At 67.6% G+C, this 111,542-nt stretch carries 107 protein-coding genes and 6 tRNA genes; 74 read left to right on the top strand and 39 right to left on the bottom strand.

Features of this window, described 5'->3' with window-relative positions; translation table 11 throughout:
• Positions 1-115: 115 nt before the first annotated feature.
• From EJ903_RS04395 to EJ903_RS04380, 4 genes are all read left to right on the top strand, one after another.
• A complete protein-coding gene (locus EJ903_RS04395; RefSeq protein WP_126612465.1) occupies positions 116-1,507 on the top strand; it encodes a methyl-accepting chemotaxis protein in 1,392 nt (463 codons plus the stop codon).
• A gap of 76 nt (positions 1,508-1,583) precedes the next feature.
• Entirely contained in the window at positions 1,584-2,408 is an 825-nt protein-coding gene (locus EJ903_RS04390) for an MBL fold metallo-hydrolase (RefSeq protein WP_126612463.1), read from the top strand.
• Positions 2,409-2,521: 113 nt separating this feature from the next.
• Complete coding sequence (locus tag EJ903_RS04385) at positions 2,522-3,754, top strand: anion transporter (protein WP_126612461.1); 1,233 nt, start codon at positions 2,522-2,524, stop codon at positions 3,752-3,754.
• A gap of 91 nt (positions 3,755-3,845) precedes the next feature.
• The gene (locus EJ903_RS04380) at positions 3,846-5,063 is read left to right on the top strand and encodes an HD domain-containing phosphohydrolase (protein ID WP_126612459.1); all 1,218 of its coding nucleotides are present in this window, start codon (positions 3,846-3,848) and stop codon (positions 5,061-5,063) included.
• Positions 5,064-5,119: 56 nt separating this feature from the next.
• Here the strand turns inward: EJ903_RS04380 and EJ903_RS04375 are convergent, their stop codons facing one another.
• From EJ903_RS04375 to EJ903_RS04330, 10 genes are all read right to left on the bottom strand, one after another.
• Entirely contained in the window at positions 5,120-6,316 is a 1,197-nt protein-coding gene (locus tag EJ903_RS04375; RefSeq protein ID WP_126612570.1) for a CobW family GTP-binding protein, read from the bottom strand.
• Complete coding sequence (locus EJ903_RS04370; RefSeq protein ID WP_126612457.1) at positions 6,286-6,783, bottom strand: Fur family transcriptional regulator; 498 nt, start codon at positions 6,781-6,783, stop codon at positions 6,286-6,288. Before EJ903_RS04370 ends, EJ903_RS04375 begins: the two co-directional genes overlap by 31 nt.
• Before the next feature lie 155 nt (positions 6,784-6,938).
• Positions 6,939-8,969 (bottom strand): PhoX family protein, encoded by a 2,031-nt coding sequence (locus EJ903_RS04365; RefSeq protein WP_126612455.1) that lies wholly within the window; start codon positions 8,967-8,969, stop codon positions 6,939-6,941.
• Positions 8,970-9,090: 121 nt separating this feature from the next.
• Positions 9,091-10,557, bottom strand: coding sequence for a cryptochrome/photolyase family protein (locus EJ903_RS04360; protein ID WP_126612453.1), 1,467 nt, complete (start codon positions 10,555-10,557; stop codon positions 9,091-9,093).
• Positions 10,558-10,629: 72 nt separating this feature from the next.
• On the bottom strand, positions 10,630-11,334 hold the full coding sequence (gene pdeM, locus EJ903_RS04355; protein WP_126612451.1) for a ligase-associated DNA damage response endonuclease PdeM: 705 nt from the start codon (positions 11,332-11,334) through the stop codon (positions 10,630-10,632).
• Positions 11,335-11,345: 11 nt separating this feature from the next.
• A complete protein-coding gene (locus EJ903_RS04350; protein ID WP_126612449.1) occupies positions 11,346-13,874 on the bottom strand; it encodes a ligase-associated DNA damage response DEXH box helicase in 2,529 nt (842 codons plus the stop codon).
• Positions 13,875-13,955: 81 nt separating this feature from the next.
• Positions 13,956-14,585: a glycerol-3-phosphate 1-O-acyltransferase PlsY gene (plsY, locus tag EJ903_RS04345; protein ID WP_377006021.1), complete on the bottom strand. Its 630-nt coding sequence runs from the start codon at positions 14,583-14,585 to the stop codon at positions 13,956-13,958.
• The gene (locus EJ903_RS04340; protein WP_126612445.1) at positions 14,582-15,868 is read right to left on the bottom strand and encodes a dihydroorotase; all 1,287 of its coding nucleotides are present in this window, start codon (positions 15,866-15,868) and stop codon (positions 14,582-14,584) included. The genes plsY and EJ903_RS04340 overlap by 4 nt, the downstream gene beginning before the upstream one ends.
• Positions 15,865-16,842 (bottom strand): aspartate carbamoyltransferase catalytic subunit, encoded by a 978-nt coding sequence (locus tag EJ903_RS04335; protein ID WP_126612443.1) that lies wholly within the window; start codon positions 16,840-16,842, stop codon positions 15,865-15,867. Before EJ903_RS04335 ends, EJ903_RS04340 begins: the two co-directional genes overlap by 4 nt.
• A 69-nt stretch (positions 16,843-16,911) precedes the next feature.
• Complete coding sequence (locus tag EJ903_RS04330; RefSeq protein ID WP_126612441.1) at positions 16,912-17,802, bottom strand: transcriptional regulator GcvA; 891 nt, start codon at positions 17,800-17,802, stop codon at positions 16,912-16,914.
• A gap of 189 nt (positions 17,803-17,991) precedes the next feature.
• Between EJ903_RS04330 and EJ903_RS04325 the strand changes: the two genes are divergently transcribed.
• The 4 genes from EJ903_RS04325 (at position 17,992) to EJ903_RS04310 (ending at position 20,043) form a co-directional block, all read left to right on the top strand.
• Complete coding sequence (locus EJ903_RS04325; protein ID WP_126612439.1) at positions 17,992-18,222, top strand: DUF1127 domain-containing protein; 231 nt, start codon at positions 17,992-17,994, stop codon at positions 18,220-18,222.
• A 3-nt stretch (positions 18,223-18,225) separates the two neighbouring features.
• A complete protein-coding gene (locus tag EJ903_RS04320; protein ID WP_174237241.1) occupies positions 18,226-18,654 on the top strand; it encodes a GFA family protein in 429 nt (142 codons plus the stop codon).
• 137 nt (positions 18,655-18,791) lie between these two features.
• On the top strand, positions 18,792-19,142 hold the full coding sequence (locus EJ903_RS04315) for a cupredoxin domain-containing protein (RefSeq protein WP_126612437.1): 351 nt from the start codon (positions 18,792-18,794) through the stop codon (positions 19,140-19,142).
• Between the two features lie 61 nt (positions 19,143-19,203).
• On the top strand, positions 19,204-20,043 hold the full coding sequence (locus EJ903_RS04310; RefSeq protein WP_126612435.1) for an FTR1 family iron permease: 840 nt from the start codon (positions 19,204-19,206) through the stop codon (positions 20,041-20,043).
• A gap of 36 nt (positions 20,044-20,079) precedes the next feature.
• On the opposite strand, the gene ruvX is transcribed toward EJ903_RS04310, so the two are convergent.
• Genes ruvX through EJ903_RS04295 form a run of 3 tightly spaced genes read right to left on the bottom strand, consistent with a single transcriptional unit; the run spans position 20,080 to position 23,040 of the window.
• Positions 20,080-20,643 carry a Holliday junction resolvase RuvX gene (gene ruvX / locus EJ903_RS04305; RefSeq protein WP_174237240.1) on the bottom strand — a complete coding sequence of 188 codons (564 nt, stop codon included), beginning with the start codon at positions 20,641-20,643 and terminating at the stop codon, positions 20,080-20,082.
• A 38-nt stretch (positions 20,644-20,681) separates the two neighbouring features.
• Positions 20,682-22,415 (bottom strand): signal peptide peptidase SppA, encoded by a 1,734-nt coding sequence (gene sppA / locus EJ903_RS04300; RefSeq protein ID WP_126612433.1) that lies wholly within the window; start codon positions 22,413-22,415, stop codon positions 20,682-20,684.
• A 52-nt stretch (positions 22,416-22,467) separates the two neighbouring features.
• Positions 22,468-23,040, bottom strand: a complete 573-nt coding sequence (locus tag EJ903_RS04295) for a peroxidase-related enzyme (protein WP_126612431.1) — start codon at positions 23,038-23,040, stop codon at positions 22,468-22,470.
• A gap of 151 nt (positions 23,041-23,191) precedes the next feature.
• Between EJ903_RS04295 and EJ903_RS27975 the strand changes: the two genes are divergently transcribed.
• The gene (locus EJ903_RS27975) at positions 23,192-23,650 is read left to right on the top strand and encodes a hypothetical protein (RefSeq protein ID WP_126612429.1); all 459 of its coding nucleotides are present in this window, start codon (positions 23,192-23,194) and stop codon (positions 23,648-23,650) included.
• Here the strand turns inward: EJ903_RS27975 and EJ903_RS04285 are convergent.
• Complete coding sequence (locus tag EJ903_RS04285) at positions 23,625-25,700, bottom strand: methyl-accepting chemotaxis protein (RefSeq protein WP_126612427.1); 2,076 nt, start codon at positions 25,698-25,700, stop codon at positions 23,625-23,627. The two genes, EJ903_RS27975 and EJ903_RS04285, sit on opposite strands and share 26 nt — an antisense overlap.
• A gap of 264 nt (positions 25,701-25,964) precedes the next feature.
• Here EJ903_RS04285 and EJ903_RS04280 point away from each other — a divergent pair, with 264 nt between their 5' ends.
• The 4 genes from EJ903_RS04280 to EJ903_RS27315 all read left to right on the top strand — a co-directional run bounded on the left by EJ903_RS04280 (position 25,965) and on the right by EJ903_RS27315 (position 30,078).
• Positions 25,965-27,236, top strand: coding sequence for an LL-diaminopimelate aminotransferase (locus tag EJ903_RS04280; RefSeq protein ID WP_126612426.1), 1,272 nt, complete (start codon positions 25,965-25,967; stop codon positions 27,234-27,236).
• Positions 27,236-28,543, top strand: a complete 1,308-nt coding sequence (locus EJ903_RS04275) for a homoserine dehydrogenase (protein ID WP_126612425.1) — start codon at positions 27,236-27,238, stop codon at positions 28,541-28,543. The genes EJ903_RS04280 and EJ903_RS04275 overlap by 1 nt, the downstream gene beginning before the upstream one ends.
• A gap of 85 nt (positions 28,544-28,628) precedes the next feature.
• Positions 28,629-29,594: a class II fructose-bisphosphatase gene (glpX, locus tag EJ903_RS04270; protein ID WP_126612566.1), complete on the top strand. Its 966-nt coding sequence runs from the start codon at positions 28,629-28,631 to the stop codon at positions 29,592-29,594.
• A gap of 31 nt (positions 29,595-29,625) precedes the next feature.
• Complete coding sequence (locus EJ903_RS27315) at positions 29,626-30,078, top strand: DUF1127 domain-containing protein (RefSeq protein ID WP_210211373.1); 453 nt, start codon at positions 29,626-29,628, stop codon at positions 30,076-30,078.
• A gap of 178 nt (positions 30,079-30,256) precedes the next feature.
• Here EJ903_RS27315 and EJ903_RS04260 read toward each other — a convergent pair whose 3' ends face one another.
• Positions 30,257-30,562, bottom strand: a complete 306-nt coding sequence (locus EJ903_RS04260; protein ID WP_126612423.1) for a hypothetical protein — start codon at positions 30,560-30,562, stop codon at positions 30,257-30,259.
• Between the two features lie 118 nt (positions 30,563-30,680).
• Between EJ903_RS04260 and cutA the strand changes: the two genes are divergently transcribed.
• On the top strand, positions 30,681-31,004 hold the full coding sequence (gene cutA / locus EJ903_RS04255) for a divalent-cation tolerance protein CutA (protein WP_126612421.1): 324 nt from the start codon (positions 30,681-30,683) through the stop codon (positions 31,002-31,004).
• A 134-nt stretch (positions 31,005-31,138) separates the two neighbouring features.
• Entirely contained in the window at positions 31,139-32,410 is a 1,272-nt protein-coding gene (locus tag EJ903_RS04250) for an MFS transporter (RefSeq protein WP_126612419.1), read from the top strand.
• 10 nt (positions 32,411-32,420) lie between these two features.
• Here the strand turns inward: EJ903_RS04250 and EJ903_RS04245 are convergent, their stop codons facing one another.
• The 5 genes from EJ903_RS04245 to dcd all read right to left on the bottom strand — a co-directional run bounded on the left by EJ903_RS04245 (position 32,421) and on the right by dcd (position 36,426).
• Complete coding sequence (locus EJ903_RS04245; RefSeq protein ID WP_246015174.1) at positions 32,421-33,302, bottom strand: urease accessory protein UreD; 882 nt, start codon at positions 33,300-33,302, stop codon at positions 32,421-32,423.
• A gap of 104 nt (positions 33,303-33,406) precedes the next feature.
• Entirely contained in the window at positions 33,407-33,841 is a 435-nt protein-coding gene (locus EJ903_RS04240; protein WP_126612415.1) for a CBS domain-containing protein, read from the bottom strand.
• 178 nt (positions 33,842-34,019) lie between these two features.
• Positions 34,020-34,490, bottom strand: coding sequence for a DUF2948 family protein (locus EJ903_RS04235; protein ID WP_126612413.1), 471 nt, complete (start codon positions 34,488-34,490; stop codon positions 34,020-34,022).
• A gap of 37 nt (positions 34,491-34,527) precedes the next feature.
• Entirely contained in the window at positions 34,528-35,820 is a 1,293-nt protein-coding gene (gene murA, locus EJ903_RS04230) for a UDP-N-acetylglucosamine 1-carboxyvinyltransferase (RefSeq protein ID WP_126612411.1), read from the bottom strand.
• 51 nt (positions 35,821-35,871) lie between these two features.
• Positions 35,872-36,426 (bottom strand): dCTP deaminase, encoded by a 555-nt coding sequence (gene dcd / locus EJ903_RS04225; RefSeq protein WP_126612409.1) that lies wholly within the window; start codon positions 36,424-36,426, stop codon positions 35,872-35,874.
• A gap of 160 nt (positions 36,427-36,586) precedes the next feature.
• On the opposite strand from dcd, the gene EJ903_RS04220 reads away from it, so the two are divergent.
• A complete protein-coding gene (locus EJ903_RS04220; RefSeq protein ID WP_126612407.1) occupies positions 36,587-37,021 on the top strand; it encodes a GNAT family N-acetyltransferase in 435 nt (144 codons plus the stop codon).
• 19 nt (positions 37,022-37,040) lie between these two features.
• Here EJ903_RS04220 and EJ903_RS04215 read toward each other — a convergent pair whose 3' ends face one another.
• From EJ903_RS04215 to EJ903_RS04210, 3 genes are read right to left on the bottom strand one after another with little or no spacing between them, the layout of a single operon-like run.
• On the bottom strand, positions 37,041-37,355 hold the full coding sequence (locus tag EJ903_RS04215) for a cupin domain-containing protein (protein ID WP_126612405.1): 315 nt from the start codon (positions 37,353-37,355) through the stop codon (positions 37,041-37,043).
• A 21-nt stretch (positions 37,356-37,376) separates the two neighbouring features.
• A complete protein-coding gene (locus EJ903_RS27225) occupies positions 37,377-37,541 on the bottom strand; it encodes a hypothetical protein (RefSeq protein ID WP_174237238.1) in 165 nt (54 codons plus the stop codon).
• 21 nt (positions 37,542-37,562) lie between these two features.
• Positions 37,563-37,898 carry a hypothetical protein gene (locus EJ903_RS04210; RefSeq protein WP_126612404.1) on the bottom strand — a complete coding sequence of 112 codons (336 nt, stop codon included), beginning with the start codon at positions 37,896-37,898 and terminating at the stop codon, positions 37,563-37,565.
• A gap of 197 nt (positions 37,899-38,095) precedes the next feature.
• On the opposite strand from EJ903_RS04210, the gene EJ903_RS04205 reads away from it, so the two are divergent.
• From EJ903_RS04205 to EJ903_RS04160, 10 genes are all read left to right on the top strand, one after another.
• Entirely contained in the window at positions 38,096-39,082 is a 987-nt protein-coding gene (locus EJ903_RS04205) for an NAD-dependent epimerase/dehydratase family protein (protein WP_126612402.1), read from the top strand.
• Positions 39,083-39,100: 18 nt separating this feature from the next.
• Positions 39,101-40,285 carry a glycosyltransferase family 4 protein gene (locus EJ903_RS04200; RefSeq protein WP_246015172.1) on the top strand — a complete coding sequence of 395 codons (1,185 nt, stop codon included), beginning with the start codon at positions 39,101-39,103 and terminating at the stop codon, positions 40,283-40,285.
• Positions 40,282-41,328: an MraY family glycosyltransferase gene (locus EJ903_RS04195; RefSeq protein WP_246015170.1), complete on the top strand. Its 1,047-nt coding sequence runs from the start codon at positions 40,282-40,284 to the stop codon at positions 41,326-41,328. Before EJ903_RS04200 ends, EJ903_RS04195 begins: the two co-directional genes overlap by 4 nt.
• Positions 41,328-42,281, top strand: coding sequence for a UDP-glucose 4-epimerase family protein (locus tag EJ903_RS04190; RefSeq protein WP_126612401.1), 954 nt, complete (start codon positions 41,328-41,330; stop codon positions 42,279-42,281). The genes EJ903_RS04195 and EJ903_RS04190 overlap by 1 nt, the downstream gene beginning before the upstream one ends.
• 82 nt (positions 42,282-42,363) lie before the next feature.
• Positions 42,364-44,349 carry a polysaccharide biosynthesis protein gene (locus EJ903_RS04185; RefSeq protein WP_126612400.1) on the top strand — a complete coding sequence of 662 codons (1,986 nt, stop codon included), beginning with the start codon at positions 42,364-42,366 and terminating at the stop codon, positions 44,347-44,349.
• A 191-nt stretch (positions 44,350-44,540) separates the two neighbouring features.
• A tRNA-Thr gene (locus EJ903_RS04180) sits at positions 44,541-44,615 on the top strand.
• A 33-nt stretch (positions 44,616-44,648) separates the two neighbouring features.
• Positions 44,649-44,723: transfer RNA gene (locus EJ903_RS04175), tRNA-Thr, on the top strand.
• 33 nt (positions 44,724-44,756) lie between these two features.
• Positions 44,757-44,831: transfer RNA gene (locus tag EJ903_RS04170), tRNA-Thr, on the top strand.
• Between the two features lie 154 nt (positions 44,832-44,985).
• Complete coding sequence (gene aroC / locus EJ903_RS04165) at positions 44,986-46,062, top strand: chorismate synthase (protein WP_126612399.1); 1,077 nt, start codon at positions 44,986-44,988, stop codon at positions 46,060-46,062.
• A 125-nt stretch (positions 46,063-46,187) separates the two neighbouring features.
• The gene (locus EJ903_RS04160) at positions 46,188-46,874 is read left to right on the top strand and encodes a hypothetical protein (RefSeq protein ID WP_126612398.1); all 687 of its coding nucleotides are present in this window, start codon (positions 46,188-46,190) and stop codon (positions 46,872-46,874) included.
• 133 nt (positions 46,875-47,007) lie between these two features.
• On the opposite strand, the gene EJ903_RS04155 is transcribed toward EJ903_RS04160, so the two are convergent.
• Positions 47,008-48,018 carry a 6TM ABC transporter family protein gene (locus EJ903_RS04155; protein WP_126612397.1) on the bottom strand — a complete coding sequence of 337 codons (1,011 nt, stop codon included), beginning with the start codon at positions 48,016-48,018 and terminating at the stop codon, positions 47,008-47,010.
• A 185-nt stretch (positions 48,019-48,203) separates the two neighbouring features.
• Here EJ903_RS04155 and EJ903_RS04150 point away from each other — a divergent pair, with 185 nt between their 5' ends.
• The 5 genes from EJ903_RS04150 (at position 48,204) to EJ903_RS04130 (ending at position 52,772) form a co-directional block, all read left to right on the top strand.
• Complete coding sequence (locus EJ903_RS04150; RefSeq protein WP_210211372.1) at positions 48,204-49,094, top strand: DUF6502 family protein; 891 nt, start codon at positions 48,204-48,206, stop codon at positions 49,092-49,094.
• Positions 49,091-50,569 (top strand): DUF5666 domain-containing protein, encoded by a 1,479-nt coding sequence (locus EJ903_RS04145; protein ID WP_126612396.1) that lies wholly within the window; start codon positions 49,091-49,093, stop codon positions 50,567-50,569. Before EJ903_RS04150 ends, EJ903_RS04145 begins: the two co-directional genes overlap by 4 nt.
• A gap of 84 nt (positions 50,570-50,653) precedes the next feature.
• On the top strand, positions 50,654-52,447 hold the full coding sequence (gene recJ / locus EJ903_RS04140) for a single-stranded-DNA-specific exonuclease RecJ (RefSeq protein WP_126612394.1): 1,794 nt from the start codon (positions 50,654-50,656) through the stop codon (positions 52,445-52,447).
• A 107-nt stretch (positions 52,448-52,554) separates the two neighbouring features.
• Positions 52,555-52,630 (top strand) — tRNA-Glu (locus tag EJ903_RS04135).
• A 66-nt stretch (positions 52,631-52,696) separates the two neighbouring features.
• A tRNA-Glu gene (locus EJ903_RS04130) sits at positions 52,697-52,772 on the top strand.
• Between the two features lie 233 nt (positions 52,773-53,005).
• On the opposite strand, the gene EJ903_RS04125 is transcribed toward EJ903_RS04130, so the two are convergent.
• The 3 genes from EJ903_RS04125 to EJ903_RS04115 are packed head-to-tail and all read right to left on the bottom strand — an operon-like array spanning position 53,006 to position 55,598.
• Positions 53,006-54,184 carry a THUMP domain-containing class I SAM-dependent RNA methyltransferase gene (locus EJ903_RS04125; RefSeq protein WP_126612392.1) on the bottom strand — a complete coding sequence of 393 codons (1,179 nt, stop codon included), beginning with the start codon at positions 54,182-54,184 and terminating at the stop codon, positions 53,006-53,008.
• Between the two features lie 51 nt (positions 54,185-54,235).
• Positions 54,236-55,237 carry a cation diffusion facilitator family transporter gene (locus tag EJ903_RS04120; RefSeq protein WP_126612390.1) on the bottom strand — a complete coding sequence of 334 codons (1,002 nt, stop codon included), beginning with the start codon at positions 55,235-55,237 and terminating at the stop codon, positions 54,236-54,238.
• Entirely contained in the window at positions 55,224-55,598 is a 375-nt protein-coding gene (locus EJ903_RS04115; RefSeq protein ID WP_126612388.1) for a hypothetical protein, read from the bottom strand. The genes EJ903_RS04120 and EJ903_RS04115 overlap by 14 nt, the downstream gene beginning before the upstream one ends.
• A 198-nt stretch (positions 55,599-55,796) precedes the next feature.
• On the opposite strand from EJ903_RS04115, the gene EJ903_RS04110 reads away from it, so the two are divergent.
• Positions 55,797-56,216, top strand: coding sequence for an OsmC family protein (locus EJ903_RS04110; protein ID WP_126612386.1), 420 nt, complete (start codon positions 55,797-55,799; stop codon positions 56,214-56,216).
• 45 nt (positions 56,217-56,261) lie between these two features.
• Here EJ903_RS04110 and sugE read toward each other — a convergent pair whose 3' ends face one another.
• Complete coding sequence (gene sugE, locus EJ903_RS04105) at positions 56,262-56,579, bottom strand: quaternary ammonium compound efflux SMR transporter SugE (RefSeq protein ID WP_126612384.1); 318 nt, start codon at positions 56,577-56,579, stop codon at positions 56,262-56,264.
• A gap of 258 nt (positions 56,580-56,837) precedes the next feature.
• Here sugE and EJ903_RS04100 point away from each other — a divergent pair, with 258 nt between their 5' ends.
• From EJ903_RS04100 to EJ903_RS04085, 4 genes are all read left to right on the top strand, one after another.
• The gene (locus tag EJ903_RS04100) at positions 56,838-57,143 is read left to right on the top strand and encodes an FAD assembly factor SdhE (RefSeq protein ID WP_126612382.1); all 306 of its coding nucleotides are present in this window, start codon (positions 56,838-56,840) and stop codon (positions 57,141-57,143) included.
• A 65-nt stretch (positions 57,144-57,208) separates the two neighbouring features.
• The gene (gene mfd, locus EJ903_RS04095; RefSeq protein ID WP_126612380.1) at positions 57,209-60,853 is read left to right on the top strand and encodes a transcription-repair coupling factor; all 3,645 of its coding nucleotides are present in this window, start codon (positions 57,209-57,211) and stop codon (positions 60,851-60,853) included.
• A complete protein-coding gene (locus tag EJ903_RS04090) occupies positions 60,853-61,887 on the top strand; it encodes an ACT domain-containing protein (protein WP_126612378.1) in 1,035 nt (344 codons plus the stop codon). Before mfd ends, EJ903_RS04090 begins: the two co-directional genes overlap by 1 nt.
• 228 nt (positions 61,888-62,115) lie before the next feature.
• Entirely contained in the window at positions 62,116-64,497 is a 2,382-nt protein-coding gene (locus EJ903_RS04085) for a methyl-accepting chemotaxis protein (protein WP_126612376.1), read from the top strand.
• Between the two features lie 105 nt (positions 64,498-64,602).
• Here the strand turns inward: EJ903_RS04085 and EJ903_RS04080 are convergent, their stop codons facing one another.
• Positions 64,603-65,421 carry an FkbM family methyltransferase gene (locus EJ903_RS04080; RefSeq protein ID WP_126612375.1) on the bottom strand — a complete coding sequence of 273 codons (819 nt, stop codon included), beginning with the start codon at positions 65,419-65,421 and terminating at the stop codon, positions 64,603-64,605.
• Between the two features lie 185 nt (positions 65,422-65,606).
• On the opposite strand from EJ903_RS04080, the gene EJ903_RS04075 reads away from it, so the two are divergent.
• From EJ903_RS04075 to EJ903_RS04055, 5 genes are all read left to right on the top strand, one after another.
• A complete protein-coding gene (locus EJ903_RS04075) occupies positions 65,607-66,953 on the top strand; it encodes an MATE family efflux transporter (RefSeq protein ID WP_126612373.1) in 1,347 nt (448 codons plus the stop codon).
• 144 nt (positions 66,954-67,097) lie between these two features.
• A complete protein-coding gene (gene gyrA, locus EJ903_RS04070; protein ID WP_126612371.1) occupies positions 67,098-69,845 on the top strand; it encodes a DNA gyrase subunit A in 2,748 nt (915 codons plus the stop codon).
• A gap of 41 nt (positions 69,846-69,886) precedes the next feature.
• Entirely contained in the window at positions 69,887-70,429 is a 543-nt protein-coding gene (gene coaD, locus EJ903_RS04065; protein WP_126612369.1) for a pantetheine-phosphate adenylyltransferase, read from the top strand.
• A gap of 172 nt (positions 70,430-70,601) precedes the next feature.
• Positions 70,602-70,677: transfer RNA gene (locus EJ903_RS04060), tRNA-Lys, on the top strand.
• 450 nt (positions 70,678-71,127) lie between these two features.
• Entirely contained in the window at positions 71,128-72,492 is a 1,365-nt protein-coding gene (locus tag EJ903_RS04055) for a globin-coupled sensor protein (protein WP_126612367.1), read from the top strand.
• 377 nt (positions 72,493-72,869) lie between these two features.
• Here EJ903_RS04055 and EJ903_RS04050 read toward each other — a convergent pair whose 3' ends face one another.
• Together EJ903_RS04050 and EJ903_RS04045 are read right to left on the bottom strand one after the other, a co-directional pair.
• Positions 72,870-73,637, bottom strand: coding sequence for an anti-sigma factor (locus tag EJ903_RS04050; protein ID WP_126612365.1), 768 nt, complete (start codon positions 73,635-73,637; stop codon positions 72,870-72,872).
• Positions 73,634-74,236, bottom strand: a complete 603-nt coding sequence (locus tag EJ903_RS04045; protein WP_158627870.1) for a sigma-70 family RNA polymerase sigma factor — start codon at positions 74,234-74,236, stop codon at positions 73,634-73,636. The genes EJ903_RS04050 and EJ903_RS04045 overlap by 4 nt, the downstream gene beginning before the upstream one ends.
• 247 nt (positions 74,237-74,483) lie before the next feature.
• Between EJ903_RS04045 and EJ903_RS04040 the strand changes: the two genes are divergently transcribed.
• The 5 genes from EJ903_RS04040 (at position 74,484) to EJ903_RS04020 (ending at position 77,923) form a co-directional block, all read left to right on the top strand.
• Positions 74,484-75,101 (top strand): ferritin-like domain-containing protein, encoded by a 618-nt coding sequence (locus EJ903_RS04040; RefSeq protein ID WP_210211371.1) that lies wholly within the window; start codon positions 74,484-74,486, stop codon positions 75,099-75,101.
• 98 nt (positions 75,102-75,199) lie between these two features.
• On the top strand, positions 75,200-75,574 hold the full coding sequence (locus EJ903_RS04035) for a c-type cytochrome (protein WP_126612361.1): 375 nt from the start codon (positions 75,200-75,202) through the stop codon (positions 75,572-75,574).
• 32 nt (positions 75,575-75,606) lie between these two features.
• Positions 75,607-76,509: a DUF3034 family protein gene (locus EJ903_RS04030; protein ID WP_126612359.1), complete on the top strand. Its 903-nt coding sequence runs from the start codon at positions 75,607-75,609 to the stop codon at positions 76,507-76,509.
• A 64-nt stretch (positions 76,510-76,573) separates the two neighbouring features.
• Positions 76,574-77,026, top strand: a complete 453-nt coding sequence (locus tag EJ903_RS04025; RefSeq protein WP_126612357.1) for a group I truncated hemoglobin — start codon at positions 76,574-76,576, stop codon at positions 77,024-77,026.
• A 36-nt stretch (positions 77,027-77,062) separates the two neighbouring features.
• Positions 77,063-77,923: an alpha/beta hydrolase gene (locus tag EJ903_RS04020; RefSeq protein ID WP_210211370.1), complete on the top strand. Its 861-nt coding sequence runs from the start codon at positions 77,063-77,065 to the stop codon at positions 77,921-77,923.
• A 37-nt stretch (positions 77,924-77,960) separates the two neighbouring features.
• Here EJ903_RS04020 and EJ903_RS04015 read toward each other — a convergent pair whose 3' ends face one another.
• Together EJ903_RS04015 and map are read right to left on the bottom strand one after the other, a co-directional pair.
• Complete coding sequence (locus EJ903_RS04015; protein ID WP_126612353.1) at positions 77,961-78,569, bottom strand: NUDIX hydrolase; 609 nt, start codon at positions 78,567-78,569, stop codon at positions 77,961-77,963.
• Complete coding sequence (map, locus tag EJ903_RS04010) at positions 78,566-79,378, bottom strand: type I methionyl aminopeptidase (RefSeq protein WP_126612351.1); 813 nt, start codon at positions 79,376-79,378, stop codon at positions 78,566-78,568. The genes EJ903_RS04015 and map overlap by 4 nt, the downstream gene beginning before the upstream one ends.
• Positions 79,379-79,515: 137 nt before the next feature.
• Between map and EJ903_RS04005 the strand changes: the two genes are divergently transcribed.
• The 6 genes from EJ903_RS04005 (at position 79,516) to EJ903_RS03980 (ending at position 86,225) form a co-directional block, all read left to right on the top strand.
• A complete protein-coding gene (locus EJ903_RS04005) occupies positions 79,516-81,048 on the top strand; it encodes an ATP-binding protein (protein WP_126612350.1) in 1,533 nt (510 codons plus the stop codon).
• A complete protein-coding gene (locus EJ903_RS04000) occupies positions 81,045-81,671 on the top strand; it encodes a hypothetical protein (RefSeq protein ID WP_126612348.1) in 627 nt (208 codons plus the stop codon). The genes EJ903_RS04005 and EJ903_RS04000 overlap by 4 nt, the downstream gene beginning before the upstream one ends.
• 122 nt (positions 81,672-81,793) lie before the next feature.
• Positions 81,794-83,200: a DNA repair protein RadA gene (radA, locus tag EJ903_RS03995; RefSeq protein ID WP_126612346.1), complete on the top strand. Its 1,407-nt coding sequence runs from the start codon at positions 81,794-81,796 to the stop codon at positions 83,198-83,200.
• Between the two features lie 12 nt (positions 83,201-83,212).
• A complete protein-coding gene (locus EJ903_RS03990) occupies positions 83,213-83,902 on the top strand; it encodes a CvpA family protein (RefSeq protein WP_126612344.1) in 690 nt (229 codons plus the stop codon).
• Between the two features lie 86 nt (positions 83,903-83,988).
• Positions 83,989-85,431 (top strand): amidophosphoribosyltransferase, encoded by a 1,443-nt coding sequence (gene purF, locus EJ903_RS03985; RefSeq protein WP_126612343.1) that lies wholly within the window; start codon positions 83,989-83,991, stop codon positions 85,429-85,431.
• 86 nt (positions 85,432-85,517) lie between these two features.
• Entirely contained in the window at positions 85,518-86,225 is a 708-nt protein-coding gene (locus EJ903_RS03980) for an SDR family NAD(P)-dependent oxidoreductase (protein ID WP_126612341.1), read from the top strand.
• A gap of 139 nt (positions 86,226-86,364) precedes the next feature.
• On the opposite strand, the gene EJ903_RS03975 is transcribed toward EJ903_RS03980, so the two are convergent.
• From EJ903_RS03975 to EJ903_RS03965, 3 genes are all read right to left on the bottom strand, one after another.
• On the bottom strand, positions 86,365-86,553 hold the full coding sequence (locus EJ903_RS03975) for a hypothetical protein (protein ID WP_126612339.1): 189 nt from the start codon (positions 86,551-86,553) through the stop codon (positions 86,365-86,367).
• Positions 86,554-86,749: 196 nt separating this feature from the next.
• Positions 86,750-86,929, bottom strand: a complete 180-nt coding sequence (locus tag EJ903_RS03970) for an RSP_7527 family protein (protein ID WP_126612337.1) — start codon at positions 86,927-86,929, stop codon at positions 86,750-86,752.
• Between the two features lie 141 nt (positions 86,930-87,070).
• On the bottom strand, positions 87,071-87,946 hold the full coding sequence (locus EJ903_RS03965; protein WP_246015168.1) for a hypothetical protein: 876 nt from the start codon (positions 87,944-87,946) through the stop codon (positions 87,071-87,073).
• Positions 87,947-88,003: 57 nt separating this feature from the next.
• On the opposite strand from EJ903_RS03965, the gene EJ903_RS03960 reads away from it, so the two are divergent.
• From EJ903_RS03960 to moaE, 8 genes are all read left to right on the top strand, one after another.
• The gene (locus EJ903_RS03960) at positions 88,004-88,774 is read left to right on the top strand and encodes an SDR family oxidoreductase (RefSeq protein WP_126612335.1); all 771 of its coding nucleotides are present in this window, start codon (positions 88,004-88,006) and stop codon (positions 88,772-88,774) included.
• A gap of 472 nt (positions 88,775-89,246) precedes the next feature.
• Complete coding sequence (uvrC, locus tag EJ903_RS03955) at positions 89,247-91,193, top strand: excinuclease ABC subunit UvrC (protein WP_126612333.1); 1,947 nt, start codon at positions 89,247-89,249, stop codon at positions 91,191-91,193.
• Positions 91,194-91,271: 78 nt separating this feature from the next.
• Complete coding sequence (pgsA, locus tag EJ903_RS03950) at positions 91,272-91,877, top strand: CDP-diacylglycerol--glycerol-3-phosphate 3-phosphatidyltransferase (RefSeq protein WP_126612331.1); 606 nt, start codon at positions 91,272-91,274, stop codon at positions 91,875-91,877.
• Positions 91,878-91,892: 15 nt separating this feature from the next.
• Complete coding sequence (mobB, locus tag EJ903_RS03945; protein WP_126612329.1) at positions 91,893-92,396, top strand: molybdopterin-guanine dinucleotide biosynthesis protein B; 504 nt, start codon at positions 91,893-91,895, stop codon at positions 92,394-92,396.
• Positions 92,393-93,043, top strand: coding sequence for an HAD hydrolase-like protein (locus EJ903_RS03940; RefSeq protein ID WP_126612327.1), 651 nt, complete (start codon positions 92,393-92,395; stop codon positions 93,041-93,043). The genes mobB and EJ903_RS03940 overlap by 4 nt, the downstream gene beginning before the upstream one ends.
• Positions 93,044-93,093: 50 nt before the next feature.
• The gene (moeA, locus tag EJ903_RS03935; RefSeq protein WP_126612323.1) at positions 93,094-94,347 is read left to right on the top strand and encodes a molybdopterin molybdotransferase MoeA; all 1,254 of its coding nucleotides are present in this window, start codon (positions 93,094-93,096) and stop codon (positions 94,345-94,347) included.
• A gap of 15 nt (positions 94,348-94,362) precedes the next feature.
• Positions 94,363-94,614 (top strand): molybdopterin converting factor subunit 1, encoded by a 252-nt coding sequence (gene moaD / locus EJ903_RS03930; RefSeq protein ID WP_126612321.1) that lies wholly within the window; start codon positions 94,363-94,365, stop codon positions 94,612-94,614.
• Positions 94,615-94,618: 4 nt separating this feature from the next.
• Complete coding sequence (gene moaE / locus EJ903_RS03925; protein ID WP_126612319.1) at positions 94,619-95,071, top strand: molybdopterin synthase catalytic subunit MoaE; 453 nt, start codon at positions 94,619-94,621, stop codon at positions 95,069-95,071.
• 132 nt (positions 95,072-95,203) lie between these two features.
• On the opposite strand, the gene EJ903_RS03920 is transcribed toward moaE, so the two are convergent.
• Positions 95,204-97,444: a PAS domain-containing sensor histidine kinase gene (locus EJ903_RS03920; RefSeq protein WP_126612318.1), complete on the bottom strand. Its 2,241-nt coding sequence runs from the start codon at positions 97,442-97,444 to the stop codon at positions 95,204-95,206.
• A gap of 299 nt (positions 97,445-97,743) precedes the next feature.
• Between EJ903_RS03920 and EJ903_RS03915 the strand changes: the two genes are divergently transcribed.
• The 3 genes from EJ903_RS03915 to EJ903_RS03905 are packed head-to-tail and all read left to right on the top strand — an operon-like array spanning position 97,744 to position 100,368.
• Positions 97,744-98,550, top strand: a complete 807-nt coding sequence (locus EJ903_RS03915) for an enoyl-CoA hydratase (RefSeq protein WP_126612316.1) — start codon at positions 97,744-97,746, stop codon at positions 98,548-98,550.
• The gene (locus EJ903_RS03910) at positions 98,547-99,062 is read left to right on the top strand and encodes a CoA-binding protein (protein ID WP_126612314.1); all 516 of its coding nucleotides are present in this window, start codon (positions 98,547-98,549) and stop codon (positions 99,060-99,062) included. Before EJ903_RS03915 ends, EJ903_RS03910 begins: the two co-directional genes overlap by 4 nt.
• 10 nt (positions 99,063-99,072) lie before the next feature.
• Positions 99,073-100,368: an O-acetylhomoserine aminocarboxypropyltransferase gene (locus EJ903_RS03905; RefSeq protein WP_126612312.1), complete on the top strand. Its 1,296-nt coding sequence runs from the start codon at positions 99,073-99,075 to the stop codon at positions 100,366-100,368.
• A gap of 46 nt (positions 100,369-100,414) precedes the next feature.
• Here EJ903_RS03905 and EJ903_RS03900 read toward each other — a convergent pair whose 3' ends face one another.
• The gene (locus EJ903_RS03900) at positions 100,415-101,647 is read right to left on the bottom strand and encodes an alpha/beta hydrolase (protein WP_126612310.1); all 1,233 of its coding nucleotides are present in this window, start codon (positions 101,645-101,647) and stop codon (positions 100,415-100,417) included.
• Between the two features lie 228 nt (positions 101,648-101,875).
• Here EJ903_RS03900 and EJ903_RS03895 point away from each other — a divergent pair, with 228 nt between their 5' ends.
• From EJ903_RS03895 to EJ903_RS03855, 9 genes are all read left to right on the top strand, one after another.
• The gene (locus EJ903_RS03895) at positions 101,876-102,178 is read left to right on the top strand and encodes an urease subunit gamma (RefSeq protein WP_126612308.1); all 303 of its coding nucleotides are present in this window, start codon (positions 101,876-101,878) and stop codon (positions 102,176-102,178) included.
• A gap of 13 nt (positions 102,179-102,191) precedes the next feature.
• Positions 102,192-102,497, top strand: a complete 306-nt coding sequence (locus EJ903_RS03890) for an urease subunit beta (RefSeq protein ID WP_126612306.1) — start codon at positions 102,192-102,194, stop codon at positions 102,495-102,497.
• A 30-nt stretch (positions 102,498-102,527) separates the two neighbouring features.
• Positions 102,528-104,237, top strand: a complete 1,710-nt coding sequence (gene ureC / locus EJ903_RS03885; protein ID WP_126612304.1) for an urease subunit alpha — start codon at positions 102,528-102,530, stop codon at positions 104,235-104,237.
• Between the two features lie 144 nt (positions 104,238-104,381).
• Positions 104,382-105,227, top strand: coding sequence for a glutamate racemase (murI, locus tag EJ903_RS03880; RefSeq protein ID WP_246015166.1), 846 nt, complete (start codon positions 104,382-104,384; stop codon positions 105,225-105,227).
• Positions 105,224-105,832, top strand: coding sequence for an urease accessory protein UreE (locus EJ903_RS03875; protein WP_126612300.1), 609 nt, complete (start codon positions 105,224-105,226; stop codon positions 105,830-105,832). Before murI ends, EJ903_RS03875 begins: the two co-directional genes overlap by 4 nt.
• Positions 105,822-106,562 (top strand): urease accessory protein UreF, encoded by a 741-nt coding sequence (locus EJ903_RS03870; protein ID WP_126612298.1) that lies wholly within the window; start codon positions 105,822-105,824, stop codon positions 106,560-106,562. Before EJ903_RS03875 ends, EJ903_RS03870 begins: the two co-directional genes overlap by 11 nt.
• A complete protein-coding gene (ureG, locus tag EJ903_RS03865) occupies positions 106,559-107,215 on the top strand; it encodes an urease accessory protein UreG (protein WP_126612296.1) in 657 nt (218 codons plus the stop codon). Before EJ903_RS03870 ends, ureG begins: the two co-directional genes overlap by 4 nt.
• Before the next feature lie 353 nt (positions 107,216-107,568).
• On the top strand, positions 107,569-108,354 hold the full coding sequence (fabI, locus tag EJ903_RS03860; protein ID WP_126612294.1) for an enoyl-ACP reductase FabI: 786 nt from the start codon (positions 107,569-107,571) through the stop codon (positions 108,352-108,354).
• 224 nt (positions 108,355-108,578) lie between these two features.
• Positions 108,579-108,989 (top strand): bacteriohemerythrin, encoded by a 411-nt coding sequence (locus tag EJ903_RS03855; RefSeq protein WP_126612292.1) that lies wholly within the window; start codon positions 108,579-108,581, stop codon positions 108,987-108,989.
• A gap of 80 nt (positions 108,990-109,069) precedes the next feature.
• Here the strand turns inward: EJ903_RS03855 and serB are convergent, their stop codons facing one another.
• Entirely contained in the window at positions 109,070-109,987 is a 918-nt protein-coding gene (gene serB / locus EJ903_RS03850; protein WP_126612290.1) for a phosphoserine phosphatase SerB, read from the bottom strand.
• Between the two features lie 176 nt (positions 109,988-110,163).
• Between serB and EJ903_RS03845 the strand changes: the two genes are divergently transcribed.
• Together EJ903_RS03845 and EJ903_RS03840 are read left to right on the top strand one after the other, a co-directional pair.
• Positions 110,164-110,988, top strand: coding sequence for an AraC family transcriptional regulator (locus EJ903_RS03845; RefSeq protein WP_126612288.1), 825 nt, complete (start codon positions 110,164-110,166; stop codon positions 110,986-110,988).
• A 44-nt stretch (positions 110,989-111,032) separates the two neighbouring features.
• Positions 111,033-111,512, top strand: coding sequence for a DUF2000 family protein (locus EJ903_RS03840; protein ID WP_126612286.1), 480 nt, complete (start codon positions 111,033-111,035; stop codon positions 111,510-111,512).
• Positions 111,513-111,542: the final 30 nt, after the last annotated feature.

Genomic DNA, 111,542 nt, shown 5'->3' with positions numbered 1-111,542 from the left:
AGGGGGTCTGCCCATCAATTGGGGTCTCCATCGGTTGCAAGAAAACCCAAAAAGCGTAACAATTGTGCGCGGGAGAGCGTGTTCGCAAACAAATACACACAATGCGGTGACAAAGATGGATGGTGCATTCGGGATTCGGCCTCATCTGATTGAAGACATCGCCAAAGAAGCGGGCAATCTGGGCATCGAAATCGCGGACATCGCCGGGCACATCGAGGATGTCAACGGTCGGGTGAACCGGCAGGCCGAGGTGTTTTCCGAACTGCGCGCCACCGGAGCCAAGATGGCGCAAAGCACGCAGCGGATTTCCGCTGCCTCGACCGTCGCCCGCACCGTCACCGAACAGGCGCGTCAGGAGGTGGAGACCTCGCAGGACCGCGTTCAGGCGTCGTTGGCGGACATTCACGCCCTGGTGTCGTCGGTCACGGGAATCGAACAGCAGATTGTGGGGCTGCGCGGCGCGCTGGAGCGGGTGGGCAAGGTCGCCAAGGAGATTTTCGCCATCGCCAAGCAGACCAATCTGCTGGCGCTCAACGCGACGATCGAGGCGGCGCGGGCAGGGGAGGCCGGACGAGGTTTCGCCGTGGTCGCCAACGAGGTCAAGGCGCTCTCCTCCAAAACCAGCGAGGCGACGACCGAGATCGACGCCACCTTGAAATTCCTCAACGAACAGGCGCAGCGCCTGATGACCGAGAGCGCGGCCAGCGGTGTCAAGGCCCGCGCGGTCAGCGAGGGAACCGCCGCCATCGGCACGGTGATCGACACGGTTGGCCGGGCGATGCGCGAGTTGCACGGCGAAACCGACAAGATCGCAGCGGCCTCCACCGACATCGCCGCGAACTGCGCCGATCTGGAGCATGAAATCACCGACCTGGCGGCGGGCGTGAAGCTGTCGAGCGACAACCTGTCCCAGGCCCGTGACCGGGTGAACACGCTGGTCGGGATGAGCGAGCGTTTGATCGGCATCACCGCCGAACTGAACATCGAAACGGTCGACACCCCCTTCATCAAGATGGTGATGGCGGCGGCGGCCCGCGTGTCGGCGGCGCTCGAGGACGCCGTCGCGCGTGGCGACGTCGGTGAATCCGACCTGTTCGACCGCAATTATCGCCCCGAACCGGGGACCGATCCCCAGCAATTCACCACCCGTTTCACCCAAATCTGCGACCGGTTGTTGCCCGCCATCCAGGAAGAGGTTCTGGTCGGCAACGACCGCATCGTGTTCTGTGTGGCGGTGGACGAGAACGGCTATCTGCCCACCCACAACCGGAAATTCAGCCAGCCCCAGGGGCGTGACCCGGTATGGAACGCGGCCAATTGCCGGAATCGCCGCATCTTCAACGACCGAGTCGGCTTGGCCGCCGGTCGAAACACCAAACCATTTCTGCTGCAAACCTACCGCCGCGACATGGGGGGCGGAAAATTCGCGCTGATGAAGGATGTTTCCGCGCCGGTGATGGTGCGCGGGCGGCATTGGGGCGGTCTGCGTGTGGCCTACAGGGTGTAAGGCGGGCGATCTTTGCGCTAAACTGCGGCGCATCAACGACGATGGTGCGCGGCGGCGCGTGTGAAGGGGCGGACGCATGGGGTTTTCTGTCACCTTTTGGGGCGTCCGGGGGACCATCCCATGCCCGATGGCGTCGCATCTGGGCTTTGGCGGCAACACGTCCTGCGTCGAGGTGAAGGCGGGCGATCAACGGATCATCCTGGACGCCGGAACCGGCCTGCGCCCCTTGGGTCGCAAGCTGCTGGCCGAAGGGGTGACGGCGGCCACCCTGCTGCTCAGCCACACCCATCTCGACCACATCAGCGGCTTTCCCTTCTTCGCCCCGGCCTACACCAAGGGCTTTTCCCTGCGGGTGATGTCCGGCCATCTGATGGGAAGCCCCAACATCGAAGCGGTGATGTCGCGCCAGATGGAACGCCCGCTGTTTCCGGTTCCGTTGCGGACCATGGGCGGTGACATCAGCTTCATCGAAATTCCGGCGGGGCACAGCTTCAAGCTGGCCGGTGGGGTGCGCATCCACACCGCGCCCCTGAATCACCCGGACGGGGCGACCGGCTTCCGCATCGAGCATCAGGGCCATTCCGTCGCCTATGTCACCGACACCGAGCATGTGCCGGACCGGCAGGACAGCCGAATCCTGAATCTGGTCGATGGGGCCGACCTGCTGCTCTACGATTCGACCTACACCGACGAGGAGTGGTCGCAGCGCATCGGCTGGGGGCATTCGACCTGGATGGAGGCGGTGCGCATCGCACGGGCTGCGCACGTCAAGCAACTGGGGCTGTTCCACCACGACCCCGACCACGACGACGCCACCATGGAAACCATCGAAGCGGCGGCGCGGGCGGAGTTTCCCAACTGCTTTGCCGCCCGCGAGGGCACAACCATTGTTTTGGGCTGATGGGCGTTTGCTCGGATGATTCATCGGGACTGAGGATCGCCCTGATGGGGCGACGACCGGGCGGGGATGGGGTATAGGGGGCTGTTCCGATCCCGCCGCTTGGTTTTCCCGTCATGACCGCCATCATCCTCGGCCTGTTCACCGTCACCTATGTGGGCATGGCGCTGGGGCGCTTTCCCGGTCTGCGCATCGACCGCACCGGCATCGCCTTGGTCGCCGCCATCCTGCTGCTGACCGTTGGCGCGCTCGACACCAAACAGGCGGTGGCGGCGGTCGATTTTCCGACCATCTTTATTCTGCTGGGGCTGATGATCCTGTCGGCGCAATACGCGGGCAGCGGATTCTATGATTGGTGCGCGCTGCGCTTGGCGCGGGCGGCGCGGTCTCCGGCGCGGTTGCTGGCGGTGGTGGTTGCGGTCGGTGGCGGGCTGTCGGCGGTGCTGGCCAACGATGTGGTGGTCTTTGCCATGACGCCGATGCTGTGCGCCGGGTTGACCGCGCGGCGGCTGGATCCGCGTCCCTATCTGATCGGTCTGGCCGGGGCGGCGAACGCCGGGTCGGCGGCCACCATGATCGGCAACCCGCAGAACATCCTGATCGGCCAGATCGGTCGCCTCGACTTCTGGCGATTTCTGGAGGTCTGCGCGGTTCCTGCGCTGGCGGGGCTGGTGATCGTCTACGCCACCGTCTGGCTGGTCTGGCGCGGGCGCTTTGGCGAACCGCAAGGCGATGGGGAGGTTCCGACCGTTCCGCTCGACCGTTGGCAGTTGGGCAAGGCGGTGGCGGCGACCGTGGCCCTGCTGGTGCTGTTCACCCTGCCGGTCCCGCAGGAACACGCGGTGCTGCTGGTGGCGGGGCTGGTGATGATCAGCCGCCGCATGGCCAGCCGCGACATGCTGGGCATGGTGGATTGGCATCTTCTGGTGCTGTTCGCCGCGCTGTTCGCCATCAACCACGCCTTGGGCCTGACCGGGCTTCCGGCGGCGTTGATCGGTGATCTGACGGCGGCGGGTTGGCTGCCCGACCGGCTGTCGGTGATGCTGCCGCTGGCGCTGGCGGGCAGCAACAGCATCGGCAACGTTCCGGCGGTGATCCTGCTGCTGGCGGCCTGGCCATCGCCACCGGAAGGTGCGCTGTACGGGCTGGCGGTGCTGACGACGCTTGCGGGCAATTTCCTGCTGCCGGGGAGCCTTGCCAACATCATCGTCGCCGAACGGGCGGCGGCGTCCGGCGTGCGGCTGGGCTTTGCTGAACACGCGCGCTGCGGTGTGCCGATGACGCTGTTGTCGATGGCGGTGGCGGCGCTGTGGCTGTGGGGGCGGGGCTGGATGCCGTTCGTCGGTTGACGCGCGCGACCCCTTTCCTCGGCGGGTGCGCCTGCGTAAGGTGTGTGGGGGATTCGCGCATGGGGGTGCGCGTCGCTGGGGAGTGTGTCGGGTGGCGGATCTCGTCGGTCAGTTTCTGGAGTTCATTGAACAATCGCCAAACCAGTCGTTGCAGGCGGTCAGCGACCGTGTGCTGCGCAAATGCCGCGAACTGACGCGGGCGGAGGCGGGCAGCGTCTTCATGCTGCGCGGCCAGGGGCGCAGCCGCCATTTGGAGGCGGTCAGCGTCCAGAACGACGTGATCCGGGCGAAAACCGCCGCCTTCACCGTGCCGCTCAACACCACCTCCATCGTCGGTTACGTCGCGGCCACCGGCAACACGGTGCTGATCGACGACGCGTATTCGATCCCGGTGGATGAGCCGTACCGTTTCAATCCCGGTTTCGACCAGCGCACCGGCTACCGCACCCGCTCGATCATGGCCTTTGCCCTGAAGGGCGTGCAGGACAAGCCGGTCGGGGTGGTCCAACTCATCAACCGTCGGCCCGAGGGTGCGGGGGAGCCGCTGACCTTTCTGCACGACCACGAAACCATGATCGCCCCGGTCAACCATCTGGTCGGGCGGGCGCTGGAACGTGCGGCGACGATGGAACGGCTGAAGGAGCGCAACCGCGACCTGACGCGGGAGCGCCGCCGGGTGGCCGAATTGCAGGTGGAAACCGAACGCGCCTTCATGGTGTCGGTCAATCTGCTGGCCAAGGCCGCCGAGGTCCACGACGAGGACACCGGCAACCACATTCTGCGGGTCAACGAATACTCCCACGCCATGGCGCAATGGGCGGGTTGCTCGCGCGCCTTCTGCAAGGAAATCCGCTTTTCCGCCGCCCTGCACGATGTGGGCAAGATGAGCGTCGATCAGGCGGTGCTGCACAAGCGCGGGCGGCTGGACGAGCGGGAACTGGCCGAAATGCAGCGCCACCCCGTCTATGGCTATGAAATCCTGATGGCATCGGACCGGCTGAAGATGGCCGCCGACATCGCGCTGTGCCATCACGAGCAATGGGCCGGAACCGGCTACCCCCGTGGATTGAAGGGGGAGGAGATCCCGCTGGCCGCGCGCATCGTCTCCATCGCCGACTGCTACGACGCCTTGCGCAGCGAACGGCCCTACAAGCCGTCCTTCAGCCACGAGAAGGCGGTGTCGATCATGCTGGACGGCGACGACCGCATCGACCCGTCCCGCCATTTCGATCCGCGCCTGATGGCGCTGTTTGCCGAGCGTCACCCGGAGTTCGACCGCATTTGGGACGAACTCCGCGACGAGGCATAGGTTCCAGGCGGACTCTGGTGTGGCCCTGGGGTGGGGTGTGGCCCTGGGGTGGCGGATCAGGCCGTTGCCGACCCGGTTCCCCAGACCAAATTGTCGAACAGGGCCTGGATCACCGGGCGGTCAAGATCGCGGGTGATGAAGACCAGCTTGCTGCGGTGATCCTCGCTGGGCCATTCCTCCAGCCGGACGGGCGGGTGGAACATGTGCTGGACGCCATGGACGACGACCGGCAGGTCGCTTTCCTTCACGTTCAGCAGGCCCTTGACCCGCAACAAATTGTCCCCGCCCTGGGCGATCAGCGCCTCCATGAAATCGACGAAGCCGTTCCAGGGAATCCGCGCGTCGATCACCATGCAGAAGGCGCGGATGTGGTCGTCGTGCCGGTTGGCGTCGTGGTGGTGATGGTCATGATCGTGGCCGCAATCCGCCCCGCAATGCTCGCCATGCTCGTGATGGTGGTGCGTGTCATGGTCGTGATGGTGGTCATGCCCATGATCATGGTGGTGCTCATCATGGTCATGATGATGATGGTCATGCCCGGCCTGCTGGTCGCGGTAGGCCTCTTCGCGCAGCCAGCGGACGACGTCGGGGCTTTTGGTTTCCGGGTTGTACAGACCGGCGTCGAACAGCACCTGCGGGTCAATCGCCCCGTGGGCGGCGGGGATCACCGGGGCCGCCGGGTTGATGGCCGCCAAACGCGCCTTCAAGGCAGTGGTGGCGTCGGGGTCGGCAACATCGGCCTTGGTTAGCACGATGCGGTCGGCCACGGCGGCCTGCTTCACGCTTTCCGGCTGGCGGTCCAACTGGCTGGATCCGTGCACCGCGTCCACCGTGGAAATCACGCCATCCAGGCGGAAACGGGCGGCGAGCAGCGGATCGGTCATCAGCGTGTGGATGATCGGGGCGGGGTCGGCCAGACCGGTGGTTTCCACCACCACGCGTTCGAACTCCGGCACCTCGCCGCGCACGCGCTTCAGGAACAGGTCGCGCAGCGTGTCCACCAGATCGCCCCGGATGGTGCAGCACAGGCAGCCGCTGTCCATCAGCACCATGTTTTCCGACGCCTTGGCGACCAGCAGATGGTCCAGCCCAACCTCGCCGAACTCGTTGATGATGACGGCGGTGCGGGCCATGCCGGGGTGACGCAGCAGCGCTTGCAACAGCGTGGTCTTGCCGCTGCCGAGGAAGCCGGTCAGCACCGAAACGGGCAGGCGGGGGGAGTTCACGGGTGTTTCTCCTGACAATCTTTGCAGACGCCGCGCACCTCCACGGTGGGGCGCTGGACACGGAAGCCGCGCGCGATGGCGGCGGACTCGATGGCGGTGCGGATCGATGAATCGTCGATTTCGGCGGCGTCGCCGCAGCCCTCGCACACCAGGAATTGCCCGGAATGGCTGGCACCGGGAGACGCGCAGCCGACATAGGCGTTGAGCGATTCGATGCGGTGGACCAACCCCTGTTCCACCAGGAATTCCAAGGCCCGGTACACGGTCAGCGGGGCGGTGGATTTGCCGTCCTGCTGGCTCAGATCCTCCAGAATGGCGTAGGCCCCGCGCGGGCGGTGGCTGGACCACACCAGCTCCAGCACGCGACGGCGCAACGTGGTCAGACGCGCGCCGCGTTGAGCGCACAGCGCGTCAGCGCGGGTGAGCGCATCGGCCACGCAATGGGCGTGGTCGTGCCGGGCGTGAAGCGTCGGGGTGGGGTGGTCGGTGCTCATGATGTTATTTTATAACATCTCTACGGGCGATGGAAACCCCGCTTCATCGCCAGCGCGGGAAAAAGCAGCGGAACGGAAAAGGGGCGGCCCTGTGCAGAGCCGCCCCCCCTTGGATGTGTCGTGTCGGTGTCGTGCGCGTCGCGGTCAGGCGGCGATCACAGCCCCAGAACGCCGCCGTCCTTCTTGGTGATGACGATCACCGAGGGGCGGGGCGGCATGCCGGGCTTGAAGTCGGGCCAGCGGGTGGCCGGTTCCTCGAAGGTGGACAGCTTGCCGAAGGGCTTGTACTGGTCCACGCCGTCGGTCGCCGGGTGCTGGACGGAGATGAACAGGGCCTTGTCGTCGGGGGTGAAGAAGGGGCCGCAAATCTCGGCACCCACCGGGTTGCGGTAGAACATGCGCGACAGGCCGCGCAGTTCGCCATCGGTTTCCACCGCCCAAATCCCGTCGGCGGTGCCGGACGCCTTGGCCCAATTCTCGCCCTGGTCGGTGCCGACCCACAGGCGGCCATGGTTGTCCACCGCCACGTTGTCGGGGCAGGCGAACCAGCCGTTGGCGCTGGTGTCGGCGTGGTATTGGCCGCCGACCTTGGCGTCCTTCGGGTTGCCGCCGCGCAGCAGCATCTTCCAGGTCGCCTTGGTGGCGGTGTGATCGCCGTCGTTGGGGGTGATTTCCAGGATCTGGCCCCACTCATTGACCGCGCGCGGGTTGGCGGCGTCCACCTGTTCGGGCTTGCGCTTGTTGTTGTTGGTCAGAACAACGTAAACGGTGTCCTTCTTCAGGTTGATTTCCACATCTTCCGGGCGGTCCATCTTGGTGGCACCCAGGATGTCGGCGGCCAGGCGGGCGTTGATGAGGACGGTGGCCTGATCGGGGAAGCCCTTTTCGGCGGTCAGGCCGTTTTGGCCTTGGACCAGCGGCATCCACGTCACCGACCCGTCCGCGCCGAACTTGCCGGCATAGAGCGTGCCCTCGTCCAGAATGCCGAGGTTGGCGGCGCGGTTGGCCGGATCGTACTTCTTCGCGGCAACGAACTTGTAGACATACTCGAAGCGCTCGTCGTCACCCATATAGGCCACGACGGTGCGGTCCTTCATGACGACGACGTTGCAGGCCTCATGCTTGAAGCGGCCCAGCGCGGTGCGCTTGCGCGGCGCGGAGGTCGGGTTGTAGGGGTCGATCTCGACGATCCAGCCAAAGCGGTTGGCTTCGTTGGCTTCCTTCGTCACGTCGAAACGGTCGTGGTAGGCCCCCCAATTGTACCAGCCGCCCGGAATGCCATAGCGCTTGAACGCGGCGGCGTTCTTGTGGTCGTCGGCCAGCTTGCCCCAGAAATAGCCGTTGATGTTCTCTTCCGCCGACAGCCAGGTGCCCCACGGGGTCATCCCGCCAGCGCAATTGTTCAGCATGCCGCGCACCACGGTCCCAGTGGGGTCGGCGGCGGTGCGCATCAGCGGATGACCGGCGGCCGGGCCGGTGATGCGGCATTCGGTTTCACCGGTGATGCGGCGGTTGTATTTGGAAGTGGGGTCGTAGGTCCATTTGCCCTTCACCTTGCGGACCTCGACCACCGAACCGCCATGGGCGGCGATTTCGATGTCGGCCAGATCCTTGGTCATGCGGGCGAAATTGGCCTTCTGCTGCTCCCCGTTCAGGCCGGGGAACATCACCTCTTCATCGGTGTATTCGTGGTTGGTGCAGAGCAGGCCGTGATCGGCGGATTTGGAGCCGAGCGGCAGCGGCGCGAAGCCGTTGAAATCGTTGTTGTAGCCGAACTGCGTCGCCTGGGCGGCGGCGGTCTGCTTCATCGGATCGAAGGCGGGCGCGCCCGGCAACACCGGATCGCCCCAGCGGATCAGGACATTCACGTCGTAACCCGGCGCGACATGGTGGGTTTCGTCCACGCCGTGGGCAATTTCTTCAAACCGGAAGCTGGGGGCGGACCCGGCGGCGGCCTTTGGCGTCGCGGCCTCAGCCTCGGCGCTGCCGCCGAACAGCGCGACCGGCCCGACCAGCGCGCTCAGGGCGGAGGACGCCAGCATGCCGCCGATCAAGCCACGGCGACCGATGCGCTCGTTCAGCACGTCGCCCAGGGTCGGGTTGGACGTCGGGTTGATGCCGATGTCTTCCTGGCTGTCAAAGGTCAGGTATTTGGTGCCCTTGCGGGTGGTCTCTTCGCCGTTCATCGTCTGTGCCTCACCTGGTGCCGCCGGTTTTCGGGGCGTGTCTCTGGGTTGGCGTCACACTAGTTCGGCTCCATGACAGTTTCTTTGCGACGGCGTAACGGTCCGATGAAATGAGCGGCCGTCAGACGGTTTGTCCTTTGCGTTCGGCAAACAGGGTCAACGCCCGGTTGCGGGCCAGCCCATGGTCGATGATCGGCTTGGGATAATGATCGCCCAACCGCAGCCCAGCCCGGCGCAGAACGTCCGCCGGAGCCTCCCACGGCTTGTGAATCCAGCGGCTTGGCAGGTGGCGCAGTTCGGGCACGAAGCGGCGGACATAGTCGCCCTCGGGATCGAATTTTTCGCCCTGAAGCACCGGGTTGAAGACGCGGAAGAAGGGGGCGGCGTCGGCCCCGCAACCGGCCACCCATTGCCAGCCCCCGGCGTTGTTGGCGGGATCGGCGTCCACCAGCGTGTCCCAGAACCATTGCTCCCCCACCTGCCAGGGCAGCAGCAGATCCTTGACCAGGAAGGACGCGGCGATCATCCGCACCCGGTTGTGCATCCAGCCGGTTTCCCACAATTCGCGCATTCCGGCGTCGACGATGGGATAGCCGGTGCGCCCGCGCCGCCACGCCGCCAACCCGTCCGCGTCCGACAGCCACGGGAAATCGGCGAATCGGTCGTCCAGCGGCTGGTCCAGCATGTGGGGGGCGTGGTGCAGCAGATGGTGGTTGAACTCGCGCCAACCGATTTCCCGCAGGAAGGACTCAGCCCCCTTTTGCCGCTCCGGGTGGGCGTCGGCGCTGTGGCGGGTGGCGTGCCAGATCTGGCGCGGGCTGATTTCGCCAAAGGCCAGATGGGGCGACAGCCGCGCGGTTCCCATCATGTCCGGCCGGTCGCGGTCGGTGGCGTAGGTGGCGACCGGACCCTCGAGGAAGGCCGTCAACCGCGCGCGCGCGGCCGTCTCTCCCGGCACCCAGGCCGCGCGCAGGCCGCCCGCCCAGTCCGGCGCGGTCGGCAACAGCCCCCAATCCGCCAGCCGGTCGCTGGCCGGGGCGCTGGCCGGTGGGATCAGGCGCTCCGGGACGGGCAGGGGGGCGGGTGGGGCCAGGTCGGCCGACAGGTTGCGCCAAAAGGGGGTGAAGACCTTGAACGGCCCGCCGCTCTTGTTCTGCACCGTCCAGGGTTCGGCCAGAAGATGGGCGCAAAAGCTGCGCGCCTCCACCCCGTCGCGCTTCAGCCCGTCCTTGATCGCGGCGTCGCGGGCGGTGTGGATCGGGCTGTAGCGCCGGTTCCACAGCACGGTTGCGGCCCCGCTCGCGCGCCGCAGCGCGTCGATCTCCGCCGCCGGATCGCCCCGCCGCAGGATCAACGGCGATCCCAACGCCGCGCAGTCCGCCGCCAACCGTTCCAGGCTGCCATGCAGCCACCAGCGCGACGCCCCGCCCAGCGGGCGCGGGTCGCCCGCCACCTCCTCCAGCACGAAGAGTGGCAGCACCGGCACGCCCAGGCTGGCGGCGGCGTGCAGCGCCGGGTTGTCGGACAGGCGCAGATCGGTGCTGCGGAACCAGACGATGACCGGGTTGGTCGTGGTGAAAGCTGGCATGGGGATGGCTCTCGCGGCGAAACGACGGGCAGGCCATCGGATATAGGCGGATCGCCCCGTTCGACCAGGGGGTTACAGGCCGCGATCCGGTGACAGACGGTCGCGGGGGAAGCGGTGCAGCCGCCCGCGCGCCATCAACAGCGCCTCGAACCGGGGGGCGAGCAGCCCGGCGATGGCCGGATGCAGCGCGTTCAGGCCGCCGGTGAAGGCCCCGAAGGCGGGCAGGATCAGCTTGGCCCCATCGGTGACAAAGCAGCGCTCGCGCAACCGCCGCCCGGCCAGCGCCAACGCCGCAGCCGGGTGCAGATGGCCGGAGATTTCGCCCGCCACGCCGGGCTGCGCCTCGTGCCGGAAGACCAGCGGGCCGAGCGTGATCTCGGCGACGATCCGCCCGCCCAGCCCATCGGGCGGGTGGGGGTCGTGGTTGCCGGTGATCCACACCCAATCGGTGGCGGCGGTCAGCGCCCGCAGGCGGTCGGCGTCCGCGCCGGTCAGGCGCTCCCCCGCCCGGCGGTCGTGGAAGCTGTCGCCTAGGCAGAGCACGCGGCGGGGCCGTTCCCGCTCCACCAGCGCCGCCAGCCGGTCGAGCGTGGCGCGGGTGTCGTAGGGCGGCAGCATCCGCCCGCGCGCGGCGAAGGCCGACCCCTTTTCCAGATGCAGATCGGCGACCGCCAGCACCCCTTCATCGCGCCACAGCAGCGCGCCGGAGGCGTCGGCCAGCAACGGGACACCGGCCAGCGTCAGCGCGGCTTGACCGTCGTCGGTCGCCGGGGGCATGGGGAAGCCCCTCACAGCAGACGTCCTTGTCGGCGATCGTCTGGCCGGTTTGCCCCTTCACGTTTTGGGGGGGCGGGCGGTTCCGCCATCGCTTCGGCCACCAGCTCCGCCGCTGCGGCGGCCAGCAACTCGTCGGTGGCCTCGCCGTCGATCCGCTCCCGCCCGATCTCCAGGATGACCGGCACGGCGAGCGGTGAAATCCGGTCAAGGTCCTGCCGGGTGATCCGCCCGCGCACGCGCGCCAGGAAATCGGACAGGCGGCGGACGTCGGTCAGGCCGCCCGCCGCGTCGGCCCGCGTCGCCCGCAGCAGCACATGGCCAGGGTCATGCTTGCGCAGCACGTCATAGATCAGATCCGACGAGACGGTGACTTGCCGCCCGTTCTTCTCCTGCCCCGGATGGCGGCGTTCGATCACCCCGGCGATCAGGGCGACGTTGCGGAAGGTCCGCCGCAGCATCGAGGATTCGTCCATCCAGGCTTCCAGATCGTCGCCCAGCATGTCCTGGTCGAACAGCGCGTCGAGCCGGTCGGGGGAGCGCAGCGACCACACCGCCAGCACGTAATCGGTGGCGACGAAGCCCAGCGGCCCCAGCCCCATCCGCTCCATCCGCCGGGTCAGCAGCATGCCCAGGGTCTGATGCGCGTTGCGCCCTTCGAAGGCGTAGGCGACGAGGAAACGCTTGCCGTTGCGGGGAAACAGCTCCACCAGCAGCCCGTCGCGGTCGGGCAGGACGGAGCGCTGGCGCTGCAACGCCAGCCACTCGCGCACGTCGTCGGGCAGCCCGTCCCACGCCGCCGGGTCGGCCAGCATCGCCCGCACCCGTTCGGCCAGATGGGTGGTCAACGGCAAGCGTCCCCCGGCGTAGGCGGGGATCTTCGGCTCGCCGGTTCCGCCCTTGGCCACCTGCGCCTCCATCTCGCGCACGCCCAGGAATTTCAGCACCTGCCCGGCGAACAGGAAGGTGTCGCCCGGCGTCAGGCCCTGGATGAAATACTCCTCCACCTCGCCCAGCACCGGGCCACGGTTCAGGCGCACGCGCAACAGCAATTCCTGCGTGATGGTTCCGACATTCATCCGGTAGAGCCGGGCCACCGCCGCGCCGCTGATGGCGACGCGCCCATCCTCCCGCGTCCGCAGCCGTTGGAAGCGCTCATAGGCCCCCAGCGCGTAGCCGCCGGTCGCGACGAAATCCAGCACGTCGTCGAAGCTGTCGCGGTCAAGGTCGGCGTAGGGGGCGGCGGTGATCACCTCCTCATACAGCTCATCGGGGCGGAAGGGGGCGGCGCAGGCCATGCCGAGGATGTGCTGCGCCAGCACGTCGACCCCGCCGGGGCGGGGCGCGTCGCCGTCCAGCGCGTTGGCGCGCACGGCGTCCAGCGCCGCCCGGCATTCCAGCACCTCGAAGCGGTTGGCGGGAACCAGCAGGGCGCGGCTTGGCTCGTCCAGCCGGTGGTTCGCCCGCCCGATGCGCTGGATCAGGCGGCTCGATCCCTTGGGCGCGCCGATCTGCACCACCAAATCCACCGCCGCCCAATCGATGCCAAGGTCGAGGGAGGAGGTGGCGACCACGGCCCGCAGCTCCCCCCGCGCCATCGCCGCTTCCACCTTGCGCCGCTGTTCGACGGCGAGCGAGCCGTGGTGCAGGGCAATCGGCAGCGTCTCGTCGTTCACCTTCCACAGCGCCTGAAACACCATTTCGGCCTGCGCGCGGGTGTTGACGAAGACCAGGGTCGTCCGCTGCTGGCGGATGCGCTGGTACAGCTCCGCCATGGCGTGCAAGGCGCTGTGCCCGGCCCAGGGCAGCCGTTCCCGGCTGTCGAGAATGTCGATGGCGGGGTCCGCCCCGCTGCGACCCTGGACCAGCCGGACATCACTGCCACCCGCCACACCACCTGCAAGTCCGGTGCGCGACAGCCAGGCCAGCAGGTGATCGGGGTCGGCCACGGTGGCCGACAGCCCCACCCGCCGCGCCAACGGGGCCAGCCGCGTCAGCCGGGCCAGCCCCAGGGCCAGCAGGTCGCCGCGCTTGGTCCCGGCCAGCGCGTGCAACTCGTCCACGATGACGCAGCGCAAGCCCCCGAACAGCCGGGCGCTGTCGGCGTAGGACAGCAGCAGCGCCAGGCTTTCCGGCGTGGTCATCAGAATGTGGGGCGGGTGGGCGCGCTGGCGGCGGCGCTTGGCCTCCGGCGTGTCGCCGGTGCGGGTTTCCGCCCGGATCGGCAGCCGCATTTCGGCGATGGGGGTTTCCAGATTGCGTTGAACATCCACCGCCAACGCCTTCAGCGGCGAGATGTAGAGGGTGTGCAGCCCGTCGCGCGGCCGCTCCGCCAACTCGATCAGGGAGGGCAGGAACCCGGCCAGCGTCTTGCCGCCGCCGGTCGGCGCGATCAGCAGCGCGCTCGCCCCCTCCGTCGCCGCCGCGACCATGGCGACCTGATGGGCGTGCGGCGACCACCCGCGCGACCGGAACCACGCCGCAACGTTGGGCGGGATGAGCGGGGCCGGGATTGCGGAGGTGGAGGGCGGCGCGCTGTCCATCGTGGGGAACCGGGCAGGCTCAGGGTGATGGTCAGGGGGGAATGGCAGGCGCGCGCGCCGCCGTGGTGCTGGTTGGACGGCTTACGCGGCCTTCTTCCCCGCCCCGATCTTCGGCTCTTCGCCCTTCAGCAGGCGGCGGATGTTCGCCTCGTGGCGGATGAAGACCAGCACGGCGATGAACAGGCACAGGCCCGCCACCAGCGGCCCGCCGAAATACCAGCCGGTCAGCGGGCTGAGCGCGATGGCGGTCAAGGCCGACAGCGACGAGATGCGGAACAGAACCGCCATCGCCAGCCAGCTCACGCAGGCCAGCAGCCCGACCGGCCAGCAGACGGCCAGCAGCACGCCCAGCGCGGTGGCAACACCCTTGCCGCCCTTGAAGCCCAGCCAGACCGGAAAGCTGTGGCCCAGCATCGCCCCGCCCGCCGCCAGCACCGCCGCCAACAGCGCGGCGTCCGGCCCGGCGAATCGCCCGGCCAGATCCAGCGCGACGAGCGCGGCGACGGCCCCCTTGCCGCTGTCCAGCAGCAGGGTGGCCAGCGCCAGCGCCTTGTTCCCGGTGCGCAGGACGTTGGTGGCCCCGATGTTGCCGGATCCGATCTGGCGGATGTCGCCTAGACCGGCCAGACGGGTCAGCACCAGACCGAAGGGGATGGACCCCAGCAGATAGCCCAGCAGGGCGGCGGCGAGAGCGGTCAGCACGGCGATCAACCCTCCGCCCAGACGGTGCGTCCGTCCACGATGGTGCGCAGCGGGCGGCCCTGGACCGGACGCTTGTCAAAGGGCGAGTTCTTCGACTTCGACTTGAAGCGGCTGATGTCGATCTGCCACGGCTGATCGAGGTCGAACACCACCAGATCGGCGGCGGCACCCTTGGCGATGCGGCCCAGCGGCAGACCCAGAATGTCGGCGGGCTTCACGGTGACGCAGGCCAGCGCCTGCGACAGGCTCATCGCCCCCTTGTGCACCAGCTCCAGCATCAGCGGGAACAGGGTTTCCAGGCCGCTGATGCCGCAGGCGGCCTGCGCGAAGGGCAGGCGCTTTTGGTCCTGGTCCTGCGGCACATGATCGGACGCGATGGCGTCGATGGTTCCGTCGGCCAGACCGGCGACGATGGCGCGGCGGTCCATTTCCCCGCGCAGCGGCGGCGACACCTTGGCGAAGGTCCGGTAATCGCCGACATCGACCTCGGTCAAGGCGAAGTAATGCGGGGCGGTGTCGCAGGTCACACGCAGGCTGCGCGCCTTGGCCCGGCGGATCAGGTCAACCGATTCCCCGGTGGTGACGTGGGCGAAATGCAGCCGCCCGCCGGTCAGCTCCAGCAGACGCAGATCGCGCTCGATCATGATGATCTCGGCCTCGCGCGGGATGCCGACCAGCCCCAGCCGGGTGGCGATCTCGCCCGAATTCATCATGCCGCCGCCCAGGCTCGGCTCTTCGGGATGTTGCACGATCAGCTTGTCGAAGGTCTTGGCGTAGCTGAGCGCGCGGCGCATCGTCTTGGCGCTGCCGATGGCCTTGGTGCCGTCGGTGAAGGCGACCGCCCCAGCCTGGGCCAGCAGGCCCATTTCGGTGATCTCGTTGCCCTCGGTCCCGCGCGTGGCGGAGCCATAGGCGAAGACCTTCACCATCTTCGCCTCGCGGGCGCGGCGGGCGACGAACTCCAGTCCGGCGACCTCGTCCAGCACCGGGTCGGTGTTGGGCAGCAGGGCCATGGCGGTGATGCCACCGGCGGCGGCGGCGCGCGACGCGCTCTTGATCGTGTCCTTTTCCTCGTCGCCCGGCTCGCCGATCAGCACGCGCATGTCGACCAGACCGGGGGCCAGGCACAGGCCCGACAGGTTGACCGCCTCCGCGTCGGCGGGGACACCGCCCGCAAACAGGTCGGTGCCGAAATCGACGATCTTGCCGCCGTCCGTCAGCAGATCGGCGCGCTGGTCAAACCCGCTGGCCGGATCGATCACGCGGGCGTTCAGATAGGCGACGCGGCTCATTGGTCAGCTTTCTGGCGGTCGGTGTTGCGGCGGTCACGGGTGAGCAGGTCAAGCACGGCCATGCGGACGGCGACCCCGAGTTCAACCTGATCGAGGATCATGGAGCGTTTGAGATCGTCGGCCACCTCCGAGTCGATCTCCACCCCGCGATTCATCGGGCCGGGGTGCATGATGACCGCGTCGGGCTTGGCGACCTCCAGCTTTTCGTAATCCAGGCCGTAGAAGTAGAAATACTCCCGCGTGGACGGGATGAACTGGCCGCTCATCCGTTCGGTCTGAAGCCGCAGCATCATGACGACGTCGGCGTCCTTCAGCCCGGTCTTCATCGAATGATGGACCTCCACCCCCAGCCGGTCGATCTGGGCGGGCAGCAGGGTGGGCGGGGCGACGCAGCGCACCCGTGCGCCCATGGCGTTCAGCAGATGGATGTTGGAGCGCGCGACACGGCTGTGCAGGATGTCGCCGCAGATCGCCACCACCAGCCCCTCCAGACGGCCCAGACGGCGGCGGATCGCCAGCGCGTCCAACAGGGCCTGGGTCGGGTGTTCGTGGTGGCCGTCGCCGGCGTTGATGACCGAGCAGTTGACCTTGTCGGCCAGCAGCTTCACCGCACCGGAGTCGGCGTGGCGGACCACCAGCGCGTCCAGATGCATGGCGTTGAGTGTCATCGCCGTGTCGATCAGCGTTTCGCCCTTCTTCACCGAGCTGCCGTCCGACGACATGTTGATGACGTCGGCCCCCAGCCGCTTGCCCGCCAGCTCGAAGCTGGTGCGCGTGCGGGTGGAGTTCTCGAAGAACAGGTTCACCAGCGTCCGCCCGTCGAGAAGGGACGACTTCTTCACGGGCTGGCGGTTCTGCTCGACATAGCCGTTGGCGAGGTCGAGGATCTGGGTGATCTCGGCGGACCGCAACCCCTCGATGCCGAGAAGGTGGCGGTGCGGGAAGATCGCGTCGGTGGTGGGGTTCGCGCTCATGGGCGCGGACTATAGGAGCGGGGCGGGACGCCCGCAAGCGCCCCGAAAGCCCCCCATACAACCCCACGGTCAGGGGGTGCGCTCGGCTTCTTCGAACAGCCAGTCGCGGAAGGCTTTCACCTTGGGGCGGCTGAAATAATGGGGTGGGGCGGCGACGTAATAGGCCAGGCTGCCGGGCATGTGGACGTCGAACAGGCGCACCAGCCGCCCGGCGGCGATGTCGTCGGCCACCAGCACGCCGCGCGCCAGCGCGATGCCGTGGCCGCTCATCGCCGCCTGAAGGGTGAAGGACGAATCGTCGAACCGCAAACCGCGCTCCACATCCGCCCCGTCGATCCCCGCCGCCCGGAACCAGACCGCCCACGAGATGTTGTAATCGTCGTGCAGCAGCGTGTGGTGGCGCAGATCCTCCGGGCAGGCCAGCGGCGGCCCGTTCTTCAGCAGGGATGGGTGGCCGACGGGAAAGATGTCCTCCGTCAACAGCCGTTCCACCTGCAAATCCGGCCAATGGCCGTTGCCGAAGCGGATCGCCAGATCGACGTCCTGCCGGGTGAAATCGACGATCTGCGTCGTGCTCTGCACCCGCACATCCAGATCGGGATGACGCTTTTGAAAGCGCATCAGGCGCGGAACCAGCCATTTCGACGCGAAGCTGGGCATGGCGGAGATGGTCAGCGGCCCGGTGCTGTCGTTGCGGATCAGCTTTTCGGTGGCCTGCGCCAGCGTGTCCAGCGCCTCGCGCACCGACGGGACGTAGCTTTGCCCGGCCTCCGTCAGCGCCAGCGCCCGGTTCATTCGCCGGAACAGGGGTAATCCGAGCCATTCCTCCAGCGCCTTGATCTGGTGGCTGACGGCGGCCTGGGTGACGTGCAGTTCCTCCGCCGCCTTGGTGAAGGACAGATGGCGGGCGGCGGCGTCAAAGGCGCGGACCGCGTTCAGCGGGGGCAGGCGGCGGGGCATGGCGAACCAACGGGAGGGAGGAGATGGGGAGTCTATCGGATTAGCTTTCCTAATTCAGTCTATGAGAAAGCGTCGTTTGCCCGCAAGGACCGGGTGGTTCAAGGTTGGTCCCACGAGCGAGGGTGAGCGCAGCAACGGCCCCCAACCACCGCCGAAGCAACCACCACCCATCCTTGACGGAGCGAGATCATGAGCCAGAGCACCCAATCCCCCATCACCCTGTCCGGTTCCAGCGCGACGCGTGTCGGCGGTGGCCTTGGCGGGGTTGTCACCGCGCTGTTCGATGGCTTGGCCACCTGGGCCGACCGGCGTCGCCAGCGGCGCACGCTGACCCAGATGCCCGATCATCTGTTGGCCGACATTGGTCTGTCGCGCGCCGACGCCGAACAGGAAGTCACCAAGCCGTTCTGGCGGGGGTGAGCGTTGAGCGACGCGCCGAACCCGTCACCGGACTTGACCGGGCGCTGCCTGTGCGGCGGCGTCCGGTTCCATCTGACCGAACGGCCCCTGGGGGTGGCGAACTGCCATTGCGGGCAGTGCCGCCGTTTTCATGGCCATGTCGGGGCCTATGTCAGCCTGCCGCGCCCGGCGGTGGTGTTCGACGCCGAGGACAGCCTGCGTTGGTTCCGCTCGTCCGACCACGCCCAGCGCGGCTTTTGCGGCACCTGCGGTTCGTCCCTGTTCTGGATGGGCGACAGCGGCGGGCGGCTCGACGTTGCGGCGGGTTGTCTGGACGCGCCGACCGGTCTTGCCACCCTGCGGCACATCTTTGTCGCCGATCAGGGGGATTATTACCGCATCCCGGACGATTCCCTGGACCGCTTTCCCGGGACCACCACCCCGTCCGCGTGAACCTTCCCCAGCGCTGTGCTGTTCGGTCGCAGGTGATGCGCGCGAACCGCAAGGCGCTTTGTGTTGACCGGGTCGGGGAGGGGTGAGAATGATTGTCAGGTGCACACCTGTTTCCTGCCCTGAGGTCGTTTCCCATCATGCGTCACCGGATCGCTCGTCTGTTTCTGAGCGCGGCGCTGCTGCTGCCGGTTGCTCCCGCCGTCTTTGCCCCCGCGTGGGCCGACGACGCGCCGATCACCATCGTCATCAAGGATCACAAGTTCGATCCGGTCGAGGTGAAGGTCCCCGCCAACAAGCGGGTGACGCTGCTGGTGGACAACCAGGACGCCACCTCCGAAGAGTTTGAAAGCGCTGAACTGAAGGTCGAAAAGATCGTCGGCGGCCGCAAACAGATCAAGGTCGCGATCGGGCCGTTGAAACCCGGCAAATACCCGTTCTTCGGCGAATTCCACGAGGCCACGGCCAAGGGCACCGTCATCGCCGAGTGATGCGCTCGTGCGATTCCTTGATCTTTGTTTTGCGTTCTGATTCCCGCAGCGGGAGAATCCCATGCTTGCCAGTCTCATCATTGTCTTCCGCGAGGTGCTGGAGGCCGGTCTCATCGTCGGCATCGTTCTGGCGGCGACGGAGGGGGTGGCCGGGCGCGGGCGCTGGGTGACGATGGGCATCGCCGCCGGGATCCTCGGATCCTGCGTCGTCGCCTGGTTCGCCGACGCCATCAGCGGCCTGTTCGCCGACACCGGGCAGGAGCTGTTCAACGCCGGTGTGCTGCTGGTCGCCGTGGCCATGCTGGCCTGGCACAACGCCTGGATGGCCCAGCACGGGCGGGAAATCGCCCGCGACATGGCGGCGGTGGGCCGTGCGGTGTCGAGCGGGGAGCGCTCGCTCGCCGCGCTGGCGGTGGTGATCGGTGTGGCGGTGCTGCGCGAGGGGGCGGAGGTCGTCCTGTTCCTCACCGGCATCCTGGCGTCGGAGGAGGGCGGTGTCGGCACCGTTCTGGCCGGTGGGCTGGGCGGCGTGGCGCTGGGCGCGCTGATGTCGGGCCTGATGTACGTGGGTTTGTTGCGCATCCCCACCCGCCACCTGTTCCGGGTGACGACGTGGCTTTTGACCCTGCTGGCGGCGGGTATGGCCGCCACCGCCGTGTCCTTCCTGGCCCAGGCCGGGGTTCTGGAACGCGGCGGGGCCATCCTGTGGGACAGCTCTGGCCTGCTGCGTGACAAAAGCGTGATCGGGCAGGCGCTGCACGTCCTGATCGGCTACACCGACCGCCCGACGGAGGCGCAACTCCTGGCCTATCTCGCCACCGTTGCCGCCATTCTCGGCCTGACCCGTCTGGCCGCCGGATCGGCCCAGCCCGTCCGCCGTGCGGCCAACCCGGCGGAGTGACCGGCCTGCTGGGTCCTGGATTCAGCGGTTCCGGCCTTAGCGGCTCCGGTTGAAGCGGTCCTCGCCGAAACGGTCGTCATCCGCGTCGCTGTCCGCCGCGTCGTCCTGCTCGGTCTGACGGCGCTGGTTGGCCAGCATGTCGAGCGCGCCTTGCAGGATGTAGGCGGCGGCCATCTTGTCCACCACCTCGTCGCGCCGTTTGCGGGTCATGTCGGCCTCGCCGATCATGAAGCGTTCAACCGCCGAGGTGGACAGCCGCTCGTCCCAAAAGGCGATCTGCGCGTCCCAACCCAGCAGATCGGCGCGCTCCAGCAGGTTCTTGGCGAAGGCGCGCACGGATTCGGCGCGCGGGCCTTCGGTGCCGTCCATGTTCAGCGGCAGGCCGATGACCAGACCGCCGACGCTGTAATCGCGGATGGTCCGCGCCAGTTCGCGCGCGTCCTGGGTGAATTTGGTGCGCATCAGCACGCCGATGGGGGAGGCGACGACCAGACCGGGATCGGCCACCGCCAGACCAACGGTTTTGGTGCCAACATCCAGCCCAAGCAGGCGTTGGCCACGGCCCAACCGGGCCGCGAGTTCGGAAAGCTCGTGTATCATGCCGTGACCATAAGTCCCCGCCGTCCGCCCGGCAAGGCTCACCGCACGCCGACCGGGGGCATGGAGGCGCGCAGGCCGGGGCTGTCGAGCAGGGGGGCGAGCGCGCTGGCGATGGGGCGCAGGTGGGCGGCGGCGGACAGCGCGCCGACCAGTTCGCCCTTGCCGGACAGCAGGTCCAGCAGCTCGTCGGTCAGGGTCTTGGGCGGCGGGTAGGGGGCGAGCGTCACCTCCGCGTCGGTGGCCAGACCGGCGGCGCTGCGGGCCAGCGTCAACGCCTCCTCCTGGCCGCCCAGCTCGTCGATCAGGCCCAGTTCGCGGGCCTGCGCGCCGGTCCACACCCGGCCCTTGGCGGCGGCGCGGGCCTGTTCGGGCGTCAGCCGCCGGGCCTCCGCCACCCGTTCCAGGAAGCTGGCGTAGGTGGCGTCGATGATGGCGGTCAACCGCTCCTCCTCCGCCGGGGAGAAGGGGTGCATCGGCGACCACATGCCGGCGTTGCGGGCGGCGGACACGCGGTCCCAGCGCACGCCCAGCTTGTCCGACAGGCCGCCCAGGCTCATCTTGCCCGCCACCACGCCGATGGAGCCGGTGAGCGTGGCGGGGGAGGCGACGATGCGGTCGGCGGCCAGCGCGATCCAATAACCGCCCGACGCGGCGGAATCGCCCATGCTGGCGATCACCGGCTTGCCGCGCTGGCGCGCCTTGGCCAGCGCCCGGCGGATGGATTCCGAGGCGGAAACGGCCCCGCCACCGCTGTCGATGCGGACCAGGATGGCGCGCACGTCGGCGTCGTCCGCCGCGTCTTCGATGGCGCGGACCACGGTGTCGGCCCCGGCGTTGATCTCGCCAAAGGTCGGGCGTTCGCTCTTGCCGCCGGTGATGGTCCCGACGATGTGGACCAGCGCGATGGTCGGGCCGTTGTCGTGCGGGCCACCGGCCACCGCCAGATAATCGGGCAGCTCCACCAGCTCGGCGTCGGCCCCGGCGCGTTGCAGGGCGGCGTCGCGCGCCTCGTCGGCATACCCGATGCGGTCGATCAGCTTGAGGTCGAGCGCCTCGCGCTCCAGCAGCGGGGCGCGGTCGATGGCGGCGCGCACGCTGGCCGGGGGCAGGCGGCGGCCCTTGGCCACCCCGTCCACCAACTGGTTGGTCAGGTCGCCGATCAGCCCCTGCATCATCTCGCGGTTGGCCGGGGTGATGGTGGATTGGGTGAAGGTGTCGGAGAAGCTCTTGTACTCCTCCCGGTGCTGCAACTGCGGCTGGACGCCCAGCGTGTCGAGCAGGCCGCGCGCAAACGGCAGTTCCGCCGACAGGCCGGTCAGCCCGACCACGCCCAGCGGCTGCATCCACACCTCGTCAAAGCCGCTGGCCAGCAGAAAAGCGCGGTTGCCCGCCCCGCCGTCGCCGTAGCTGTCGGCGTAGGCGATGGCGAAACGGCCCGAGGCGCGGAACCGCTCCACCGCCGCCCGCAGCTCCTGCGTTTGGGCAAAGCCGATCTGGTCGCCGCCCAGCCGGGCCAGCACGCCCTTGACCCGCGCGTCCTTCCGCCCGCGTTCCAGCGCGTCGAGCGCGTCGCGCAGGCTCGCCTCGTGCCCCAGCAGCCCGCCCAGCCGGTCGTTGCCGCCCTCCGCCAGGCTGTGGGTCAGGTCGAGGTTCAGCACCACCCCGCGCGGCAGGGTCGGTTCCTGGCGGATCACCAGATAGGCACCGCCGACCAGAGCGGACACCACCAGAAAGCCGATGGTGGCGAACAGGCGGACGAAAAACCTCAACATCCAGGCGGCTCCGGTCGGGTGGGCGGCGCGGCCCACGGGGGGGCGTCGCGCCTCAGCGGTCCATCTTGTGGTACTCGCGGTTGGGGAGCATGTCCACCGCCGTCGCCATCCGGTTCGACATGTTGTAGAACGCCGCCGTGTCGGCGATGTCGAAGATCTCCTCCGCCGTGAAGCCGACGGCGCGCAGCGCGGCGCGGTTCTCCTCCCCCACGCTCCACGGCTCTTTCGTCATGGCCCAGGCGAAATCCAGCATGGCGCGCTGGCGCGGCGGCAGCGGGGCGACGCGGTAATTGGCCGCCAGCATCTCCCCCAATTCCGGGTCGCCCGACAGCTTGCGCACCGCCTGCCCATGGGCGACCAGGCAGTAATAGCAATGGTTGGCGGAGGAGACGACGACCGCGATCATCTCGCGCTCCAGCTTGCTCAGCCCGCTCTCGCCCAGCATCAGTTCGTTGTACAGCTGGGCGAAGGTGCGCAGCTTCTTTTGACGCAGGCTGTAGGCTTGCAGCACGTTGGGCACGAAGCCCAGCTTGTCCGTGCATTTGTCGAACAGGGCGCGCAGATCCTCGTCCAGCGTGGCGGCGTCGGGGACGGGCAGGGCCATGATGTGATCGGGTTGCGGCATCGGGCGGTTCCTCCGGCTTTGCGGCTTTGTGGTTGTGGAGGGCAGGGTAGCGGCGGATCGCGCGCGGGGCATCCCTTTTGCGGGGCGCTGGCAGGGTTCGGTGGCGTGGTGCGGTGTCGCGGTCCGCTGGCGGGCGTGGAGGATGGGCGTGATGGGACGGGGAACGGGGCGGGCAACGGGGCGTCTCGTCCGCGCGGTGGCGTTGGGGGCGCTGGTGGGGGCCGGTCTGCTGGGGCTGGGCTGGCTGGTCTGGGGCGCGATGAGCCTGCCCGACGGCTGCGCGGTGGAGCGGATCGCGGAACACCGGGCACCGGATGGCGCGCGGACGCTCATCCTCTATTGGCACGATTGCGGAGCCACCACCGACACCAGCACGCGTGCCGCCCTGCTGCCCGGCCACACGCCGGATCCCCCGCCCGCCGAGGCCGACATCCTGCGCCTGCGCGGCCGACACGACCTCCGCGCCCGCTGGATCAACCCGACCACACTCGAACTGACCCTACCGGCGGGGGAATTGGCGGCCGACGCGGTGGTGTTGCGGGAAACGCGCCGGGACGGGGTGGGAATCCTCTACCCCCTGACCCTCACGCCCCCCGAATATCCGCAATGAACCGGGTCACGTCCTGCCGTAGCCCATCCGCGTGCTGCTTCAGCCCGTCGGCCATGGTCAGGACTTCGCGGGCCATGTCGCCGGTTTGGATGGCTTGGGCGCCGACGGCGCTGGAGCTGTGGGACACGGCGTCGGTGCCTTGGGCGGCTTGTTGGGCGTTGCGGCCGATTTCGGCGGTGGCGGCGTTCTGTTCCTCCACGGCGGCGGCGACGGCGGAGATGTTTTCCTCGATCCGGCCCACCACTTGGCCGATGTCGGTGATCGCCGCCACGGTTTCGGTGGTCGCCGCCTGGATTTCCGACACCTTGTCGGTGATGTCCTCGGTCGCCTTGGCGGTCTGGTTGGCCAGCGCCTTGACCTCGCTCGCCACCACGGCGAATCCCTTGCCGGCTTCGCCCGCGCGGGCGGCTTCGATGGTGGCGTTCAGGGCCAGCAGATTGGTTTGTCCGGCGATGGATTGGATCAGGCCGACGATCTCGCCAACCTGACGGGCGGCGTCGTTCAGATGGGCGATGATGCCCGACGCCTTTCGCACGTCGGCCACCGCTTGTTCGGCCATGGCGGTCGATCCGGTCATCTGCCGCCCGATTTCGGAGATGGAGGCGGTCAACTCCTCCGACGCCGCCGCCACCGCCTGGACGTTGCTCGACGCGTGTTCGGACGCCTGGGCGACTGACAGCACATGCTGTTCGGTGTCCTGGGCGATCTGGTTCATGCGGTCGGCGTTGCTGCGCAGCCCGCCCGCCGCCGTCGCCAATTGGGCGGTCACACCATCGACCCGGCTGTCGAAGGCGGTGACGAGCGCCTCCACCCGTTCGGCGTGGCGCAAACGCTCCTCGTGCGCGCGGGTCTGTTCGGCGGCCAGCCGGTCGGCGCGGGCCAGCGATTGGCGGAAGGCGTCGAGGCTGGCGGCCATGGTCCCCAGCTCGTCGCGCCGGTCGGTGCCGTCGATGGTGAAATCGCGCTCCCCGGCCTGCATCCGGGTCATGGCGGACTCCAGGCGGTGGATTGGGCGGGTGATGTTGCGGGCGACCAGCAGCGCCACCGCGACCATCAGCGCCACCAGCAGCGCTAGCCCAACCCCCAGCCCGATCAGGCGGGCGGCGGCGCTGTCGGCGTCCTGGCGGGCCAGCGCCAGCAGATCCCCGGCCAGCCGGTTTTCCACCGTCTTCAACAGGTCGATGTTGACGGTGATGGTGTCGAACCAGACCCCGGCGTCCACCCCCTGGTTGCCCGCGCCATAGGCCGAGGCGGTGCCGATCTTGCGCATCCGCTCCACCTCCGCCACCGCCGGGCCGGTGACGGTGCGGTCGAAGAAGGCGGCCTGTTCGGGCGTCAGCTTGGTTTTCAGGCCGTTGAGCAAGGCGCGGTACTCGCCGGTCAGCTCGACGAAGCGTTCATGCGCGTCATTGGGGAAACGGTCCTTGCGGAAGGCCCCGCCGCCGACGGCGCGCTGTTGGCCCAGCCGCTCCTTGGCCTCCGACACCGCGAACAGGGCGTTGGCGGCGAGGATCTGGTCGGGGTGGGTGGAGATGATCGGGGCGAGCGCTGCGGCGTCCAGCAGGGTGCGGATCAACCCGGTGTAGCCCTTCACCACCTCCAGCGGGGCGAGCGAGCCGCCGTTGACGGCGGTGCGCAGCTCCATCAGGCGGGGCAGGGCGGCCTTGGCCCCGTCCATCGCCGCGCGCAGGCGTGGGTTTTCGATGGCGGCGGCGTCGAATTGCGGGCGCAGCGCCGCCATCCGGCTGTCGGTGCCGCCCCGGATCGTGTCCATGCGGGCGCGGTCCGGCTCGGTCTTGTTGCCGCCGAGATAGATGGAGGAGGAGCCGCGTTCCTTTTGCAGATCATGCACAAGGTCGGTCATGGCGATGGACAGGCTGGCGACGCGTTGCAGATCCTGCGCGTCGCGGCTGATCGCCCGCTGCTGCCAGACCGAGAAGGACGACAGCAGAACCACCCCGGCCAACGGGATCGACAACGCCAGCGCCAGCTTGCGGGTGACGCGGATGTTGCCGAACCGGCGGTCCGCCCAATGTCCCAACGCCGACATAATCGTGCTCCCTCATCGACACATCACCGATCCATCGGGACCGATTGGTACCGGGAACGCGATCTTTTTCAATACGGAATAACCATAATCCCGGCTGAATGGATGATGCGCATCGTCCAAAAGGATGAATTCGATTGGCGGGGCCGGGGCGGGTGGGGCGAAATTTGCCTCGCATCCCGGGCGATGGGACGGTAGAAGATGGGTCCCGGTCCGCAGGATTCATAGGGTTGATGGCGTGACCGGCCTGGTTTTCCGGAGCGTCCCATGTCCAACACAGAATTCCATCGCATCAAGCGCCTGCCCCCGTATGTGTTCGCGGAAGTGAACGCCATGAAGGCACGCGCCCGAGCTAATGGCGCTGACATCATCGACCTTGGCATGGGCAACCCCGATCAGGCGACCCCGCAGCACATCGTCGACAAGCTGGTCGAGGCCGTGCGCGACCCCAAGACGCACCGCTACTCGAATTCGCGCGGGATCCCCGGTCTGCGCAAGGCGCACGCGGCCTATTACAAGCGCCGCTTCAACGTGGACATCGATCCCGAGACCGAGACCATCGTCACCATCGGGTCGAAAGAGGGTCTGGCCAATCTGGCCCAGGCGATCACCAGCCCCGGCGACGTGATCCTGGTGCCGAACCCCAGCTACCCGATCCATCCCTTCGGCTTCATCCTGGCCGGGGCGTCGGTCTGCCATCTGCCGGTTGGGCAGAACGGTGCGTTGACCGACATCGACAGCTTCATGAACACGCTGGTCCGCGCCGTGCGCCACAGCGTGCCCAAGCCGCTGGCGCTGGTGCTGAACTACCCGTCCAACCCGACCGCCGAGGTGGTGGGGCTGGATTTCTACCGCCCGATCGTGGAGTTCTGCCGCAAGGAAGGCATCTACATCCTCTCCGATCTGGCCTACGCCGAGATCTTCTTTGACGGCAACCCGCCGCCCTCCATCCTGGAAATCCCGGAGGCGCGCGAGATCGCGGTGGAATTCACCTCGATGTCGAAGACCTATTCGATGGCGGGCTGGCGCATCGGCTTTGCCACCGGCAACAAGAAGCTGATCACCGCGCTGGCGCGCATCAAGTCCTACCTCGATTACGGGGCCTTCACCCCGATCCAGGTGGCGGCCACCGCCGCGCTCAATGGCCCGCAGGACTGCGTCCAGCAGGTGCGCGACATGTACAAGCAGCGCCGCGATGTGATGATCGAGGGGCTGGCCGCCGCCGGGTGGGAGGTGCCGACGCCGTCGGCCTCCATGTTCGCCTGGGCGCCGATCCCGCCGCAATTCGCCCATCTCGGCTCGCTGGAATTCGCCAAGCTGCTGTTGCAGGAGGCGGAGGTCGCCGTCGCCCCCGGCATCGGCTTTGGTGAGTATGGCGACAGCCATGTGCGCTTGGCGATGGTCGAGAACGTCCACCGCATCCGCCAGGCCACCCGCAACATCAAGGAGTTCTTCCGCTCCAACGCCGGTGTCGCCGCCGCCAGCCAAGACCCGGCGGTGCGCGCCGCCCTCCTGGAATCCGAGAAAGCGAAAGTCTGATGTCCAAAGACCAAAAAGCCGCCCCCCTGAACATCGCGGTCGCCGGTCTGGGCACGGTCGGGGCCGGGGTGCTGAAGCTTTTGCAGGCGCAGGCCGACCTGATCGAGCAGCGCTGTGGCCGCCGGATCAATGTGGTGGCCGTCAGCGCCCGGTCGAAGGGCAAGGACCGTGGCATTGATCTGTCGGCGGTGCGCTGGTACGAGGATCCGGTGGCGATGGCCGCCGATCCCGCCGTCGATCTGGTGGTCGAGCTGATCGGCGGGTCCGAAGGCCCGGCCCGCGACACGGTCGCCACCGCCATCGAAACCGGCAAGCACGTCGTCACCGCCAACAAGGCGCTGCTGGCCGTGCACGGCACCGACATCGCCCGCAAGGCCGAGGCCAAGGGCCTGACCGTGGCGTTCGAAGCGGCGGTCGCCGGTGGCATCCCGATCATCAAAGGGCTGCGCGAGGGGCTGGCCGGGAACCGCGTGTCGGAAATCCACGGCATCCTGAACGGCACCTGCAACTACATCCTGACCGAAATGCGGACGACGGGCCGCGATTTCGCCGATGTGCTGGCCGACGCCCAGGCGTTGGGCTACGCCGAGGCCGATCCGACCTTTGACGTGGACGGCATCGACGCCGCCCACAAGCTGGCGGTGCTGGCCTCCGTCGCCTTCGGCACGCCGGTCGATTTCGCCTCCGTCCACATCGAGGGGATCCGGCAGGTCGGGGCCATCGATTTCGATTACGCCGACCAGTTGGGCTTCTGCGTGAAGCTTCTGGGCATCGCGCGCCGCACCGACACCGGTGTGGAACAGCGCGTCCACCCCTGCATGGTGCCGAAATCCGCGCCCATCGCGGCGGTGGACGGCGTGTTCAACGCCGTGGTCGCCCAGGCCGATTTCGCCGACCGCGTGCTGTTCGTCGGCCGTGGGGCCGGGGCCGGGCCGACGGCGTCGGCGGTGGTGGCCGATCTGATCGACATCGCGCGCGGTCGTTCCACCCCGACCTTTGGCGTTCCGGCCGACCAGTTGGGCGCGGCCACCCCGTCGCCGATGGAATCACGGCGCGGCTCCTACTATGTCCGCCTGATGGTTCTGGACCGCCCCGGCGTCATCGCTGACATCGCGGCGGCCATGCGCGATCAAAACGTGTCGATGGAGCAGTTCCTCCAGCGCGGCCATTCGCCCGGTGAGGCCGTGCCGGTGGTGCTGACCACCCACGACACCGAGGAAGCCGCGATGCAACGGGCGCTGGCGACCATCGGCGCGCTGGATTGCGTGGTGGAAGCGCCGCGCATGATCCGCATCGAGCAGTTCTGAACCTGTTTTTTATGACCGCCTGAAAGACGACCGAAGAGTCGGGGGGAACAACACCATGTCTACGCAGCAAGTTGACCTGTCCAACATGGACCGGAATCTGGCGCTTGAAGCCGTCCGCGTCACCGAGGCGGCGGCTCTGTCCGCCTCGCTGCTGATGGGGCGTGGCGACGAGAAGCTGGCCGACCAGGCCGCCGTCGACGCCATGCGCCAGGCGCTGAACACGCTGTACATCGACGGGACCGTCGTGATCGGCGAGGGCGAGCGTGACGAAGCCCCGATGCTCTACATCGGTGAAAAGGTCGGGGCCGGCATCGGCACCGGGCCGAAGGTGGACATCGCGCTCGATCCGCTGGAAGGGACCACCATCTGCGCCACCGGCGGCCCGAACTCGCTGGCCGTCATCGCCATGGCCGAAGAGGGCGGCTTCCTGAACGCCCCCGACGTCTACATGGACAAGATCGCCGTCGGGGCCGGTCTGCCGGACAATCTCGTCGATCTCGACGAAACCCCGGCCAACAACCTGAAGGCGCTGGCCAAGGCCAAGGGGGCCGAGGTTGAAGAGCTGCTGGTCTGCATCCTGAACCGCCCGCGCCACGCCGAGCTGATCGCCCGCGTGCGTGAGGCCGGGGCGCGCATCATGCTGATCAACGACGGCGACGTGTCGGGCGTGATCGCCACCAGCCAGGAACACACCGGCGTGGACATGTATGTCGGCTCCGGCGGCGCGCCGGAAGGCGTCCTGGCCGCCGCCGCGCTCCGCTGCATCGGTGGGCAGTTCCAAGGCCGTCTGCTGTTCCGCAACGACGACGAAAAGGCCCGCGCCGCCAAGTGGGGCGTGACCGATCTGAACAAGAAATACAGCCTGACTGAACTGGCGCGCGGCAACGTCATGTTCGCCGCCACCGGTGTGACCGACGGCGCGATGCTGAAGGGCGTGCGTCGGGTGCCGGGTGGGGCCTACACCCACTCCGTCATCATGCGGTCGAAGTCGGGGACCGTGCGCTACATCGAGGCACACCACAATCTGCACCGCAAATCGACGGTGAAGTGAGCGGTTTGCCCCGGTCACGGTCCCGCCTGCGATGGCGGGGCCTCTGATTGCGGGATTTCCGAACAAAAACAGCGCGCGGCTTCGGTCACGCGCTTTTTTTGTGTCCGCGAACGGGTGGGTTCCGGGTGGAATCGTTCGTCTGCGTTCCTTCCATCGAATCGGTGCAGGTCTGCCGCCGCAAGAGCGCATCGCCCGGCATATTGATTTCGCACATGCAGCATATAAAGTATTCGTCAGCAACGAGGTCACACCACAGGAGTTGACGATGAGCTTTTCTTCTTTGAATTCTGCCAACGACGCATTGTTTGGCGCGGAAACAAACCGCCCGTCGTTCTTTCAGCGGGTCGTTGATTGGTTCAAGAACCGCGCTGATCTTTATCGTGCGGAATACGAACTGACCCACATGTCGGATGTCGAACTGGCCGACATTGGCCTGACCCGTGGGGAGATCCACAACGCCGTCCGTCACGGCCGCATCGGCTGATGTCGGGGCGTCGGGTCGCGGTCATCCGGTTCGGGCGGTTCCTCGCCCCAACCGGATGACGCCAGCAGAAGACGGGCCGCCCACACCCAAAGGCACCATGCGGGCATACGAAAGCCCCGGCGAGCGATCGCCGGGGCTTTCGTGTGTCTGGAGACGGGAGGGGGTCGATCCGGGGCGGTTAGATCAGGGCACCCTGGCGGGCGTCGTCTTCGGTCTCATTCGCCGCCGGGGTGGGGGCGGTCAGGGCGTCGCGTCCGGCGTCGGTCAGGCGGCATACCAGCCAATCGGGCTTCAGGGGGTTGTGGAACCAGCGTTCGGCCCACCCAGCCTTCAGGCAGGCGTCCACCGTCGCCTTTTTCAACCGCTGGCCGCGCTCGTCGAACAGCGGCAGCTTGCCGCCCGGCTGGTCCAGGCCGCGACGCAGCCACGCCGCCTGAACATCGCTGGGGGAGCGGCGGGAACCGGAACGGCGCGACACGGCCATGATCGCCTCAAGCTGCGGACAGAAAACAGGGCCACGCGCGGCGGGCTTGCCAAGCGCGGCGTTGCGCGCATCCTACGCGAAAGCCGTTTCCCGCGCACCGAAAAGGACACCCCCGCCCATGGATCTGGTCATCGCCTACATCACCGCCGGTTCGAAGGAGGAGGCGCTGCGGCTGGCCCGCGCGCTGGTGGCCGAACGGCTGGCCGCCTGCGCCAACATCCTCGACGGCGTCACCTCCGTCTACCACTGGCAGGGCGCGGTGGAGGAGGCGTCCGAGGCCGTCCTGATCGTCAAGACCCGGCGCGCTCTGTTTGATGCGCTGGTCGACCGGGTGCGGGCGCTGCACAGCTACGACACGCCTTGCGTCGTGGAAATCGCGCTGGGGCGGGGCAACCCGGACTATCTGGATTGGCTGCGGGCGGAGACGGCGGCCCCGGTGTGAGACTCGCCGCCCGCCTGCGACCGATGGACACATAGCGGCCATACCCGCCGGGCATTGGACCGGCCCATCAACCCGTGCGAGCGTCGGGCGAAGCGGTTGGCCTCCGCAACAGTTCCCCGGTCGGAGAGGTTTCCATGAGCATGTCCCCCAGCGCGGCCCCGCCCAGCGCCCTGTCGGCCCGCCTGTCCGTCGGCTTCGCCTGGGTCGGCCATTCGCTGATGCACATCACCGCCGCGCTCTACCTCACCGTGGTGCTGGCGCTGGAAGGGGAATGGAAGCTTTCCTACGACGATCTGATCCGGCTGTGGACCTTCGGGGCCTTCCTGATCGGGCTGGGCGCGCCGCTGGCCGGGTGGCTGGGCGACCGCTGGAGTTCGGCGGGCATGATGGCCGTGTTCTTCCTGCTGACCGGCGGTGGAGCGGTGGCCTGTGGGCTGTCCAACGGGCCGCAGGCGTTGATGTGGTCGCTGGCGGTGCTGGGGCTGGGGGCGTCGATCTACCACCCGGTCGGCATGGCCTGGGTGATGGCCAACGCCGCCAACCGGGGCAAATCCATGGGCTATCTCGGCCTGTTCGGCACCTTCGGCGTCGCCACCGCCGCCGTCATCGCGGGCAGCCTGACCCAATGGTTCGGCTGGCGCGCCGCCTTCCTGGTTCCGGGGGCCGTCTGCGTCGTGCTGGGCGTGGCGCTGGCGGCGTTGCTGGCGTTGGGCGTGGTCGAGGACCGGCACGCCGACGTGAAACCGCAGCCCGCCCCGTCGCGTCAGGATGTGGTGCGCACCTTCTTCGTGCTGTCGCTGACCATGGTGTGCGCCGGGCTGATCTTCAACGCCATGCAAGTGGTGCTGCCCAAGCTGTTCGAAGCCCGGTTGGGCGATCTGCTGGGCGGCGGCACGCTGGGGGTCGGCGGGCTGGTGACGGCGGTCTATCTGATCGCCGCCCTGCCGCAGATGATCGGCGGCGCGCTGGCCGACCGCCATTCGCTCAAGCGCGTCTACATCCTGTGCCAATTGGTCCAGGTGCCGATGATGGCGGCGGTGGCGGCGTTGAGCGGGCTGCCGCTGGTGGTGGCCGCCGCGCTGACCGTGATCGCCTCGCAAACCCAGATCCCGGCGGAAAACATGCTGCTGGCGCAATACACGCCCGACAAGCATCGCGGCTTGGCCTTTGGCGCGAAATACATCCTGTCCTTTGGCGCGGGGCCGCTGGCGGTGCAGCTCGTCGCCGTGGTCTATGAGCGCACAGGCGACTTCACCATGCTCTATGTCGGGCTGTCGCTGCTGGCGGCGGTGGCCTTTGCCGCCGGTCTGCTGCTGCCCGACGACCGCAAGAGCCGTCCGGGCGCGGCCTCCGCCCCATCCTCTGCCCCGGTTCCGGCCCCGGCGGCGGCCCCAGCCGCAGAGTGAGGCGGGAGCGTCACACCTCCCACAGGCGGGGCAGGCGGGTCGGCAGGCCCGCCGCCGCCGCGCGCAGGCCGGACCACAGCGTGGCGTAGGCGCGGCGCACGGCGCGGGCGTCGCCACCCAGAATCCGGATGACCAGCAGACCATCGAAAGCGGTCGCCCCGACGCGGGCGTCCGACTCCATGCTATCAGCCAGCGCCCGCAAGCCGTCGAGCCGGTCGGCGGCGTCGGGGGCGGCGTGGAGCAGGGTGGCGCAGGCCGCCGCCCCGGCAAAGCCCGCCGGGTGCTGCAACGCCTCCTCCACCGCGCCGTCGAGATGCAGGGCGTCGGCCCAGACCAGACGGGAGTCGCGCGTCACCTCCCACGCGTCGCGGATCAGGCCGTGGGTGACGGTCTCGCCAAAGGCGGCGCGGCCGAACACCAGCATTTCCCCGGCGATCAGGCGGGCGTCGCCGGACAGTTCCAGCCGGGTCAGACGGCGCAGGCGCGAGCCTTCGAAGACGATGGCCTCCTGCGGCAGCCATTCCAACCACCCGCCGGGTTCGACGGCGACGCGCGTGTCGATCCGGCAGTCGGCTCCGGTGGAGCGGTAGACCTTCTCCGCCGCCTGGGTCGTCACCAGCGCCCGCGCGCCCGGCCCGACCGACAGGTCGATGTCCATCCGATCCCCGCCGACCATCCCGCCGGAGGTGGTGGCGAGCACGGCGACCGGCAAATCGCCCCGGCGCGGCGTGGGCAGCAGCACCCGCAGCGGGTCGTGGTGGTAGAGGGTGGCGAGCCGCGTTTCGCCGTGGCGGTGTTCGAAACGGACGGTCGCCGCCCCATGGACGGCGACCTTTTTCACTTCCACGCCGCGTTCGGCGTCCCGCCGTTCGGCCAAGGTCAGATCCAGCACGCCCCACCCTCTGTCTGCGTTTCCCATGCCCCGCCACTGTGCCGGACGGCGGTGTGCGGTGCAACGGTGTGAGGAATGGCGGGGGCGCGCCGGGGAGGAAGAGGTCAGCCCAGGATTTCCGCGATGGCGTCGCGGTCGTCCACCTCTTGTTCGAAATCGATCAGTTCCATGCCCAGCGCGTCGCGGATCGACACCATGCCCAGCGGCACCCCGTTTTCGGCAACCGGCAAATGGCGGAACCCGCCCTCGTGCATCAGGTGCAGGGCGTGGCCCATCGGACGGTCGGGGGCGATGGTGGTGGGGTTGGCGGTCATCACGTCGCCCACGCTGGTGCGGTCGGGGTCGAGGTTGCCCGCCAGCACGCGGAACAGGGCGTCCCGTTCGGTGAAGATGCCGATCAGTTGATCGCCGTCCACCACCATCAGGGCACCGACGCGGTACTCCTTCATCATGTGGGCGGCGGTGCGGACGGTGGCGCTGGTCGGGACGCTGTAAACCCGTTGGTTGCGCACGATGGCGCGGATGGCGCGGCTCGGCATGGCGTTTCTCTCCCTTGGGTGGTGCGCGTTGGCGTGCAACAGGGTGGATTGCACCGCGCCCGTCCCATGGGTGTGGGGGGGCGGGTGGTTTGCGCGTGGTCGCAAACCCCACCGTTCCCAAGAAAAATTACGCGATCACGCCGATGGGCGCAACATCAGGATTGCCAACAATCGCCGATCAGGCCGATTGTTGCGCACCCTCGGTGTGGGTGGGGCGCAGGCCGGTGGGCCAGGGGTCGCCGACATCCTCCACCAGCACCCGCAGGCGCTCGCCCTCCAACCGCAGGCAGGCCCCCCCGGCGAAGGTCAGCAGCAGGCCGCCGTCCTCCGGCGTGATCGCCAGCAACTCCAGCATCTGCGCGCGGTCCTTGAGGTCGAGGCCCCGGCGCTTCACACCGGTCACGCCCTCCACCCGCACGCCGCATTGCACCCGTTCATAGGGGGATTCATGGTCATCGTCCGCCACCGGGCCGGGGCGGGGCTGGTCGGCCGTTTCCCAGCGGAAGCGGCTGACCAGCAGGATGAAGCGCCGTTCTTCCGGCAGGAAATCCATGTTGCCGATGGGCAAGATGGCGTCCTGCAGGCAGGCCGAGACGATGTTCACATCCTCGGCGTCTTCCGCGCGCAAACGAATCGGGGTCACGCTCATGGCACCTCTCATGTGGGCGGGGGAGCGTGATCCGGGATCAGTCCTCGCGCCCGTGAATGCGTTCAATGTCCGCCCCGCAGGCGGCCAGCTTCTCTTCCACCCGTTCATAGCCGCGATCCAGGTGGTAGACGCGGTTGACCATCGTCTCCCCCTGCGCGGCCAGACCGGCCAGGACGAGGGAGACCGACGCCCGCAGGTCGGTGGCCATCACCGGCGCGCCGGTCAGCCGTGCCACCCCGCGCACCAGCGCGGACGATCCGTGCACGGTGATGCGGGCGCCCATGCGGGTCAGTTCCGGCGCGTGCATGAAGCGGTTTTCGAAAATGGTTTCCGTGATCATCGCCGCGCCCGACGCCGTGCACATCAGAGCCATCATCTGGGCCTGAAGGTCGGTGGGGAAGCCGGGGAACGGCTCGGTCATCACATCGACGCCGTGCAGTTCACCGTTGGCGCGCGACACGCGGATTCCGTTCTCGATCTCCTCAAACGCCACACCGGCGGGGGCCAGCGCCTTGACCGCCGCCTTTATCAGATCGAGACGCGTGTTCATGATGTCAAGACGGCCACCGGTGATCGCTGCCGCCATGGCGTAGGTCCCGGTTTCGATGCGGTCGGCCACCACCATGTGACGGGCACCGTGCAGACGGTCCACCCCCTCGATCACCAGCCGGTCGGTGCCGATGCCGGTGATGCTGGCCCCCATCTTGACCAGACAGTCGGCCAGATCGCTGACCTCCGGTTCGCGCGCGGCGTTGACCAGGATGGTGGTCCCCTTGGCCAGCGTCGCCGCCATCAGCAGATTTTCGGTGGCCCCGACCGACACCTTGGGGAACACGATCTCCGCCCCGCGCAGACCGCCCGCCGGGGCCTTGGCGACGATGTAGCCGCCTTCGATCTGGATGTCGGCCCCCATGGCTTCCAGACCCTTGATGTGCAGATCGACCGGGCGCGCGCCGATGGCGCAGCCCCCGGGCAGCGACACCTTGGCCTCGCCGCAGCGGGCCAGCAGCGGCCCCAGCACCAGCACGCTGGCGCGCATCTTGCGGACCAGATCATAGGGGGCGGTGGTGTTGGTGATGTCGCGCGCGGTGAAGGACACCGCCCGCCCGGCGCACTCGCCGCCCGCCCCCTCCATGTGGATGGCGACACCGTGTTGCAGCAGCAGGTTGCACAGGGTGTTGATGTCCGCCAGGATCGGCAGGTTGGTCAGCGTCAGCGTTTCATCGCAAAGCAGTGCCGCCGTCATCAGCGGCAGGGCGGCGTTCTTGGCCCCGCCAACGGTGATGGTGCCGTTCAGCGGGCGGCCGCCGCGAATGCGGATCTTGTCCATGGGGTTCCGGCCTTCCGGCGATCAGAAAAAAGAGGGGGTGGACGGGTCAGGTCACAGGCGGGGCAGGGTGACGCCCTTTTGCCCCATGTATTTGCCCGCCTTGTCGGCGTAGGACACCTCGCAGACGCTGTCCCCCTTCAGGAACAGGAACTGGCACAGCCCTTCGTTGGCGTAGACCTTGGCGGGCAGCGGCGTGGTGTTGGAGATTTCCAACGTCACATGGCCTTCCCATTCGGGTTCCAGCGGGGTGACGTTCACGATCAGGCCGCAGCGGGCGTAGGTGCTCTTGCCCAGGCAGATCACCAGCACGTCGCGCGGGATGCGGAAATACTCCACCGTGCGGGCCAGCGCGAAGCTGTTGGGCGGGATGATGCAGACGTCGGTCTTGCGGTCGACAAAGCTGCTGCCGTCGAACTTCTTGGGATCGACGATGGCGTTGTCGACGTTGGTGAAGATCTTGAACTCGTCAGCGACGCGGGCGTCGTACCCGTAGGACGAGACGCCGTAGGAGATCACCCCCTCGCGCTTCTGGGTCTCGACGAAGGGTTCGATCATGCCCTTGGTCTCGGCCATCTCGCGGATCCAGGTGTCCGGCATGATGCCCATCGGCGGGGTACTCCTTGACGTGTCGATCTTGGGGGGAAAGCGTGTGCGTTCGGTTTGTAGCGGAGGCGGGCGGCAGGCTCAAGAACAGCAAACGTGCCATGCCCGCAGGGCGGGGCGTTTCTTGCGGTTCGGGGTGGCGGTTTCGGGCAGGATCGCGGGCATGACCAACGATCAACTGACCCTGTCGGTGGCCGAGGCCATCGACGCGCAGGAGGCCGACCGCGTGTTCGTCGGCCTCAAGGCGCACAACGAGATGGCCTCGGGCCGGGCCTACACCCGCCGCGATCTGGCGGTGATGCTGCGCGACGCGGCGGGCGTGCTGCGGGCCGGGCTGGTCGGCTACACCAACTGGGATTGGCTTTACGTCGATCACCTGTGGGTGGATGACGGCCTGCGCCGGGGCGGGGTTGGCCGCCGCCTGCTCGACGCGGCGGAAGAGGAGGCGCGGGCGCGCGGTTGCCGCTGGTCGCGCCTCTACACCTATGATTTCCAGGCTCCGGGCTTCTACCCGAAATGCGGCTACACCGAATGGTGCCGCATGGACGGCTACCCCGAAGGGCACGCGCAAATCTGGTTCCGCAAGCCGCTGGTGTGAGTTTCCGTTGGGCTGAACGTCAGCGGTCGATCAGCAGCAACAACCCGTGGCTGCCGGGCAACACGCGGTGCGGGACCCCGGCGGGCACGACATATAGGTCGCCGGGGCCGCAGGTGATTCGTTCGCCCGGAATCTCCAGCTCCATCCGGCCGTCGAGGACGTAGAGCGCCTCCTCATAGTCCGGGTGGTCTTCCCAATCGATTCCGGCCTCGTCCATGCGGATGATCTTGATCGCGCAGGGGCCGACCCGGCCAACGACGCGCGACCGCCACGCTTCGGGCAGGGCGGCGGCGTCGATGGGCAGGTTGATGACCGTCGGGTGCGGGGCGCTCATGACCAGTTCCTATGTGGGCCGTCAGGTGTCGTCCGACCCGTCCGGCGCGTCGCTTTGGGCGCGCTGGCGGGCCTGGTCCTTGCGTTTGCGCAAATTCTCACGCAGCCGCGCGGCCAATCGGTCTTGCCGGGCGTCGGCTGGCTTGGGCTTGGCCGCTGAAGCGGTGGGCGGCGCGTCGTCGGTCATCGGGCGATCCGGTTGCGGGGATCAGTGATCCGAATGGTGCAGGATGACGTCGCGCAGGCCGGTGTCATAGGCCACGCCGACGGCGGTCAGCACGGCGCGGCCCGGTTCGCGCGTCAGGACGCCCTTGCGCTCCAGGATCGTCCACACCGCGTCGTTCTGCAGGCCGGTGGCGTCCTTGGCCGACACCACGGCGTGGCCGAGGTGGAAGTGGTTGCCGTGCGCGTGCGGCAGTTGGGTGATGACGAACGCGCCCTCATCCTCCGCCGGGGTGTTTTCCAGGCGGGCGATCTCCTGCAACAGCGTCAGCGTGCGCAGTTGCAGCGGGTTGAGGTTCAGCGGGTTCTTCTTCGGGGGCATGGCGGTGGACCGTTCGTCTCGCAAGGAATCGTCAGTCGGCGCAGTAGAGGGGCGGAGCGCACGGCTGTCAAGCCACGCACACACGCTTTGCGGGCTGGCGCGCCGCCGGTCGGTCGGGCATAAACGCGCGGGCGGGGTGGCTCGGTTCGCCAACCGTGTTCACCGACCCGTTCCGTTGCCGCTGAAGGCCATTGACCATGACCATCCTCGTCACCGGCGTTGCCGGCTTCATCGGTTCCTCTGTTGCGGGGTCCCTGCTGGACCGTGGGCAGGCGGTGATCGGCATCGACAACCTGAACGACTATTACGCGGTCTCGCTGAAGGAGGCGCGGCTGGCGCGGCTGGCCGGGCGGCCCGGTTTCCGCTTTGTGCGCGCCGACATCAGCGACCGCGCGACGGTCGAGGGGCTGACGGCGGAACTGCGCGACGTCACCGGAATTGTTCATCTTGCCGCGCAGGCGGGGGTGCGCTACTCGCTGGAAAACCCTTACGCTTATGTCGATGCCAACGTCACCGGGCAGGTGGCCTTGTTGGAGGCGGCGCGGCGGATGCCGAATTTGGCGCATTTCGTCTACGCCTCCTCCTCCTCCGTCTATGGGGCCAACCGCAAGACGCCCTTTTCGGTGGAGGACCGGGTGGACAGCCCGGTGTCGATCTACGCCGCCACGAAAAAGGCGGGGGAGATGTTGGCCTTTTCCTACTGCCATATTTATGGGATTCCGGCCACCGGCCTGCGTTTCTTCACCGTCTATGGCCCCTGGGGCCGCCCGGACATGGCGACCTTCCAGTTCACCGAGGCGATTTTGGCCGGGCGGCCGATCCGCGTCTTCAACGGCGGACGGATGAAGCGGGATTTCACCTACATCGACGACATCACCGCCGGGGTGCTGGCCGCGCTGGACCATCCCGCCCCCAAAGACCCGGAGACCGGCGCGCCGCACCGCGTCTACAATCTGGGGAACAACCGTTCGGAAGAGCTGACCCGTTTCATCGACGTGCTGGAGGACGCGCTGGGCCGCAAGGCGGTGCGCAGCCTGGAGCCGCTCCAGCCCGGCGACGTCGTCGAAACCGCCGCCGACATCGAGGCCAGCCGCCGCGACCTGGGCTTTGCCCCCACCACGCCGATCGAGGTCGGCTTGCCGCGCTTCGTGTCCTGGTACCGGGATTACCACAAGATCGCCTGACATGAAGACCGTCTAAACATGGCCGACACACCCCTCACCACCCCTCGCCGCCGCATTCTGTTCCTGGTGACAGAGGACTGGTTTTTCTGGGCGCACCGCCTGCCGATGGCGCGGGCCGCCCGCGACGCCGGTTTTGCCGTCAGCGTCGCCACGCGGGTGGATCGCCACGGCGACCTGATCCGGGGGGAGGGGTTCGACTTGCTGCCGCTGGGCTGGGACCGGCGCAGCGCCAACCCGTTCGCCGCCGTCGCCGCCATCGCCGCGCTGGTCGGACTGTACCGGCGGGTGCGCCCCGATCTGGTCCACCACGTCGCCCTAAAGCCGGTGGTGTTCGGCGGGCTGGCCGCGCGGCTGGCCGGGGTCCCTTGCGTGCTCAACACCCTGACCGGGCTGGGCGACCTGTTCATCGGCGACGACCGCAAGCTGTTGCGGACGCTGGTCGGGCTGGCGCTGCGCCTCATCACCCGGCGGGACAACGCGCTGTTGACGGTGGAGAACGGCGACGATCGCCGGTTCCTGATCGACAGCGGTCTGGCCCCGGCGGACGGGGTGGTGGTGGTGCGCGGGTCCGGGGTGGATGTGGAGCGCTTCGCCCCGCTGCCCGAACCCGCCGACGGGCCGGTGACGGTGGCCTACGCCGGGCGGATGACGGTCAACAAGGGCGTGGCGACGCTGATCGAGGCGCACCAGCGCGTCGTCGCGCGCGGCGTGCCGCTGCGTTTGCTGATGGCGGGCGCGCCCGACCCCGGCAACCAATCCAACCTGTCGGACGAGCAATTGCGCCGCTGGGCCGCTCTGCCGATGGTGGAATGGCTGGGGCAGGTGGCTGACGTACGAACGGTGTGGGCGCGCTGCCACGCGGCGGTGCTCGCCTCCCGCCGGGAAGGGCTGCCGGTCAGCCTGATGGAGGCGGCGGCCTGCGGCCGTCCGTTGATCGCCACCGATGTGCCGGGCTGTCGTGAAATCGTGGTCGATGGCGACAACGGCCTGTTGGTGCCGCCCGACGATCCCGCCGCGCTGGCCGTCGCGCTGGAACGTATCGCCACCGACGCCGCTTTCCGCCAGCGCTGCGGCGCGCGCAGCCGTGCCATGGTGCTGTCCGATCTGGCCTCCGACCGGGTCGGGGCGCAGGTGGTCGGCCATTACCGCGCCCTGATCGCCCGCTGCTCTCCCACCGCTTCCCCCCGCGAGGTCACGCCGTGACGCCGTCGCTCCTGTCCTGTCTGGCCGTTCTCGCCACCGCCACGGTGGTTGCCGCTGCGCTCACTGGTTGGATCGGGGCGTGGCTGCGGCGCAAGGCGATCCTGGACCATCCGAACGAGCGGTCGAGCCACTCCGTGCCGACCCCGCGCGGCGGCGGTTGGGGCATCATGCTGACCCTGCTGCCGGGCTGGGCGCTGGTGGCGCTGCTGGGGCCGGGCGGGGCCGGGTTCGGGGTGGCCAGCTTTGGGGTGCCCAGCTTTGGGGTGTGGGTGATCCTGGCCGGGGTGGCGGTGCTGATGGCGGTGTCGTGGATCGACGACCGCCGCAATCTGCCGCCAGCCCCGCGTTTTCTCTCGCAGATCGCCGTGGTCCTGGCCGGTCTGGCCGCGCTGCCCGCCGACGGGCTGGTGTTCCAAGGGCTGCTGCCGCTGTGGGCGGATCGTCTGGTGGTGGCGGTCGGCTGGCTGTGGTTCGTCAACCTGTTCAACTTCATGGACGGGATCGACGGGCTGGCCGGATCGGAAGCGGCGACCATCGGCGGCGGCGTCGCGCTGGTCGGGGCGCTGGCCGGGCTGAATCCGGCCTTCGGCCTGTATGGTCTGGTCGCGGCAGGCGGGGCGTTGGGCTTTCTGGTGTGGAACTGGCACCCGGCCCGCCTGTTCATGGGCGATGTCGGCAGCGTGCCGTTGGGCTACGCGCTGGGCTGGCTGCTGCTGTCGCTGGCGGCGTCCGGGCATTGGGCCGCCGCGCTGCTGATCCCCGCCTATTTCCTGGCCGACGCCACCCTGACCCTGCTGCGCCGTCTGGTCGAGGGCAAGAAGGTCTGGCAGGCGCACCGTGAGCATTTTTACCAGAAGGCCACCCAGCGCGGGCGCAGCCACGCGCAGGTCGTGCGGCTGGTGCTGGCGCTGAACGTGGCGCTGGTGGCGCTGGCGGCGCTGTCGCTGGTCCTGCCGATGGGCTGGTCGCTGCTGCTGCCGGGGGTGGGGGCGGTGGCGCTGCTGCTGGCGACGCTGGCCCGCCCGGTGCGGGGGATCGCCTGATGCGCGTGCTGGTGACGGGGGCGAACGGTTTCGTCGGGCGGTCGCTGGTTCCGCTGCTGGCCGCGCGCGGGCATTGGGTGCGCGCCGCCGTGCGCCGGGACGGCACCGCCGTGCCGGGCGCGGCGGAGGTGGTGGCCGTCGGCGACATCGGCCCAGACACCGATTGGACGCGCGCGCTGGACGGGATCGACGCGGTGGCCCATCTGGCCGCCCGCGTCCATGTGATGAAGGACCGGGCGGCGGACCCGCTCGCCGCCTTCCGCCTGGTCAACCGCGACGGCACCCGGCGGCTGGCGGAGAGCGCGGCGGCCCATGGCGTGCGGCGCGTCGTGTCGCTCAGCAGCGTCAAGGCGCTGGTGGACGAAAGCCAGGACGCCCCGCTCTACGCCGCCACCCGGCCCGATCCGCACTCCCCCTATGGCGTGTCGAAGCTGGAGGCCGAACAGGCCCTGGGCGCGGTTGCCGAACGGACGGGGCTGGACACGGTGGTTCTGCGCCCGCCGCTGGTCTATGGCCCCGGCGTGGGCGGGAATTTCCGCAGCCTGCTGCGGCTGGTGGCAACCGGTTTGCCGTTGCCGCTGGGCGGGTTGGACAACCGGCGCAGCCTGATTTTTGTGGGCAATCTGGCCGACGCCATCGCGACGGCGCTGACCCACCCCAACGCCCCCGGCGGGCGGTTCCTGGTGCAGGACGGCGCGCCGCTGTCCACCAGCGAACTGGTGCGCGCCATCGGCGACGCGCTGGGCAAGCCCGCGCGCCTGATTCCGCTGCCGGTCGGGCTGCTGGCGCTGGGCGCGCGCCTCACCGGCAAACAGGCGGTGTTCGACCGCATCGCCGGGTCGCTGACGGTCGATGACCGGGCGATCCGCACCGCGCTCGATTGGCGGCCACCGCAGGATTTTGCGACCGGGTTGCGTCACACGGCGGAATGGTTCAAAGCTTCACGCGGCTGAGTTCGGAGCTGCCCTGATCTCCAGGCTTGTCCTGATGTCGGGGGGCGACCGGACGACGGCTGAACGACACAAGGCAAGCGGCATGCGCATCCCGTCCGCACGGGCGTTTATCGTCTATCTCCACGATCTGGTCATGACCGGCGTCGCCGTTGCGGCGGCGCTCTATCTGCGGGTTGGCTCCACCGCCTTCGGCTTTTACGCCGATCCGCTGACGGCGGCCCTGCCGATGATGGTCGGGATTTCGGCCGTCGTCTTCATGCTGTTCGGGCTGTATCGCGGCATCTGGCGCTACGCGTCGATTCCCGATCTGGTCCAGGTCATCCGCGCCGTCACGGTGGCGGTGCTGTGCTTCGTCCTGGCGATGTTCCTGCTGAACCGGCTGGAATCGCTGCCGCGCTCGCTGCCGCTGATCCTGTGGCTGGTGCAGATCGTCCTGTTGGGCGGGCCGCGTTTCGCCTACCGCCTGTTCAAGGACCGCCGCCTGAACCTGCGCGAGGGTGGGGGTGGCGTGCCGCGCATCCCCGTGCTGCTGCTGGGGGTGGGCGACGCGGCGGAGCTGTTCATCCGCTCGCTCGACCAGTCGGGGCAGGCCGCCTACCGCGTCGTCGGCATTCTGGACGACAAGGGCCGCCGGGTCGGCCACGCCGTGCGCGGGGTCTCCGTGCTGGGCGGTCCCGACGATCTGGACAGCGTGGTCGCGGCGCTGGAGCGCAAGGGCGACCGCCCGCAGCGCCTGATCGTCGCCAAGGGATCGAACGAGATCGACGGTGCCACCCTGCGCGCCCTGCTGGATCAGGCCGAAGCGCTGGGCCTGATTCTGTCGCGCCTGCCCAGCCTGACCGAATTCAAATCGGCGCTGGGCGAGGGCAAGGGGATCGAAGTCCGCCCCATCGCGCTGGAGGATCTGCTGGGCCGCCCGCAGGCCGTGCTGGACCGCACCGCCATCGCCGGGCTGATCGCCGGGCGGCGGGTGGTGGTGACGGGGGCGGGCGGGACCATCGGCAGCGAGCTGGTGCGCCAGATCGCCGCCCTGTCGCCGTCCAGCCTGACCCTGGTCGATTCCGGGGAGTTCAACCTCTACAGCATCGAGATGGAGGTGCGGGAACGCTTCCCCGCGCTCGACACCCGCGCGGTGATCGCCGACGTGCGCGACCGCGACCGGGTGTTCCGCTTCTTTGACGCGGTCAAACCGGCCCTGGTTTTCCACGCCGCCGCGCTGAAGCATGTGCCGTTGGTGGAGGCCAACCCGTGCGAGGGCGTGCTGACCAACGTCATCGGCACCCGCAACGTCGCCGACGCCGCGCGGGCGGCGGGCTGTCTGGCCATGGTGCTGATTTCCACCGACAAGGCGATCCGCCCGACCAGCGTCATGGGCGCGGCCAAGCGGCTGGCCGAAACCTATTGCCAGGCGTTGGACGTTCTGCCGCCGCGCGACGGGGCGGAAACGGCCACCCGTTACATGACCGTGCGGTTCGGCAACGTGCTGGGGTCGTCGGGGTCGGTGGTGCCGCTCTTCACCCGGCAACTGGCCAGGGGCGGGCCGCTGACCGTCACACATCCCGACATGCGCCGCTACTTCATGACGGTGCGCGAGGCGGTGGAGCTGGTGCTCCAGGCGTCGGCCCACGGGGTGACGCGGGCGGAGGATCGCGGCAAGGTTCTGGTGCTGGACATGGGCGAGCCGGTGAAGATCGCCGATCTCGCCCGGCAGATGATCCGGCTGGCGGGCTATCGCCCCGGCATCGACATCCAGATCACCTTCACCGGCCTGCGCCCCGGCGAAAAGCTGTTTGAGGAAATCCTGACCGCCAACGAGGCCCCGACCCACACGGCGGCCGACGGCGTGTTCCTCGCCTCCCCCCGGCTGATCGATTACGCCCTGGTGAATCGGGCGCTGGGCGAGCTGGAAACGGCGGCGCGGGCGGGGGACGATTCGCGGGTCCTGGCGATTTTGACCAACACCGTGCCCGATTTCCGCGCCGAAGCGGTGCTGCCGCCCGCCGAGGCGATGGCCGCCCCGCACAACGCCACCGCGACCGTTACCGCGACCGGCGCGCGGGAGGGCTGAAGGGCAGGGCTGTGGCGGGAGGCGGAAGGCAGCGGAAAAAGTTTTCCGGCCTGTGTTTTCCGCGCTTGCACACCCCCGGTGCCTGTGGCATAACCCGCGCCACTTCAGGGGGCGGCCAGCCTGGACGCCCCTCGCGAGTGTGTCGGTTCGGTCCTGCCGAACAGGCGTCTGGTTCGGTATCGGTTTTCGGCGCTGCCGTAGCTCAGTGGTAGAGCACTCCCTTGGTAAGGGAGAGGTCGAGAGTTCAATCCTCTCTGGCAGCACCATCCTCCGGTGAAACCGACACAGACCTCCCCGGCGCTGCCGTAGCTCAGTGGTAGAGCACTCCCTTGGTAAGGGAGAGGTCGAGAGTTCAATCCTCTCTGGCAGCACCATCCCCCGGGTGAACCCGACACAGATCGCCCGGCGCTGCCGTAGCTCAGTGGTAGAGCACTCCCTTGGTAAGGGAGAGGTCGAGAGTTCAATCCTCTCTGGCAGCACCATCCTTCCTCTTCATTGCGAACATCTCCCCATCGTCTCCGCACGGTCCATGCGGGATGCCGCCTTGCGCATCGTCGGCTTGACGGCGCGGGCGAAAGGCCGCACAACCCGGCGGTCGCTGTCGGGCGGCGGTCGCTTCCGGGGAGGATTTTCAACATGGCTGGCAACAGCTTCGGCACGCTTTTCCGCTTCACCACCTGGGGTGAGAGCCATGGCCCAGCCATCGGCGTGGTGGTGGACGGCTGCCCGTCGCTCCTCGACCTCAGCGAGGCCGACATCCAGCCCTGGATGGACAAGCGCCGCCCCGGCCAATCGCGCTACACCACCCAGCGCCAGGAACCCGATCTGGTCAAGATCCAGTCCGGCGTGTTCGAGGGCAAGACCACCGGCACGCCGATTTCGCTGGTGATCGAGAACACCGACCAGCGCTCCAAGGATTACAGCGAGATCGCGGCGAAGTTCCGCCCCGGCCACGCCGATTTCACCTATTGGGAAAAATACGGCATCCGCGACTATCGCGGCGGCGGACGGTCCTCGGCGCGGGAAACCGCCTGCCGGGTGGCGGCGGGGGCCGTGGCGCGCAAGGTGCTGGGCAGCGCCATCCAGGTGCGCGGCGCGTTGGTGCAGATCGGCCCGCACAAGGTGGACCGCAGCCGCTGGGACTGGGCGGAGACCGACAACAACCCCTTCTTCTGCCCCGATCCGGTGATGGCGGCGCAATGGGCCGAGTATCTCGATGGCATCCGCAAGAGCGGCTCGTCGGTGGGCGCGGTGGTGGAGGTTGTGGCGTCTGGTGTGCCGGTGGGGCTGGGCGACCCGCTTTATGACAAGCTGGACAGCGATCTGGCCCGCGCGATGATGACGATCAACGCCGTGAAGGGCGTGGAGATCGGCAACGGCTTCGAGGCGGCGGAGCTGACCGGCGAAACCAACGCCGACGAGATGCGCATCGGGGCCGATGGCAAGCCGGTGTTCCAATCCAACAACGCGGGCGGCATCCTGGGCGGCATCTCCACCGGGCAGGATGTGGTGGTGCGCTTCGCCGTGAAGCCGACCAGCTCGATCCTCACCCCGCGCCAGACCGTGGACATCCATGGCCAGGAAACCGACATCCTGACCAAGGGCCGCCACGACCCGTGCGTTGGCATCCGCGCCGTGCCGGTGGGCGAAGCGATGATGGCCTGCGTGCTGGCCGACCACCTGCTGCGCCGCCGCGCCGAACGGCGCGATTGATGTCAAACGCCGAACGGCGCGATTGAACCGAGTGCCGAACGGCGCGGTTGAGGGGGCGTGTTGCCCGTGTTTGGGATTTCCCGTAGCGTGAGGGCGAAGGAACGACAGCGACGGAGCGTGTTGGGATGACGCGGGCGGTGCGGCAGCGGATTCGAACCGGACGGATTCGGGCCGGACGGATGGCGGGTGTGGCGGCTTTGGCGCTAGGGCTATGGGCCGCGTCGCTGGTCCCGGCGCTGGCTCAATCGGCCCAACCCGCCCCCGACCCCAGCGTGCCGCCGCCCCCCGCCGGTGGCCTGCCCAACGCCGCCGATGGGCGCGGCTTTGTCGAGTATGAGGAGATGGTGAAGGGCTGGAAGCTTTATTGCCAGCTCTGGCCAGCCACCCGGCGCACCGAATGCGAAATTTCCGCCCGCAGCAGCACCGACCGCAACGCCCGGATCGTCTGGTTGCGCTCGACCGAACGCTGGCTCGACGGCTTGCGCTTCCGGTTGGAGGTCGGGACGATGGAGTTGGACAAGCCGGTGCGGGTGTGGGCCGACAAGACGGTGTTCCGCCCGGAATTTCCCTGCAAACCCTTCCCTTTTGAAAGCAACACCTGCGCCGTCACCGACCCGGAGACGAATCGCAAGCTGGTCGAGAGACTGTTCACCGCGCAGGAGGTGGCGGCGGTTGGCCAGAACGCGATGGGGACAAAGGTCGAGGTGCGTTTTCCGCTTGCCGGGTTCAAGGCGGTGGTGGAACGCACCGACCAACTGCGCGCCACGCTGGGCGCACCGTGGATGACGCAAGCTTCGGCGGGCGGCGGCTGACCGGCCCCCCCCGCTTTCGGGACCGGCACCCAAACGATACGGGGCGCACCCTCGCCGGTGCGCCCCGTGTCGTTTCAATCCTTCGCGTGACGCCGTCCCCGTTCCTGAGCCGGTTCACCCGTTTTCCGAAGCGTCACCCGACCCGGTGGTGCAGGGTGAACATCAGGCCGCCACCGTCATGGTCGTCCGCGACGCGCCCATAGGAACCACCGCTGCGGCTGGTCCTTGCCCGATCCGGCTGGATCCGATCCGGCTGGGAGGTGTGCAGCCGTTGGTGGGCCTCCCACACCGTCCGCAACTCCATCCGCGCGGCGATGAGGCGGTGTGCGGTGCGCAGCGCCGCCCAGGCCAGAACGAAGACGCCGGGGGCGACACCGGGCGACAGATCGCCCCGCTGGATCAGCACCACGGTCACGCCCAGCAGAAGCACCTGATAAACGACGCAGCAGAAATGCAGACCGACCGCCATCAGGTCGGTGACATCGCCCACCGCGCCCCAGACGGAGTTCGCCGCGCTGTCATCGGGCGATCCGGCGTCGGGCGATCCGGCAAACGCCCCGTCCTGGTGAAGATCGTCGGCGGCCCCCAACGCCAGCAGCGCCGACAGCCCGACCAGCGCCATCGCCCCCAGCCCGGCGTGAACCAGCCCCAGCCCCAGCGTGTAGATCACCAGCCACGGGGTATCGAGCAGCGGGCCGACCAGCGGGCTGGTCAGGAAACGGCGCACCGCCGTCAAATCCCGGTAACGCTGGGTCAGGCCTACGGAATCAGAGGTGAACGGGCCGCGCGCGTCAGCCCGTTCGGCTTCGCTGAAGCGGTCGGTCAGCGCCGTTCCCAGATTGCGCCCGGCGCGCACCAGCAGGCGGGCGCGGGCCACCCACAGCAGGGTGTGAAGCGCGTAGGCCGCCAAGGCCAGCAGCGCGATCAGCAGCGGCGCGGTCATGCCGTCCCCCGCCGTCAGCGCGCCATAGGCCAGGGTGGTGGCGAATGGGGCCGCCACCGTCAGCAGATTCGCCAGGGTCCCCAGCAGCGCGGCCCCCGTCAATGGCTGGCGGACGGTGGGCCACAGGGCGGCGAGGTGGGGGGAGGGTTGCGAAGCCATTGGCACGCTCTTGGTCGGACGGGTGGGGGAACGGGACGTCATGGACAGGCATCCCCATCGACCGGATCATCATGCGTGGGAAAATTTCCCACGACAAGCGGAATCTCCATTCCCTTTCCTGGTGAGTGCGTTATTGTGGGCAAATCTCCCACGGCGTCGCTGCGGCGCTGCCGCTCGCGCCCGACCAGATCGAGTCATTCCGCCCCGTGTCACCGCAACCGCCCGATATGCCACCGCCGCCCCGTTCCGGGGGGGCACCGCACACGGCACCGCCCCCGGCGGTGATCGCGGCGGTGCGCCGGGTGCTGGTTCCGTTGGTGCGGACCCTGATCGGCTTCGGCATCTCCTGGCCGATGCTGTCGGGGTTGGTGAAGGCGGTGTATGTCGAGGTGGCGGAGCGGGATTTCGGGTTGCCCGGCAAGCCGATGAGCGACAGCCGGATCACGCTGTTGACCGGGGTGCACCGCAAGGACGTGAGCCAACTGCGCACCGCCACCCCAACGGCGGAGGCGGTGGCGGCCACCGCCCCATCCTTGGGCGCGCAGGTGTTGGGGCTGTGGCTGGGGCATGATGATTACCGGGATGCCGACGGATCGCCGCGCCCGCTGCCCCGCGCGTCCGGTGCAGCGGGAGACGTGTCTTTCGAATCGCTGGTGACGGGGGTGAGCAAGGACATCCGCCCCCGTGTCCTGCTGGATGAGCTGCTGCACGCCGGTCTGGTGCGCGAACGGGCCGATGGCCTGCTGGAACTTTTGGTTGCCGCCCACGTTCCGCGTGGTGACATCGACAAGCTGTCGTACTATTACGGGCGGAATCTGGCCGACCATCTGGCAGCGGCCGGGCACAATCTGGCGGGAGGGGGACCCCCCTTCCTGGAGCGGGCGATGTTCCATGACGGTCTGACCGCTGATTCGGTGTCGACGCTGCGGCGGGAGATGGAAGAGGTCGGCATGGCGATGCTGATCCACCTGAACCGTCTTGCCACCGATCTGGCCGCCCGGGACGAGGGCCAGGATGCGGCCATCCACCGTTTCACCGCCGGTCTCTATTCCTTCAGCGCCGACGACGGCGCGCGCCCGGTCGAACCTGAGGCGGCGACCGATGGGGGCAAGGCGTGACACGCGGCAAGCTTCCCTTGGCGTCGTGGGCGCTGGCGCTGCTGCTGTTGATCGCGGCCTGCACCGATGGTGTGTTCACGCCCCGCCACGCCGATCGCGGCATCGGCGGCACCGGCATCGGTGTGGCCGATCGTGGCATCGGTGGGACCGGCATCGTTGGCACCGTCACCGCTTTCGGCAGCATCTGGGTCAATGGCTTGCGGGTTGATGTGCCGCCGGACACCCCGGTGCGGATTGAAGGGCAGGGTGCCCGCGTTCAGGATGTGCGGATCGGGCAGGTTCTGGCGGTGACGGCGGCGGCGACCGGACCGACCGGCCTGTCGGCCCGCCGCATTGAGGTGCGTTACGCCGTTGCCGGACCGGTCGAACGGTTGGTGCAGGGCGGGGCGGTGGTGCTGGGGCAGCGGATCGACGCCACCGACGCGCTGGACCGCGACCGGTTGAGCGTTGGGGCGTGGGTGGCGGTGTCGGGTCTGCGCCGCCTGGACGGCGTGATCGTCGCCGGTCGGATCGACCCCTGGGCGTCGTCGCGCGGTTGGGTGCTGCGCGGTCGGTTGGAGATGGCCGAGTCCGGTCGGCTGCGCGTGGCCGGTCTGATGGTTGGACGGTCGGGAGCGGCGGCGGGTGAGGCCGACGCGCTGGTGAAACCCCTTGGCCGCACCCTGCGTGTCGCTGGAACGCGGTTGGGCGTGGCGTCGAGCGTGGCGCTGGATCCGGTCAACCCGTTCGGTCCGGCCGTGTCCACCCTGTCGGTGGAAACCTATGCCGACGCTCTGGACGCGCTGGCGGCGGAACTGCCGGTGGACGCCGCGTCCATCGCGCCGTTTGCAACAGGCAGCCGGATCGTCATCGACAGTCTGCTGGACCGTCGCGGGTCCGGTGACGGCGGCGGCAGCCGGGCCTTTGGTGCGCCGGGACTTGGCGGACGGGAAGCCACCGGTGGGGATCCCGCCGCCCGCGCGGCGGAGTTTGGTCGCGCGGCGGCTATCGGCGACGGGTTTGGTGCGATGCGGGGACCGGGCGGGCCTGGACCCGGTGCGGGAGTCTCGGGGCTGGCGGCACCGGATCACCCGGCGGGGCGCGCGTATGACGGTCGGGTGGATGGCAATCGCGCGGCCGATGCACCCGATGGGGCGTCGATGCCCTCCCCAACCGGGGTGTTCGCTCCATCCGCGCCATCCGGTGGGATGGGCGGTGCCTGGGGCGGGGGTGGTTTTGGACGCGGGGATTTTGGACGCGGGGATTTGGGGCGTGGTGGCACCTCCCCCGGAGACACCTCCGGGGCGGGGGTGTCCGGTCCCGGCAGTCCAGGGGGGCCACCCGGCGGGCTGGGTCCCGCAGGCCCCAATGTGGGAAGTCTCGGTCCCGGCGGACCACCCGGAGGACCGGGTGGGCCACTGGGGCCAGCAGGGCCGCCCGGCGGATCGCCGACGGGCGGCTTTGGTGCGTCTGGACGGGGCAGCGATTCCCACTGACCGCATCGGCTGTTGCCGTGCGCGGGCGGTGTTTGTCTGCTATGGCTTGGCGCGTTCCATTCCATCACCACGCCGAAGCCGATCATGACCGATGCCGCCTTTCTGAACGTCTCGCATTCCTTGTCGGGCAAGCGCTGGCAGGCCCGCCCCTGCGATGAACGGCAGGCGTTGGCGCTGGCGCAGGGGCGCGGGCTGCCGGAGATCGTCGCGCGGGTGCTGACCGCGCGCGGCGTGACCGATGAGGCGTGCGACAACTTTCTGAACCCGCGCCTGAAAACCCTGCTGCCGGAACCCTCGCGCTTCCGCGACATGGACGCGGCGGCCACGCGCATCGCGCAGGCCATCCGCGCGGGCGAACCGGTGGCGGTGTTTGGCGATTACGACGTCGATGGCGCGACCTCCGCCGCGCTGCTGCGCCGCTTCTTCCGCGCCGTCGGGTCGGAACTGCGCGTCTATGTCCCCGACCGCATCGCCGAGGGCTACGGCCCCAACGCGCCCGCCCTGCTGCGGCTGAAGGCCGAAGGGATCGGGCTGGTGGTGACGGTCGATTGCGGCGTGTCGGCCTTTGCCGCGCTGGAGGCGGCGGCGGGGGCCGGGCTGGATGTCGTGGTGTTGGATCACCACGCCGCTGAACCGCATCTGCCCCCGGCGGTGGCGCTGGTCAACCCCAACCGGCTGGACGAGGACGGAACTTACCGCACGCTGTGCGCGGCGGGCGTCACCTTCATCACCGTGGTGGCGGTGAACCGGCTGCTGCGGCAGAGCGGCCATTACGCCGACCGCCCCGAACCCAACCTGATGGAGTGGCTGGATCTGGTCGCGCTCGGCACCGTGTGCGACGTGGTTCCGCTGACCGGGCTGAACCGCGCGTTGGTGGCCCAGGGGCTGAAGGTGATGGCGCGGCGCGGCAACCCTGGCCTCGCCGCCCTGTCCGACGTGGCGGGGGTGAAGGACACGCCCGACGCCTACCACGCCGGTTACGTGCTGGGGCCGCGCGTGAACGCCGGGGGGCGGGTGGGGGCATCGGATCTTGGCGCCCGTCTGCTGTCCACCGACGACCCGCTGGAAGCGATGGAACTGGCCCAGCGGCTGGAAGGCCACAACGCCGAACGCCGCGCGGTGGAGGCGGCGGTGCTGGACGACGCGCTGGAGCGGGTGGCGGCGGAGGCCGGGCGCGACGCCGATCTGGTGTTCGTGGCGGGGGAGGGCTGGCACCCCGGCGTCATCGGCATCGTCGCCGCCCGCCTGAAGGAGCGCTACAGCCGCCCGGCCTGCGTCATCGCGCTGGAGGAGAAGCCCGACGGCACGGTGATCGGCAAGGCGTCCGGCCGGTCGGTGCGCGGCGTCGATCTGGGGGCCGCCATCATCGCCGCCCGTCAGGAAGGGCTGTTGATCGCCGGGGGCGGCCACCGCATGGCGGCGGGCTTCACCGTGGCGGGCGACAAGCTCGACGCGCTGCGCGCCTTTCTGGAGGCCAAGGTGGGCGAGCAGATGGCGGCGATGCCGCTGGTCCCGACGCTGGAGCTGGACGGCGCGCTGGCGGTGGGGGCGGCGTCGGTCGGGCTGGTCAGCACGCTCAACACCCTCGGCCCCTACGGGACCGGCAACGCCGAACCACGCTTTGCCGTGACCGACGCCCGGATCGTGCGCGCCGACGTGGTGGGGGCCAACCATGTCCGCTGCATCCTGCAAGGCAACGACGGCGGGCGGTTGAAGGCCATCGCCTTCCGCGCGCTGGACAGCGATCTGGGGCAGGCGCTGCTGACCGCCAAGGGCGCGCCCTTCCATCTGGCGGGCATCCTGCGCATCGACCGCTGGAACGGGGCGGAGACGGTCCAGCTTCTGATCGACGACGCCGCCCCCGCGCGCTCGGCCTGAGCCAAACCGGGCCGCCGCAGCCGGTCTGATAAAAAAGAGGAATCCGGTGAAAAAAGGGCTTGCGCGATCCCGCCGTCATCTCTAAAAAGCGCGTCACCGCGAACGACGTCCCCGTCGTCTAGAGGCCTAGGACACCGCCCTTTCACGGCGGCGACACGGGTTCGAATCCCGTCGGGGACGCCACCTACTTCACCAGCACGAAGGCAGGGTCGTTGCGGAGCAAGCCCACCCGCTTGCGAAAACATAGAGGTCCCCGTCGTCTAGAGGCCTAGGACACCGCCCTTTCACGGCGGCGACACGGGTTCGAATCCCGTCGGGGACGCCATGTTTTCTTTGGGTGTTTCAAAAAGTTTTTGATTTGAAAAAGCGCTTTGACCGGACCGCCACAGGGCGGATCGCGGTTTGACGCGCTTTTTGCGTGCGCGGGTTGCGTGCGTGGATGTCGATAAGAACGCAGCCCTTCGGACGCGTCCTTATCAAGCAGTCACCAATGGGCAGTCACCAATGGGCAGTCACCAATGGGCACGCACCGATGGGCTGCCGGTCACGGTGTGGCCGTCACTCCGCCGACGCGTCGGCGCTTTCCGGCGGCTCTGTTTCCGGCAGCGCCTCCGTGGTGTAGAGCGCCACGCGCAGGCCGCCGTTGGTGAAGGTCAGCGGGTTCGGGGCGAAGGGCAGGCCGGTGGCGCGGGCCAGCGCAGCGTCGCTGGTCACGATGGCGACGCGCCAGCCGCCGAAACGGGCCAGAAGGGTGCGGCCCAGCGCCTGATAGAGCGGGAACAGCGATTTGACGTCGCCGATGCGGGCACCATAGGGCGGGTTGACGATGACCAGACCGGGCGGGCCATCGGGGCGGGTGCGGTCGCTGACGGCGTGCTGGTCGAACTGGACCCAATCGGCCACACCGGCCTTATCGGCGTTGGCGCGGCTCATGGCGATGGCCCCGCCGTCGCGGTCGCTGCCGTAAAAGCGTTGGCTCGGCGCGACGGCGGCGTTGGTGGCGCGCATCCGTTCCCAGCGCGCCGGGTCGAAGCTGGCGAGTTGCTCGAAGGCAAACGCACGGGTGCGGCCGGGGTGCAGACCGGCGGCGATCTCCGCCGCTTCGATGACGAAGGTTCCCGACCCGCACATGGGATCGACCACCGGTTCGCGCCCGTCATACCCGGCCAGCCGCAGCAGTTGCGCGGCCAGCGTCTCCCGCATCGGGGCCTTGTGGATGGCGTCCTTGTGGCCGCGCTTGTGCAGGGATTCGCCGGAGGTGTCGAGGCTGATGGTGCACAGATCGTCGTCGATCCGCACCTTGATGCAAATCGTCGCCTCGTCGGAGATCGGCGCACCCAGAGTTTCGGTGATGGCGCGCTCGACCCGCTGCGCCGTCGCCCCGGCGTGGTAGATGCGCGACGCCTTGCAGGAGGCCTCGACCCGCACCGGCACGTCGGCGCGCAGCACGTCGCCCCAGGCCACGCGGCGCGCCCGCTTGTCGAGCTGGGCCAGATGCAGGGCGCGGAAGGAGGCGATGCGGGCGAGCACGCGGGTGGCTCCGCGCAGCTCCAGATTGGCGCGCCACACCTCCGGCCAACCGCCGCTGACGGTGACGCCGCCCTTGATGGCGACCGCGTCGGCAAAGCCCTTCTCCTGGGCCTCCGCCAACAGGGCGGGTTCCAGACCGGGCGCGGTCACAAGGAACAGCTCCAGGGTGTCGGGGATGGCGGCGGGGGAGGGGGCGGTGGTGTTCATCCCCCTACATAGCCCGCCCATCGCCGGTCATCGACAGATTTCTAAGGCCCCTCACACAACGTCCGGCGAGGCCAGACGGCAGAAGGTCCCCTCGCGTTCCACCTGGACGGTGGCGTGGCCGATGCCGAAACGCTCCTTCAGCGTCTTGGCCACGCTGTCGAGCAGCCCGTCGTCAGGAGTCGCGTCGGGCCGGACCAGATGGGCGGTCAACGCCGTCTCGGTCGTGCTGATCGGCCAGATGTGCAGGTCGTGCACGGCGGTCACGCCGGGCAATCCGGCCAGATAGCGTTCGACGGAGGGTTGGTCCACCCCGTCCGGCACGGCGGCCAGCGCCAACCGGGTGGAATCGCGCAGCAACCCCCATGTGCCCAACGTGATGACGGCGGCGATCACCAGACTGGTGGCGGGATCCAGCCACTGCCAGCCGGTGACACCGATCAGCGCGGCGGACAGCACCACCCCCAGCGACACGCCGGCGTCGGCGGCCATGTGCAGATAGGCCCCCTTGATGTTGATGTCGCTGTGGCGGCCACCCATGAACAGCAGGGCGGTGAAGCCGTTGATGAGAATGCCGATTCCGGCGACGATCATGACCGTGGTTTCGGCCACCGGCTGCGGGTTGCTCAGGCGGGTGATGGATTCCAGCGTGATCGCCCCGACCCCGATCAACAGGATCATCGCGTTCAGCAGCGACGCCAGGATCGAGGCGTTGCCCAGCCCATAGGTGTAGCGCCCGTTCGGCGCGCGCCGTCCCATCCACACCGCCGCCCAGGCGATCAGCAGCCCCATCACGTCGCCCAGATTGTGCCCGGCGTCGGCCAGCAGCGCGGTGGAGTTGGAGAGCAGGCCATAGGCCGCCTCCACCACCACAAAGCCGATGTTCAGCGCGGCCCCCAGGGCAAAGGAGCGGTCGTAGGACACCGGGCCATGGTGATGGCCGCCATGGGAATGGCCGCCATGGGAGTGACCGCCGTGCGCGTGCCCGCCCTTGGCCGAACCGCCATGCGCATGGCCGTGATGGCCCTCACCCTTCTGATCGTCACCATGCGGCATGGATCAGCCCCTTGGTGGCGTTGACCGGCTCGACCTTCGGCCCGCCGCTCATGCTGTGCCACGCCCAGCTGTAGCCGGTGTAGGCGGCGGTGTAGGCGACACCGGCCCCGCAGCCGACCGTGGCCGACGCGGCGACCGCCGACACGGCGATGGAGGTGGCGACCCCGCTGTTGACCAGCGGCATCAGGATCAACCCGCTGGTCAGCCCGCTGACCGTCGCCCCGCTGAGGCAGGAGATGACCGCCTGTTCGGTGAAGCTCTGGGCCTCCTGCGCGCTGGCGCTTCCCGCGCTCAACAGCCCGGCGAGGGCCAGCGTTGGAAGAAGGGCGGAGCGGACGGCGGGCGGAACGCGGTGCATCATGCACCTCCGGTGCTGAAGGGGGGCGGGAAGGGGGCGGGCGCACAACACACAACCCATCCCGCATTATCGCCGCCCGTTGCGGTGCCGCAAGCGGAAAGCGCGCCTGGATTGCGCGCTCGCCCCCACCCCCGGTCTTGCGTGGGCGAACCGCACCGCCTAGCTTCGGGGCCACACAGTCCCGTGCGGAGAAAAGGCATTATGAAAGCGCGTGTCACCTGGGTGGACGGCAAGATGTTCGTCGGCGAATCCGGCAGCGGCCACGCCGTGGTCATGGATGGCGCGCCGGAGGCCGGTGGCCGCAACCTGGGCATCCGGCCGATGGAAATGCTGCTGATCGGCATGGGCGGGTGCAGCTGCTTTGACGTGGTGATGATCCTGGAAAAGGGCCGTCAGGCGATCACCGATTGCGTCGCCAGCGTCGAGGCCGAACGGGCCGAGACCGACCCGAAGGTCTTCACCAAGATCCACATGCATTTCACCGTCACCGGGCGCGGTCTGGACCCGGCCAAGGTCGAACGGGCGATTGCCCTGTCGGCGGAAAAATACTGCTCCGCCTCCATCATGCTGGGGCAGACGGCGACGATCACCCATGATTTCGAGGTGGTGGAAGCGCCGTAACCGGGCAAAAGGGGCAGGGGGATGCTCCCCGCCCCCGTTCCTGGTTTACGCGTGCAGCATCTTCAGGCCGATGATGCCGCCGACGATGGCGGCGATGCAGAGCAGCCGCGCCGCGCCCGCCGGTTCGCCGAACAGAATCATGCCCAGCGCCGCCGTGCCGACCGTGCCGATGCCGGTCCACACGGCGTAGGCGGTTCCCAGCGGCAGGGTTTTCAACGCCCAGCCCAACAAGACGACGCTGGCGGTCATCGCCACCACCGTTCCCACGCTGGGCCAGAGTTTGGAAAAGCCATCGGTGTATTTCAGGCCGATGGCCCAGGCGACTTCGAACAGACCGGCGAAAAACAACACGACCCACGCCATGACGGCGCCTCCGTCGATGATGGAAGGCAGGGCCGTCCCCGCGCGTTTTGGTGAACCCGTTTGGTGCGCGGGGCCGTCCCCGCCGGGCAGACCGCCCATATGGGGCCGGACGGGTGATGGGTCAAGCGGTGAGGTGCGTTTGCGCTGGCGGTTGCATCGGTGACGCCGCCCGTGCAGGATGGGGTTCCTGAATGGTTCCCCTGTCGCGTCGCTGGCCCTGGCCCGTGGCGGCGCTGGGGCTTTCGATGTTGGGACAGAATGACCGATCACGTCGCCGCCGCTGACTCCGCCGATTCCGCCCTTGACGACCGCCGCAAGCGGCTGCGCTTCCGCTCCTGGCATCGCGGCATGCGCGAGATGGATTTGCTGATCGGCAGCTTCGCCGACGCCCATGTCGGCGGTTTCGATTCGGCGATGCTCGACCGCTACGAAGCGCTGTTGGAGCTGAGCGACCCCGATCTCTACAACTGGATGTCGGGGCGCGAGCCGGTGCCGCCGGAGCATGACAACGACATCATGAAGCTGCTGACCGCCTTCCGCTACACCCCGCGTCAAGGGTCCTGAGCGGGTTTGTCTGAGCGGCTTTTTCCGGCTGTTTTCCGTCTGTCGCGTGTGGTGAGGCTTCTCCCGTGGTCCGTTTCGATCTCCAGCCCGGTCGCGCCGCCCGTCTCCTGATCGGCGGCGCGCCGGAAGGGCAGGACGCCCGCATTCTGGCCGAGCTTGCCAAGACGGCGGGGTCCTATGGCCTGCTGCATGTGGCGCTTGACGACACGCGCACGGCGCTGCTGGCGGAGGCGCTGGCCTTTTTCGCGCCGGGGCTTGAGGTGTTGACCTTCCCGGCCTGGGATTGCCTGCCCTACGACCGGGTGTCGCCGAACGGCGGCATCGTCGCCAAGCGCATCGACACGCTGACCCGCCTGCTGGCCCGCCAGGGCACCCCGCCCAAGGAGGGCTGGAAGCCGCTGGTCGTGCTGACCACGGTCAACGCGGTGGTGCAAAAGGTGCCGCCGCGTTCGGCCTTCAAGGGCGCGGTGTTTTCCGCCAAGCTGCGCGACCGGATCGATCTGGAAAAGCTGCAACGCTATCTGACCGGCAACGGCTACACCCGCGCCCAGACGGTGCGGGAGCCGGGCGAGTTCGCCGTGCGCGGCGGCATCGTCGATCTGTTCCCGCCCGGCACCGACGAGCCGCTGCGCCTCGACCTGTTCGGCGACGAGCTGGAGGGGGTGCGCGCCTTCGACCCGATGAGCCAGCGCACCACCGAAAAGCGCGACCGGGTCGAATTGAAACCGATGTCCGAAGTCTTTTTGGACGAGGCGGGGATCGCCCGCTTCCGCTCCGGCTACCGTGAATTGTTCGGGGCCGTCACCGCCGACGATCCGCTGTACGAGGCGATTTCGGCGGGCCGGTCCTATGGCGGCATGGAGCATTGGTTGCCGCTGTTCCATCACAGCATGGACACGCTGTTCGATTACCTGCCGCGCGGCATCGTGGCGCTGGACCATCAGGCGGCGGAGGCGCGCGACGAGCGCATCGCCCAGATCGCCGATTTCCACCAGTCGCGCGACAGCATGATGGCGATTGAAAAGCGCACGGGCGCGCCGGTTTACAAGCCGATTCCGGTCCCGTCGCTGTTCCTGGACGCCGTGGGCTGGGACGCGCTGCTGGGCGAACGGGCGGTGGCGCAGTTGCAGCCCTTCGCCGTGCCGCCGGGGGTGAAGGGAACCGCCGACGGCGGCGGCAAGCGCGGCCACGATTTCGCCGAGGAGCGCAACCGCCCCGACGTGAACGTGTTCGACGCGGTGAAGGACCACATCCGCGCCCTGCGCGCCGATGGGCGGCGGGTGCTGATCGCCGGGTATTCGGCGGGATCGAGTCAACGCCTGTCGAGCGTGCTGGCCGACCACGGCATTCCCGGGCTGGAACCGGCCAACAGCGTCGAGGATGTGCGCCGCTTCGACCGGGGCGTGATCGGCGTCATCGTGTTGGGGATGGAGCACGGCTTCGTTGCCGCCGATCTGGCCGTCATCACCGAACAGGACATTCTGGGCGACCGGCTGGTGCGCCCGGTCAAGAAGAAGCGCAAGGCCGCCAACTTCATCGCCGAACATTCCGCCCTGCACGAGGGCGACATCGTCGTCCACATGGATCACGGCATCGGGCGTTACGACGGGTTGGAGACGCTGGAGGTCACGGGCGCGCCGCACGACTGCCTGCGCCTGATCTATGAGGGCGGCGACAAGCTCTATGTGCCGGTCGAAAACATCGAGGTGCTGTCCCGCTACGGCTCCGAGGACGCCAACGTCCAGTTGGACAAGCTGGGCGGGGCGGGCTGGCAGGGCCGCAAGGCGCGGGTCAAGAAGCGGCTGAAGGACATGGCCGAGGCCCTGTTGAAGATCGCCGCCGAACGCATGTTGAAAAAGGCCGACCCGGTGCTGACGCCGGAGGGGACCTATCACGAGTTCGCCGCCCGCTTCCCCTATCCTGAAACCGACGACCAGTTGAAGGCGATCGAGGACATCTTCGGCGATCTGGCCAGCGGCCGCCCGATGGACCGGCTGGTCTGCGGCGACGTCGGTTTCGGCAAGACCGAAGTGGCCTTGCGCGCCGCCTTCATGGTGGCGATGAGCGGCCAGCAGGTGGCCGTCGTGGTGCCGACGACGCTGTTGGCGCGCCAGCATTTCAAGACCTTCGCCGCCCGCTTCGCCGGTCTGCCGGTGCGCATCGTCCAACTGTCGCGCATGGTCACGGCGCGCGAACAGACCCTGGCGAAAAAGGAGCTGGCCGAGGGCGTGGCCGACATCGTCGTCGGCACCCACGCCCTGCTCGCCAAGGGGCTGGAGTTCAAGCGGCTGGGCATGGTCATCGTCGATGAGGAGCAGCATTTCGGCGTGAAGCAGAAGGAGCGGTTGAAGGAGCTGCGCGCCGATGTGCATGTGCTGACCCTCACCGCCACCCCGATTCCGCGCACGCTGCAAATGGCGCTGTCGGGTGTGCGTGAACTGTCGTTGATCGCCACCCCGCCGGTGGACCGCCTGGCCGTGCGCACCTTCGTCCTGCCCTATGACCCGATGGTGATCCGCGAGGCGATCCTGCGCGAGCATTACCGGGGTGGCCAATCCTTCTACGTCTGTCCGCGCATCGAGGATCTGGCGACGGTGGCCGAGCGGGTGCGCGCCCTGGTGCCGGAGGTCAAGATCGTCACCGCCCATGGCCAGATGGCGGCCAGCGAGCTGGAAGACGTGATGACCGCCTTTGACGAAGGCAAATTCGAGGTGCTGTTGGCCACCAACATCATCGAAAGCGGCCTGGACATCCCCAACGCCAACACCTTGATCGTCCACCGCGCCGATCTGTTCGGGCTGGCCCAGCTTTACCAGATCCGGGGCCGCGTCGGTCGGTCGAAGAAGCGCGGTTACGCCTATCTGACCTACGCGGCGAACAAGCCGCTGAATTCCACGGCGCAGCAGCGCCTGCATGTGATCGAGACGCTGGACAGCCTGGGCGCCGGTTTCCAACTGGCCAGCCACGACATGGACATCCGTGGCGCGGGCAACCTGTTGGGCGAGGAGCAATCGGGGCAGGTGCGCGAGGTCGGGGTGGAACTCTACCAACAGATGTTGGAGGAGGCCGTCGCCCATGCCCGCGCGTCGATGCAGGAGGGGGCGGTGGCCGCCGCCGCCGCGATGGAGTGGGTTCCGCAAATCAACCTCGGCACCCCGGTGCTGATCCCGGACAGCTACGTGCCCGACCTGACGGTGCGGCTGTCGCTCTACCGCCGCATCGCCGATCTGGTGGACCGGGCGGAGGTGGACGGCTTCGCCGCCGAACTGATCGACCGCTTCGGCAAGCTGCCGGAGGAGGTGGACAATCTGCTGGACGTCGTCACCATCAAGCGTTTCTGCAAGCAGGCCAATGTGGAGCGGGTGGACGCCGGGCCGAAGGGGCTGGTTCTGACCTTCCACAACAATGATTTCGCCGAACCGGCCAAGCTGCTGACCTACATCGCCGGTCATCTGACGCTGATGAAGCTGCGGCCCGATCACAAGCTGGTCTACAGCCGCGAATGGCCCGACGCCCAGGCCCGCGTCCGCAGCGTCCAGAAGCTGGTCAAGGATCTGGCGGAGATGGCGGCGGGCGGGGCGGTGCCGCGCGCCGACGCCGTGCCGCCACCACCCCCACCGCCGCCGCCGCCACGCCCGACCGCGCTGAAGGCGGGGTCGTTGAAGGCGGGTGGGCGCTTTGGCGGCCGTCCCCTGCCGGGGCGGCGGTGATGGCGGCGCTGTCCCGCGCCGGGGAACTGGCGGGGCGGCTGGCGCGCGGCGATCATCGGGGGGATGGGGATGCGGCGGCGGTGGCCGCCGACATCACCGCCCATCCCGACCGTCTGCCCGATCTGGTCGAGTGTCTGTTCAGCCGCAACGCGGTGGTGCGGATGCGCGCGGCCGCCGCGCTGGAACGGCTGTCGCGCGCCGACGCCGACCGGCTGGCCCCCTATGGCGACCGGCTGTTGCGCGAGGGGGCCGCCATCGATCAGGCGGAGGTGCGCTGGCGGTTGGCGCAGATGCTGCCGCGCCTGCCCTTGGACGAGGCGCAACGCCGCGCTGCGCTGGACTGCCTGTCCGGCTGGTTCGAGGGCAGTTCCAGTCGCATCGTGCGCAGCAGTGCTTTGCAAGCCGTGGTCGATCTGGCCGCGAGCGACGCCGGGTTGCGGACGATTGCGGCGGACATGCTGAGCCGGGCCATGCGGTCGGGCGTGCCCTCGCTGGTCGAACGCGCCCGCCGCATCCTGAAACCCTTCGAGGTGGACGAGGCGACCCTGACCGCCGCGCTGACCCGCGCGCCGACCGGCCTGTCGCTGACCGTGCTGCCCGACCGGCTGGCGGTGGCGCAGTTGCCGCCGGGAACCGGGTTGCCGTCCTGGCTCGATTGGACCGATCCGCTGGTCGGGGCGACGCGCACGGGGGAGGCGCTGTCCATCCTGTGCCCGGAGGCGCGAATTCCCGCTGGCGTGGCGGCGGATCGCGGCTGGCGCGCCTTCCGCGTCGGGCTTCCGGGCATCACCGAGGGAGGGGCGGTGGCCGGGCGTGGCGACGCCGCCCTGTTCGGCGTGCTGGCGGCCATCGCCGCCCCCTTGGCCCAGGCGCAAATCCCCCTCTTTGCCATGTCCACCGCCGCGTCGCATTATGTGCTGGTCCGCGCCGATGATCTGGAACGGGCGGCGGCGATTCTCGCCACCGGCTGCGCCATCCTGTGGGGGGATGAGGATTCGGAACGGTTTGACGACGAACAGCGAGTCGCGGACTGAAGACCAGAGTATGCGATGCCGCGCGCAATGTTTGTTGTGATGCGGGAAAGGCTGTTGCGGTTTCTTTCAGACGCCGGAGGTGCCGGTCACAACGAAAGTCTTGGCCTCTAATAAGTCGATACCAAAGTCCTGCGACAAAAGTTTCCATTGGAAGTTTATTGTTTTTGGGAATCTTCTCGACTTCCATAGTGACATCCGCATGTCGCGTTTGTAACGGATGAGGCGGGAATGTCGATTCGGGCGAAGCTTTTGATTCTCGTCGCCATCCTTGGCGCAACCGTGGTGGCCATCGCGGTGCAGCGCGCCTTTGACGCGGTGGCGGCACTGCGCATGACCGAGCAGGTCAAGACCGTCAACAGCCTGTCCGACCATTTCCTGATCGCCGCCGGGGCCTGGGCGGTGGAGCGCGGGACGACCAACACGGTGTTGGGCAACGTGAAGGGGGCGACCCCGGCCCAGCGCGAGACCATCGCCGCCAAACGCCGCGCCGCCGACGCCGCCCTGACCGACGCGCTGGCGCTCGCCGAGACCCTGCCGAACCCGACGGCGGCGGCGCTGCGGGGCGCGGTGCAGGAGGCGCGCGGCGCGGTGGATGGGCTGCGGCGGCGGGTGGACGGCGCGCTGGCGGCGGGCGACGCCCCGGCGGATTTGCGGCGCGACTGGTTTCCGACCATCACCGCCCTGATCATGAGCAGCCAGGCCCTGCGCAACGCCTATGAGGATGTGGTGCTCAACACCAAGGGGCAGGTGGCGCGCGCCTTCGATCTGAAGAACGCCCAGTGGGAGATGAGCGAGTTCGCCGGACGTGAACGCGGGATGATGGGCGGGGTGATCGCCAGCGGCAAACCCATGTCCCCGGCGCAGTTGGAAACCGTGGCGCGCGCGCGTGGCCGCATCGAATCGAGCTGGCAGACCGTGCGTCGTCTGGTCCCGGATTTCGGCACCGACCTGCAAGGGCTGACCGAGGAGACCAGCCGCGCCTATTTCGGCAATTTCGAGAAGGTCCGCGCGTCGGTGTTCGAGGCGTCGGCCCGTGGCGACGCCTATCCGGTTGATGGAACCCGCTGGTTCGCGGCGGCCACCGAAGGCATCGACCGTATTTTGGCGGCGCAGGCGGCGACCTCGACCCAGGTCGGCGCGCGGCTGGACCAGGACGCGCGGTCGGCGCAAACACAGCTTGCCGTCGCGCTCGGTCTGCTGCTGCTGGTCGGTGGCTTGGCGGCGACGGCGGTGTGGGTGGTGACGGCGCAGGTCAACCGCCCGATCCGCGCCATGACCGACACCATGGGCGTGTTGGCCCAGGGGCGTTACGACATCGAGGTCGGCGGGGTTGAGCGCAACGACGAGATCGGCCTGATGGCGCGCGCGCTGGCGGTGTTCAAGCGCAACGGCCAGGAAAACGAACAGCTCCGCGTCGAACAGGAACGGCTGCGCGAGCGGTCGGAGGCGGGCAAGCGCGCCGCGCTGGCGGGCATGGCCGACACGGTGGAGCGCGAGATGAGCGCGGCGGTGGAGCTGGTGGCCCAGCGCACGCGGCGGATGGACAGTTCCGCCGGGTCGATGGCGTCGTCGGCGGACGAGGTGTCCACCAATGCCCAAAGCGTCGCTGCCGCCGCCGAACAGGCGCTGGCCAACGCCCAGAGCGTGGCGTCGGCGGTGGAGGAGATGACCGCCTCGATCGCCGCCATCAGCGGCCAGATCACCCACGCCAGCGACGTGACCCGTCAGGCGGTCGGCACCGGCCAGCGCACCCAGGCGACGATCAAATCCCTGTCCGACGCGGTGCAGCGCATCGGGGATGTGGCGAATTTGATCGGTGAGATCGCCGCGCAAACCAACCTGCTGGCGCTGAACGCCACCATTGAGGCGGCGCGGGCCGGGGAAGCGGGCAAGGGCTTCGCCGTGGTGGCGACGGAGGTGAAAAGCCTGGCCAGCCAGACGGCGAAGGCAACCGAGGACATCGCCCAGCAGATCACCGCCATCCAGAGCGGGACGGCGTCCGCCGTTGCGGCGGTGGAGGAGATTGGCGGGATCATCGCCGAGATCGACGACATTTCCAGCGCGGTCGCCGCCGCCATTGGCCAGCAAGGCGCGGTGACGCAGGAAATCGCCCGCAACGTGGTGGAAACCACCGGGGCCGCGCAGGAGGTGGCTTCGCGCATTTCCCAGGTGTCGAGCGATGCGCAGGCCAACGGCGAGCGGGCGGTGGACATGCGCGGCATCGCGGTTGAGCTGACCGGCAGCATCGAATCGCTGCGGGAAACGCTGGTGCGGGTGGTGCGCACCTCCACCCAGGAGGTGGACCGCCGCAGCCATCCCCGCCACACCGTTGATGTGGGCTGTGCGGTCACGGTTCTGGGGCGTGACACCATGGCGCGCGTGCGCGATCTGTCGCTGGAGGGCGCGCGGGTGGTTGGCGGCCCGGCGCTGGAGCCGGGGCAGGCGGGGCAATTGCGGATCGACGGTTGCGCGGTGGCGTTGCCCTTCACCACCGTCAGCCGACAAGACCACTCCCTGCATCTGCGCTTCACCGCCGACGCGACGACGCGCCAACGTTTTGAAGACGCGCTTCCCGCCCTGCTGCGCGGTGCGGGAAGCGTGGCGGCCTAGAGCGGATCGCGTTAAATCGGAATCGATTTCACGCCTGAATCTGCTCGATAAATCAAAGCTCAGAGCGCCATGTCGTTTGACATTTTAGGCACGGCGCTCTGACCGTCAGGCTACCGGCCACGAATCGTCCGTCAGGATCTCCGGGGCGTTGATGCGGATCGCCAGTTCCTGCGGGGCGCAGAACATGTTGAAGGCCCCCTCGCCGGGGAAGACGTTCTCCGTCGCCCCCCGCGCGTTGGCCGGGTTGAAATAGACCGGCGTGTGCCACCACATCCGATAGCCCAGCGCGCGGACGTGGCGGATCAGGTCCGGCGCGCGGTCGCGCTGGTCGTTCTCCAGATAGAGCATCGGGCGGTGCCGGGCGATGGTCTCGCGGGCACCGTCCAGCACGTCGGCCTCCATCCCCTCCACATCGGCCTTGATCAGACGGCAGCGGGGCAGGGCCAGGCTGTCGATGGTTTCCACCGCCACCGGCAACCCCTCCGCCCCACCGCTGCGGCACAGGCTGAGGCCACCGAAATTGTTGGGCCGGGTCGGGTCGAGCTGCGGCACGGTGATGGTTCCGGGGGCCGCCCCCGCCGCCGTCGGCCGGGCCTCGATGTTGGTGAAGCCGCCGAGCAGGGCGTTGCTGCACAGCATCTGGAACGGAATGCGCTGGGGTTCATAGGCCACCACCCAGCCGTCGGCCCCGACCGCCGCTGCCAGCACCACGGTGAGCGAGCCGATGTTCGCCCCGGCTTCGACCACGATGTCGCCGGGGCGGACGAGAAAGCGCAGGAACGCCGCCTCCGCCTCGGAATACTCGCCATAGAGATCGAGCGAGCGGCCGACATAGGCGTCGTTCGGGTTGTACATCATCCGCCCATGGCGGCAGTTGCGGATCCGGGCGAAGCCGCCGGGCAGGTCGAGGGTGTCGTCGGTCATCGGGATCCTTGGCCTCTGCAATCTCTGCGGTCTTTGCCGGTGGCAACTATCGGTCGGCCATGCGCGCGGCGCAACCTCCCCCTGCTTTTGTGTACAATCCTTGACCTGATGGTCAACCCGTTCAGAATGACCGGCCTTGCGGCTTTGTGCCCATCTTTTGTGCTGCGACCTTCGGGTGAACGACCATGACCACCGCCGACGCATCCACCGCCCTTCGCCTGCGCACCCATGTGGCGGAACTGCTGCGGCTGGCCGCACCGGTGATCGTCTCGCGCGCCGGGCTGATGGTGATGATGGCGGTCGACACCGCCATCGTCGCCCGCTATTCGGCGCAGGAGCTGGCCTATTACGGTCTGGCCCATCTGCCCGCCAACATCATGGTCGGGACCGGCGTCGGTCTGCTGATGGGCACGGTGATGCTGACCGCCCATGCGCTGGGGGCCGGGAACGAGGCGGAGTGCGGGCGGGCGTGGCGGCGGTCCATGCCTTACGCGCTGCTTCTGGGGCTGATCTTTGCCCTGGTGTCGCTGCTGGGCGTGCCGTTGTTCCGGCTGGGCGGACAGACGGAGGATCTGGCGCAGGGCGGGGCGGCGGTGCTGGCGGTGCTGGGGTTGGGCGCGCCGGGCATGATGCTCTACATCACCACCGGCTTTTTCCTGGAAGGGATCAAGCGGCCGATGCCCGGCATGGTGGCGATGGTGCTGGGCAATCTGGCGAACGCGCTGCTGGCCTGGATGCTGGTGTGGGGCCAGGGCGGATTCCCGGCCCTGGGCGCGGTCGGTTCGGCCTGGGCGACCACGCTGGTGCGCTGGGGCATGGGGCTGGGGCTGGTCGCCTATGTCTGGTGGATGCAGGATCACGCCCGTTGGCAAGTCCGCGTTCCGGTGGCCGACTGGTGGTCGGGCGCTGGCAAGCAACGGCATCTCGGCTACGCCGCCGGTCTCAGCATCGGCGTGGAAAGCGGGGCCTTCGCCGCGCTTGGCCTGTTCGCGGGCATGGTGTCGCCGCTGGCGCTGGGGTCCTACACCGTCGGGCTGAACCTGATCGCGCTGCCCTTCATGGCGGCGGTCGGGCTGGGATCGGCCACCGGGGTGCGGGTGGGCGTGGCCTTTGGTCGCGGCGACCGGGAGGACATGGCGATGGCCGGATGGACCGGTTTGGCCGTAACCAGCGCCCTTCTGGCGGTGGTCGGCGTGCTCTACCGCCTGCTGCCCGACCAGATCGGGACCATCTACACCACCGACCCGGAATTGCTGGCCAGCGTCGCCCCGCTGATCGCCTTTGGTGCCTGGATCCTGATCGCCGACGGCGGGCAGACGGTGATGGCCAACGCCTTGCGCGGGCGGCATGATTCCTGGATGCCGACGGCGCTGCACTTCGTGTCCTACGCCGTGGTGATGATTCCGGTGTCCGCCCTGCTGGTCTTTGGCCTGGATCGGGGGGCGCGCGGTCTTTTCGAGGGCATTTTGATCGCCAGTGTGGTATCGGTCAGCGTCCTTTCGCTGCGCTTCGCGCATCTCAGCCGCCGCTGATCCGTCCGCCCCTGCGGGCGGGGCTGTGGGGGTTCCGTTGTGTTGCGCATGCGAAGGATGCTATGTTTCTGGTGCAACCTTCGGCCCGCAGGGCCAGCGTGACCGCGTCGCGGCGGCGCGCCGACCGAAGAATGAGTGTCCTGCTTGAGCAACGCGCCCCTGCCTCCCGCCTCCGACATCGCCCCGATCAACATCGAAGACGAGATGCGCAAGTCGTATCTCGATTACGCGATGAGCGTGATCGTGAGCCGCGCCCTGCCCGACGTTCGCGACGGGCTGAAGCCGGTGCACCGGCGTATCCTCTACGCGATGAAAGAGGGCGGGTACGACTCGACCAAGCCCTATAAGAAATCCGCGCGCATCGTCGGCGACGTGATGGGTAAATACCACCCGCACGGCGACAGCGCGATTTACGACGCCATGGTCCGCATGGCGCAGGATTTCTCCATGCGCCTGCCCCTGATCGACGGGCAGGGCAATTTCGGCTCGATGGACGGCGATCCCCCGGCGGCGATGCGCTACACCGAGGCGCGTCTGGCCAAGTCGGCGGAAGCCCTGCTGGACGACATCGACAAGGACACCATCGATTTCCAGGCGAGCTACGACGATTCCGGGCGCGAGCCGACGGTCGTCCCCGCCCGCTTCCCCAACATCCTGGTCAATGGCGCGGGCGGCATCGCCGTCGGCATGGCGACCAACATCCCCACCCACAATCTGGGTGAGGTGATCGACGCCTGCTGCGCCTACATCGACAACAACGACATCACGCTCGACGAGCTGATGGAGCATGTCCCCGGCCCCGATTTCCCGACGGGCGGCCTGATCCTGGGCCGGTCGGGCAGCCGGTCGGGTCTGCAAACCGGGCGCGGCTCCGTCATCCTGCGCGCCAAGACCGAGATCGAGGAGATCCGCAAGGACCGCTTCGCCATCGTCGCCACCGAGATCCCCTATCAGGTCAACAAGGCCAAGCTGATGGAACGCATCGGCGAGGTCGTGAACGACAAGATCATCGAGGGCATCGCCGACCTGCGCGACGAATCCGACCGCGACGGCGTGCGCGTGGTGGTCGAGCTGAAGCGCGACGCGGTGCCGGAGGTGGTGCTGGCCCAGCTGTTCCGCCACACCCAGCTCCAGACCTCCTTCGGCGTCAACATGCTGGCGCTGCGCGGCGGCCGCCCGGAACTGATGAACCTGAAGGACATCATCCAGGCCTTCGTCCAGTTCCGCGAACAGGTCATCACCCGCCGCACCGAATTCCTGCTGGGCAAGGCGCGCGAGCGCGCCCACACCTTGGTCGGTCTGGCCGTGGCCGTCGCCAACCTCGACGCCATGATCGAGCTGATTCGCAGCGCACCCGATCCGGTGTGGGCGCGCGAGGAGATTGCGGCGCGCGAATGGCCGGTGCACGACGTCGGCCCGCTGATCGAACTGATCGACGAGCCGGGGCGGGGCGTCAGCCCGCAGGGGACCTACCGCATTTCCGACCAGCAGGCCCGCGCCATCCTGGATCTGCGTCTGCACCGCCTGACCGGGCTGGAGCGCGACAAGATCGGGGCGGAGCTGAAGGACGTCACCGACCAGATCGCCGATTTCCTGGAAACGCTGGCCAACCGCGCCAAGCTGCTGGGCATCCTGCGCGACGAGCTGGTCGAGATGAAGGAGCGCTTCGGCTCGCCCCGCCGCACCGAAATCCAGGAGCTGGAGTTCGAGGCCGACATCGAGGACCTGATCCAGCGCGAGGACATGGTCGTCACCGTCAGCCAGTCCGGCTATGTGAAGCGGGTTCCGCTCTCCACCTACCGGGCGCAGAAGCGCGGCGGCAAAGGCCGGTCGGGCATGTCGATGAAGGCGGAGGACGCGGTCAGCGACCTGTTCGTCGCCAACACCCACACCCCGCTGCTGCTCTTCTCCAACCGGGGCATGGTCTACAAGCTGAAGGTCTACCGGTTGCCGCAGGGCAACCCGCAGGCGCGCGGCAAGGCCTTCGTCAATCTGCTGCCGTTGATCGATGGCGAGACGATCACCACCGTGCTGCCCTTGCCCGAGGATGAGGCCGCCTGGGCCGATCTGCACGTCGTGTTCGCGACGTCGAAGGGCAACGTCCGCCGCAACCGCATGTCGGACTTCGCGAACATCCGCTCCAACGGTCTGATCGCCATGAAGCTGGAGGAGGAGGGCGAGCGTCTGATCGCCGTCCACACCTGCCAGGAAAGCGACGACGTGCTGCTGGCCACCAGCGGCGGCAAGTGCATCCGCTTCGCCGTCGACGATGTCCGCGTCTTCGCGGGCCGCACCTCCACCGGCGTGCGCGGCATCAAGCTGGCCGAAGGCGACGAGGTGGTGTCGATGTCGATGCTCCGCCATGTGGACGCGTCGGCGGAGGAGCGCGCCGCCTTCTTCAAGATGCGCCGCGACGAAGGCGTCGAGATGGAGGGCGAAGCCGCTCCCGAGGCCGACGAGGTGGCCGCCGATTCGGTGACGCTGACGCCGGACCGGTATGAGGAGCTGAAGCGGCTGGAGCAATACATCCTGACCGTGTCGGATCGCGGTTACGGCAAGCGCACCTCCTCCTACGAATACCGGGTGACGGGCCGTGGTGGTCAGGGCATCTGGAACATGGAGATGGGCGAGCGCAACGGCTCCATCGTCGCCACCTTCCCGGTGGAGGCCAGCCATCAGGTGATGATGGTGACGAACGGCGGTCAGGTGATCCGCATGCCGCTGCACGATGTGCGGGTGGCCGGTCGCAAGACGCTGGGCGTCACCCTGTTCCGCGTCGGTGCCGACGAACGCGTGGTGTCCGTCGCCTCGATTGCCGAGGACGAGGGGGACAGCGCCGACGGTGCCGAGGGTGCCAGCGACGCCGGGACGCCCGGCGAGGCCAGCGAATAACAACCCAGTGGACCGATGTCAGGGCGAGGAAAGGTGCTCTCATGGTGACGAACGTCTCCCCAACCGGTGACAAGGGCCGGATCGGTGTCTATCCCGGCACCTTCGACCCGATCACCAACGGGCATCTCGACATCATCCAGCGCGCGGCGCGGCAGGTCGATCACCTGATCGTCGCCGTCGCCCGCAACGCTGGCAAAGGTCCGCTCTATTCCACCGACGAGCGGGTGGCGATGGTGCGCGAGGACATCGCGGCCCTGAACACCAGCGCCAGCATCGAGGTGCGGTCCTTCGACACGCTGCTGATGCATTTCGCCATCGAAATGAACGCCAGCGTCATCATCCGGGGCCTGCGCGCCGTCTCGGACTTCGAGTATGAATTCCAGATGGCGGGCATGAACGCCCGGCTGAATCCGAAGGTCGAAACGATCTTCCTGATGTCGTCGGAACGCCACCAGTTCATTTCCTCGCGCTTCGTGAAGGAAATCGGTCGTCTGGGCGGTGACATCCGTCACTTCGTGTCACCTCGCGTGGCCGAACGTCTGGCCGAACGCTTCGCTCTGGACGCGGACGAAGGAGCAGCCTGAGCGCCGGTGGAACCGGTGTCGTAACGGTTTTGGGTCCGCGTGGGACGGCCGAGCATTTTCTTTCACCGCTCCACACATCCCACGCTTGACCTTCGCGGCGCGTCTCCCTATGGTGCGCCCACCCTGAGCGGGCCGACGGCACAACCCGCCGCCGCCCGACATCGTTGGTGATGATCCGGTAGCTCAGTCGGTAGAGCACGTGACTTTTAATCATGTGGCCGTGGGTTCGAATCCCACCCGGATCACCAATGAAATCAACAGGTTGAGTGCGTCGCAGATTGGCGCTCAATCCGGCCAGCAATCACATAGCAATCTTTCGGCCTCGCGACCGGCTGGTCGACTCTTCATCCGCCACGTTCGCAGACGCTATCCATGAAAAATGCCGCCAATTTGTGGCTGGCACTTCCTCTCGCTCTGCCCAACACGGATGGAAGCCGCCAAATGTGTCTGCGTCATCCGATGCCGACCGCGCCATGACCTTCGCGGCAACGCGTGGGTGACAACGAGCACCATCTCCAGCCGCCTTGCACCAACGGTTGGTCGCCTGTGTCACATCGACCCGACCGACCCAGGTTTCCGTAGGTCCGTCTTCCAGAAGATCGCCTGACCATCCCCCCGGATGGAGCCAGCGTTGCCTGAAAACAAAACGATGCACCAACGTCTCACGGCCCCCATATTTTCCCAGGCCGCTTGATCGGATGGCCGTGTTTGCTCGTATAGACGACGATCAACAGCCCAGCAGGGAGGCGTCGGTGTCAATCCAATCGGTCGATCAGGTCATGCAGGAACGGTTTGCCGCGATTTCTCCGGCAACCCGGTCGGTGTTGCGGGAGATTGAACCGGTCCTGTCCACCCATATCGACCGCATTCTGCGCACCGCCTACAAGGCGGGTGGTGTCACCGATCCGACGGCGGTTCAGCGGGTGATGGCCTTACAGGTTCCGCATTACCGCCAACTCTTGCTGGGCGAATTGAACGGTGAATACCGGGCGCTGACCAATCGGCTTCAGGCGGAGCATGCCGCGCTTGGTATTACCATGGACACCTATTTCCGCAGCTTCACCTTTATTCTGAACGAATTGTCGGCTGTTGCGGTCGGGCATTTTCGCCGAAAGCCCGACCGGCTGATTCAGACACTGGGCGCGCTGAACGAAGTTGTGTTCCTGGAAATGGACTACACGCTGTCACTTCACATCGAAGGCATTGAGGCAAAGGCGGCGGACGCGCGGGACACTTTGGCCGAACGTTTGGAACGGGACGTTCAAGGAATTGTTTCAGGCTTGGGAGAGTCGAGCGGTCAACTGCAGAAGGCAGCGCATTCGATGGCCGGGATTTCCATGGAAACCCAACGGCTCGCGGTGGTGGTCAGCGAATCGGCGGTGCGCGCGTCGGGCAACGTCGAAGCGGTGGCGACCGTCACCGGCCAACTGACGGAGTCGATCAACGATGTGGCGCGCCATGCGATAGACTCGGCCAAGCTTGCCCAGCGGGGTGTCGCCGAGGCCGAACGGACCTCTTTAACCATCAACAGCTTGTCAGCGGCGGCCAAAACGATTGGCGAGGTGGTCAAGCTCATCAGCGACATCGCCAGCAAGACCAACCTGTTGGCACTGAACGCAACGATCGAGGCGGCCCGTGCGGGAGAGGCGGGAAAGGGATTCGCCGTCGTCGCCAGCGAGGTGAAAAGTCTTGCCAACCAGACATCGCGCGCGACCGGGGACATAACCGCCCAGGTCGAAGCAATTCGCAAGGCAACCGATGACACCGTCGCGGTGATTGGCGCAATTGCCGGAACAATCACCGAAATAAACGGTATCGCCACCATCATCAACGGTGCGGTCGAACATCAAACAGAGGCAACGCAGACCATCGCCAGCAACGTGCGCGATGCTGCGCGTGGAGCGGCTGATGTGGCACAAGCCATTGAGAGCGTCACCAAGGCGGCCAAGCGAACCAGCGAAGCTGTCGCGCAGGTGGTTGGTGTTTCCGACACGGTTGGTGAACGCTCCACCACCCTTGACCACGCCGTTCGTGACTTCCTCAAACGGATTCGCGCGCGCTGACGGACGCAAAGGACGGTGAAGCGGCGGACATTCGCCGCTTCACCTGGGATTTCCGCCATTTGGCGGGTTTCAACCTCTTGAAGGTGGCGGAGGGCACTTGACCTGATCGTGCAGAACCAGCCGCCAAGCGCTGTTTCACGACGTTTCTGAAAGGGATGCGCTGCGCGTCGAGAGTTGTCGTGACCAGTGGCCCGAGATCATGGGAGGCGGCGAAGGCCACGATCATTCCGGACCTGGAACGCCGATATCGACGTCATCTGAACGAGCGAAAGGCGAACTCGCACCGGCCCGATCCGCCAACGGGAGTCGCGACCGTCAGTTTGAGGCAACAATACCTTCCCAATCGAACGATCAGGACACCGCCAACACGGCGTCCATCACAAAGCTTCCACAAGGGTGCCGGTGAACAAAACGGGGCCGGTTGGCGCACCGGTGGGGGAGCCGCCCATCGGCTCCAGGCTGATCGCCAACAGGACGCCCGGGCGCAACAGGTTCGGTGGCAGGTGCTCCAACGGAAGGCGGGTCACGCCTGTCCCGACCACGCCCAGCGAGACCGGTGCAGCCGCGCCCTCGATGGCCCACAGCTCATAGCTCCGCCCTGCGGGTGCGCTTTCCCCGCCAACCGGCGTGATGGAGGCAGGCCCCCGGTCGCTCCCCGCAACCTGCACGGCGAAGACCGCACGCCCGCCGTCTTGCAGCACGGCGATCACGGTTCGACCGCGCGGTTGTTGGGTGGATGTGACCGATGGATCGGGCGTTCCGACCGGGCGCGTGATCATCACCGCCAAGGCGCAAGCCGCTGCGACCGCCGTCAACGACAGGCCGCGCCACAACGCCACCGCGTTCCACAGCCGTGCGGCGCGCGAAAGCTTGCGGGTGGGGGGCGGCGTCACCGTTTCCGCCTCATCAACGGTCTGAAGGATGCGCGTCCAGAGTTCCGTCGGCGGCGTCACCGGTTCCACCCCGGTCAGCAGGCCGGACAGCCGTTCCTGCCAACGGGCGACGCTGGCGCGCAGAGCCGGGTTGCCGGTCAGGTCGCGTTCGAACGCCGCGCGGGCGTCGCCGCGCAGAGTGCCGAGCGCGTATTCCGCCGCCAGGAGATCCGGGTCTTGCGCGTCCTGATCGGACCGAGGGTTGCGTGTCATCGCTCCAGGCACTCCCGCAGAGAGGCCAGACCGCGCAGGATCCAGCTTTTCACCGTTCCCAATGGCTGATCCAACCGCTCCGCGATCTCGGCGTGGGAACAGCCTTCCACATAGGCCATCATGATGCTGTGGCGTGCGGCGTCCTTCAACTGGCCAAGGCAATGGCGCAAGGCCATGCGGTCGTCCATCGGCGGCGGCGGTGTGGCTCCCAAGGCACCGGCTTGGTCCGCCGCTTCCATTTCCATCGGGTTGATGGGCGCACGCCGCCGTTCGGACTCACGCAAGTCGATGGCGCGGAAACGCAGGATGCCGATCATCCAGGATCGGCCACCGCCCAAGGCCGGGTCGAACTGGGCGGCGTTGCGCCAGACCTGAACGAAGCAATCCTGGACCGCTTCCTCTCCCAGCCGACGGTCGCCCAACATCCGCGCGGCCAGTCCCAGCAGCATGGGGGCCATGGCGGTGTAGAGCGTGTGCAAGGCGGCGCGTTCCCCCGCTGCGCAGCGCAGGATCAGCCGCCCGGCATCGTCGGTCGCCGGATCAGCCGAAAGAGACGCACGGCCCGCGCCCTCCGGTGTGTCGAATTCAGTTGATGCCACCGCCGTCACCCACTCCCGAACACGCGGCCCCCCGCGCACCATCGCCCCCAAAGGGCAACACCCACCCTCCCTTACGTCCCGTGGGGCTGTTTGGATGCGTTCAGGGCGGCTGGATGGGAAAAAATTGCGGACCGCTTTTTTTGCGTGCCACCGCATCCATGCGGAAAAACCCGGACGTAAGGGTGGTGCAATCGGACCTCAACCACGGACGGCGTCGGCCCCAGGCCGCGCCGCGCAGGAGTGCATCATGTCGAATCCCCTTGTCACCACGTTGGCCCCGGTCACGCTGCCGAACATCGATCTGGGGCGGCGGACCTTGTTCCGGCACACCGGCAAGGCCATGCTGTCCGCCGCCGCCGTCGCCATGATCGGCGGGGTTGCCATGCCAACCGGATCGGCCTCGGCCGCCCCCATGCAGGGCGACATCGACATTCTCAACGTCGCGCTGGGGTTGGAGCATGAAGCGATCGCCGCCTACCAGATCGGGGCCGAAAGCGGCCTGGTGAAGGGCAAGGCGCTTGACGCTGCCAAGCTGTTCCAATCCCATCACAAGGGCCATCGCGATGCGCTGGTCAGCACCATCGAAAAGATGGGTGGCAAGCCGGTCGCTCCCAAGAGTCAGGCCGACGTTGCCAAGGCGTTGAACGCCGGATCTTTGAAGACGCAGGACGACGTGTTGCGCTTGGCCGCCAAACTGGAACTGGGGGCCGCCAACGCCTATCTCGGTGTCATCCCATCCTTTTCCGAAGGGATGTTGAAGCAGGTCGCCGCCCGTCTGGCCGCCGATGAAACCATGCACTGGACGGCGCTGTCAGGCGTGCTGGGCCTGCCGTTGCCCACCGGCCCACTGTCCTTCGGCGCCTGAGGGGCGGGCGTTCACTGCCGGGGTCCCCGGAAACGGATCGGACACCCCGGCCATTGTGCATTGGCCCCACCAGGCGGGGCAGTGGAGTTTTTCCAACCATGACACGAACGTGCCAAAGCGCCGCCCTGTGGACGGCGTTGACGCTGCTCTGCACGCCAATGGCGGCGCAGGCCGCCGACGCGGAGCGCGGCGCGACGCTGTACGAGCAGCGCTGCGTCGCCTGCCATTCTCTGGACACCAGCCGCATCGGCCCGGCCCATCGCGGGGTGGTGGGGCGCAAGGCGGGCGGCGTTCCCGGCTTCGCCTATTCCCCCGCCCTCAAGGCGTCGGATCTCGTCTGGACCGAGGACAGCCTGGACCGTTGGCTGGCGGATCCGCAGTCGGTGATTCCCGGCCAACGCATGAATTACCGCGTCGCCGACGCGGTGGCGCGCGCCGACATCATCGCCTTTTTGAAACGACAGTCGCCGTGACCCCCATGACGAGACACACGGAGTGCAGCACCATGACCAGCCACAACGCGCGCGCCGCCTTTCTGGCGGCAGCCCTGACGGCGGTGGTCGCCGTCGGCGGTGCCCGCGCCGACACCATGGCCAAGCCCGATCTGTTTGACAGCGGCAAGCTGTTGGCGACCGGAGGCGTCTCGCAAGTGGAAGGGGCCGGCGGTGGTGGCCTGGTTCCCTGGGCGCTCGTCACCGGCTATGGGACCAGCGATTCCATCGGGGCGAACGCCCATTACACCTATGTCGGGCTGCGCGACTTTTCGCTGCATTCCGCCGGTCTGTCGGTTGGTCTGTTCGACCGGGTGGAACTGTCCTACGCCCGGCAGACCTTCGACACCGGCAAGACCGGGGCACAGTTGGGCATCGGCAACGGTTTCCGCTTTGAACAGAATGTTTTGGGGGCCAAGGTCCGGCTGTTCGGCGACGCCGTGTATGATCAGGACAGTTGGTTGCCGCAAACCGCTTTCGGCATCCAGTACAAGGCCAACACGCAGGACCGCATCCTGAAGGCCGTCGGGGCCAAGGACGCCAATGGGATCGACTATTACGTTGCCGCAACCAAGTTGTTTCTCGATCAGAGTCTGCTGGTCAACGCCACGCTGCGGTTGACGCGCGGGAACCAATACGGGTTGCTCGGCTTTGGCGGCGACCGCAACGACGCGTACCGTCCGGAGTTTGAAGGGTCCGTCGCCTATCTCGTCAGCCGGAAGCTGGCGGTCGGTGCGGAATACCGCATGAAGCCGGACAATCTGGGCTTTGCCAAGGAAAACCGGGCGTTCGACGTTTTCGCCGCCTATTTCCTGAACAAGAACGCCTCGCTGACGCTGGCCTATGTCGATTTGGGCGACATCGCCACGAAGAAGCGGCAGAACGGCGTCTACGCTTCGCTGCAAGTCGGCTTCTGACCGCCCGCACTTTCCCTCCGGTCCCGGTCGGGGCCGGACGTTGCCACAGTTCAGGAACCCCACCATGACCTTGCTTCACCACGGTCGGGCCGCACCCCGGCTCGCCGCTCTGCTGGTCGGACTTTTCGCCGCCGCCCTTGCCCTCGCCACCCCGGTCTCCGCCGCCAACCTGTTCGAGGATCTGGGCGGCAAGGAAGGCATCGTCCGCATCGTCAACGACGGGGTTGACCGTGTGCTGGCGGACTCCCGCATCAAGGGCCGTTTCGTCGACACCGACATCAAACGGCTGAAAAGCCAATTGGCCGAGCAATTTTGCCACATCAGCGGCGGCCCCTGCGTCTATGCTGGTCGTTCGATGGAGCAGGCCCACGCCGGACTCACTCTGCGCAACGCCGAATTCAACGCCCTGGCTGAGGATTTTCAAGCGGCGATGGAGCAACAGAACATTCCGTTCACCGTGCAAAACCGCCTGATTGCGCTGTTGGCCCCGATGCAACGGACGGTGGTCGGGCAATAAAATCAACGTCTGGCGACGCATCGTGAGGCGGTGGACATGAGGCTTGTGTGGATTGTCGGGGCGCTGGCCGTCCTTGCGGGTTTGGTGGGGCTGGCTGTGGTGCGACCGCTGACGGCGTTCAACCTGCTGGTTCCAAAGGACCCTGCGGCGGATCTTGTCGGCAAGGGCGTCGCCTATGGCGCGCTTCCCCGCCAGCGCCTCGACATCTACCGGCCCGTGACCGCGACCGAATCCCTGCCGGTGATCCTCTTTTTCTATGGCGGTGCCTGGAACAGCGGGCGTCGGCAGGATTACAGCTTTGTCGGGCAGGCCCTGGCCGCGCGCGGGTATCTGGTGGTCATTCCAGACTATCGTCTCGTTCCCGAGGTGCGGTTCCCCTCGTTCCTGGAGGATTGCGCCCAGGCGTTGCGCTGGACGAGGCGCAACGCGTCCAGTTTCGGGGGCGATGGCGGGCGTCTGATTCTCGCAGGGCACTCGGCGGGTGCCTACAACGCCGCCATGCTGGCGCTGGACACCCGTTGGTTGGGGGAGGACCGCCTGGCGGTTCGTGGCCTTGTCACGCTCGCCGGGCCGTTCGATTTCCTGCCCCTCGACGATCCGGCCACCATCGCCACCTTTTCCCGTTGGCCCAGCCCCGAGGAAACCCAACCGATCCGTTTCGCAAGCCGAGCGGCTCCGCCGACGTTGCTCCTGCACGGCGAGGACGATGACCGCGTCCGTCCTCGCAACAGCCGACAACTCGATGCGGCGCTGAACGGGGCCGGGGCGCAAGCCGAACTGCGCCTCTATCCGTCCGTCAACCACGCGGGAATTCTGTTGGCGCTGGCGCGCCCTTTGCGCGGCAACGCGCCGGTGCTGGACGACATCGACCGCTTCGTCCGTCAGGCGGTACGCTGAGAGCAAAGCGGACGCAGCCCCTCCCGTTTCGCCGCCATCAGGTGGTGGTGGTTTTGCTGGCGGCCAGCCCCAGACCGGCGCGCAGATCGGGCAGCAGCATCGCCCCCAGCATGGCGATCACCGGAAGAAAGGCGTAATCCCCGCGCGCCGCCGCGTCGATCAGTTCCTTGGTCGTGTGCAGTTCGATCCGCATGTCCTCCAGATCGCCGCTGTCGGGTTCGGCCACCTTGCGGGCGTTCTTGGCGTGGAACATGTGGCAGGCACAGCCCCGATGGTTGCCCTGGACGACGTAATCGCCCAGCGCGGTCCAATCGTCGGCGGCGTAGCCGGTTTCCTCCAACAGCTCGCGCTTGGCGGCCTCCAGCGGATCCTCGCCCGGCGCGATGGCTCCCGCCGGAAAGGTCAGGCTGACCCGGCGCGCGCCGTGCTTGTAGGTGCGCAGCATGATGACGCGGCCGTCGTCGGTTTCCACGAACATCAGGGCGTAGTCGGGCTGTTCCACTTGATAGAAGCTGTCCACCTGGCGGCCATTCGGCAATTCGATCGTCTCGGCCCGCACCTTGAGGTAGGGGCTGGCGTCGAGAAGATCACGACTGGCGAGAACTTTCCAGGGCTTCAGCTCGTCCTGCGCGGAATCGTCGCTCATGCTGCGGAACCATAGGGTGGTTGGGTGAAGCCGGCGGGGGACAGGGTGAAGATCTCGCACCCGTCCTCGGTGATGCCGATCTGGTGTTCGAACTGGGCCGACAGCGAGCGGTCGCGCGTCACCGTCGTCCAGCCGTCGGACAGGGTTTTCACCTCGTGCCGACCGGCGTTGATCATCGGCTCGACGGTGAAGACCATGCCGGGTTCCAGCAGAACGCCGGTCCCGCGCTTTCCGAAATGATCGACGTGCGGGGCGTCGTGGAACACGCGGCCGATGCCGTGCCCGCCGTAATCGCGCACCACCGAACAGCGGTTGGCCTCCGCCAGGGTCTGGATGGCGTGGCCGATGTCGCCCAGATGGTTGCCGGGCTTGGCCTGGGCGATCCCGGCCATCATGCAGCGATAGGTCAGATCGACCAGCTTGCGCGCCTTCACCCCCACGGCGTCGCCGACGAAATACATCCGGCTCGTGTCGCCGTACCAGCCATCCAGGATGACGGTGACGTCGATGTTCACGATGTCGCCGTTGGCCAGCCGCTTGTCGTCGCTGGGGATGCCGTGGTTGACGACGTGGTTGGGGGAGATGCAGCAGGCCTTGGGGTAGCCGTGATAGCCGATGGTGGCGGGGATGCCGCCATGGTCGCGCTGGAACGTTTCGACCAGCCGGTCGAGATGGCCGGTGCTGACCCCCGGCACGACGTGCGGAATCAGATAATCCAGCGTTTCCGCCGCCAACCGGCACGCCTTGCGAATGCCCTCGAACGCCTCGGGTCCATGCAGGACGATGCGTTTGCCTTCCTTGTCCGCCACGAAAAATCCTCACAACAAAACAGTGAGCGTGCTTTTACCACACTCGGCCCGGCTTGGCAGGAGTCCCGCGAATTTCGCCTCCCCGTCGGCGGTTGCCTGTGGCAGGGTCCGTTCGTGCACCGCAGAAAGGGAATGCGATGGCGGAGTTGTTCCAACTGGATCTGCCGAACCGTGAACACGCCGTGGCCGTGGCGCAGGCCGCTTGTCTGGCCGCCGCCGACCGGTTGGGGCTTGCCCCGGAAAAGCGTGCCCGGCTGGAACTGGTGGTGGAGGAGGTGGTGGTCAATTCGGTCCATCACGCCTACCCGGCCAATGAGCTGGGGGTGATCCGGGTGTCGGCCCGCGTCGATGGCGCGGTGTTTTCGGTGCAGGTTCAGGATTGGGGCCTGCCCTTTGACCCGACGGAGGCGGTTCCCTATTCGGTCGAGGATCCCGATCTGCGCGGTCTTGGCCTTCATCTCGCCTGGAAATCCTGCGACGAGGCGGAGTTCCGCAATCTCGGACGGCAAGGCAAGCGCTTCGATCTGCGCTTCCGTCTGCCCGGCCAGCCATTGACCGTTCTGGAGGCTCCGGAAGACATCGCCCCGGCGGCGGATGGCAAGGCCGCTCGCCGTTCCCAAATCGACCTGCGCCCCTTCCGTCCGGTGGACGCGCCCGGTGTCGCGCGCTGCGCGTGGCTGGCCTACGGCTACACCAAGCCGGACGATCACCTGTATGACCCGCCGGAACTGGTGCGCCGCAACGCCGACGGCCTGATGGCCAGCGTGGTGGCGCTGGACGAGTCCGGGACGGTCGTCGGCCACAGTTGCCTTGATTTCTCCAGCTTGCCCCACGCACCGGAGGCCACGGATCTGGTGGTCGCCCCGGTGGCGCGCGGCAACCCGATTTTGGTTCAGCGCCTGTTGCAGGCCCTGAACGACATCGCGCGGGAACGCGGCTGCCTGGGCGCGCTCGCCAACGCGGTGACGGCGCACACCGTGTCCCAGCGCGGCGCGCTGCGGTTCGGCGGCGTGCCGATCCATGTTCACCTCGCCAGCGTCAGCACCGAGTGGGAGCTGACCCCCGGCTCGTCCGGCGGCGGGGCGGTCCGTCAGTCCGAGGTCGCCTTCTACATCCCATTCCATCCGGGTCCGCCGCGCACGGTCTACGCCCCGGCCCGGCATCGCGACGTGATCGCCGACATCCTGACCGCCACCGGGGAGCCGGTGACGCTCGCGGACCCGGCTGCGGTGGCGATCCCCGACCAGCCGACCGAACTGACGGTCGAAAGCGGTCTGCTGGCCTGGGGGCATGTGCTGATGACGGTCAAGGTCTATGGCCGCGACGCGGTGGCGGTGATCGCCGGGTTCCTGCGCCGCTTCTGCGCCGATGGCGTCGCCACGGTGTTGCTGGAACTGCCCTTGGGCGATCCGGCCACCGCCGTGATGGCGGACTCCATCGAACGGTTGGGCTTCAGCATCGCCGGGGTGTTTCCCAACGCGCCGGAACCCGGCGGCGACACCCTGATTTACCAGTATCTGAACAACGTCATTCCCGATCTGGCCGGGGAACGCATCGCCACCGCCTGCCGTCCGCTGTACGACCATGTCGTCGCCGAACGGCGGCGGATCGACCGGGAGGTCTTTGGGGCCTCCTTCCCGGACACCGTCCCGCAGGAGCCGACGCCATGACCATCCCGCCCACCACCGACACCCCGGCCAGCGCCGACCGGTTGGAAGTCCTGACCGCGCCGGACGAGCGGGTGATCGCCATTCTGGTCGAGGCCTTCCGGCGGGAGCCGCACAACGCCTGGGTGTTCCGCGAGGACGACCGCCGCGACGCGGCCATCGCCGACTATCTGCGGATCTATCTGGGGGCCATCGCCGAGTCCGGCGCGCTGTTCTACCTGACACCGGGGGCGGAGGCCTGCGCCGTGATCGGGCGCAGCGTGGAGGCCGACCATCATTTCTCCTGGCTCACCCTCAGCCGCCTGATCCCGGCGGTGGTCCGGGCCTGTTCCTGGCGGCGGGTGCATCGGATGTGGGCGATGGAGCAGGCGCTGTCCCAGGGCCATGTCGGTCTGCGCCACCTTGCCCACGGCGTCTTCGTCGGTGCCGCCAAGGAAAAGGGGCGCTCCGGCATCCAGATCATCAACCAGACCCTGGAGCGTCATCCCAACATCGCGATCGAAACCGCCGACCCCCGCGTCGCCGCGCTGCTGTTGCGCAAGGGGTTCGTCGAAAACGCCCGCGTCGAACCGCGCTTTGGCGGACCGGCCATCCATTTCCTGACCCATCAGGTGTCCGTGCACTGACCCAAGGGGCCGCCGCCACCGGAATCCTCACCGGAGCCTTGCGCCATCCGGCGTAGGAATCCGGCGGGCGGCTTGCTATATGAGGGGGCGTTTCCCAGACCCCGCGCAGGATCACCACCGCTGTGGCGAAGCCCACCACCCGATATGTCTGCCAGGCTTGCGGCTCCTCCTTTCCCAAATGGGCGGGCAAGTGCGATTCCTGCGGCGAGTGGAACAGCCTGGTGGAGGAGGCAGCCCCGGAGTCCGCCCCCAAGGGGTTGGGGGCCGGGCGCGGGCGGCGGTTGGAGTTTGTCGGGCTGGACGGCGTCAGCAGCGCGCCGCCGCGCCGCAAGACCGGCATCGCCGAGTTTGACCGGGTGTGCGGCGGCGGTCTGGTTCCCGGCTCGGCCATTTTGATCGGCGGCGATCCCGGCATCGGCAAATCCACCCTGCTGCTCCAGGCGATGGCGCGGCTGTCGCAGGCCCACCGCTGCGCCTATGTCTCGGGTGAGGAGGCGGTGGATCAGGTGCGGTTGCGCGCCCAGCGTCTGGGCTGCGCGGCGGCCCCGGTGTCGCTGGCCTCGGCCACCAACGTGCGCGACATCGTCGCCTCGCTGGACGAGGGCAACGGGCCGGAGGTGATCGTCATCGATTCGATCCAGACCATGTATGTGGACAGTCTGGACAGCGCCCCCGGCACGGTGGCCCAGGTCCGCGCCAGCGCGCAGGAGCTGATTCGCGTCGCCAAGCGGCGCGGGACCGTTCTGCTGCTGGTCGGCCACGTCACCAAGGAAGGCATGATCGCCGGGCCGCGCGTGCTCGAACACATGGTCGACACCGTGCTGTATTTCGAAGGCGAGCGCGGCCACCAGTTCCGCATTCTGCGCGCGGTGAAGAACCGCTTCGGCCCCACCGACGAGATCGGCGTGTTCGAGATGGGCGACGCCGGGCTGGGCGAGGTCGCCAACCCGTCGGCCCTGTTTCTGGCCGAACGGCGCGGCGACGTGTCGGGCGCTGCGGTGTTCGCGGGCATGGAAGGCACCCGCCCGGTGCTGGTGGAGGTGCAGGCGCTGGTCGCACCCTCGCCGCTGGGCACGCCGCGCCGCGCGGTCGTCGGCTGGGATTCGGCGCGTCTGGCCATGGTGCTGGCGGTGCTGGAGGCCCGCTGTGGCGTGCAGATCGGGGCCAACGACGTCTATCTGAACGTGGCGGGCGGCCTGCGCGTCACCGAACCGGCGGCGGATCTGGCGGTGGCGGCGGCCCTGGTGTCGTCGCTGACCGGGGAGCCGGTCCCCGCCGACGCCGTGGTCTTTGGCGAGCTTGGCCTGTCGGGCGAGGTGCGCGCCGTCGGTCAAAGCGACACCCGATTGAAGGAGGCCGCCAAGCTGGGCTTTTCCTCCGCGATTTTTCCGGCTAGACGAACGGGAACGCGGGGCGGGCGCGGCGACAACGGTTTGAAGACGGTGGAACTCCACCATCTGGGCGAGTTGATGCCGCTGTTCCAGCCGGGCGCGCGGCCGCAGCGGTCGCGCCATCGCGACGAGGATTGAGAGCGTAAGGCCATGGAGAATTTTCCCGTCAATCCGGCGGATGCCGCCGTCATCGCCGTGCTGCTGCTGGCCGCCCTGCTGGCCTTCACCCGTGGCATGGTGGCCGAAGTGCTGTCGGTCGCGTCCTGGGCCGGGGCGGGCGTGGCGACGCTGTACGCCTTGCCCTATGTCCTGCCGCTGGTCCAGCAGCGCATCAAGTTCGAGATGCTGGCCTACGCCGTGGCGTCCATCGGCATCTACATCGTCGCGCTGATCGTGCTGACCATCATCGGGCGGTCGCTGTCGCGCGGGGTGCAGAATTCCAGCCTATCGGCGCTCGACCGGTCGCTCGGCTTCGTCTTCGGCCTGGCCAAGGGCGCGGCGCTGGTGTCGATCGCCTATCTGCTGTTCGTCTGGCTGGTCCCCAACACCAACGAGCATCCGGCCTGGTTGCAGAACGCCAAGACCCGGCCCTTCCTGGCCACCGGCGCGGCGTTCGTCTATCAGATCGTCCCGGAAAATCTGCGCAAGGACAGCCTGGGACAACTGGACATGGCGCGCGACCGCGCCAAACAGGCGATCGAGGCCAAGGAGGCGCTGGACCGCCTGTCCACGCCGGTGCCCAGCCCTTCGAAGACCGGGGGTGCACCGGCACCCGATACCGGTTATAAGGACCGCGAACGCGGCGACCTTGAACGGCTGATCCAAAACAACGCGCGATGAGTTGCGCCGCCCGACCTTCTTTTTCGTGCTGACGCCCGCTGACGGCGCTCCCGCCACGGGGCGCGTTTAACGTAAGGACTTCTGAGATGCTGACGACGCATCCGTTTGACGACGACAAGCTGCGCGAAGAGTGCGGCGTGTTCGGGATCTACGGCAACCCGCAAGCGGGCGCCATCACCGCGCTGGGGCTGCACGCCCTGCAACATCGCGGGCAGGAGGCGGCGGGCATCGTCAGCTTCGACGGCAGCCAGTTCCACCTTCAGCACACCTTGGGTCTGGTGGGCGACCATTTCAGCTCCGAGGCGATCATCGCCAAGCTGAAGGGTGCGTCGGCCATCGGCCACGTCCGTTACGCCACCACCGGCGACACCTCGATCCGCAACGTCCAGCCGCTTTACGCCGATTTCGAATTCGGCGGCTTCGCGCTGGCCCACAACGGCAACCTGACCAACGCGCAGACCCTGCGCCGCCAGCTGGTCCGCCGGGGCTGCCTGTTCCAGTCCTCCACCGACACCGAGGTGATCGTCCATCTGATGGCGACCGCGCGCGGCGGCTCGCCGGTCGATCGCCTGATCGAGGCGGTGCGGCAGGTCGAGGGGGCCTTCTCCCTGGTGGCCCTGACCGCCAACAAGGTGATCGGCGTGCGCGACCCGCTGGGCGTGCGCCCGCTGGTGCTCGGCAAGCTGGGCGACGTGCACATCCTGACCAGCGAGACCTGCGCGCTCGACATCGTCGGCGCGGAGCTGATCCGCGACGTTGAGCCGGGTGAGATGATCGTCATCGACGCCGACGGCGTGCACAGCATGCGGCCGTTCCAGCCGCAGGGCCGCCGCTTCTGCATCTTCGAATACATCTATTTCGCCCGTCCCGACAGCGTGATGGAGGGGACCTCCGTCTATCAGGCCCGCCAGCGCATCGGCCGTGAACTGGCGCGCGAGGCCGGGGTGCCCGCCGACGTGATCGTGCCGGTTCCCGACAGCGGTGTTCCCGCCGCCTTGGGCTACGCCCAGGAAGCGGGCGTGCCGTTCGATCTCGGCATCATCCGCAACCATTACGTTGGCCGCACCTTCATCGAGCCGACCGACCAGATCCGCCATCTGGGCGTGAAGCTGAAGCACAACGCCAACCGCGCGATGATCGAGGGCAAGCGCGTCGTGCTGGTCGATGATTCGATCGTGCGCGGCACGACCTCCAAGAAGATCGTCGAGATGGTGCGCGCCGCCGGGGCCGCCGAAGTGCACATGCGCATTTCCAGCCCGCCGACCTCGCACCCCTGCTTCTACGGCATCGACACGCCGGAGCAGAGCAAGCTGCTGGCGCACCGCATGAGCGTTGAGGAAATGCGCGACTTCATCCAGGCCGACAGCCTGGCCTTCATCTCGCTCGACGGCCTGTACCGGGCGATGGGCGAGGAGAAGCGCGATCCCACCAAGCTCAGCTATTGCGACGCCTGCTTCACCGGCGAATACCCCATCGCGTTGACCGACGCGCTGGACAGCCCCGATCCGGCTGTGCCCGTTCGCGCCTAACCCTGTTCGGTTCCTCCTCCGCCCGATCCCTTCATTCGATTGGGCGGAGGGGGTGTTTTCTGTCCCCATCAGTCGAGCGTCGATCCATGTCCCGTTTGTCCGGCCGCACCGCTCTCATCACCGGCGCGTCGCGCGGCATTGGTGCCGCCGTCGCCAAGCGTTTCGCCGCCGAGGGCGCGCACGTCATCCTGACCGCCCGCACCGTCGGCGGGCTGGAGGAGGTGGACGACGCCATTTTCGCCGCCACCGGGCGCAACGCCACCTTGGTCCCGCTGGATCTGCGCGACTATGACAAGATCGACCAGCTTGGCTATTCGATCTACGAGCGGTTCGGGAAGCTCGACATTCTCGTCAGCAACGCCGGTGCGCTGGAGGCGCTCGGCCCCATCGCCCAATATGATCCGAAGCTGTGGTCGCGGGTGATGGATCTGAACGTGACGTCGAACTACCGGCTGATCCGGTCGCTGGACCGCCTGTTGCGCACCTCCGACGCCGGTCGGGCGATCTTCGTCACCTCGGCGGCGGCCAAGGCCCCGTACCCCTACTGGAGTCCCTATGGGGCCAGCAAGGCGGCGCTGGAGATGATCGTCAAGACCTACGCCATGGAGATCGCCGGGTCGCCGTTGCGGGTCAATCTGCTCGATCCCGGCGTCGTCGCGTCCAAGCTGCGCACCCAGGCCTTTCCGGGCGAGGATCCCACCACGATCACCCAGCCGGAGGCCATCACCGGCGCGTTCGTCGATCTGGCCGAGGTCGCCTGCACCAAGCATGGCGAGATCGTTTCGGCGCAATGACGCGGCGGCGCTGACCGGGTGGGGCATCGGCACCGCCCGGAGCGCAGCAACAAAGCCAACTGCACCAACAAAAGGGGCGAAGACAGCGGCCTGGTGGCCGACCGTCTTCGCCCTTGTCTTTGTGCGTGGCGCTCAGGCGTCAGCCCAGGGCGTCCTTGCCCTTCTGCATGGCGTCGCGGTTGTTGGTGCCGATCACGCCGATGTTGTCGCCCGCCGCCGTGACGATCACGGCGTTGGGGTCGGTGTCGCGCACCACCGGCCAGACGCTCATCAGGCGTTCCGGGGTGTCGCGGAGTTCATAGGTTCGGCCCGTGTGGAGCTGAGACAACGCGAAGTTCCTTGCAAAGATAGGATGACGGGTCGGGCGGCGCGGCGGTGAACAGCGCCAACCCCGATCCATCACGGTCTAGCAGGAAACACCGCCGCAGGGAACGCCCCAGACAGAGAAGGTCCGACGGGGAAGGTCCCAAACGGGGAACACTGACAGGACACACCGACCGACACCGGCGCGGACGCGTCGCCAATCAACGCGCGTGGGGCGTCAGGGCCGGGCCGTGGTTGAGGTCGGTGTTGCTGCCGAACAGAGACGCGCGCAGCTTGGCGAACAGGTGACGCATGTAGTCGGCGCGCATCTGGCGGGCGGCGAGCATGATCTCGTCGTAGCTGCGGGGATCGCGCTCGTATTGGGGGGCTTGGAAGGACATGGCGGGAAATCTCCTCAAGGATTGAGAGACGTCCCCTCCCAGGACTTTCTTGTTTCTGACATCAAGATAGGACAACAGGACTGCCCCAAGAAACGCGCATCGCGCATCGCCGCCCCCCGCGTCCGGCATCCGTTTGCCCAATCAATCGCGCGGCGGTCTGTTGCGGTTTGGATCGTTCGCCATTGGATGATTGACCAGACCGCTGACATCCAGCCAGCCGCCCACCCGGTGGCGCTGGTCGCGGTCGCGCTCCTGCTCCGGAGCGGGGGCGATGTCCCACAGCCATTCGGCGTCCGGGGCGGGCAGGGACAGGCCCCACAGGGAGTCCTCCCGCTCCTCTACCACGCCGTTGCGGATCCACAGGCTTTCGGTGTCGCTGAACAGGGCGGCCCGCGTCGCCAGCCCGGCCAGCCAGCGCAGATGATCGGTGGCCAACCGCTGGGCGAAGGCCAGCCGCTCCGCGTCGGGAATCGTCGGCGCGCGCCGGTCGATGGCGTCCAGCGGCATCAGGGGCAATTGGGACAGCAGGTTGCAGGACACCGCAAAGGACAGTGGCGCTCCGTTGGGTGCCCCCTCGGCGCGCGGGCCGGGCAGGGCGGGCGGGGCGAAGCCGGTGGGCAGCGCCCCGGCCTTGGCCGTCAGCGCCGCATCCAGCGCGTCGAGCGCGCCGGTGACATCCAACTCGATCAGCCGGACGTTGGGCATCCCGGCGGTGCGTCGGCGGACGCTGCGGGTGTGGACCATGTCGATCAACAGAACCTCGTCGAACCGGGCGCGCAGGGCGTCCAGCGGGATTTCGATCAACAGCCCCGACCCGATCACCGCCGCCCGCCCGCCCGCCGGGGCCAGCGCCGCCGCCTGGGTGATGAAGCGGCGGCAGGCGGCGGCGTGCGGCTCCCACCCCAGCCGCTGGCGGCGGTGCCGTGCGCCCAGCGCCACCGCTTCGGCCAGATAGCCCAGGCGGCGGGCCTGCGGGCGGCATGGGGTGGTCCAATACTCAAAGGCTTCGCGCAACATCCCGGTTTTCCTTCCATCCCCCTTGACCCGCGCCGGTGGCAAGGTACCTATGGCGGCATGGTTGAGATCAAGAGGAAAGCGGCCCTCGTCACCGGGGCCGGCAAACGCATCGGTCGGGCCATCGCGCTCGATCTCGCCGCCCAGGGCTGGGCCGTCGCCGTGCATTACCACCGCTCCGCCCGCGCGGCGGCGGAGGTGGTGACGGAGATCACCGGCCAGGGCGGGGACGCCGTCGCGTTGCCCGCCGATCTCGGCTGCGAGGCGGAGGTGCAAACCCTGGTCCCCGCCGCCGTCGAGCGTCTTGGCCCGCTGACCCTGCTGGTCAACAACGCCTCCCGCTTCGAGCGCGACGAGGTGGAGGACGCCACCCGCGCCAGTTGGGACGCGCATATGGAGGCCAACCTCCGCGCCCCCTTTGTGCTGTCGCAGGCCTTCGCCGCCCATCTGCCGCCCGACGAGCGCGGCCTGATCGTCAATCTGCTCGATCAGCGGGTGTGGAACCCCACCCCGCATTTCCTGTCCTACACCCTGTCCAAGATGGGGCTGTGGGCCTTGACCCGCAGCATGGCGCAGGCCCTGGCCCCGCGCATCCGCGTCAACGGCATCGGCCCCGGCCCGACCCTGCGCAACGAACGCCAGACGGAGGCCGACTTTGCCGCCCAGTGGGACGCCACCCCGTTGCGGCGGGGAACGACCCCGGCGGAGATCTGCGCGGCCGTCCGTTTCCTGATCGACGCCCCGGCGATGACCGGCCAGATGATCGCCCTGGATGGCGGGGAGCATCTGGGATGGGCGCAGCCCGCGCATGGCTTCGTCCCGGTCGAATAGCGTCCGATGTCCCGCGATCCATGCCCCAACGTTGCGTCGTGGACACACGCCATCCCAACCGCCGCCGGTGACAGGTGGAGGGGTTTGATTGGGGTGATCTGTGCCCAGGCTTGAAAAGGACCGCGCGTTTTACACAGGTGCCCAGCCCCTTGCAAGAGGGCGTTTGCGGTCAATGACATTTTTGTGCCGCAGCGTCATTTCCCCCGCTTGACTCGGGGCTGACCAAGAGAAATCAATGGGTTAGCATAAATGCCTATTTTTTGTGCATAGGCACGCGAACCCTTGCGCCGCTTGGGTTCCAGGGGGTTCGGCCCAATGTTATCGACACACTTATCCACAGGAATCGTGGATAGTCTTGCGGGCGGGGGAAAAGGGGTGAGTCGGCGTGGCGGCTCGGGCGGCAGGTCCCCGATGCGCAGCGGATCCGCGTCGGGTGGTTGACCGCAGGCAGCGCCTCGACGACAGTCGGGCCATGTCCGCAACGCATCCCTCCGACCTCCCCCCCGACACCCCGCCCGGGGCGGCCCCCGATCCTGCCCCCGCCGCCCCGCGCGCGCGCCGCCGCCCCGCCGATCTGGCGCGCGGGGTGGAGATCATCCGCGAGCATTTGAAAACCCTGCCGCAAACGCCCGGCGTCTATCGGATGCTGGCGGGCGACGGCGCGGTGCTGTACGTCGGCAAGGCACGCAACCTGAAACGCCGGGTGACGAACTACACCCAGGTCGCCAAGCTGCCGATTCGCCTTCAGCGCATGGTGTCGGAAACCGAAACCATGGAGTTCGTCACGACCCACACCGAGGTCGAGGCGCTGCTGCTGGAATCCAACCTGATCAAGCGGCTGGCCCCGCGCTACAACGTGCTGCTGCGGGACGACAAGACCTTCCCGCACATCATGATCACCAAGGATCACGACTACCCGCAGCTCACCAAGCATCGCGGGGCGCGCGGGCGGGAGGCGGATTATTTCGGCCCCTTCGCGTCGGCCGGGGCGGTCAACCGCACCATCACCGCGCTGCAACGCGCCTTCCTGCTGCGCAGTTGCGCCGACACCGTCTTCGCCTCGCGCACGCGGCCCTGCCTGCAATACCAGATCAAGCGCTGCACCGCGCCCTGTGTGGCCCGCGTCTCGCCGGAGGAGTATCAGGCCCAGGTCGGGCAGGCCCGCGACTTCCTGGCGGGCAAGAGCCGCGACATCCAGACGGAGTTCGTCGCCCAGATGATGGCGGCGTCCGACGCCATGGATTTCGAAACGGCGGCGCGCTACCGCGACCGCATCCGCGCGCTCACCGCCATCCAGGCCCACCAGGACATCAACGTCGAAGGGGTGGTGGAGGACGCCGACGTCGTCGCCGCCCACAGCGAGGGCGGGTTGACCTGCATCCAGGTCTTCTTCTTTCGCGGCGGGCGGAATTACGGCAACCGCGCCTATTTCCCCAGCCACGACAAGACCGCCGAGATCGAGGAGGTGCTGGCCGCCTTCATCGCCCAGTTCTACGAGAACAAGGCCGCGCCGCCGCTGGTGCTGGTCAGCCACCCGCTGCCCGAACTGGAGTTGCTGACGGAGGCGCTGAGCCTGCGCGCCGACCACAAGGTCGAGCTGGTCGAACCCAAGCGCGGGGAGAAGCGGCGCATCGTCGACCACGCCCTGACCAACGCGCGCGAGGCGCACGGGCGGCGGCTGGCCGAAAGCTCCTCCCAGGCCCGCTTGCTGGAGGGGGTGGCCGACGTCTTCGGCCTGGATTCGCCGCCGGAGCGGGTGGAGGTCTACGACAACTCCCACATCCAGGGCGCGCACGCCATCGGCGCCATGATCGTCGCCGGGCCGGAGGGCTTCATCAAGAACGCCTACCGCAAGTTCAACATCCGCACCGAAGGGGCGGCTGGCGACGATTTCGCGATGATGCGCGAGGTGCTGACCCGCCGATTCGGCCGCGCCATCAAGGAGGACCCCGAACGCACGCTGGGAAGCTGGCCCGATCTGGTGCTGATCGATGGCGGCATCGGCCAGTTGAACGTTGCGCGCGAGGTGTTCGCCGAGCTGGGAATCGACGACGTGACCCTGGTCGGCATCGCCAAGGGGCCGGACCGCGACGCCGGGCGCGAGCATTTCCTGATCGAAGGCCGCGCGCCCTTCCAGATGGAGCCGCGCGACCCCGTTCTCTATTTCCTGCAACGGTTGCGCGACGAGGCGCACCGCTTTGCCATCGGCACCCACCGGGCCAAACGGACCAAGGCCATCGGCAAATCCCCCATCGACGAGATCCCCGGCATCGGTCCGGCGCGCAAGAAAGCGCTGCTGCACCATTTCGGCAGCGGGGCGGCGGTGGCGCGGGCCGGGCTGGCCGATCTGGAGGCGGTGGAGGGAGTCAGCCGAACCGTTGCAAAAAAGATATACGACCACTTCCATCCCGACGGTTAGAATGCGCCCGCCCGGTGCCCACGCACCTTTCAGCGGCCAGCCTCCAGCGGCCCCCACCAGCGGTTCGAGTCTCCGACCATGTTGACCAGCCTGCCCAACCTGCTGACCTTGTCGCGCATCGCGGTGATCCCGCCGGTCGTCGGGTTGTTCTATGTGTCGGAAGCCTGGGCGGCCTACACCGCCTGCGCGCTGTACGGTGCCGCCTGCATCACCGATTGGTTCGATGGCTATCTGGCCCGCGCCTGGGCGCAGGAAAGCGTCATCGGCAAGTTCCTGGACCCCATCGCCGACAAGCTGTTGGTGGCGGCCACGCTGATCATGTTGGTGGGGTTTGACCGGCTGAACGGCCTGTCGATCCTGCCCGCCGTGGTCATCCTGCTGCGCGAGGTGCTGGTGTCCGGCCTGCGCGAGTATCTGGCCGGGCTGCACGTCGGCGTGCCGGTGACGTGGCTGGCGAAATGGAAGACCGGCATCCAGATGCTGGCCCTGGGCTTCCTGATCGTCGGCGATTACGGCCCGGCGGAGTTTCCCGTCACCTTCGTCGGCACCTTCGGCATCTGGATCGCGGCGGCGCTGACCTTCTACACCGGGTGGGATTACATGCGCGCGGGCCTGACCCACATGATGGCCGAGCAGGCCCCGAAAAAGGCTTCGCCATCTCCCACCGCCCACCGCGTCGGCTGATCTGGAACGCCCCCGATGAAAGTGTTTGGACTGACCGGCTGGAGCGGCAGCGGCAAGACCGCGCTGATCGTCCGCCTGATCCCGGCGTTGACGGCGCGCGGCCTGCGCGTGTCCACCGTCAAGCACGCCCACAAGGGCTTTGACATCGACCATCCCGGCAAGGACAGCCACAACCACCGCATGGCCGGGGCCACCGAGGTGCTGGTCAGCTCGCCGCGTCGCTGGGCCTTGATGCACGAACTGCGCGACGATGAACCCGAACTGACCCTGCCCGACCTGATGGCGAAGCTGTCACCGGTCGATCTGCTGCTGATCGAGGGCTTCAAGCGCGAACCCCACGAAAAGATCGAGGTCTGGCGCGCCGAGGTCGGCAAGCCGCTGATCGCGGCGGAGGACCCCCGGATCGTTGCGGTGGCCAGCGACGGCCCGGTGCCGGACAGCCCGGTCCCGGTGCTGAACCTGAACGACGCCGACGCGGTGGCGGCCTTTGTCGTCGCGCGGTGTGGGCTGGGGGGATGATCCCACCGCAACCGCCCACGCCGCCCCGTCTGGTGATTTTTGATTTTGACGGCACGCTGGCGGATTCCTTCCCCTGGTTCGTCTCGGTTCTCAACGGCGTGGCGGCGCGCTACGGCTTTCGCCCGGTGCGACCGGAGGAGCAGGAGCGGTTGCGTGGCTGCGACACCCGCAGCCTGCTGCGTCACCTGCGCGTTCCGCTGTGGAAGCTGCCCTTCATCGCCCGCCACATGCGCGCCCTGATGGCCAGCGACATCAACGCCATCGCCCTGTTCGACGGCGTTCCCGATCTGCTGCGGACGCTGCACGCGCGCGGGGTGGTGATCGCGGTGGTCAGCTCCAATTCCCCGGACAACATCCGCCGCGTGTTGGGGCCGGATCTGTCGGCGCTGGTGACGCATCTGGCCTGCGGGGCCTCGCTGTTCGGCAAACCGGCGAAGTTCCGCCAGGTGTTGCGCGCGCTGACGATCCCGCCGCATCACGCCCTCGCCATCGGCGACGAAACCCGTGACATCGAGGCCGCGCGTCGCGTCGGCATCGCCTGCGGGGCCGTCACCTGGGGCTACGCCAGCGCCGACGCGCTGGCCGCTCGCCGCCCTGATCACATGTTCGACCGGGTGGAACGGATCGCCGACGCCTTTCGCCTGTGACCTTTTCCCCCTTCGCAGGTCCGGGCCGGGCGGACTAGACTGCCCGCATCATGGTTCAGCTCAGCAACGATTGCTTCGCCTTCGGCGGCGAGATGATGACGGTGGACCGGGCGCTGGCGCGGCTGGCCGAACGGGTTTGCCCGGTGACGGGGGTGGAAAGCGTCGCCTTGGCCGATGCGCTTGGCCGGGCGCTGGCCGCCGACCATGTCGCCCCCTTCAGCGTGCCGCCGCACGACAACGCGGCGGTCGATGGCTACGCTGTCCGCTTCGACGATCTCGATCCCAACGGGCCGACCCGACTGCCGGTGACGGCGCGGGTGGCGGCGGGGCAAGCCTTGCCGCGCCCGGCCCAGCCGGGGGAGGCGGTGCGCATCTTCACCGGCGCGCCGATGCCCGCCGGGCTGGACACCGTGTTCATGCAGGAGGATTGCCGGGCGGAGGAGGGCGTCGTCACCCTGCCGCCGGGCATCCGGCGCGGCGTGAACCGCCGTCTGGCCGGGGAGGATGTGACGCGGGGGGCCGTGGTGCTCACCGCCGGGCGGCGCTTGCGGCCCGAGGACATCGGCCTGCTTGCCTCCTTGGGCCGTCGCGACGTGGCGGTGCGCGCGCGGCTGCGCGTCGCCGTGTTTTCCACCGGCGACGAGGTGCGGGAACCGGGGAGCGCGCTTCCCGCCGGGGCGGTTTATGACGCCAACCGCTATTCCCTGATGGCGCTGCTGGCCCGGCTGGGCTGCGCCGTCACCGATCTCGGGCTGTTGCCCGACCGGGAGGCGGTCATCCGCGACCGGCTGGCCGAGGCCGCCCGCAGTCACGACGCGCTCATCACCTCCGGCGGCATGTCCACCGGGGAGGAGGACCACGTCAAGGCGGCGGTGGAGGCGACGGGCCGGTTGGATGTGTGGCGGCTGGCGATCAAGCCGGGCCGACCGGTGGCGCTGGGCCGGGTGGGGGAGGCGGTGTTTGTCGGTCTGCCCGGCAACCCGGTGGCGGTGGTCGTCACCTTCCTGCGCATCGCCCGCCCGATTTTGCTGCGCCTGATGGGCGCGGCGGACGACGCGCCGACGCTCTACCCGCTGCGCGCCGCCTTCGCCCACAAGAAGAAACCCGGACGGCGCGAGTATCTGCGCGCCTCGGTCCGGCGCGACGCGGACGGCGCGCTGTGCGTCGTCAAACACCCGCGCGAGGGGGCCGGGGTGCTGTCCTCCCTGGTCGAATCCGATGGGCTGGTGGAGTTGCCGGAGGATCTGGCGCGGGTGGAACCGGGCATGCTGGTCGATTTTCTGCCCTTCAACGCGGTTTCGTGAGCAAGAGGTTCGGTGATGAAGATTCTCTATTTCGCCTGGTTGCGGACCAAGATCGGTGTGGCCAGCGAAACGGTCGAGCCGCCCGCCGGGGTTGCGACGGTCGGCGCGCTGGTCGACTGGCTGAAAACCCGCAGCCCCCAGCACGCCGACGCGCTCGCCAACAGCAAGGTCGTCAAGGTCGCGGTCAATCAGGAGCATGTCCCCTACGATCATCCGCTGTCGCCGGGCGACGAGGTGGCGCTGTTCCCACCGGTGACGGGGGGCTGAGGCCGTGACGGTCCGGGTCCAGGCGGAGGATTTCGACGTTGGCACCGAACACGCGGCGCTGACGCGGGGCAAGACCGCCATCGGCGGGGTGGCGCTGTTCGTCGGGTTGGTGCGCGACATGGCGGGTGGCCAGCCGGTCAGCGCCATGACGCTGGAGCATTACCCCGGCATGACCGAAAAGCAGTTGGAGGCGATCGAGGCGGAGGCCCGGCGGCGCTGGCCGTTGGACGACGTGCTCATCATCCACCGCCATGGCCGGTTGGAGCCGGGCGACCGCATCGTGCTGGTCGCCACCGCGTCGGCCCACCGTGACGCCGCGTTCGAGTCCTGCCGCTTCTTGATGGATTGGCTGAAAACCAAAGCCCCTTTCTGGAAGCTGGAAGCCACCCCGGAGGGCGAGCGCTGGGTCGCGGCCAAGGAGAGCGACGACGCGGCCGCCGCGCGCTGGGCGTCTTGACATTTCGCCTGGAAAGCAGGCGACGGCGGTCTTTTGGGCGCGGGTGATGCCATGCCGCTTGAAGGGCGCAATCCTGTTCGTCGATAGGGCCGAAGCAAGGGGGCCGGTGGCCGGAACGGAAAGGCTGGGCCGTTATTCGTCGTGCACACACCGGCTTTCGGGGAACGCCAACGTTACGGTGGTCCCTTTCCCCGGTTCGCTGCGCAACTGGGCGGAACCGCCATGGGCCTCGACCAGCGCCTTGGTGATGGCCAAGCCCAAACCAACGCCGCCCGCGCCGCTGATGTGGGCGTTGCCCGCCTGACCGAACGGTTCCCACACCTTGTCAAGATCGGCGGTGGGAATGCCGGTTCCCGTGTCGTGGATGGCAAACAGAAGCCCCGCCATGCTGGTCGGAGGCTTGGCATGGTGGCGCGCTTCCAGTCGCACCCGCCCGCCGAAGGGGGAAAATTTGATCGCGTTGGCCCCGACATTCACCAGAATCTGAACAACGCGCCGGGCGTCGCAGCGCAAACGGGGCAGGTCATCGTCCATGTCCAGGCTCAGGGTGATCCCGGCGGCGGCGGCGCGGGTGGCCAGCAATTCGCTGGACCGGGCCATAAGATCGCTGACGGTAACGACCTCCTCGAACAATTCGACCACGCCCAGTTCAATGCGCGAGATTTCCAGGATCTCGTCGGTGATGTTCAGCAGATGCTGGCCGGAATTGTGGATGGCGTCGATGTAACCGGCGTAACGGTCATTGCCGATGGGACCGAACAGGCCGCGTTGGATCACCTCGGAATAGCCCAACACGGCGTTCAAGGGGGTGCGCAGCTCGTGGCTCATCACCGCCAGGAATTGGGTTTTGGAGCGGTTTGCTGCCTCCGCCAGTTGCTTGGCGCTCAACAATTCGGCTTCGGCGTGTTTGTAGCGGGTGATTTCCCGCCCTTCGGCGATCAGGAAGCTGACCGCACCGCTGGAGTCGTGCATCGGGCGCAGGCTGAAATCCACGTGGATCGACGGTTGGTTGAGAGGACGGTGCACGGTTTCGAAGCGGATGGCCTCCCCCGCCGCTGCCCGCAACAGACCGGCCCGCAGAAGATCAACGTCGGTCGAGTTGTGCCACCAGGGTGTGTCCCAGAATGGCCGCCCGAACACATCGGCGGCCTCGACCCTGGCGTAACGGAGGGCCGCGTCGTTGGCCTCGATCAACACCCCGTCGGGCGTCAGCAAACCCATGAAATCACTGGCGCTGTTGATGATGGCGTGAAAACGGCGTTCGCGTTCGTGCATCGCGCGGGCGTGGTCGTGCTGTTCGGTCACATCGGTCAGGACCCCTTCCATCCGCCCGGTTCCGCTGCGCCAGCCGCTCAAGGTCAACCAGCGTTCCCCGGTTCCGGTCGGCACCCGGAAGGTCAGGGGAGGGGCCGCGTGCGGATCCGGGCTGTCGGGGTCAGGGCAGGTGATGACCCAGGCGCGCAAGGCCGGAACATCATCGGGGTGAACGAGATCGAGCAGACCGGTGGCCGGATCGAGCAAGCGATCCCGCGTCAGACCCAGACCGCCGAGGTTGCCCGCCGCGTAGTCGATCGGCATCCGGCCATCCATGCGCCAACCCAATCCGATCACCGGGCTGCGGGCGATCATGGCCACCAACCGTAGCCGCTCCTGCTCCGCCACACGGCGCTGTGTGGTGTCACGCCCCACCGCCTGGACCGCCGTCAACCGTCCGGTGGCGTCGAACACGGCGTAACGCCGCCAACTGAACCAGCGGTCCGGGCCGGCTCGACCGGTTGGCCAGGCTTCTTCCGCCGAGGAGGTGGGGGCGCTGGGGCTGGCCTGGGCGACGAAGGTGGCCAGCGAGTCCGCCGAAACGGATGGCATCAGATCACGCAGGTCGCGGTCAATCAGGTCGCGAGGCGGTTCATCGAACAGGGCGGCGAATTCACGGTTGACCAGCGTCACCCGGAAATCCGCGTCGATGCGGACGATGACCTCCGACTGGTCGTCAATCGCGGTGCGGAATTTGTCGCGGCTGGAGAAGACCTTGCAAATGACGCAATGCTCGTCGGCCACATCGCTCAACCACAGCAGAGACATGCCGTTTGGCAGCGGCGACAGGGTGTAGGGCAGGCCGGGTCTGTCGTCCACGGCGCGCAGGAAGGCCACGCCGCTGCGGGCCGAACCGGCGTTTGCGGTGGCCCACACGCCGCCGTCGATGGTCAGAACCGAGTCGATGCGGGCACCGGGCAATTCATCAACCGGATGACCGACCAGCGCGGCAAAGGGAGCGTTCCCCTCGATCACGCTGCCGTCGCTGCTCACGATGCAGGTCGGCGCAGGGGTCGCGGCGAACACCGCGCGCCAATCAATCGTTTCGGCACGCTCCATGCCCAACCCCCTGACCGCGTGTTGAATGCGCCGCAGAGTGACCGGCTGTCACATCGTGGATGATGGGCTGAAACGCCACCGGACTCCACCGAAAAGCCGACGCCCGCTGTTGGGTTGAAAGCGAACAAAACCTATCAATTGAATGGGTTGTTGTCGGTTGGGGCGGAATGCCGCACCGACCCGCGCGGCCTCATGGCTGCATCCCGTTGCGTGCCATGTTCGCCAGTGGGTTGGCGGGTTAAGCTTCGTCGGACGCACAAACCGTGACAACGGACCCAAAAACCGGGAGGATGACGACCATGAGTGCTGCTCCGCCACGCCACGACGCCGAGTCCCCGCTGGTGCTGCGCGAGGACCGCGCGGGCGTCACCACGCTGACGTTGAACCGACCCAAGGCGCGCAACGCCCTGTCGGTCGGCCTGATGGCCGCCTTGCAAACCGAGTTGGAGGCCATCCACGACGACCCGTTGGTGCGGGTGGTGATCCTGACCGGGGCCGGTTCGGCCTTTTGCGCCGGGCATGATCTGAAGGAGATGCGGGCGACTCCGACGCGGGCGGCGTATGACGCCCTGTTCGCCCAATGCGCGAAACTGATGCTGACGATCACCCGGATTCGCCAGCCGGTGATCGCCAAGGTGCACGGCATCGCCACCGCCGCCGGGTGCCAATTGGTGGCAACCTGCGATCTGGCCTATTGCTCCGATCTGGCGCGCTTCGCCACGCCGGGGGTGAACATCGGGCTGTTCTGCTCCACCCCGATGGTGGCGTTGACCCGCGCGGTCGGGCGCAAGGCGGCGATGGAAATGCTGCTGCTGGGCGACCTGATCGACGCCGGGGACGCCGAGAGCATCGGTCTGGTCAACCGGGTGACGCCCGTCGACCAATTGGACGAGGTCGTGGCCGGTGTCGCGGACAAGATCGCGTCGAAATCGCCGCTGACCCTGGCCATCGGCAAGGAGGCTTTCTACCGCCAGATCGATTTGGATGTGGAGGCGGCCTACGCCCACACCGCCCAGGTGATGGCGCAGAACATGATGGCGCGCGACGCCGCCGAGGGCATCGACGCCTTCATTGGAAAGCGCGAACCGGTGTGGTGCGGCCAATGACCCAAAAGATTGACCACGACGACTACAGTGACGCGTTCCTGCGCGGGGTGCTGGACCGCGTCAAAACCATCGCCATCGTCGGGGCCAGCGCCGACCCGGTGAAGGCCAGCTTCTATGTGCTGAAGTATCTGCGCGACAACGGTTATCGGGTGTTTCCGATCAACCCGAAATTGGCCGGTCAAACCATTCTGGGCGAAACGGTGTATGGATCGCTGGCCGATCTGCCGGAACCGCCGGACATGGTGGACATCTTCCGCAACTCCGCCGCCGCCGGGGGCGTGACCGACGAGGCCATCGCCGTGGGCGCGAAGGTGGTGTGGATGCAATTGAGCGTGCGCAACGACGAGGCCGCCGCGCGGGCCGAGGCCGCCGGGCTGACGGTGGTGATGAACCGCTGTCCGAAAATGGAAATTCAGCGTCTGTACGGCGAAATCGGCCGCATCGGCGTCAATTCCAACATCATCCAGACGAAAAAGCAGCCGTTGAAGAAGTTTTTCAAGAAACTCATCTGAGGGAACCGCCATGAGCGCCAACAAGAGCTTTGGGTTTGAGACACGCGCCATCCACGCCGGGGCCGCCCCCGATCCGGCGACCGGCGCGCGCCAGACGCCGATCTACCAGACCACCAGCTTCGTCTTTGACGACGTGGACGACGCCGCGTCGCTGTTCAACCTGCAAAAGGTCGGCTTCATCTATTCCCGCCTGACCAACCCGACGGTCGCGGTTCTGGAAGAGCGCTTGGCCAATCTGGAAGGCGGGGCGGGGGCGACCGCCACCTCCTCCGGCCACGCCGCGCAATTGCTGGCCCTGTTCCCGCTGATGGCCCCGGGCGATCACGTGATCGCTTCGCAGAAGCTGTATGGCGGCACGATCAACCAGTTCGGCACCAGCTTCCCGCGCGCCTTCGGCTGGCAGCCGAGCTTCGTCAACACCGACGAGCCGGAGAATGTCCGCGCCGCGATCACGGAAAAGACCAAGGCCATCTTCGTCGAAAGCCTCGCCAACCCCGGCGGCGTTGTGACGGATCTGGAGGCCATCGCCACCATCGCCAGCGACGCGGGCATCCCGCTGATCGTCGACAACACGCTGGCCACGCCCTACCTCATCAACCCGATCCAGTGGGGGGCGACGCTGGTGGTGCACTCCACCACCAAATTCCTGTCGGGCAACGGCACCTCGGTCGGCGGCGTGGTGGTGGACAGCGGGACCTTTGACTGGTCGAAGTCCGGCAAATACCCGGCCTTGAGCGAGCCGGATCCCGGCTATCACGGCCTGCGCTTCCACGAAACCTTCGGCCATCTGGCCTTCACCATCCACGGCCACGCCGTGGGCCTGCGCGATCTGGGGCCGAGCCAGTCGCCGCAAAACGCCTTCCTCACCCTGAACGGCATCGAAACCCTGCCGCTGCGCATGCAGCGCCACGTCGAAAACGCCCAGACGGTGGCGGAATTCCTGGAAAGCCATCCGGCGGTTGGCTGGGTCAGCTACGCCGGTCTGCACTCGTCCAAGTATCACAGCCTCGCGCGGAAATATTTGTCCAAGGGAGCGGGCGCGGTGCTGACCTTCGGCGTGAAGGGCGGCTACAACGCGGGTGTGACGCTGGTGGAAAGCGTCGAGCTGTTCAGCCATCTCGCCAACATTGGTGACAGCCGCTCGCTCATCATCCACCCGTCCTCCACCACCCACCGGCAATTGTCGGCGGAAGGCCAGGCGACCGCTGGGGCCGGGCCGGATGTGATCCGCCTGTCCATCGGCCTGGAAAGCGTGGCCGACATCATCGCCGATCTGGATCAGGCGCTGAACAAGACGCTGGGGTAAACGCAGACGGAGGAGGCGTCCGGTGGTGCCGGACGCCTCCTTGGACTCAACGCTCGCCTTGGCTGTCTTCGTCAATGATCGCGCGGCGTTCCGCAAACGTCTGTGGGGTTGGTGGAACCGAAGCGGTCAGATCGCCATAGTTGTTGCGATCAACCCCGTCAATCAAACCGGCTGCGCGCAATCCGCTCGCGGAAATGGTTTCCCTTGAGAAAAGTGCCTTTAAAAACTCGCGGTTTCCCGGCTGCATGTAGTAGCTCCAGTGGGTTCCGCGCCCGTTGATACCATCTTCGGACAACGTCGTTTTGAAATTGTCGATGAACCAATTGTCGAATTCGCGACGCCGTCCTGTCTCGTTATCTTTGCGGTTGGTCTGGATATCGATCCAATGCGGGGTTGCTCTCATGCCATCGCGCCCCAGGACGAGCGACTGCTCGGTGTTATTATGGCGGAAGGGGTGAACGGCCTTTGAGGCTCCCCAATGCAGGACGGTGTCGCCTCGGTTGACCAGACTGAACACGTCATATCCGCCGTCCAGGCTAGCGTCGCGCGCGTCGATGCTGAGTTCCGCGCCACCCATCAGCACGACCCGACGCACGGCATTGCCCAGGCCATTTTGGGTCAGCAGGGACAGGGTTTGCATGGTCAATCGCGTGCCCAGGCTGTGCGCGAGAAGATCAATGGTGGCGCCGACGTGCGACAGGGTGCTGATGATCAGAGCCAAGGCGTGCGATGCTTGAACCGTCAAATCAAAGGCCCCATACTGGTAGGAGTTTTCCCAGCCAGCACGTCCATAATCTTTCAATTTCCCCAGGGTGGTCCAACTGAATGGAACAGCAACATCACGAACTTGGTTCCCGCTTTCGTCCGTTTCACCAACCAGAGGCAGCCAGCTGGTGAACGGAGTTTTCAAATCCTTTGGATTTGCGTACACGGTGTTGAAAGCGTCGTGCTTGTTTTCTTCGTCTTCTTCTGTTTTTGGATCGTAACTGAATCCATGAACCAGAACAACCGCTGCAGCGCCGTTCAGTTTTTGAACCCAGGCCGACACATCGGCCTTAAGTTGTGATGATGGCTCAGGAAGGCCGGGATTTAATTTGAGAATGTCTTGATAGAGTGTGTTTCCGCTCTTGTCGCGCAGTTGATCTTTAGCACTTGAAAAATCTTTTGAATCGGGGGCTCCTGCGTGTGTGGCGATCCAGCGGAATCCAAGCATTTTCATCTCCATAAAGAAATACAACTTTTCGATCTTTTGCAGGGAAATCCACAAATATAAAGACACGTATTGAATCGACGTGAATTGTAAAAATCTGTCTCAGAATGATAGAAACACCGAGAAAGTGTAAATTTCAAAACACATCTTTAAATTGATTTTGCGCTTGATGGGATGACCGAAATTGCCGCCGCTACGTCATACGACGCACTTGGCGCGCTGCGGCAACGTGTCATAATCGGTTGAACGGACAGGGCGAAACCGAGCGAAATCTGAGCGAACAGGGACAACAACTCCATGAACCTGACAGGGCGCGAGAAGGACAAGCTGCTGGTCGCGATGGCGGCGATGGTCGCGCGGCGGCGGTTGGAACGGGGCGTCAAGCTGAACCACCCGGAAGCGGTGGCGCTCATCACCGATTTCGTGGTGGAGGGCGCGCGCGATGGCCGCACGGTGGCCGAACTGATGCGCGACGGGGCCACCGTGCTGACCCGCGATCAGGTGATGGAGGGCATACCGGAGATGATCCACGACATCCAGGTGGAGGCGACCTTCCCGGATGGGACCAAGCTCGTCACCGTCCACCAGCCGATCCGCTGAAAAGGGACCCGCGATGAAACCCGGTGAGATCATTCCCGCCTCTGGCGAAATCGTGCTGAACGAGGGCCGCCCGACGGTGGAGCTGGACGTGTCCAACGCGGGCGACCGCCCGATCCAGGTCGGCTCCCACTATCATTTTTACGAGACCAACGCGGCGTTGACCTTTGACCGCGAGGCCGCGCGCGGCTTCCGGCTGGACATTCCGGCGGGCACGGCGGTGCGGTTCGAGCCGGGGCAGACCCGGCGGGTGACGCTGGTCGCCTATGGCGGGGACCGGGTGGTCATCGGCTTCAACCACAAGGTCAACGGCGCCCTGTGACGGGCCGGACAGCATAAGGGCGAACCCAGCATGGCGCATCGCATCGACCGGGCCGAATACGCGGCCCTCTATGGCCCGACCACCGGCGACCGGGTCCGGTTGGCCGACACCGACCTGATCGTGGAGGTCGAACACGACCACACGGTCTATGGCGACGAGGTGAAATTCGGCGGTGGCAAGGTGATCCGCGACGGCATGGGCCAGTCGCAGCGCTCCCGCCATCAGGGTGCGGTGGACACCGTCATCACCAACGCCCTCATCATCGACCATTGGGGCATCGTCAAGGCCGACATCGGCATCACCGGCGGGCGCATCGCCGCCATCGGCAAGGCGGGCAACCCCGACGTTCAACCCGGCGTGACCATCGTCATCGGTCCCGGCACCGAGGTGATCGCGGGCGAGGGCAAGATCGTCACGGCGGGCGGCATCGACGCCCACATCCATTTCATTTGCCCCCAACAGGTGGACGAGGCGTTGAACAGCGGCGTCACCACCATGCTGGGCGGCGGCACCGGCCCGGCGGCGGGGACCTCCGCCACCACCTGCACGCCGGGGCCGTGGCACATGGAGCGGATGCTCCAGGCGGCGGAAGGGCTGCCGATCAATCTGGGATTCTTCGGCAAGGGCAACGCCAGCCGCCCGGACGCGCTGATCGAACAGATCGCCGCCGGGGCCTGCGGCCTGAAGCTGCACGAGGATTGGGGGACCACCCCGGCGGCCATCGACACCTGCCTGTCGGTGGCCGATCAACTGGACGTGCAGGTGGCGATCCACACCGACACGCTGAACGAATCGGGCTTTGTCGAGGACACGGTCGCCGCCTTTGCCGGGCGCACCATCCACGCCTTCCACACCGAAGGGGCGGGCGGTGGTCACGCGCCCGACATCATCAAGGTGGCGGGCCTGCCCAACGTGCTGCCCAGCTCCACCAACCCGACGCGGCCCTTCACCGTCAACACGGTGGATGAGCATCTGGACATGCTGATGGTCTGCCACCATCTCAGCCCGCGCATCCCCGAAGACGTCGCCTTTGCCGAAAGCCGGATTCGCCGCGAAACCATCGCGGCGGAAGACATCCTGCACGATCTGGGCGTCTTCTCCATGATCAGTTCGGACAGTCAGGCGATGGGCCGGTTGGGCGAGGTGGTGCTGCGCACCTGGCAAACCGCGCACAAGATGAAGGTCCAGCGCGGGCGGTTGCCGCAGGAAACCGGCGACAACGACAACGCCCGGGTCAAGCGCTACATCGCCAAATACACGATCAACCCGGCGCTGTCGCACGGCATCGCCCACGCCGTCGGCTCGATCGAGGTGGGCAAGCTGGCCGATCTGGTGGTGTGGTCGCCCGCCTTCTTCGGGGTGAAGCCCGACATGGTGCTGAAATGCGGGACCATCGCGGCCGCACTGATGGGCGATCCCAACGCCTCCATCCCCACGCCGCAGCCGGTGCATTACCGCCGGATGTTCGGCTCCTTCGGCCGGTCGCTCCAGGCCAGCAGCGTGACCTTTGTCAGCGGCACGGCGCTCGAACGCGAGGTCGGCCGCCATCTGGGCCTGCACCGGGAGTTGATCGCGGTGAAGGGAACCCGGACCGTCGGCAAAAAGGACATGATCCACAACGACGCCACCCCGCACATCGAGGTCGATCCCGAAACCTACGAGGTGCGGGCCGACGGCGTGCTGTTGACCTGCGAACCGGCTGTGGTCCTGCCGATGGCGCAGCGCTATTTCCTGTTCTGACGGATCGTTTTCACTCCCTCTCCCCCCTGGGGAGAGGGGTAGGGTGAGGGGATGCGGGACGTGACCGTGGTTCGGCTGCGTCGCCCCCCATCATCCCAACCGTCCCCCAGGGGGGAGACGGTGCAACCAACAGGGTTTTCGGTCTTGATCGGCGTTTTTGATTCGGGGCATGGCGGGTTGACGGTGTTGCGGGCCTTGGTCGATGCCGCGCCCACGCGCCCCTTTGTCTATCTCGGCGACCATGGGGCCGCTCCCTATGGCCCGCGCGACGAGGAGGACATCCACCGCCTGACCTTGCGGGGGATGGAGCATCTGTTTGACCAGGGGTGCCGTCTGGTCGTCATCGCCTGCAACACCGCCGCCGCCGTGTCGCTGCGCCGGTTGCAACAGGAATGGCTGCCCACCGCCTATCCCGGCCGCAACGTGCTGGGCGTGCTGGTTCCGATGGTGGAGGCGATCACGCGGGTTCCCTGGATGATCGACACCGTGCCGCCCGATCATCTGGCCGAACCGCGCACCGTCGGCGTCTTCGCCACGCTGGCGACGGTCAAGTCCGGCTCCTTCCCGCGCGAGATCGGCAAGCGCGCGCCGTCGGTGCGGGTGGTCCAGCAGGCTTGCCCCGATCTGGTTCCGCTGATCGAGCGCGGCGCGCCGGACTCGGAGCTGGCCCCCGCCGTGGCGGGCTATGTCGCCGCGCTGATCGACCGGCTGGAGGGGCAGAGCCTCGACACCGTGGTGCTGGGCTGCACCCATTACCCGTTGGTGGCGCATCTGTTCAGCGCGGCGCTGCCGCCCGGCGTGGAGATTCTGTCGCAACCGCTCCTCAGCGCCCGGTCGCTGGAACAGTATCTGGACCGTCACCCCGAATACCGCCCGGAGCCGGGCGAGACCGGGTTGCGTTTTTTCACCACCGGATCCGCGCCGCTGGTCAGCGAGTTGGCCGGGCGCTTCTTCGGTCATCCGACCCCTTTTGAACGGCTGTCCCCATGACCACCGATTCCACCCGCCGCGCCATGCGCGCCCACACGCGCGGCCATTGGCCGATGGTGCGGGCCACCGGCACCGTGACCCTGGCGTTCGACGACCGGCACCGCCGCCGCATGGCGATGACCGACGATTCGGGGGCCGCCTTCCTGCTCGACCTGCCGCGCGCGGTGGCGCTGGACGACGGCGACGGGCTGGAAATGACCGATGGCGGTTGGCTGCGCGTCGTCGCGGCACCGGAGGAGCTGATGGAGGTCCGGGTTCCCGGCCCGGCGGAATCCTTTGCCCGCATCGCCTGGCATCTGGGCAACCGGCATCTGCCGGTGCAGATCATCGGCGACACCATCCGGTTGCGCCGCGACCATGTGATCGAGGACATGCTGAAGGGGTTGGGCGCGGAGGTGCGCGACGTGCTGTTGCCCTTCATGCCCGAAGGCGGGGCCTATGGCGGCCACGCCCATGGCGGCGGCCACGCCCACGCGCACGATCACGACGATCATCATCATGACCACGGTCATGGGCATGACCACGGGCATGACCACGGGCACTCCCACAGCCATTCGCACAGCCACTCCCACAGCCACACGCACGGGCATGGGCATGAGCGTTGACGCGTCGCCACCGCTCGCCGGAGATGTTGCGGTGAACGCGCTGTCCAGCCACGCGATGACGCGGTTGCTGGCGTGGCTGTCGCCGTCCTTTCCGGTGGGGGGATTTTCCTACAGCCATGGGGTGGAGGCGGCGGTGGATCGCGGGCTGGTCCGCGACCGGGCGACGCTGACCCGCTGGTTGGACGGGGTGGTCCGCCACGGGGCCGGGCGCACCGACGGGATGCTGTTTCTGGCGGTGCACCGCGCCGTGTTGGCGGGGAACGAGGCGGGCTTTGCCTGGGCGGTGGAGCGGGCCGACGCGATGCGGGCCAGCAGCGAAACCGCGCTGGAATCGCGGGCGCAGGGAACCGCCTTTCTGCTGGCGATCCGCGCGGCTTGGCCGCTGGACGGTTTGGAGCGCTGGGACGCCGTGTTGCGCGCGACGCAGCGCCCGCCCGCCTACGCCGTGGCGGTGGCGCTGGTGTCCGCCCTGATCGGCGTGGCGGAAGGACCGGCCCTGACCGCCTATCTCCACGCCTTCGCCGCCAATCTGGTGTCCGCCGGGGTGCGGCTGGTCCCGCTGGGCCAGACCGACGGGCAACGGGCGCTCGCCGCGCTTGACCCCATCACCCACGCGGCGGCGGCGGCCTTGCTGGTCACGCCGCTGGAGGATCTCGGTGGCCGGGCCATGGCCATCGATTGGACCTCGATGATTCACGAAACCCAATACACAAGGCTGTTCCGCTCATGACCGCAGTTTCCGCCGCAGTTTCCGCCATCGAAAAGAGCCACACCGGCCCGTTGCGCGTCGGCATCGGCGGCCCCGTCGGCTCGGGCAAGACCGCCCTGACCGACGCGCTGTGCAAGCGCATGCGCGACCTGTGGAACGTCGCCGCCATCACCAACGACATCTACACCAAGGAGGATGCGGAGTTCCTGACCCGCTCCGGCGCGTTGACGCCGGACCGCATCATGGGCGTGGAAACCGGCGGCTGCCCCCACACGGCGATCCGCGAGGACGCCTCGATTAATCTCGCCGCCGTGGACACGATGAACGCGAAGTTCCCCGATCTGGAACTGATCTTCATCGAATCGGGCGGCGACAATCTGGCTGCGACCTTCTCGCCCGAACTGGCCGACATCACGATCTATGTGATCGACGTGTCGGCGGGCGACAAAATCCCGCGCAAGGGCGGGCCGGGCATCACCCGTTCCGACCTGCTGGTCATCAACAAGACGGACCTTGCTCCGCTGGTCGGTGCCAGCCTTGAGGTGATGGACCGCGACAGCCGCAAGATGCGCGGTGAGCGCCCCTTCGTCTTCACCAACATCAAGGCGGGCGAGGGGCTGGAGGCCATCCAGTCCTTCATCGTCCAGCGCGGCGGCTTGCCCGCACGCGGCTGATCGGCCGGGTTGGTCCCTTTGTGGCGATGGGGCGGGCGGCTCGCAAGGGCCGCCCGCCCTGCTGTTTGAAAGGACCGCCGTTTGAAAGGACCGTCGATGGTTTTGATTTGGATCAATGAAATCACCAAAGTATCCATGTTTGAACTGTACAGTTTGACGTCTAATTTTCTCAATCACTCTCAAGAATAAGACGGTTTTGTTTCGATACGAACAAGTTGATTGGACCTTTTTCTTGGTTTATGGTGCAATGCACAAAGGGGATCGACGCGACTTTCAGGCTACGGCATCACTGGCCCTGAAAGGAAACCGCCTTCGGTGTCCTGACCCGTCACCCTGACCATCAGGATCCTGCCATGACCACGATCATTCCGTCCGTCGCCACGCTGGAAGGCAAGAAGGGCCTCATCCTCGGCATCGCCAACGACCAATCCATCGCCTGGGGCTGCGCGCGCGCTTTCCGCGCCATGGGGGCCGAACTGGCGGTCAGCTACCTGAACGAAAAGGCCAAGAAGTTCGTCGAACCGCTGGCCCAGCAGCTGGAAGCCGAGATTTTCGAGCCGGTGGACGTGACCGGCGAGGGGCAGCTCAAGGCCATCTTCGACAAGATCGGCGAAAAGTGGGGCCGTCTGGATTTTGCCCTGCACAGCATCGCCTTTGCCCCCAAAGAGGACCTGCACGGTCGCGTCGTCGATTGCTCGCGCGAGGGGTTCCAGCAGGCGATGGATGTGTCCTGCCACTCCTTCATCCGCATGGCGCGTTACGCCGAGCCGCTGATGACGAACGGCGGTTCGCTCTTCACGATGTCCTATTTCGGCGCGAACCGCGTCATCGACAATTACGGCGTGATGGGGCCGGTCAAGGCGGCGTTGGAGGCCAGCGTGCGCTATCTGGCCGCTGAGCTGGGGCCGAAAGGCATCCGTGTCCACGCCATCTCGCCCGGTCCGATCAAGACCCGCGCGGCGTCGGGCATCGCCCATTTTGACGAGTTGATGGACAAGGCCGCCGACCGCACCCCCGAACACCGTCTGGTGACGATCGAGGAGGTCGGTTACACCACCGCGTTCCTCGCCACCGATGGCGCGAAGGGCATCACCGGCGACACGACCTACGTCGATTGCGGCTATTCCATCATCGGCTGATCCGCCGGGGGATGAACCGAAAAAGGGCGGGTGCGGCGAACGCACCCGCCCTTTTTGCGTTCGTACCGGCGGATGCATCGTTTGGGTGCGTCAAATTGCCGTGTGACGCCGCGCTCGGTATGGTATGGCCGGAATTCCCACCATAATCCCCCTCAGGCATGGTGCCGGATACCACCCCCGTCCGGTTCGGGTGGTCGTTCGGCAAGGGAGGAGGCCGGGGAGGCATGGGCGTCATCACATGGCGACGGCAGTTGAGCGTCGGTCAGCCAGCCATCGACGACGATCACAAGCACCTGATCGGGTATCTCAACGAACTGGACGCGGCGTTGACCAGCGAGCGGTTCCAACCGATCCGCGTGGCCCGCATCCTGGTGAAGCTGCTGGAATACACCAAGGAGCATTTCGCCCGCGAAGAGCGGATCATGCAAAAGGTGCATTATCCGAAATACGAGGAGCATGTGCACCAGCACCGCGAGGCCGTGCGGCTGGTCAGCGAGCTGTCGAACCGCTTTTCCTCCGACCCCACGCACGAGAACGCGGAAAAACTCTACAAATTCACCGCCGATTGGCTGGTGCGCCACATCATCCTGCAAGACACGCAGTTGACGCCCTATGTGCGTGGTGTCTGGGGGTGAGCGCCACCAACCCTGCCCCCCTGAGGCGCGGCGCGCGCGGGGGCAGGGCGGGGGGAACAATGAACAGGGCGCTGTGACGATCAGGCCGCTGTGACGCGGTCCTTGAACTCGTCGATGCGGTAGCCCTGGGCGTAGAGCAGCGCGGTCAGGTCGCCGTGATCGACCCGTGCGCGCGCTTCCGCCGCCACCGACGGCTTGGCGTGATAGGCCACGCCCAGGCCGGCGGCCAATAGCATCGGCAGATCGTTCGCGCCATCGCCGACCGCCATCGTCTCGGCCATCGGCACCCGGTGTTCACCGGCGTAGGCGACCAGCGCCTCCAGCTTGCTGTTCTTGTCGAGGATCGGTTCCTCGACCCGGCCGGTCATCACGCCGTCGACGATTTCCAGCCCGTTGCCGCGATCCTCGTGGAAACCGACCCAATCGCGCACCTTGGCCGTGAAGCAGCGGAAACCGCCCGACACCAGCACGCAGGTGGCCCCGTTGGCCCGCATCGTCGCGATCAGTTGGGCGGCCCCCGGCATCAGGGTGGCGCGCTGCCACACCTCGTCAATGACCGTTTCCTTCAGGCCCTTCAGCAGGGCGACGCGTTCGCGCACCGCTTCCTTGAAATCCAACTCGCCGTTCATGGCGCGGGCGGTGATGTCGGCGATGTGGTCCTTCAGCCCGACATAGTCGCCCAGCTCGTCCAACATCTCCTGTTCGATGATCGTCGATTCCATGTCGGCGATCAGCAGGCGCTTGCGCCGGGTGGCGGCGGCCTGGGCGAACACGTCCAGTCTTACCCCGTCCAAAGTTGCCAGCGCCTTGCGGATTGCCGCTTCGGCCTGTTCAGGGGCGAGGTTGCCGAAGGGCAGGTCGCAGGCGGTTCCCGGAGCCAGCCAATCGGGCGCGCCCGCGTCGGCCCCCAACGCCACCAGCGCCGCGCGGGCGGTCAGGACGGCGCTTTCGTCAAGCGTGATGGAGCGGGGGGCGATCAGCGTGGCAACGGCGTTCATGGCGGGTGTCCCGGCAAGGGGGAGGATCAAGTAGGGTGATTTCGCCGCTGCCTACCACAGCCGGGCAAGCGGGTCCAACGAAGCTTCTGGGACAGGCACCGCGCGCGCTGGTGTTCGCCTGAAAAGGGCGCAACACTGGTGAACGTGTTCCAGCAGGACGGGAGGGAAGGGGACGGATGCCAGACTGGCTGTCGGTGCGGCGGGACGGCGACACCGGGATCGAAACGATCCGCGCCCATTTCACCGGCCACGCTTATGACCCTCACGACCATGATGAATGCCTGATCGGCGTGACCGAACATGGCGTGCAGCAATTCCACTGCCGTCGCCGGACCAACATCAGCACGCCGGGCCGGGTCATCCTGATCGAGCCGGGGGAGGTCCATGACGGGCACAGTCCATCGGAAGAGGGCTTCACCTACACCATGCTCTATTTGCCGGTTCCCGTTCTGACCGGGCGGGCGGAGGGGTTGCGCGGAATGGGTGGTGCGTCGCCCTTGGGCTTCCGGGCAACCTTGGCCGACGATCCCGGTCTGGCGTTGGCGATCCGAACGGCGTTTGCCGCGATCCATGGCGCGGAAGGTCGCTTGGCCCGTGATTCGGGGTTGGATGCGCTGGTGGAGCGGTTGAGCGGGCATGCGGCACCGCCCGGCGTGTCCCGGCGCGCGCGGCCCGGCTCCGCCCTGTTGCGCGTGCGCGCGGCGCTGCACGACCGCATGGCCGAGGATGTCGGGGTGGAGGAACTGGCGGCTCTGACTGGAATGGACCGCTTCCGTTTGTCCCGTCAATTCCGCGAGGCCTACGGGCAATCTCCCCATGCTTATCTCATCCGCCTGCGTTTGAAGGCGGCCCGGCGGTTGCTGGCGTCGGGGATGGCCCCGGCCCTGGCGGCGGCGGAGGTCGGATTCGCTGACCAAAGCCATTTGGGCCGATGGTTCCGCCGCGCCTATGGCTTGACCCCCGCCGTCTATCGGCGAATCTGCACAAATCTTCCAGACTGAAGGCGGCGGGCCAATCAGCATGGAGGCGAAAGGAGTTCTTCCCCATGCCTGACGTGTCGATCCATTCCCCGTCCAACCCGGACGCTCTGCTGTCCGCGCCGATTCCGGCCCGCGTGTCGTTCGACGGCAAGATTGCCTTGATCGTTCGCGATGACCTTGCCGTATGGCAGAAGCTGAACGTCGCCGCTTTTCTCGCCAGCGGAATTGCCGCCTCCGCCCCGCAGGCCATTGGCGACGCCTACGCCGATGGGGCGGGGCGGCGCTACAGCCCGATGCTGGGTCAACCGGTTCTGGTGTTTTCCGCCGACCTTGAAGGGTTGCGTGGCGCGCACCGGGTGGCGTTGGAGCGTGGCTTGACCATCGTTCCCTACGTCGCCGCGATGTTCTCCACCGGCCACGACGCCGCCAACCGGGCGGCGTTTGCGGCGGGGGATCCCGACGCGTTGGATTGGGTTGGGATCGCCCTGCATGGTGCGAAAAAGGCGGTGGACAAGGCGATCAAGGGGTTGATCTTGCATGGTTGAGACCGTGCCCCTGGATCGGGCGTGGCGTCA

The organism is Azospirillum griseum, assembly GCF_003966125.1.
GTDB lineage: Bacteria > Pseudomonadota > Alphaproteobacteria > Azospirillales > Azospirillaceae > Azospirillum > Azospirillum griseum.
The sequence above is the reverse complement of the archived record's forward strand: the minus strand, read 5'-3'. Positions and strand labels throughout refer to the sequence as shown.

What these genes read in the sequence shown, in the direction of transcription:
- dcd (WP_126612409.1), bottom strand. Translation starts at nt 36,426, where the DNA reads ATGGGCATCATGCCGGACACCTGGATCCGCGAGATGGCCGAGACCAAG.
- EJ903_RS04080 (WP_126612375.1), bottom strand. Translation starts at nt 65,421, where the DNA reads ATGACCGACGACACCCTCGACCTGCCCGGCGGCTTCGCCCGGATCCGC.
- EJ903_RS04150 (WP_210211372.1), top strand. Translation starts at nt 48,204, where the DNA reads ATGCCACCGCCGCCCCGTTCCGGGGGGGCACCGCACACGGCACCGCCC.
- recJ (WP_126612394.1), top strand. Translation starts at nt 50,654, where the DNA reads ATGACCGATGCCGCCTTTCTGAACGTCTCGCATTCCTTGTCGGGCAAG.
- moeA (WP_126612323.1), top strand. Translation starts at nt 93,094, where the DNA reads ATGGTTCAGCTCAGCAACGATTGCTTCGCCTTCGGCGGCGAGATGATG.
- coaD (WP_126612369.1), top strand. Translation starts at nt 69,887, where the DNA reads ATGGTGACGAACGTCTCCCCAACCGGTGACAAGGGCCGGATCGGTGTC.
- purF (WP_126612343.1), top strand. Translation starts at nt 83,989, where the DNA reads ATGCTGACGACGCATCCGTTTGACGACGACAAGCTGCGCGAAGAGTGC.
- ruvX (WP_174237240.1), bottom strand. Translation starts at nt 20,643, where the DNA reads ATGATACACGAGCTTTCCGAACTCGCGGCCCGGTTGGGCCGTGGCCAA.
- EJ903_RS27315 (WP_210211373.1), top strand. Translation starts at nt 29,626, where the DNA reads ATGGCGGGGCCTCTGATTGCGGGATTTCCGAACAAAAACAGCGCGCGG.
- EJ903_RS04275 (WP_126612425.1), top strand. Translation starts at nt 27,236, where the DNA reads ATGTCCAAAGACCAAAAAGCCGCCCCCCTGAACATCGCGGTCGCCGGT.
- EJ903_RS04240 (WP_126612415.1), bottom strand. Translation starts at nt 33,841, where the DNA reads ATGCCGAGCCGCGCCATCCGCGCCATCGTGCGCAACCAACGGGTTTAC.
- EJ903_RS03915 (WP_126612316.1), top strand. Translation starts at nt 97,744, where the DNA reads ATGAGTGCTGCTCCGCCACGCCACGACGCCGAGTCCCCGCTGGTGCTG.
- mobB (WP_126612329.1), top strand. Translation starts at nt 91,893, where the DNA reads ATGAAAGTGTTTGGACTGACCGGCTGGAGCGGCAGCGGCAAGACCGCG.
- EJ903_RS04030 (WP_126612359.1), top strand. Translation starts at nt 75,607, where the DNA reads ATGACCAGCCACAACGCGCGCGCCGCCTTTCTGGCGGCAGCCCTGACG.
- EJ903_RS03890 (WP_126612306.1), top strand. Translation starts at nt 102,192, where the DNA reads ATGAAACCCGGTGAGATCATTCCCGCCTCTGGCGAAATCGTGCTGAAC.
- moaD (WP_126612321.1), top strand. Translation starts at nt 94,363, where the DNA reads ATGAAGATTCTCTATTTCGCCTGGTTGCGGACCAAGATCGGTGTGGCC.
- EJ903_RS04365 (WP_126612455.1), bottom strand. Translation starts at nt 8,969, where the DNA reads ATGAACGGCGAAGAGACCACCCGCAAGGGCACCAAATACCTGACCTTT.
- EJ903_RS03855 (WP_126612292.1), top strand. Translation starts at nt 108,579, where the DNA reads ATGGGCGTCATCACATGGCGACGGCAGTTGAGCGTCGGTCAGCCAGCC.
- ureC (WP_126612304.1), top strand. Translation starts at nt 102,528, where the DNA reads ATGGCGCATCGCATCGACCGGGCCGAATACGCGGCCCTCTATGGCCCG.
- EJ903_RS04040 (WP_210211371.1), top strand. Translation starts at nt 74,484, where the DNA reads ATGTCGAATCCCCTTGTCACCACGTTGGCCCCGGTCACGCTGCCGAAC.
- EJ903_RS04260 (WP_126612423.1), bottom strand. Translation starts at nt 30,562, where the DNA reads ATGGCCGTGTCGCGCCGTTCCGGTTCCCGCCGCTCCCCCAGCGATGTT.
- EJ903_RS03960 (WP_126612335.1), top strand. Translation starts at nt 88,004, where the DNA reads ATGGTTGAGATCAAGAGGAAAGCGGCCCTCGTCACCGGGGCCGGCAAA.
- EJ903_RS04210 (WP_126612404.1), bottom strand. Translation starts at nt 37,898, where the DNA reads ATGCCCCCGAAGAAGAACCCGCTGAACCTCAACCCGCTGCAACTGCGC.
- pgsA (WP_126612331.1), top strand. Translation starts at nt 91,272, where the DNA reads ATGTTGACCAGCCTGCCCAACCTGCTGACCTTGTCGCGCATCGCGGTG.
- aroC (WP_126612399.1), top strand. Translation starts at nt 44,986, where the DNA reads ATGGCTGGCAACAGCTTCGGCACGCTTTTCCGCTTCACCACCTGGGGT.
- ureG (WP_126612296.1), top strand. Translation starts at nt 106,559, where the DNA reads ATGACCGCAGTTTCCGCCGCAGTTTCCGCCATCGAAAAGAGCCACACC.
- EJ903_RS04055 (WP_126612367.1), top strand. Translation starts at nt 71,128, where the DNA reads ATGGCCGTGTTTGCTCGTATAGACGACGATCAACAGCCCAGCAGGGAG.
- EJ903_RS04025 (WP_126612357.1), top strand. Translation starts at nt 76,574, where the DNA reads ATGACCTTGCTTCACCACGGTCGGGCCGCACCCCGGCTCGCCGCTCTG.
- EJ903_RS04100 (WP_126612382.1), top strand. Translation starts at nt 56,838, where the DNA reads ATGACCGATCACGTCGCCGCCGCTGACTCCGCCGATTCCGCCCTTGAC.
- murA (WP_126612411.1), bottom strand. Translation starts at nt 35,820, where the DNA reads ATGGACAAGATCCGCATTCGCGGCGGCCGCCCGCTGAACGGCACCATC.
- EJ903_RS04370 (WP_126612457.1), bottom strand. Translation starts at nt 6,783, where the DNA reads ATGAGCACCGACCACCCCACCCCGACGCTTCACGCCCGGCACGACCAC.
- sppA (WP_126612433.1), bottom strand. Translation starts at nt 22,415, where the DNA reads ATGTTGAGGTTTTTCGTCCGCCTGTTCGCCACCATCGGCTTTCTGGTG.
- EJ903_RS03875 (WP_126612300.1), top strand. Translation starts at nt 105,224, where the DNA reads ATGACCACCGATTCCACCCGCCGCGCCATGCGCGCCCACACGCGCGGC.
- EJ903_RS04185 (WP_126612400.1), top strand. Translation starts at nt 42,364, where the DNA reads ATGCGCATCCCGTCCGCACGGGCGTTTATCGTCTATCTCCACGATCTG.
- EJ903_RS04125 (WP_126612392.1), bottom strand. Translation starts at nt 54,184, where the DNA reads ATGAACACCACCGCCCCCTCCCCCGCCGCCATCCCCGACACCCTGGAG.
- EJ903_RS04005 (WP_126612350.1), top strand. Translation starts at nt 79,516, where the DNA reads ATGGCGGAGTTGTTCCAACTGGATCTGCCGAACCGTGAACACGCCGTG.
- sugE (WP_126612384.1), bottom strand. Translation starts at nt 56,579, where the DNA reads ATGGCGTGGGTCGTGTTGTTTTTCGCCGGTCTGTTCGAAGTCGCCTGG.
- EJ903_RS04295 (WP_126612431.1), bottom strand. Translation starts at nt 23,040, where the DNA reads ATGCCGCAACCCGATCACATCATGGCCCTGCCCGTCCCCGACGCCGCC.
- EJ903_RS04340 (WP_126612445.1), bottom strand. Translation starts at nt 15,868, where the DNA reads ATGAGCCGCGTCGCCTATCTGAACGCCCGCGTGATCGATCCGGCCAGC.
- EJ903_RS04215 (WP_126612405.1), bottom strand. Translation starts at nt 37,355, where the DNA reads ATGAGCGCCCCGCACCCGACGGTCATCAACCTGCCCATCGACGCCGCC.
- EJ903_RS03910 (WP_126612314.1), top strand. Translation starts at nt 98,547, where the DNA reads ATGACCCAAAAGATTGACCACGACGACTACAGTGACGCGTTCCTGCGC.
- EJ903_RS04020 (WP_210211370.1), top strand. Translation starts at nt 77,063, where the DNA reads ATGAGGCTTGTGTGGATTGTCGGGGCGCTGGCCGTCCTTGCGGGTTTG.
- EJ903_RS03940 (WP_126612327.1), top strand. Translation starts at nt 92,393, where the DNA reads ATGATCCCACCGCAACCGCCCACGCCGCCCCGTCTGGTGATTTTTGAT.
- EJ903_RS27975 (WP_126612429.1), top strand. Translation starts at nt 23,192, where the DNA reads ATGGGACGGGGAACGGGGCGGGCAACGGGGCGTCTCGTCCGCGCGGTG.
- EJ903_RS04190 (WP_126612401.1), top strand. Translation starts at nt 41,328, where the DNA reads ATGCGCGTGCTGGTGACGGGGGCGAACGGTTTCGTCGGGCGGTCGCTG.
- EJ903_RS04050 (WP_126612365.1), bottom strand. Translation starts at nt 73,637, where the DNA reads ATGACACGCAACCCTCGGTCCGATCAGGACGCGCAAGACCCGGATCTC.
- EJ903_RS04155 (WP_126612397.1), bottom strand. Translation starts at nt 48,018, where the DNA reads ATGACGTCCCGTTCCCCCACCCGTCCGACCAAGAGCGTGCCAATGGCT.
- EJ903_RS04315 (WP_126612437.1), top strand. Translation starts at nt 18,792, where the DNA reads ATGCGTCACCGGATCGCTCGTCTGTTTCTGAGCGCGGCGCTGCTGCTG.
- EJ903_RS04360 (WP_126612453.1), bottom strand. Translation starts at nt 10,557, where the DNA reads ATGCCAGCTTTCACCACGACCAACCCGGTCATCGTCTGGTTCCGCAGC.
- EJ903_RS03920 (WP_126612318.1), bottom strand. Translation starts at nt 97,444, where the DNA reads ATGGAGCGTGCCGAAACGATTGATTGGCGCGCGGTGTTCGCCGCGACC.
- glpX (WP_126612566.1), top strand. Translation starts at nt 28,629, where the DNA reads ATGGACCGGAATCTGGCGCTTGAAGCCGTCCGCGTCACCGAGGCGGCG.
- EJ903_RS04310 (WP_126612435.1), top strand. Translation starts at nt 19,204, where the DNA reads ATGCTTGCCAGTCTCATCATTGTCTTCCGCGAGGTGCTGGAGGCCGGT.
- EJ903_RS04110 (WP_126612386.1), top strand. Translation starts at nt 55,797, where the DNA reads ATGAAAGCGCGTGTCACCTGGGTGGACGGCAAGATGTTCGTCGGCGAA.
- EJ903_RS04015 (WP_126612353.1), bottom strand. Translation starts at nt 78,569, where the DNA reads ATGAGCGACGATTCCGCGCAGGACGAGCTGAAGCCCTGGAAAGTTCTC.
- EJ903_RS04075 (WP_126612373.1), top strand. Translation starts at nt 65,607, where the DNA reads ATGACCACCGCCGACGCATCCACCGCCCTTCGCCTGCGCACCCATGTG.
- EJ903_RS03970 (WP_126612337.1), bottom strand. Translation starts at nt 86,929, where the DNA reads ATGTCCTTCCAAGCCCCCCAATACGAGCGCGATCCCCGCAGCTACGAC.
- EJ903_RS03895 (WP_126612308.1), top strand. Translation starts at nt 101,876, where the DNA reads ATGAACCTGACAGGGCGCGAGAAGGACAAGCTGCTGGTCGCGATGGCG.
- EJ903_RS04115 (WP_126612388.1), bottom strand. Translation starts at nt 55,598, where the DNA reads ATGATGCACCGCGTTCCGCCCGCCGTCCGCTCCGCCCTTCTTCCAACG.
- EJ903_RS03980 (WP_126612341.1), top strand. Translation starts at nt 85,518, where the DNA reads ATGTCCCGTTTGTCCGGCCGCACCGCTCTCATCACCGGCGCGTCGCGC.
- EJ903_RS27225 (WP_174237238.1), bottom strand. Translation starts at nt 37,541, where the DNA reads ATGACCGACGACGCGCCGCCCACCGCTTCAGCGGCCAAGCCCAAGCCA.
- EJ903_RS04250 (WP_126612419.1), top strand. Translation starts at nt 31,139, where the DNA reads ATGAGCATGTCCCCCAGCGCGGCCCCGCCCAGCGCCCTGTCGGCCCGC.
- EJ903_RS04085 (WP_126612376.1), top strand. Translation starts at nt 62,116, where the DNA reads ATGTCGATTCGGGCGAAGCTTTTGATTCTCGTCGCCATCCTTGGCGCA.
- EJ903_RS04235 (WP_126612413.1), bottom strand. Translation starts at nt 34,490, where the DNA reads ATGAGCGTGACCCCGATTCGTTTGCGCGCGGAAGACGCCGAGGATGTG.
- EJ903_RS03905 (WP_126612312.1), top strand. Translation starts at nt 99,073, where the DNA reads ATGAGCGCCAACAAGAGCTTTGGGTTTGAGACACGCGCCATCCACGCC.
- EJ903_RS04395 (WP_126612465.1), top strand. Translation starts at nt 116, where the DNA reads ATGGATGGTGCATTCGGGATTCGGCCTCATCTGATTGAAGACATCGCC.
- EJ903_RS03870 (WP_126612298.1), top strand. Translation starts at nt 105,822, where the DNA reads ATGAGCGTTGACGCGTCGCCACCGCTCGCCGGAGATGTTGCGGTGAAC.
- EJ903_RS04285 (WP_126612427.1), bottom strand. Translation starts at nt 25,700, where the DNA reads ATGTCGGCGTTGGGACATTGGGCGGACCGCCGGTTCGGCAACATCCGC.
- EJ903_RS04160 (WP_126612398.1), top strand. Translation starts at nt 46,188, where the DNA reads ATGACGCGGGCGGTGCGGCAGCGGATTCGAACCGGACGGATTCGGGCC.
- EJ903_RS04120 (WP_126612390.1), bottom strand. Translation starts at nt 55,237, where the DNA reads ATGCCGCATGGTGACGATCAGAAGGGTGAGGGCCATCACGGCCATGCG.
- EJ903_RS04220 (WP_126612407.1), top strand. Translation starts at nt 36,587, where the DNA reads ATGACCAACGATCAACTGACCCTGTCGGTGGCCGAGGCCATCGACGCG.
- EJ903_RS03965 (WP_246015168.1), bottom strand. Translation starts at nt 87,946, where the DNA reads ATGTTGCGCGAAGCCTTTGAGTATTGGACCACCCCATGCCGCCCGCAG.
- EJ903_RS03845 (WP_126612288.1), top strand. Translation starts at nt 110,164, where the DNA reads ATGCCAGACTGGCTGTCGGTGCGGCGGGACGGCGACACCGGGATCGAA.
- EJ903_RS04090 (WP_126612378.1), top strand. Translation starts at nt 60,853, where the DNA reads ATGGCGGCGCTGTCCCGCGCCGGGGAACTGGCGGGGCGGCTGGCGCGC.
- serB (WP_126612290.1), bottom strand. Translation starts at nt 109,987, where the DNA reads ATGAACGCCGTTGCCACGCTGATCGCCCCCCGCTCCATCACGCTTGAC.
- EJ903_RS04035 (WP_126612361.1), top strand. Translation starts at nt 75,200, where the DNA reads ATGACACGAACGTGCCAAAGCGCCGCCCTGTGGACGGCGTTGACGCTG.
- EJ903_RS03990 (WP_126612344.1), top strand. Translation starts at nt 83,213, where the DNA reads ATGGAGAATTTTCCCGTCAATCCGGCGGATGCCGCCGTCATCGCCGTG.
- EJ903_RS04325 (WP_126612439.1), top strand. Translation starts at nt 17,992, where the DNA reads ATGAGCCAGAGCACCCAATCCCCCATCACCCTGTCCGGTTCCAGCGCG.
- EJ903_RS04350 (WP_126612449.1), bottom strand. Translation starts at nt 13,874, where the DNA reads ATGGACAGCGCGCCGCCCTCCACCTCCGCAATCCCGGCCCCGCTCATC.
- EJ903_RS04385 (WP_126612461.1), top strand. Translation starts at nt 2,522, where the DNA reads ATGACCGCCATCATCCTCGGCCTGTTCACCGTCACCTATGTGGGCATG.
- EJ903_RS03840 (WP_126612286.1), top strand. Translation starts at nt 111,033, where the DNA reads ATGCCTGACGTGTCGATCCATTCCCCGTCCAACCCGGACGCTCTGCTG.
- EJ903_RS04330 (WP_126612441.1), bottom strand. Translation starts at nt 17,802, where the DNA reads ATGCCCCGCCGCCTGCCCCCGCTGAACGCGGTCCGCGCCTTTGACGCC.
- EJ903_RS04335 (WP_126612443.1), bottom strand. Translation starts at nt 16,842, where the DNA reads ATGAGCGCGAACCCCACCACCGACGCGATCTTCCCGCACCGCCACCTT.
- pdeM (WP_126612451.1), bottom strand. Translation starts at nt 11,334, where the DNA reads ATGCCCCCGGCGACCGACGACGGTCAAGCCGCGCTGACGCTGGCCGGT.
- EJ903_RS04280 (WP_126612426.1), top strand. Translation starts at nt 25,965, where the DNA reads ATGTCCAACACAGAATTCCATCGCATCAAGCGCCTGCCCCCGTATGTG.
- EJ903_RS04200 (WP_246015172.1), top strand. Translation starts at nt 39,101, where the DNA reads ATGGCCGACACACCCCTCACCACCCCTCGCCGCCGCATTCTGTTCCTG.
- uvrC (WP_126612333.1), top strand. Translation starts at nt 89,247, where the DNA reads ATGTCCGCAACGCATCCCTCCGACCTCCCCCCCGACACCCCGCCCGGG.
- EJ903_RS04205 (WP_126612402.1), top strand. Translation starts at nt 38,096, where the DNA reads ATGACCATCCTCGTCACCGGCGTTGCCGGCTTCATCGGTTCCTCTGTT.
- fabI (WP_126612294.1), top strand. Translation starts at nt 107,569, where the DNA reads ATGACCACGATCATTCCGTCCGTCGCCACGCTGGAAGGCAAGAAGGGC.
- cutA (WP_126612421.1), top strand. Translation starts at nt 30,681, where the DNA reads ATGGATCTGGTCATCGCCTACATCACCGCCGGTTCGAAGGAGGAGGCG.
- EJ903_RS04390 (WP_126612463.1), top strand. Translation starts at nt 1,584, where the DNA reads ATGGGGTTTTCTGTCACCTTTTGGGGCGTCCGGGGGACCATCCCATGC.
- EJ903_RS04000 (WP_126612348.1), top strand. Translation starts at nt 81,045, where the DNA reads ATGACCATCCCGCCCACCACCGACACCCCGGCCAGCGCCGACCGGTTG.